Annotated in this window: 89 protein-coding genes, 3 tRNA genes, 2 rRNA genes and 6 pseudogenes (1 of these 100 only partly in view); 36 read left to right on the top strand and 64 right to left on the bottom strand. The window is 40.2% G+C overall.

The features are described 5' to 3' along the window. The first annotated feature begins 25 nt into the window (after positions 1-25). The 4 genes from QI031_RS21745 (at position 26) to rrf (ending at position 3,546) form a co-directional block, all read left to right on the top strand. Positions 26-99: transfer RNA gene (locus QI031_RS21745), tRNA-Ile, on the top strand. Between the two features lie 88 nt (positions 100-187). Then, a tRNA-Ala gene (locus QI031_RS21750) sits at positions 188-260 on the top strand. 220 nt (positions 261-480) lie between these two features. Continuing rightward, positions 481-3,313: ribosomal RNA gene (locus QI031_RS21755) — 23S ribosomal RNA — on the top strand. 115 nt (positions 3,314-3,428) lie between these two features. Further along, positions 3,429-3,546: ribosomal RNA gene (rrf, locus tag QI031_RS21760) — 5S ribosomal RNA — on the top strand. Positions 3,547-3,683: 137 nt separating this feature from the next. Here rrf and QI031_RS21765 read toward each other — a convergent pair. The 6 genes from QI031_RS21765 to QI031_RS21785 form a co-directional block, all read right to left on the bottom strand. Continuing rightward, complete coding sequence (locus QI031_RS21765; protein ID WP_281481711.1) at positions 3,684-4,511, bottom strand: M15 family metallopeptidase; 828 nt, start codon at positions 4,509-4,511, stop codon at positions 3,684-3,686. Positions 4,512-4,591: 80 nt separating this feature from the next. Further along, positions 4,592-4,849 carry an AIM24 family protein gene (locus QI031_RS31625; RefSeq protein ID WP_343217817.1) on the bottom strand — a complete coding sequence of 86 codons (258 nt, stop codon included), beginning with the start codon at positions 4,847-4,849 and terminating at the stop codon, positions 4,592-4,594. 42 nt (positions 4,850-4,891) lie between these two features. Next, the gene (gene ureG / locus QI031_RS21770) at positions 4,892-5,488 is read right to left on the bottom strand and encodes an urease accessory protein UreG (RefSeq protein WP_281481712.1); all 597 of its coding nucleotides are present in this window, start codon (positions 5,486-5,488) and stop codon (positions 4,892-4,894) included. Positions 5,489-5,600: 112 nt separating this feature from the next. Beyond that, positions 5,601-6,290, bottom strand: coding sequence for an urease accessory protein UreF (locus QI031_RS21775; RefSeq protein WP_281481713.1), 690 nt, complete (start codon positions 6,288-6,290; stop codon positions 5,601-5,603). Next, positions 6,268-6,711 (bottom strand): urease accessory protein UreE, encoded by a 444-nt coding sequence (ureE, locus tag QI031_RS21780; protein ID WP_281481714.1) that lies wholly within the window; start codon positions 6,709-6,711, stop codon positions 6,268-6,270. The genes QI031_RS21775 and ureE overlap by 23 nt, the downstream gene beginning before the upstream one ends. 442 nt (positions 6,712-7,153) lie before the next feature. After that, the gene (locus QI031_RS21785) at positions 7,154-7,567 is read right to left on the bottom strand and encodes a secondary thiamine-phosphate synthase enzyme YjbQ (protein WP_281481715.1); all 414 of its coding nucleotides are present in this window, start codon (positions 7,565-7,567) and stop codon (positions 7,154-7,156) included. Positions 7,568-8,018: 451 nt separating this feature from the next. On the opposite strand from QI031_RS21785, the gene QI031_RS21790 reads away from it, so the two are divergent. Beyond that, positions 8,019-8,429, top strand: a complete 411-nt coding sequence (locus tag QI031_RS21790; RefSeq protein WP_281481716.1) for a slr1601 family putative cell division protein — start codon at positions 8,019-8,021, stop codon at positions 8,427-8,429. 383 nt (positions 8,430-8,812) lie between these two features. On the opposite strand, the gene QI031_RS21795 is transcribed toward QI031_RS21790, so the two are convergent. The 3 genes from QI031_RS21795 to QI031_RS21805 all read right to left on the bottom strand — a co-directional run bounded on the left by QI031_RS21795 (position 8,813) and on the right by QI031_RS21805 (position 12,484). Beyond that, positions 8,813-9,001: a TLTLP motif-containing protein gene (locus tag QI031_RS21795; RefSeq protein WP_281481717.1), complete on the bottom strand. Its 189-nt coding sequence runs from the start codon at positions 8,999-9,001 to the stop codon at positions 8,813-8,815. A gap of 863 nt (positions 9,002-9,864) precedes the next feature. Next, a complete protein-coding gene (locus QI031_RS21800) occupies positions 9,865-10,836 on the bottom strand; it encodes an Npun_F2552 family protein (RefSeq protein ID WP_281481718.1) in 972 nt (323 codons plus the stop codon). A 211-nt stretch (positions 10,837-11,047) separates the two neighbouring features. Next, positions 11,048-12,484: an aspartate ammonia-lyase gene (locus tag QI031_RS21805; protein WP_281481719.1), complete on the bottom strand. Its 1,437-nt coding sequence runs from the start codon at positions 12,482-12,484 to the stop codon at positions 11,048-11,050. Between the two features lie 584 nt (positions 12,485-13,068). On the opposite strand from QI031_RS21805, the gene QI031_RS21810 reads away from it, so the two are divergent. From QI031_RS21810 to pgsA, 3 genes are all read left to right on the top strand, one after another. Further along, entirely contained in the window at positions 13,069-14,535 is a 1,467-nt protein-coding gene (locus QI031_RS21810) for an HlyD family secretion protein (protein ID WP_281481720.1), read from the top strand. Between the two features lie 275 nt (positions 14,536-14,810). After that, positions 14,811-16,406 (top strand): DHA2 family efflux MFS transporter permease subunit, encoded by a 1,596-nt coding sequence (locus QI031_RS21815; RefSeq protein WP_281481721.1) that lies wholly within the window; start codon positions 14,811-14,813, stop codon positions 16,404-16,406. A 71-nt stretch (positions 16,407-16,477) separates the two neighbouring features. Continuing rightward, a complete protein-coding gene (pgsA, locus tag QI031_RS21820) occupies positions 16,478-17,005 on the top strand; it encodes a CDP-diacylglycerol--glycerol-3-phosphate 3-phosphatidyltransferase (RefSeq protein ID WP_281481722.1) in 528 nt (175 codons plus the stop codon). A 232-nt stretch (positions 17,006-17,237) separates the two neighbouring features. Here the strand turns inward: pgsA and QI031_RS21825 are convergent, their stop codons facing one another. Continuing rightward, positions 17,238-19,580: a glycoside hydrolase family 31 protein gene (locus QI031_RS21825; RefSeq protein ID WP_281481723.1), complete on the bottom strand. Its 2,343-nt coding sequence runs from the start codon at positions 19,578-19,580 to the stop codon at positions 17,238-17,240. 484 nt (positions 19,581-20,064) lie between these two features. Here QI031_RS21825 and QI031_RS21830 point away from each other — a divergent pair, with 484 nt between their 5' ends. Continuing rightward, positions 20,065-22,578, top strand: coding sequence for a TonB-dependent receptor domain-containing protein (locus QI031_RS21830; RefSeq protein WP_281481724.1), 2,514 nt, complete (start codon positions 20,065-20,067; stop codon positions 22,576-22,578). 78 nt (positions 22,579-22,656) lie between these two features. Beyond that, positions 22,657-23,844 (top strand): MFS transporter, encoded by a 1,188-nt coding sequence (locus QI031_RS21835; protein WP_281481725.1) that lies wholly within the window; start codon positions 22,657-22,659, stop codon positions 23,842-23,844. Positions 23,845-23,970: 126 nt separating this feature from the next. On the opposite strand, the gene QI031_RS21840 is transcribed toward QI031_RS21835, so the two are convergent. Together QI031_RS21840 and QI031_RS21845 are read right to left on the bottom strand one after the other, a co-directional pair. Continuing rightward, a complete protein-coding gene (locus QI031_RS21840; RefSeq protein ID WP_281486096.1) occupies positions 23,971-25,713 on the bottom strand; it encodes a sensor histidine kinase in 1,743 nt (580 codons plus the stop codon). A 184-nt stretch (positions 25,714-25,897) separates the two neighbouring features. After that, entirely contained in the window at positions 25,898-26,134 is a 237-nt protein-coding gene (locus QI031_RS21845) for a hypothetical protein (protein ID WP_281481726.1), read from the bottom strand. Between the two features lie 664 nt (positions 26,135-26,798). On the opposite strand from QI031_RS21845, the gene lepA reads away from it, so the two are divergent. After that, positions 26,799-28,610: a translation elongation factor 4 gene (gene lepA, locus QI031_RS21850; protein ID WP_281481727.1), complete on the top strand. Its 1,812-nt coding sequence runs from the start codon at positions 26,799-26,801 to the stop codon at positions 28,608-28,610. Positions 28,611-28,783: 173 nt separating this feature from the next. Here lepA and QI031_RS21855 read toward each other — a convergent pair whose 3' ends face one another. Beyond that, the gene (locus tag QI031_RS21855) at positions 28,784-29,566 is read right to left on the bottom strand and encodes a DUF928 domain-containing protein (protein ID WP_281481728.1); all 783 of its coding nucleotides are present in this window, start codon (positions 29,564-29,566) and stop codon (positions 28,784-28,786) included. Positions 29,567-29,605: 39 nt separating this feature from the next. Further along, positions 29,606-30,799: pseudogene (locus tag QI031_RS21860) on the bottom strand (CHASE2 domain-containing protein); the annotation flags it as partial. Positions 30,800-30,927: 128 nt separating this feature from the next. On the opposite strand from QI031_RS21860, the gene QI031_RS21865 reads away from it, so the two are divergent. Next, positions 30,928-32,268 (top strand): transposase, encoded by a 1,341-nt coding sequence (locus QI031_RS21865; protein ID WP_281481729.1) that lies wholly within the window; start codon positions 30,928-30,930, stop codon positions 32,266-32,268. Here QI031_RS21865 and QI031_RS21870 read toward each other — a convergent pair. The 5 genes and pseudogenes from QI031_RS21870 to QI031_RS21890 all read right to left on the bottom strand — a co-directional run. Further along, positions 32,263-33,390: pseudogene (locus QI031_RS21870) on the bottom strand (CHAT domain-containing protein); the annotation flags it as partial. The gene QI031_RS21865 and the pseudogene QI031_RS21870 overlap by 6 nt on opposite strands. A gap of 206 nt (positions 33,391-33,596) precedes the next feature. Next, positions 33,597-34,565: a DUF1822 family protein gene (locus tag QI031_RS21875; protein WP_281481730.1), complete on the bottom strand. Its 969-nt coding sequence runs from the start codon at positions 34,563-34,565 to the stop codon at positions 33,597-33,599. A gap of 439 nt (positions 34,566-35,004) precedes the next feature. Further along, on the bottom strand, positions 35,005-37,635 hold the full coding sequence (locus tag QI031_RS21880; RefSeq protein ID WP_281481731.1) for a CHAT domain-containing protein: 2,631 nt from the start codon (positions 37,633-37,635) through the stop codon (positions 35,005-35,007). Then, complete coding sequence (locus QI031_RS21885; protein ID WP_281481732.1) at positions 37,632-38,282, bottom strand: sigma-70 family RNA polymerase sigma factor; 651 nt, start codon at positions 38,280-38,282, stop codon at positions 37,632-37,634. The genes QI031_RS21880 and QI031_RS21885 overlap by 4 nt, the downstream gene beginning before the upstream one ends. 297 nt (positions 38,283-38,579) lie before the next feature. Beyond that, positions 38,580-38,996, bottom strand: a complete 417-nt coding sequence (locus QI031_RS21890; protein ID WP_281481733.1) for an ATP-binding protein — start codon at positions 38,994-38,996, stop codon at positions 38,580-38,582. A 310-nt stretch (positions 38,997-39,306) separates the two neighbouring features. Here QI031_RS21890 and QI031_RS21895 point away from each other — a divergent pair, with 310 nt between their 5' ends. After that, the gene (locus QI031_RS21895; protein ID WP_281481734.1) at positions 39,307-40,497 is read left to right on the top strand and encodes a PP2C family protein-serine/threonine phosphatase; all 1,191 of its coding nucleotides are present in this window, start codon (positions 39,307-39,309) and stop codon (positions 40,495-40,497) included. A 43-nt stretch (positions 40,498-40,540) separates the two neighbouring features. Here the strand turns inward: QI031_RS21895 and QI031_RS21900 are convergent, their stop codons facing one another. From QI031_RS21900 to QI031_RS21915, 4 genes are all read right to left on the bottom strand, one after another. Further along, on the bottom strand, positions 40,541-40,867 hold the full coding sequence (locus QI031_RS21900; protein ID WP_281481735.1) for an STAS domain-containing protein: 327 nt from the start codon (positions 40,865-40,867) through the stop codon (positions 40,541-40,543). An 89-nt stretch (positions 40,868-40,956) separates the two neighbouring features. After that, positions 40,957-41,673 carry a PIG-L deacetylase family protein gene (locus tag QI031_RS21905; protein ID WP_281481736.1) on the bottom strand — a complete coding sequence of 239 codons (717 nt, stop codon included), beginning with the start codon at positions 41,671-41,673 and terminating at the stop codon, positions 40,957-40,959. Positions 41,674-41,703: 30 nt separating this feature from the next. Continuing rightward, complete coding sequence (locus QI031_RS21910) at positions 41,704-43,686, bottom strand: glycosyltransferase (RefSeq protein WP_281481737.1); 1,983 nt, start codon at positions 43,684-43,686, stop codon at positions 41,704-41,706. 386 nt (positions 43,687-44,072) lie between these two features. Continuing rightward, positions 44,073-46,892 carry a DUF3131 domain-containing protein gene (locus tag QI031_RS21915; RefSeq protein WP_281481738.1) on the bottom strand — a complete coding sequence of 940 codons (2,820 nt, stop codon included), beginning with the start codon at positions 46,890-46,892 and terminating at the stop codon, positions 44,073-44,075. Between the two features lie 495 nt (positions 46,893-47,387). Here QI031_RS21915 and QI031_RS21920 point away from each other — a divergent pair, with 495 nt between their 5' ends. Both QI031_RS21920 and QI031_RS21925 read left to right on the top strand, forming a co-directional pair. Continuing rightward, positions 47,388-48,089 carry a hypothetical protein gene (locus QI031_RS21920; protein ID WP_281481739.1) on the top strand — a complete coding sequence of 234 codons (702 nt, stop codon included), beginning with the start codon at positions 47,388-47,390 and terminating at the stop codon, positions 48,087-48,089. A gap of 24 nt (positions 48,090-48,113) precedes the next feature. Continuing rightward, positions 48,114-48,320 carry a hypothetical protein gene (locus QI031_RS21925; protein ID WP_281481740.1) on the top strand — a complete coding sequence of 69 codons (207 nt, stop codon included), beginning with the start codon at positions 48,114-48,116 and terminating at the stop codon, positions 48,318-48,320. A gap of 365 nt (positions 48,321-48,685) precedes the next feature. Here the strand turns inward: QI031_RS21925 and QI031_RS21930 are convergent, their stop codons facing one another. From QI031_RS21930 to QI031_RS22000, 15 genes are all read right to left on the bottom strand, one after another. Next, entirely contained in the window at positions 48,686-49,990 is a 1,305-nt protein-coding gene (locus tag QI031_RS21930) for a hypothetical protein (RefSeq protein WP_281481741.1), read from the bottom strand. 268 nt (positions 49,991-50,258) lie between these two features. Then, positions 50,259-50,636, bottom strand: a complete 378-nt coding sequence (locus tag QI031_RS21935; RefSeq protein ID WP_281481742.1) for a response regulator transcription factor — start codon at positions 50,634-50,636, stop codon at positions 50,259-50,261. Between the two features lie 45 nt (positions 50,637-50,681). Next, entirely contained in the window at positions 50,682-54,050 is a 3,369-nt protein-coding gene (locus QI031_RS21940; protein ID WP_281481743.1) for a PAS domain S-box protein, read from the bottom strand. 155 nt (positions 54,051-54,205) lie between these two features. Next, on the bottom strand, positions 54,206-56,143 hold the full coding sequence (locus tag QI031_RS21945; protein WP_281481744.1) for a sensor histidine kinase: 1,938 nt from the start codon (positions 56,141-56,143) through the stop codon (positions 54,206-54,208). A 336-nt stretch (positions 56,144-56,479) separates the two neighbouring features. Continuing rightward, positions 56,480-57,856, bottom strand: a complete 1,377-nt coding sequence (locus QI031_RS21950) for a DUF2330 domain-containing protein (RefSeq protein ID WP_281481745.1) — start codon at positions 57,854-57,856, stop codon at positions 56,480-56,482. 1 nt (position 57,857) lies between these two features. Next, complete coding sequence (locus QI031_RS21955; protein ID WP_281481746.1) at positions 57,858-58,706, bottom strand: RnfABCDGE type electron transport complex subunit D; 849 nt, start codon at positions 58,704-58,706, stop codon at positions 57,858-57,860. A gap of 337 nt (positions 58,707-59,043) precedes the next feature. Beyond that, a complete protein-coding gene (locus QI031_RS21960; RefSeq protein WP_281481747.1) occupies positions 59,044-59,400 on the bottom strand; it encodes a hypothetical protein in 357 nt (118 codons plus the stop codon). Between the two features lie 665 nt (positions 59,401-60,065). Beyond that, positions 60,066-61,454 carry an ATP-grasp domain-containing protein gene (locus QI031_RS21965; protein ID WP_281481748.1) on the bottom strand — a complete coding sequence of 463 codons (1,389 nt, stop codon included), beginning with the start codon at positions 61,452-61,454 and terminating at the stop codon, positions 60,066-60,068. A gap of 7 nt (positions 61,455-61,461) precedes the next feature. Next, on the bottom strand, positions 61,462-62,295 hold the full coding sequence (locus tag QI031_RS21970; RefSeq protein WP_281481749.1) for an O-methyltransferase: 834 nt from the start codon (positions 62,293-62,295) through the stop codon (positions 61,462-61,464). Continuing rightward, a complete protein-coding gene (locus QI031_RS21975) occupies positions 62,295-63,530 on the bottom strand; it encodes a sedoheptulose 7-phosphate cyclase (RefSeq protein ID WP_281481750.1) in 1,236 nt (411 codons plus the stop codon). The genes QI031_RS21970 and QI031_RS21975 overlap by 1 nt, the downstream gene beginning before the upstream one ends. Before the next feature lie 695 nt (positions 63,531-64,225). Then, positions 64,226-64,585 carry a VOC family protein gene (locus QI031_RS21980; protein ID WP_281481751.1) on the bottom strand — a complete coding sequence of 120 codons (360 nt, stop codon included), beginning with the start codon at positions 64,583-64,585 and terminating at the stop codon, positions 64,226-64,228. Positions 64,586-65,116: 531 nt separating this feature from the next. Next, positions 65,117-65,323, bottom strand: coding sequence for an ATP-binding protein (locus tag QI031_RS21985; protein WP_425526038.1), 207 nt, complete (start codon positions 65,321-65,323; stop codon positions 65,117-65,119). A gap of 382 nt (positions 65,324-65,705) precedes the next feature. Continuing rightward, a complete protein-coding gene (locus QI031_RS21990; protein ID WP_281481752.1) occupies positions 65,706-66,296 on the bottom strand; it encodes a chorismate lyase in 591 nt (196 codons plus the stop codon). A 617-nt stretch (positions 66,297-66,913) separates the two neighbouring features. After that, positions 66,914-67,093, bottom strand: a complete 180-nt coding sequence (locus QI031_RS21995) for a high light inducible protein (RefSeq protein WP_281481753.1) — start codon at positions 67,091-67,093, stop codon at positions 66,914-66,916. A 354-nt stretch (positions 67,094-67,447) separates the two neighbouring features. After that, a complete protein-coding gene (locus QI031_RS22000) occupies positions 67,448-69,118 on the bottom strand; it encodes an iron uptake porin (protein WP_281481754.1) in 1,671 nt (556 codons plus the stop codon). On the opposite strand from QI031_RS22000, the gene QI031_RS22005 reads away from it, so the two are divergent. After that, positions 69,061-69,195 carry a hypothetical protein gene (locus QI031_RS22005; protein WP_281486183.1) on the top strand — a complete coding sequence of 45 codons (135 nt, stop codon included), beginning with the start codon at positions 69,061-69,063 and terminating at the stop codon, positions 69,193-69,195. The genes QI031_RS22000 and QI031_RS22005 overlap by 58 nt on opposite strands. A 158-nt stretch (positions 69,196-69,353) precedes the next feature. On the opposite strand, the gene QI031_RS22010 is transcribed toward QI031_RS22005, so the two are convergent. The 6 genes from QI031_RS22010 to QI031_RS22035 form a co-directional block, all read right to left on the bottom strand. Continuing rightward, complete coding sequence (locus QI031_RS22010; protein ID WP_281481755.1) at positions 69,354-71,324, bottom strand: tetratricopeptide repeat protein; 1,971 nt, start codon at positions 71,322-71,324, stop codon at positions 69,354-69,356. Between the two features lie 6 nt (positions 71,325-71,330). Beyond that, on the bottom strand, positions 71,331-72,629 hold the full coding sequence (locus QI031_RS22015) for a hypothetical protein (RefSeq protein ID WP_281481756.1): 1,299 nt from the start codon (positions 72,627-72,629) through the stop codon (positions 71,331-71,333). Between the two features lie 146 nt (positions 72,630-72,775). Continuing rightward, positions 72,776-72,913, bottom strand: a complete 138-nt coding sequence (locus QI031_RS22020; protein WP_281481757.1) for a hypothetical protein — start codon at positions 72,911-72,913, stop codon at positions 72,776-72,778. 329 nt (positions 72,914-73,242) lie between these two features. Continuing rightward, positions 73,243-74,352, bottom strand: coding sequence for a precorrin-8X methylmutase (locus tag QI031_RS22025; RefSeq protein WP_281481758.1), 1,110 nt, complete (start codon positions 74,350-74,352; stop codon positions 73,243-73,245). Further along, positions 74,349-74,912: a hypothetical protein gene (locus QI031_RS22030; RefSeq protein ID WP_281481759.1), complete on the bottom strand. Its 564-nt coding sequence runs from the start codon at positions 74,910-74,912 to the stop codon at positions 74,349-74,351. The genes QI031_RS22025 and QI031_RS22030 overlap by 4 nt, the downstream gene beginning before the upstream one ends. Continuing rightward, positions 74,899-76,014 carry an AAA family ATPase gene (locus QI031_RS22035; RefSeq protein ID WP_281481760.1) on the bottom strand — a complete coding sequence of 372 codons (1,116 nt, stop codon included), beginning with the start codon at positions 76,012-76,014 and terminating at the stop codon, positions 74,899-74,901. The genes QI031_RS22030 and QI031_RS22035 overlap by 14 nt, the downstream gene beginning before the upstream one ends. Positions 76,015-76,162: 148 nt before the next feature. Between QI031_RS22035 and QI031_RS22040 the strand changes: the two genes are divergently transcribed. Next, a complete protein-coding gene (locus QI031_RS22040; protein ID WP_281486097.1) occupies positions 76,163-78,085 on the top strand; it encodes a heavy metal translocating P-type ATPase in 1,923 nt (640 codons plus the stop codon). Between the two features lie 59 nt (positions 78,086-78,144). Here the strand turns inward: QI031_RS22040 and QI031_RS22045 are convergent, their stop codons facing one another. The 3 genes from QI031_RS22045 to QI031_RS22055 form a co-directional block, all read right to left on the bottom strand. Further along, positions 78,145-78,354: a type II toxin-antitoxin system HicA family toxin gene (locus tag QI031_RS22045; RefSeq protein WP_281481761.1), complete on the bottom strand. Its 210-nt coding sequence runs from the start codon at positions 78,352-78,354 to the stop codon at positions 78,145-78,147. After that, positions 78,351-78,554: a type II toxin-antitoxin system HicB family antitoxin gene (locus QI031_RS22050; protein WP_281481762.1), complete on the bottom strand. Its 204-nt coding sequence runs from the start codon at positions 78,552-78,554 to the stop codon at positions 78,351-78,353. Before QI031_RS22050 ends, QI031_RS22045 begins: the two co-directional genes overlap by 4 nt. 238 nt (positions 78,555-78,792) lie before the next feature. After that, positions 78,793-80,430, bottom strand: a complete 1,638-nt coding sequence (locus tag QI031_RS22055) for a helicase HerA domain-containing protein (protein WP_281481763.1) — start codon at positions 80,428-80,430, stop codon at positions 78,793-78,795. 171 nt (positions 80,431-80,601) lie between these two features. Between QI031_RS22055 and QI031_RS22060 the strand changes: the two genes are divergently transcribed. Next, on the top strand, positions 80,602-80,880 hold the full coding sequence (locus QI031_RS22060; protein WP_281481764.1) for a hypothetical protein: 279 nt from the start codon (positions 80,602-80,604) through the stop codon (positions 80,878-80,880). Between the two features lie 63 nt (positions 80,881-80,943). On the opposite strand, the gene mfd is transcribed toward QI031_RS22060, so the two are convergent. Further along, positions 80,944-84,501: a transcription-repair coupling factor gene (mfd, locus tag QI031_RS22065; protein WP_281481765.1), complete on the bottom strand. Its 3,558-nt coding sequence runs from the start codon at positions 84,499-84,501 to the stop codon at positions 80,944-80,946. 208 nt (positions 84,502-84,709) lie between these two features. Here mfd and QI031_RS22070 point away from each other — a divergent pair, with 208 nt between their 5' ends. Further along, positions 84,710-86,038 carry a hemolysin family protein gene (locus tag QI031_RS22070; RefSeq protein WP_281481766.1) on the top strand — a complete coding sequence of 443 codons (1,329 nt, stop codon included), beginning with the start codon at positions 84,710-84,712 and terminating at the stop codon, positions 86,036-86,038. Positions 86,039-86,215: 177 nt separating this feature from the next. On the opposite strand, the pseudogene QI031_RS22075 reads toward QI031_RS22070, so the two are convergent. Next, positions 86,216-86,461 (bottom strand): annotated as a pseudogene (locus QI031_RS22075) (aldo/keto reductase); the annotation flags it as partial. Between the two features lie 182 nt (positions 86,462-86,643). Here QI031_RS22075 and QI031_RS22080 point away from each other — a divergent pair. Continuing rightward, the gene (locus QI031_RS22080; RefSeq protein WP_281481767.1) at positions 86,644-86,883 is read left to right on the top strand and encodes a hypothetical protein; all 240 of its coding nucleotides are present in this window, start codon (positions 86,644-86,646) and stop codon (positions 86,881-86,883) included. A 143-nt stretch (positions 86,884-87,026) separates the two neighbouring features. Further along, a pseudogene (locus QI031_RS31630) lies at positions 87,027-87,146 on the top strand (type II toxin-antitoxin system RelE family toxin); the annotation flags it as partial. 41 nt (positions 87,147-87,187) lie between these two features. On the opposite strand, the gene QI031_RS22090 reads toward QI031_RS31630, so the two are convergent. Next, positions 87,188-88,471, bottom strand: coding sequence for an ankyrin repeat domain-containing protein (locus tag QI031_RS22090; protein ID WP_281481768.1), 1,284 nt, complete (start codon positions 88,469-88,471; stop codon positions 87,188-87,190). Positions 88,472-88,834: 363 nt separating this feature from the next. Here QI031_RS22090 and QI031_RS22095 point away from each other — a divergent pair, with 363 nt between their 5' ends. Continuing rightward, positions 88,835-89,302, top strand: coding sequence for a DUF4079 domain-containing protein (locus QI031_RS22095; protein ID WP_281481769.1), 468 nt, complete (start codon positions 88,835-88,837; stop codon positions 89,300-89,302). A 321-nt stretch (positions 89,303-89,623) separates the two neighbouring features. Here the strand turns inward: QI031_RS22095 and QI031_RS22100 are convergent, their stop codons facing one another. Further along, a complete protein-coding gene (locus QI031_RS22100) occupies positions 89,624-90,280 on the bottom strand; it encodes a DUF1997 domain-containing protein (protein ID WP_281481770.1) in 657 nt (218 codons plus the stop codon). A gap of 179 nt (positions 90,281-90,459) precedes the next feature. On the opposite strand from QI031_RS22100, the gene QI031_RS22105 reads away from it, so the two are divergent. Further along, a complete protein-coding gene (locus QI031_RS22105) occupies positions 90,460-91,116 on the top strand; it encodes an SDR family oxidoreductase (protein ID WP_281481771.1) in 657 nt (218 codons plus the stop codon). Between the two features lie 554 nt (positions 91,117-91,670). Further along, positions 91,671-92,456, top strand: a complete 786-nt coding sequence (locus QI031_RS22110; protein WP_281481772.1) for an FHA domain-containing protein — start codon at positions 91,671-91,673, stop codon at positions 92,454-92,456. A gap of 468 nt (positions 92,457-92,924) precedes the next feature. Here the strand turns inward: QI031_RS22110 and QI031_RS22115 are convergent. Then, positions 92,925-92,997 (bottom strand) — tRNA-His (locus QI031_RS22115). Between the two features lie 122 nt (positions 92,998-93,119). Here QI031_RS22115 and QI031_RS22120 point away from each other — a divergent pair. The 3 genes from QI031_RS22120 (at position 93,120) to cobA (ending at position 95,214) form a co-directional block, all read left to right on the top strand. Beyond that, positions 93,120-93,500 carry a DUF4359 domain-containing protein gene (locus tag QI031_RS22120; RefSeq protein WP_281481773.1) on the top strand — a complete coding sequence of 127 codons (381 nt, stop codon included), beginning with the start codon at positions 93,120-93,122 and terminating at the stop codon, positions 93,498-93,500. 203 nt (positions 93,501-93,703) lie between these two features. Beyond that, positions 93,704-94,438, top strand: coding sequence for a sirohydrochlorin chelatase (locus tag QI031_RS22125; protein WP_281481774.1), 735 nt, complete (start codon positions 93,704-93,706; stop codon positions 94,436-94,438). A gap of 29 nt (positions 94,439-94,467) precedes the next feature. Beyond that, a complete protein-coding gene (gene cobA / locus QI031_RS22130; protein WP_281481775.1) occupies positions 94,468-95,214 on the top strand; it encodes a uroporphyrinogen-III C-methyltransferase in 747 nt (248 codons plus the stop codon). A gap of 93 nt (positions 95,215-95,307) precedes the next feature. On the opposite strand, the gene QI031_RS22135 is transcribed toward cobA, so the two are convergent. Both QI031_RS22135 and QI031_RS22140 read right to left on the bottom strand, forming a co-directional pair. Further along, the gene (locus tag QI031_RS22135) at positions 95,308-96,390 is read right to left on the bottom strand and encodes a response regulator (protein ID WP_281481776.1); all 1,083 of its coding nucleotides are present in this window, start codon (positions 96,388-96,390) and stop codon (positions 95,308-95,310) included. A 1,249-nt stretch (positions 96,391-97,639) separates the two neighbouring features. After that, on the bottom strand, positions 97,640-98,890 hold the full coding sequence (locus tag QI031_RS22140) for a bifunctional sterol desaturase/short chain dehydrogenase (RefSeq protein WP_281481777.1): 1,251 nt from the start codon (positions 98,888-98,890) through the stop codon (positions 97,640-97,642). Between the two features lie 469 nt (positions 98,891-99,359). Here QI031_RS22140 and QI031_RS22145 point away from each other — a divergent pair, with 469 nt between their 5' ends. Beyond that, positions 99,360-99,725 (top strand): hypothetical protein, encoded by a 366-nt coding sequence (locus tag QI031_RS22145; protein ID WP_281481778.1) that lies wholly within the window; start codon positions 99,360-99,362, stop codon positions 99,723-99,725. Between the two features lie 288 nt (positions 99,726-100,013). Here the strand turns inward: QI031_RS22145 and QI031_RS22150 are convergent, their stop codons facing one another. Continuing rightward, entirely contained in the window at positions 100,014-100,760 is a 747-nt protein-coding gene (locus QI031_RS22150) for a creatininase family protein (RefSeq protein ID WP_281481779.1), read from the bottom strand. Positions 100,761-100,880: 120 nt separating this feature from the next. Here QI031_RS22150 and QI031_RS22155 point away from each other — a divergent pair, with 120 nt between their 5' ends. Then, positions 100,881-101,042: a hypothetical protein gene (locus QI031_RS22155; RefSeq protein ID WP_281481780.1), complete on the top strand. Its 162-nt coding sequence runs from the start codon at positions 100,881-100,883 to the stop codon at positions 101,040-101,042. A 287-nt stretch (positions 101,043-101,329) separates the two neighbouring features. Here the strand turns inward: QI031_RS22155 and QI031_RS22160 are convergent, their stop codons facing one another. Next, entirely contained in the window at positions 101,330-101,602 is a 273-nt protein-coding gene (locus QI031_RS22160) for a cupin domain-containing protein (protein ID WP_281481781.1), read from the bottom strand. Between the two features lie 21 nt (positions 101,603-101,623). Further along, a complete protein-coding gene (locus QI031_RS22165; RefSeq protein ID WP_281481782.1) occupies positions 101,624-101,983 on the bottom strand; it encodes a Mo-dependent nitrogenase C-terminal domain-containing protein in 360 nt (119 codons plus the stop codon). A gap of 1,584 nt (positions 101,984-103,567) precedes the next feature. Between QI031_RS22165 and QI031_RS22170 the strand changes: the two genes are divergently transcribed. Beyond that, the gene (locus tag QI031_RS22170) at positions 103,568-104,761 is read left to right on the top strand and encodes an MFS transporter (RefSeq protein WP_281481783.1); all 1,194 of its coding nucleotides are present in this window, start codon (positions 103,568-103,570) and stop codon (positions 104,759-104,761) included. 10 nt (positions 104,762-104,771) lie between these two features. Here the strand turns inward: QI031_RS22170 and bcp are convergent, their stop codons facing one another. Further along, positions 104,772-105,293 (bottom strand): thioredoxin-dependent thiol peroxidase, encoded by a 522-nt coding sequence (bcp, locus tag QI031_RS22175; protein ID WP_281481784.1) that lies wholly within the window; start codon positions 105,291-105,293, stop codon positions 104,772-104,774. A 102-nt stretch (positions 105,294-105,395) separates the two neighbouring features. On the opposite strand from bcp, the gene QI031_RS22180 reads away from it, so the two are divergent. The 4 genes from QI031_RS22180 to QI031_RS22195 all read left to right on the top strand — a co-directional run bounded on the left by QI031_RS22180 (position 105,396) and on the right by QI031_RS22195 (position 109,510). Beyond that, positions 105,396-106,238 carry an FAD-binding domain-containing protein gene (locus tag QI031_RS22180; RefSeq protein ID WP_281486098.1) on the top strand — a complete coding sequence of 281 codons (843 nt, stop codon included), beginning with the start codon at positions 105,396-105,398 and terminating at the stop codon, positions 106,236-106,238. Beyond that, positions 106,235-106,651: a hypothetical protein gene (locus tag QI031_RS22185; protein ID WP_281481785.1), complete on the top strand. Its 417-nt coding sequence runs from the start codon at positions 106,235-106,237 to the stop codon at positions 106,649-106,651. Before QI031_RS22180 ends, QI031_RS22185 begins: the two co-directional genes overlap by 4 nt. Before the next feature lie 96 nt (positions 106,652-106,747). Continuing rightward, complete coding sequence (locus QI031_RS22190) at positions 106,748-107,458, top strand: Uma2 family endonuclease (protein ID WP_281481786.1); 711 nt, start codon at positions 106,748-106,750, stop codon at positions 107,456-107,458. A gap of 372 nt (positions 107,459-107,830) precedes the next feature. Beyond that, positions 107,831-109,510 (top strand): hypothetical protein, encoded by a 1,680-nt coding sequence (locus QI031_RS22195; RefSeq protein WP_281481787.1) that lies wholly within the window; start codon positions 107,831-107,833, stop codon positions 109,508-109,510. A gap of 4 nt (positions 109,511-109,514) precedes the next feature. On the opposite strand, the pseudogene QI031_RS22200 reads toward QI031_RS22195, so the two are convergent. Together QI031_RS22200 and QI031_RS22205 are read right to left on the bottom strand one after the other, a co-directional pair. Further along, a pseudogene (locus tag QI031_RS22200) lies at positions 109,515-110,406 on the bottom strand (DUF4351 domain-containing protein). Between the two features lie 159 nt (positions 110,407-110,565). Further along, positions 110,566-110,961, bottom strand: coding sequence for a hypothetical protein (locus tag QI031_RS22205; protein WP_281481788.1), 396 nt, complete (start codon positions 110,959-110,961; stop codon positions 110,566-110,568). Positions 110,962-111,849: 888 nt separating this feature from the next. Between QI031_RS22205 and QI031_RS22210 the strand changes: the two genes are divergently transcribed. Then, on the top strand, positions 111,850-112,143 hold the full coding sequence (locus QI031_RS22210) for a DUF433 domain-containing protein (RefSeq protein WP_281481789.1): 294 nt from the start codon (positions 111,850-111,852) through the stop codon (positions 112,141-112,143). Between the two features lie 49 nt (positions 112,144-112,192). Here the strand turns inward: QI031_RS22210 and QI031_RS22215 are convergent. Both QI031_RS22215 and QI031_RS22220 read right to left on the bottom strand, forming a co-directional pair. Next, a pseudogene (locus QI031_RS22215) lies at positions 112,193-112,528 on the bottom strand (DUF4351 domain-containing protein); the annotation flags it as partial. Between the two features lie 24 nt (positions 112,529-112,552). Beyond that, complete coding sequence (locus tag QI031_RS22220; RefSeq protein ID WP_281481790.1) at positions 112,553-112,936, bottom strand: endonuclease domain-containing protein; 384 nt, start codon at positions 112,934-112,936, stop codon at positions 112,553-112,555. Positions 112,937-113,431: 495 nt separating this feature from the next. Between QI031_RS22220 and QI031_RS22225 the strand changes: the two genes are divergently transcribed. Next, a complete protein-coding gene (locus QI031_RS22225; protein ID WP_281481791.1) occupies positions 113,432-113,791 on the top strand; it encodes a hypothetical protein in 360 nt (119 codons plus the stop codon). A 59-nt stretch (positions 113,792-113,850) separates the two neighbouring features. Here QI031_RS22225 and QI031_RS22230 read toward each other — a convergent pair whose 3' ends face one another. Further along, positions 113,851-114,972 (bottom strand): GUN4 domain-containing protein, encoded by a 1,122-nt coding sequence (locus QI031_RS22230; RefSeq protein ID WP_281481792.1) that lies wholly within the window; start codon positions 114,970-114,972, stop codon positions 113,851-113,853. Positions 114,973-114,975: 3 nt separating this feature from the next. Next, positions 114,976-115,343 carry the 3' portion of a hypothetical protein gene (locus QI031_RS22235; protein WP_281481793.1) on the bottom strand. 124 nt of this gene lie beyond the right edge of the window, so only the last 368 of its 492 coding nucleotides appear in the window; its start codon lies beyond the right edge, outside the window; its stop codon occupies positions 114,976-114,978.

Genomic DNA, 115,343 nt, shown 5'->3' on the forward strand with positions numbered 1-115,343 from the left:
CAAACTATGATGAAGGTTCGGATTGGGGCTATTAGCTCAGGTGGTTAGAGCGCACCCCTGATAAGGGTGAGGTCCCTGGTTCGAGTCCAGGATGGCCCACCTGAATCAATTAAAAATGTCAAATGCAAAATTAAAAATTGAATTATATTCATTTTTAATTTTTAATTATCAATTTTTAATTGTATCTGGGGGTTTAGCTCAGTTGGTAGAGCGCCTGCTTTGCAAGCAGGATGTCAGCGGTTCGAGTCCGCTAATCTCCACCTGTAAATTTGACGAGAAATCAGCAACATGGCATGTAGGTATATAATGTCAGACTGCTGAGAGATTCTCAGCCAGAACCTTGAAAACTGCATAGTAACGCGAAATTAGCAGGCAGACACAGACATTTATTTTTTGATGAGATGAATTGTGTTTGCATTTTGTACACCAACGTAAAAATCTAATTACGAATTACGAATTAGAAATTACGAATTAGAAAGTGGTCAAGCTAATAAGGGCTAACGGTGGATACCTAGGCACACAGAGGCGACGAAGGACGTGGTTACCGACGATATGCTCCGGGGAGTTGGAAGCAGACATTGAGCCGGAGATTTCCGAATGGGGCAACCTTTTATACTAGCTGCTGAATATATAGGCAGCAAAGAGCCAACCCAGCGAACTGAAACATCTTAGTAGCTGGAGGAAAAAAAATCAATCTAGAGATTCCCTAAGTAGTGGTGAGCGAACGGGGAAAAGCCTAAACCAGTTGGTTTACTGACTGGGGTAGTGGGACAGCAAATTGCGAATCTGGCGGTTAAACGAAACAGCTAAATACTGTACCACAGAAGGTGAAAGTCCTGTAGTTGAAAACTTAAAGATAGTAGCTGAATCCCGAGTAGCATGGGGCACGAGGAATCCCATGTGAATCAGCGAGGACCACCTCGTAAGGCTAAATACTACTGTGTGACCGATAGTGAACCAGTACCGCGAGGGAAAGGTGAAAAGAACCCCGCAAGGGGAGTGAAATAGAACATGAAACCGTTAGCTTACAAGCAGTGGGAGTCCGATTCAACGGATGACCGCGTGCCTGTTGAAGAATGAGCCGGCGACTTATAGGCACTGGTAGGTTAAGGCGAAAATGCCGGAGCCAAAGGGAAACCGAGTCTGAAAAGGGCGATAATCAGTGTTTATAGACCCGAACCCTGGTGATCTAACCATGGCCAGGATGAAGCTTGGGTAACACCAAGTGGAGGTCCGAACCGACCGATGTTGAAAAATCGGCGGATGAGCTGTGGTTAGGGGTGAAATGCCAATCGAACCAGGAGCTAGCTGGTTCTCCCCGAAATGTGTTGAGGCGCAGCGGTAATGATTATATCTGGGGGGTAAAGCACTGTTTCGGTGCGGGCTGTGAGAACGGTACCAAATCGAGACAAACTCTGAATACCCAGAGAACACATTGCCAGACAGACAGTGGGGGATAAGCTTCATTGTCAAGAGGGAAACAGCCCAGACCACCAGCTAAGGTCCCCAAATCATCGCTAAGTGATAAAGGAGGTGAGAGTGCAAAGACAACTAGGAGGTTTGCCTAGAAGCAGCCACCCTTGAAAGAGTGCGTAATAGCTCACTAGTCAAGCGCTCTTGCGCCGAAAATGAACGGGGCTAAGCGATGTACCGAAGCTGTGGGATTAATCGTAACGATTAATCGGTAGGGGAGCGTTCCGTGTTAGGAAGAAGCAGTAGCGGCAAGCAGCTGTGGACGAAACGGAAGTGAGAATGTCGGCTTGAGTAGCGCAAACTAGGGTGAGAATCCCTAGCCCCGAAACCCTAAGGGTTCCTCCGCCAGGTTCGTCCTCGGAGGGTTAGTCGGGTCCTAAGGCGAGGTCGAAAGGCGTAGTCGATGGACACAGGGTCAACAATCCCTGACTATTATGTGGGAGCATTGATTGGGACGCATGAAAGATAGCCATACCCTGATTGGTTTGGGAGGAGTTTACGAACTCCGGATGGTGAAGGATAGTGCCAAGAAAAGCAATGAATGTGATGAAAGCATGATACCCGTACCCGAAACCGACACAGGTAGGGAGGTTGAGAATACCAAGGGGCGCGAGATAACTCTCTCTAAGGAACTCGGCAAAATGGCCCCGTAACTTCGGAAGAAGGGGTGCCCACTCATGGTGGGTCGCAGTGAAGAGATCCAGGCGACTGTTTACCAAAAACACAGGTCTCCGCAAACTCGCAAGAGGACGTATGGGGGCTGACGCCTGCCCAGTGCCGGAAGGTTAAGGAAGTTGGTCAGGGTGAAAGCTTGAAGCTGACGACTGAAGCCCCGGTGAACGGCGGCCGTAACTATAACGGTCCTAAGGTAGCGAAATTCCTTGTCGGGTAAGTTCCGACCCGCACGAAAGGCGTAACGATCTGGATGGTGTCTCAGAGAGAGACTCGGCGAAATAGGAATGTCTGTGAAGATACGGACTGCCTGCACCTGGACAGAAAGACCCTATGAAGCTTTACTGTAGCCTGGAATTGTGTTCGGGCTTCGCTTGCGCAGGATAGGTGGGAGGCGTTGAGATATTCCTTGTGGGGGATATGGAGCCAATGGTGAGATACCACTCTGGCGAAGCTAGAATTCTAACCTAGCACCCTGACCGGGTGTGGGAACAGTTTCAGGTGGGCAGTTTGACTGGGGCGGTCGCCTCCTAAAAGGTAACGGAGGCGCGCAAAGGTTCTCTCAGCACGCTTGGAAACCGTGCGGCGAGTGTAAAGGCAATAAGAGAGCTTGACTGCAAGAGTGACATCTCGAGCAGGTACGAAAGTAGGCCTTAGTGATCCGACGGTACAGAGTGGAATGGCCGTCGCTCAACGGATAAAAGTTACTCTAGGGATAACAGGCTGATCTCCCCCAAGAGTCCACATCGACGGGGAGGTTTGGCACCTCGATGTCGGCTCATCGCAACCTGGGGCGGAAGTACGTCCCAAGGGTTGGGCTGTTCGCCCATTAAAGCGGTACGTGAGCTGGGTTCAGAACGTCGTGAGACAGTTCGGTCCATATCCGGTGCAGGCGTAAGAGCATTGAGAGGAGCCTTCCTTAGTACGAGAGGACCGGGAAGGACGCACCGCTGGTGTACCAGTTATCGTACCAACGGTAGACGCTGGGTAGCCAAGTGCGGAGCGGATAACCGCTGAAAGCATCTAAGTGGGAAGCCCACCTCAAGATGAGTGCTCTCACTACTAATAGTAGGTAAGGTCACGGGCAGAACACCCGTTGATAGGCGGTAGGTGGAAGTGCAGTAATGTATGCAGCCGAGCCGTGCTAATAGACCGAGGGCTTGACCTCTCAAACATTTGGTTACTAATTCATTCGCGTTACTTGCAGTCTTCAGGGTTTTGTGAAGTATTAGAAATGTAAAATTTCAAAAGTCATTTTTAATTTTACATTCCCATCAGCTTTTCCTGGTGTCTATTGCGCGGTGGAACCACGCTGAATCCTTCCCGAACTCAGAGGTGAAACGCTGTTGCGGCCACGATAGTTTAGGGGTAGCCCTACGCAAAAATAGCTCGATGCCAGGTCTAATCATACAAGAAGTCTTCTAGCTCATCTCAATGCTAGGAGGCTTTCTTTTTATTCAATCTATGATTCTACTATTGGGACTTATAGCGATCGCCAGATAGTTTAGGACATAAACTGATCCAAATCTGTTCCCTTCTTACCGTGGTTGAGGTGTTTTAGTGGGTTGTAAACTTCTGGCTTTGTAGAACATTTCTAAGCTATCGCGATCGCCTACATAACGCCAGTGCCAAGGCTCATAACTCACGCCTTGAGCATTGTCTTTGGGAAAAGATAATTCAAAACCAAAACGGGCTGCATTCGCTTGTAGCCACTTATAAGCTTTGGTATTGTCAAAGTTTGTTTGCAGATTAGTTGCTGGTACTGCTTTGTCTCCAATATCGACAGCGTAACCTGTGTGATGTTCACTATGACCAGGAGGAGCGCTGACAGCAGCTCGTTCGGCTGGAGTCTGATTTCGTTGTTGTCCAACGCCAAAAAATAACGGCTCTTGATCCTTCACGGAGCGAAAACCAGAAATTGGCACTAAAATTACATCCGCACTGCGCGCCGCTTGCGCCATCGCCCCAAACTTTTCGGCAGCAGTTTTTCGCATTTTGATTTGTCCATCTGCGGTAATTGCCGCTAGTTCTGACTCTGGTGCTTCTGGATACGTCAAATGCCCCAAAATAACATCGCTATTATTATCTTGAGATTTGGCAGAATTACTAGGTTCTAAGGTTGGTCTAGCAGGAAGAGTTGGCAAAGTCGGAGAATCGGCTGTTTTTTTCGGTGCAATGGCAAAAAACATAAAACCACTTACTACAGCCAGCATAACAAATCCTGCTAGTCCGCCTACCAGCAAAACTAGGGGTTGCAAACGTAATTTAGATGTTGTTTCAGGAGTATCGCGTAAAGCAACGGGAATATCGTCACCAGGGCTACCCGATGAATTTTGCGGTTGTCCAGAAAAACCAACTTTATTCAAAGGTCAACTCCTATTTTGTTCAATATTCATAACAGATTGTAGACTGGAAAAAAATAAACACAACAGGTAATATTTTACATCTATAAATTTTTAGGCGCGATCTGAACGAATCTCCTAAAACTATTCGCTGAAGGGGTTTTAGATTGCATGGTGATGTTGCCATGTATATAGTACATCGCGCCAGATTCAGTACGTACTGTTTCGTTTTGCAACGTTATTTTGACTAAGTGCAAACTTTCTCGTTCGATAAATTTCAAAATTTGCCATTGTGTGTCTCTCAAATGCTGTAAAAAGTTGTACTTTAGTTTAAAGCTACAATTCACATACATTTTTGGCATCTATTTTTCCAGATGGCAAGTACAAATATTTTAGCAGTTTCCTTAACAAATATTTGTATAAACGAACTGAATTACGTCTGTTAATCCTGATTGAGTTTTCAAATTTGTGAAAATAAAAGGTTTAGCACCACGCATTTTTTTTGCATCTTGTTCCATGACATTTAAATCTGCGCCAACATGAGGCGCAAGGTCAGTTTTATTAATTACCAATAAATCAGATTTAGTAATGCCAGGGCCACCTTTGCGGGGAATTTTATCACCAGCAGCGACATCAATGACATAAATCGTTAAATCTACTAATTCAGGACTAAAGGTCGCTGCTAAATTATCACCACCACTTTCTAAAAAGACTAAATCTAAATTGGTGAATTTTAACTCTAATTGTTCAATAGCAGCCAAATTCATCGAAGCATCTTCACGAATCGCAGTGTGAGGACAACCGCCAGTTTCCACACCTAAAATGCGATCGCTTGTTAAGGCCTGAGAACGCACTAAAAACTGAGCATCTTCTTGAGTATAAATATCATTTGTTACCACGGCAATCTGATACTGCTCACGCAATGCTTTACACAAAGCATCGACTAAAGCAGTTTTCCCAGATCCCACTGGGCCGGCAACCCCAACTCGAAATGCATTCATATACTTCCTCTGTCTTTCCTAACCAGTACAGCACGCACGGCATAAATAAAGCTGCCATTTCAAATGTCTAAAACCCTTGCAAAAAGGTAATTACAAATTATGCACAGCGATACTAGCTTCTGAATAACCTTGTATACTGCGTTTCATGTTGCATACTTGCTAATGATAGACCCCAACTACAACAACTGAGTTCATCATCTTCTAAATTGAGAATTTCTAATGCCGCAGTACTAATTAACGGCTGTAATTCTAGTAATAACTCTTGTCCTGCTGTTTGACCAAGAGGGATGAGTTTGATTCCAGCAGTAATCAAATTACTTGCCCAACTATGCAGATATGCTAACAAAGCAGCTTGGATATTAATTTGCCAATGGGCGATCGCAATACCAAAAGCGATCGCATAATTCCCAGGATTACCCACAGCATTCATTAATGGCATGATTTCTGGTTGTAGTTTACCAAGTAACTGCATTAGCGATCGCCCCATCTGCCAGCTAGAGGTGCGTGATTCTTGGGTTTCCCTAGCAGCAGATAACCACATATTCCAACGGCATAGCGTCTCTACATCACCGATTGTTGCAGATTGCTCGGCTCGTACCATCACCGCTGCTTCTAAGCGAATCGCTCCATAACATAGTTCTGCTGCTAACCAGTGTTTGAGACTTTTTTGATCGGCGATCGCACCATTTTCTACAAGTGTTTCTAATCCTTCAGAATAACTATATGCTCCCACAGGTAAAGCCGAACTTGACAATTGCAAAATACTCAAAAAATGGCTATTAGTGAGCGTGATACTGTCCATAAGCGCCTAATTCTGGCTGAAACGGTAGATTTTCTGCTGTAATTTCTAGCCCCATTTGTTCTAGCATTGCTTGTAAAACAGCATCTTTTGCCAAACGTAAATAGTTGGGTGTAATTTCTACAGGTACATGACGATTTCCTAAATGGTATGCTGCCCGCATTAATAACAGCGGTGTTGGAGTAAAGACAGTTAAAACGGGTTCTGGTTTGGCAGTAATTCTAATTAAGCTGCTATTACTTTCATCTTGTAGAATATCGCCATCCTGTAAAATGACTCCTCTGGGTAAACGCATAAACACAACTTTGCCGCCTTCCGCTTCAAAGCGATGACGACTGCGAGTTCGTTCTTCAGCTGTGAGTGCTAAGGTCAAAGTAACTGATGCATCAGGGTTGGGTGGTTGACGTTGGGTTAAGGTCAGCATGATTAATCAGATTAAAATAATGCGATGTGCTACTTATTCACACTGTGTTAATTCAGTATTATTACCTGAAGCCCGTATAGTTGTTCACAAATATTTTTTATATCCGTATCTATCACAATGACAATAGACGTATCTCGATTGATACTAAGTTTAATAGATACCAGATTATAGGGTTCCAGGTTCATCATCTGGGCAGCTATTTGGGGATGGATGCTTGTCATCTATCCCCTTAACTAAGTAGGTCGATGTCAATAATTATCGTTGGAATAAAGCAGGGGGAAGCACTTCGGCTTCGCTCAGTGACCAAGAGCAGGGGGAGAAAGAGTTTGAGTCTTATTTACTTTTATTCACATAGTTTGATTTTATTTCACCGACTTACTTAAATAAAAATTTTAATTTTGTCCAACTACCACCGTATTAGGTTTAAAGTCTACAAAAATTGCTATGCCCAAATGTGGACAACCAACTCTCTTTGATGATTACGCTGGCGATGTTCCCAAACATAAATTCCCTGCCAAGTTCCTAGCACCAGATGACCGCGATTTATAGGAATATGTTCAGAAGTATGGGTAAGGGCTGTGCGAATGTGTGCGGGCATATCATCCGCACCTTCAGCGTCGTGGATATATTTGCCTGACTCTGGCACAAGTTTTGCCATAAAGTTAGCTAAATCCACAAGTACATCAGGGTCAGCATTTTCTTGAATTACTAAACTAGCTGAAGTGTGACGCAAAAATAAAGTACAAAGGCCAGTTTCTACTCCCGACTCAGCAACTATGGCTTCAATTTTTGCAGTGATGTTGTAAAAAGATTTGCCAGTAGTGGAAACTTTAAGTAGCTTTTGGTAATGAGTCATGTGTAAGGTGATTGACTGTTAACTCTATTGTGCAGATAATTTGTTTCGCCATCTAGTGGTCTAGCAAACAAAAATTGTCGCGTAGTTCAAGCAGAGGAGGCAGGGGAAGCAGAGGAGGAAAAAGAGTATTGTTAACAAATTCTTCTCTTTTTCTGCTTTAACCAGCCCACTATTGATCACCAAAAGCTGACAAGAACCTTAATTGTGCTTACACTTGTAAAACACAACATTGGAATTGACAATAACTCTTAAAAGACTATAATCCTGGCAGACTAGGTGCTATTGCCAGAAGTTAGTAGGTAAATCAGTTACGTAAGTATATTGCGTTATTTTTTAATTGCACCATACGTGTAGCAATTTCCTAAAAATGAAGTAATATGACAGCTAAATCAAGTCATAGCGCCAGTAAGCTCTTCAAGGTATTTATATTCAATCAGCTCTTTTTAGCATCATGAACGCGATCCAACCTTCTAGACCACCGCTACAACCTATACAAAAACGTCGAATTATTCCTCGACCAAAGCGGCATCTGCGCCAACGCTCTTATCAAGTAATGGCACTGGAAAGTACAGCCAAGATAGTGGTTAATTTTGCCATCTCAGCAGCAGCAATATCTGCCTTAGTGCAACTTTTGCCTTATCACTGGTTACAACAAGAAAAATTGCGAGAAATTCGTACTGAAGTCAAACTGATGGAAGGACGTGTAAATAGTTTGCAGGCTGATTTTAGTCGTAACTTTGATCCCAGTCAAACTAAAAGTATAATGCAGCAACAGGGATACCGATTTGACCCTAATCAGCGCCAGATCGTGATCATAGATCAAGATGGTAAGGAAATCGAAGCATCAGATTCATTACCTTAAAGGACTTCTAACTTAAAAAAAGTCCAAATAAACAGAATTTTTAGAGATCAAAACAACATCTACTAGTGGTTGACATTTGTTGTGTGATAAAATAATCACACCCTTGGGAAAAACTTACATCTGTAAGCTTCTACATCCTGCTATAAACAACAAAAAAGCGCTGCAAGGTTTTTGGCAACGCTTTTTGTTTAAATATTTTGGTGGTTAATTCCTCATCTATGAGAGAGAATTATACCTGTATTATTTTTAGTTTCTCAATCAAGGGGAAAGCTAGACAAATTTAATTCGTACCTGATTGATTACATAGACGAATGTTAGCTCAAAATCTTGTTTCTCCTTTTTTGGAGCTAGCTTGCTGGTGAAATGTAATTTTCAAGTATTGTTTACTTTCCACCTTTGGGCATTCTGTAGGTTAGGGATGGCTGATTGTATGGAACATTGCTTGAAGAATAATGGGCTATGACAAACACTGGTAACGTTAGTGTTAGTAGAGCGATCGCTGTTCCCATAACGTCTGCCAAACGATGGGAAGATGTAGAGGCAGGGTCGGCAGACTGGCTATTTGAATTCATACAAAGTTGAAATTTTTCACAATCAATTGTAGGTTTGCTCTCTAGAAGAGAGTGTTGATGCTATTCTAGCTATTTTTTGAATGCAGCACAGTTGACATTCAAAAAGATTAACCAGTTTGACAAGTGTCATAATAGCAGTTTTTACCAGATAGTCTTGATACAAAGTTACGGTTAAACATTTCGGATCTGACTAAGCGAATAATATGTTACGATTTCTTGCTGAAATGCATAATCTTTGAGTTAAGCAGAGATTAAGAAACAGCAGTGGAAACTACATTTTTTCATCTGAGCATAGATCAATTACCAACCGATATTAAGGTAAGTTTATTTTGATTATAACATCTTAAATTCCTTTTTGTAAGCTAGTTTTAGCGATTTAGCTTGTTTTTAATACTTGAGATATATACCGAATTTTTACTGAAAGATGCTAGCTTTTTTGCACTATGTAGCAGTAGTTACATAAAAAGTATTGCAAACCAATAAGCACTGGGTAATCATGATTTTTGTTACCATAAATTTGCATCTATAAATACACAGAAGTTAATGAGGCGTTATGCCATTTATTCAGTGATAGCACTAAAAAAACACTTCAGAATCTCAATTACTAGTTCTGAGTAATACTACTTTCTTTTTGTCAATCTATATATAGGTAGAGTATATATGCTTGAACTAAATAAGTCTGAAGTGTAAAAGATTAAGGATATAAAATAGAAATTTAATAAAAAATTAACTAATGGAAAAACCGCCCTTATTATAGTGGCGGTCTAGTTAAGCAATCGGAGGGTATTTATAACTTATCTTGCTGATTTTAAAACTGTTGTAGCAAAATTCGCACTCCTTACTAGTCCAAAGTTCAAGTTAAACTACCGTTTACCATAAACACTCATAGGTTCTTTGAGAAAACGGATGTAAAGATGTTTAAACGTGGATTTAATCACGCGGGGCATAGCAAAATCAATTGGCATTAACTTGTCTGGTAATAACCAATCTTCTATTTGGAGTAAGTCAGGAGATAAGTTAGGAAACTGAATATTATCCAGTTCTGGACAAACCCCTAGGCGTTGGGAAGCTGCAACAGTTGGGACTTGATGGGGTGGAACTTGAAGAACTTCTAGCATTGCCCTATCTAAAGCAAATACATCTGCTGCTGCTGCTAAAACACCCAAATTGCGAGGTTCACCGCCACTAGGCCCGTTACCTTCATGACCAATGATGCCATCTAAAATAGTCAAGTTTGGATTAATCGCCTTGGCAGTTTCTACCAGCATTTCCCCGAATCGAGTGGCATCTTTGCCGGCTTCCATGTGCCACCAAGCTTTCATCTTGCCAGGAACGCAACCAAACAAATTTTTTACCCCTAATGTTAAAGTCAACTGAGCATGAGATTTGACTTTAGGTAGGTTAATTACCACATCTGCTTCCATAGCTTCTTTGCATAGCAGCAGGTGATTAAAATCTTCACTTACAGTTTGATAACGCTTGCCGTGAAACTCGATAATCGGCAAATTCAGTTCTTGTAAAAGAGGCTGATAACCATTTGCTAAGGCTACCCCTTTAGCACTGCCAAAAGCTGGACTATCCCCTAAAAACGGCTGACCACCAACCTCAATCACCATCTGAGCAACTTCATAAACTAATTCGGGGCGGGTAGTACACTCTTTAGTCGGACGCGAACCTGTGAGAAGATTAGGTTTGAGTAAAACGCGATCGCCTTTTTTCACAAATCCAGCTATCCCCCCGAAAGGTTCTAGTAGTGTGACTAAAGATTCCCGCAAAGCTTCTCGTTCGTAGGAAGTAGCCTTGATGAGACTGACAGATGGGTTTTGAGTCTGCATGGATAATAAATTACGGGTAGTGAAGATAGGATGGGTTATAGGGCATGGGGCATGGTAAGGAGGAATTGGGGCAGGGTGCGGGGTGCAAGGGGGATGAAGAAAAATTACCTCTTTCTCCTTTTGTTCCTGCTTCCTGCCCCTCTGCTTTCCCTGCTTGCCCAAATGTATCAACTTCAAAGTGAAACGGTATAACCTATCTTCCTATTATGTTTTAATCTACTGTATCCGATTCTGCCATGAGGGGTAAGATACCACTCATCTGTTCTAGATTTAATACGGTGGCTAATTCTGCTTCATTCATCAGTCCGCGTTCTAGAACAATCTGACGTAAAGATTTACCAGTTTCTAAAGATTCTTTGGCCACAGCGGCGGCATTGAGATAACCAATGTGGGTATTAAGTGCAGTTACTAAAGCTAAACTGCCTTCGGCATAAGCTAAACACCGTTCTTGGTTGGCGGTGATTCCTTTAATGCCACGTTCTGTAAGGGCGGCAATAGTATTACCCAAAATTTCAATACTATGAATCAAGTTATAGGCAATCAGCGGCATCATCACATTTAATTCTAATTGTCCGGCTTGGGCGGCAAGAGCGATCGCACTGTCATAACCCATGATTTGAAAACACACCATTGATGTCATCTCTGCCATTACTGGGTTATATTTTCCTGGCATAATCGAAGAACCCGGTTGTACTGGTGGTAGTTGAATTTCTTTCAAGCCAGTTTTGGGGCCAGAGTCCATTAAACGCAAGTCATGAGAGATTTTGACTAAATCCTGTGCTAAGTTGCGTAAAGCGCCGGAAACGTTAACAAAGGGAGCCATACTCTGCATAGCTGCCATCAGATGAGGCGCAGGTTCTAAGGGAGTATTGAGTAAATCTGAAATTACTTCCACCACACGGGCGCGATATAAAGGATGGGTATTCATCCCAGTACCCGCTGCACTACCTCCTAAACCTAGAATCATCAAATCTCCAGAGGCTGTATAAATGCGGTTTTGGTGTTCTGATAAAATTTGCGCCCAAGCCCGAAAATTTTCACCCAAGCGTACAGGTACAGCGTCTTGTAAATGAGTTCTGCCGGATTTGACAATACCTTGAAATTCCTCGGCTTTGTTTTCTAAAGCTGCGATCGCTCCTTCTAAAGCTGGGTGTAATGTTTTACAAAGTGCCAATAAACCACCGATGCGAATTGCTGTCGGGATCACATCATTGGTAGACTGCCCATAGTTAACGTGGTCGTTGGGACTAACGCGTTGATAATTGCCTTTTTCCTCGCCCAGAAGTTCTAAAGCCCGATTTGCTAAAACCTCGTTAACATTCATGTGGTGGGAAGTTCCAGCACCCGCTTGATAAACATCCACAACAAACTGATCACGCAACTTCCCAGCCAGAATTTCATCAGTTGCTTGCACAATTGCCTGACTAATCTCTTGGGGAATGCAATTGAGTTCACCGTTGACAATGGCTGTAGCTTTTTTGATAATTAAACAAGCATCTACGTAAGTAGGTAGAGGCTTAATGCCGCTAATAGGGAAGTTTTCTGTTGCTCGTAAGGTTTGGATGCCGTAGTAAGCGTTACTAGGGATGTGGCGATCGCCCATTGAATCGCGTTCGATGCGTAATTGGAAATCTGTCTGTTGAGTCATAGAATTATTTGGGAATCTCAAGAAACAGATCATCCCATATAGGACTCCTATTTGATTTGGGAAAAAATAGACAAAACTATTGCCAGATAGCTAAATTTAGCTTAAAGTAGATATTACGTACACTAAATAATAATTATGTACAGCTATTTAAGAGCATAAAATCAAGGAAGTTTTATGCTTGTTTGGGAAATTTTTCACCATCCACATTTTTGGGGCAGTCTTAGTACTCTGTCAACCCAAAAATGACATGTGGAGGCAGGCAGGGGAAGCAGGGGGAGAAAAGAACTGGACTTTTTTACATTAACCCAGCAACTTTGCGTGGTGGCAGGCTTCGGGGCAGGGAGCAGAGGGGAAAGATTCTCTCCCTTGCGCCCTGCCCCCTGCACCCCTGCTAAGTCTATACAGCAATATTGGGTTGGTGAACTATTAGATAATCACTCTAATGGGTGAAGTATTGTTAAGTTTTTTTTGGCAAAATATTACGTATATAAAACAAATGGGTACTAAATACAATTAATTAAAAACTACGCACTCTAAATAAATATCAATTAAATCATCTTCATCTGTTAAAGGAGCTAACAATCATGAGCAACAACACTCTCAACGGGCGCAAAAGCCAAATACCAATTTTAGAAAAACCAGAGATTATTGATATAGATACAGTGACTCCAGAGACTTCTGCAAAGCTAGAAGCGCCTGAAACCGAGGTACATCCGCAGCCAGAAACACCCAAAGAGGTTGCACCGAAGAAGAAAAAACCGATTGCCTTGATTGTGGCAGCATTAGGTATCGGCGCGATCGCCGCAGGTAGTTTTGGCTATCGCTACTGGCAGTATGCTTCTATTCATGAGCAAACAGATAACGCTACAGTTACGGGTAATGTTCACCAAGTTAGTAGCCGGATTCCTGGAACTATTGCTCAGGTACTGGTAAATGATAACCAACTTGTGCAACCAGGAGAAATTTTAGTAAAACTAGATCCACGGGATTATCAAAGTAAAGTACAACAAGCAACAGCTGCCCTAGAAAATGCTCGTAGTCAAGCGCAAGCAGCCCAAGCAAATATCGCCTTAGCTGCACAAACAACTAGTGGTAAAACAACTCAGGCGCAAGGAGATGTCAGCAGTGCTGTCGCCGCTATTTCCACAGCACAAGCAGCAGTAAAAGAAGCGCAAGCAGGGATACCAGCTGCCCAAGCTGAAGTTAAGCTAGCCCAAGCGGGAATACCCGCAGCCCAAGCCGAGGTAGCACAAGCAAATGCCAATTTACAGAAAGCCCAAGCGGATTACAATCGCTATAAGCAGTTATATCAAGAAGGTGCGATTGCTCGTCAGCAGTTAGATACAGCCAAAGCAGCTTATGATGTGGCCTCAGCACAAAAAAATGCTGCGATTCAGGGAGTAGAACAAGCACAAGCTAAATTAGCGTCGGCAAAAGTTGGCACAGCCAAAGCCCAGTCTGTACTAGCGCAAGCCCAAGAAGGAGTAACCAGCGCTCAAGCTAAACTGGCAGCATCTAGAGGGGGATTACAACAAGCTACTGCCGGAGGACAAGATACAACTGTCAAACGTAGTCAGTACGAAGCGGCAAAAGCAGCGATCGCCCAGGCAGAAGCATCACTTAAAGACGCACAATTACAACTTTCCTACACTAATATTACTGCTCCCAGTGCCGGACGGGTGGGTAATAAACACGTAGAAGTTGGCAACCGGGTACAAGCGGGAACACCATTAATGGCGATCGTTGATAACCAAAAATGGGTAGTTGCGAATTTCAAAGAAACCCAATTGGAAAATATGAGGCCAGGAGAACCTGTAGAAATCAAGCTGGATGCTTTTCCTCATCACGCCTTTAGCGGACATGTTGACAGTATTTCGCCAGCTTCCGGCGCTGAGTTTGCCTTGTTACCACCAGATAATGCTACAGGTAACTTTACTAAAATCGTACAACGCATCCCAGTGAAAATAGTTTTAGACCAAAAAAGCATTCAAGGATATGAAAGGCGGATTACTCCTGGAATGTCTGCGGAAGTTGCAGTTGAAGTTAAGTAAGACCAAATTGTTGACTGATGAGTAAGCCTTTTCGGGGCGGTAACAGGGAACAGTAATGAAGAAATTACCCTACCCAGTAAGGTTAAATCAGTTATCAGTGAATAATTATCAAGTAGCTTTTGATTGATAACTGATAAATGATAACTGTATTGTGGGTGGCTTAGTTTCCCTGTTAAGAGTTCCCTTTTATTGATGACAGCCAATAGTCATCAGTCAATGTGCGGTTTTAGTGATAGCTAATCAGGTAAAATTTTTAAAACCACTGGAGCAATACAATGGCTGATACTGAGGTAATTGATCAGCAAGAGCAAAATTTTGCTGCACCACCAAATCGTGTACCGTTAAGAACCTGGATTGGTGTATTAGCTAGTATGCTTGGTGCATTTATGGCGGTACTGGATATTCAAATTACCAATTCTTCGCTACAAGATATTCAAGCAAGTTTAGGAGCAACTTTAGAAGAAGGTTCTTGGATTTCTACTGCCTATCTCGTAGCAGAAATTATAGTAATTCCTTTGACTGGATGGTTGTCGCGGGTTTTTTCCTTACGACGTTATTTAATAGTTAATACTATATTATTTATCTTCTTTTCTATATGCTGTGCCTGGGCATGGAATCTCAATTCTATGATTGTTTTTCGGGCCTTGCAAGGCTTTTGTGGAGGAGTTTTAATTCCCTCAGCTTTGACAATAGTGTTGACAAATTTGCCTCCAGCTAAACAATCAGTTGGGCTAGCTGCATTTGCTATCAGTGCAGTTTTTGCACCATCAATCGGACCAACCTTAGGAGGCTGGTTGACAGAAAACTTTAGTTGGGAATATAGCTTTTATATTAATTTAATACCTGGAGTTTTAATGTTATCTGGGGTTTGGTACGGTGTTAAACAACAAAGACCCCAATTGAATTTATTAAAACAAGGTGACTGGTGGGGAATTTTTTCAATGGCTATCGGCTTAGGTTCTCTACAAGTTGTCTTAGAAGAAGGTAGCCGTAAAGATTGGTTTGGTTCAGCATTGATTGTCCGCTTAAGTGCGATCGCAGTAATTTTTCTCGCAATATTTTTCTTTATAGAATTAACTCGCAAACAACCATTTATTAATTTACGGCTTGTATTGAATCGTAATTTTGGTTTAGCCAGTATTGTAAATGTTTCACTAGGGGTAGGATTATATGGTTCGATTTATATTTTACCTTTGTATCTAGCTCAAATTCAAAAATACAATGCCCTGCAAATTGGTGAAGTATTAATGTGGGCTGGTATTCCCCAATTATTTATTATTCCTTTCCTTCCCAAATTGATGCAACGTATTGATGTGCGTTTTATGGTTGCAATTGGCGTAGCTTTATTTTCTGTAAGTGCATTTATGAACTCTGGAATGACTTACCAAACAGGATTAGATCAATTACGGTGGTCGCAAATTGTACGAGCAATGGGACAACCGTTAATTATGGTTCCGTTGACTTCCATTGCCACTGCTGGATTGAATCCCAAAGAAGCTGGTTCGGCAAGTGGTTTATTTAATATGATGCGGAATCTAGGTGGTTCTATAGGAATTGCATTATTAGCAACTTTATTAACTAACAGAGAGCAATTTCACTCGAATAGATTGGGAGAGACAGTATCTTTATTTGATCCAGAAACTCAACAGCGAATTGACCAAATGACACAGTATTTTGTTAGCCGAGGATCGGATTTAAGTACAGCTAGTGATCAAGCTATTAAAGCCATTGATAATATTGTTCGTCGTGAAGCTTATGTAATGGCTTTTAATGATTGTTTTTACTTTATTGGCATTGCTTTATTACTGAGTGGATTAGCGATTTTATTCTTTAAAAAAGTGAAGAATACAGGCGGTGCTGTTGCTCATTAAGTTTGCTTGATTAGTTAAAATATTTTGGCAGATTTAACACATACTCAAGTAGACTTTTGCTTTTATAAAAGATGACTTTACCCAATTGGATTACTTTCTCTCGCTTACTCGGTGTCCCATTTCTGCTTTATGGCTTGTACAACCCTACATCGCAAGCAAGATGGATATGTTTGGCGATTTTTCTCGTTGCGGCATTAACTGATTGGTTAGATGGTTATTTAGCAAGAAAACTTAATCAAGTTAGCGATTTGGGCAAATTTCTTGATCCCTTGGTGGATAAATTTTTGGTACTTGCACCATTGATGGTGTTGATTGAATTAGGACAGGTTCCTGCTTGGGGAGTATTTTTGATTTTAGCGCGGGAGTTAGCGATCGCAGGTTGGCGGGTGAATCAAACCACGATTACAGGGGCTAATATTTGGGGTAAACTCAAAACCATTAGTCAAATCATCGCGATCGCTCTTTTGATTGCCCCTCTTTCAGAAGTCTGGCAAACTCCATCTATAATTGCTTTTTGGCTTTCTGTCGCCCTAACTTTAATATCTGGAGTGATTTATCTTTTACCGCCAAAAGTTAGTACTGCTGAACCTATAAAATAAACCTCTCTTCTCTTGACTCTGTGTTCTCAGCGCCTCTGTGGTTCGTTTCTTTCTTGTTTTTAACAAACCGCAGAGGCACAGCGAAAAGTTGTCAGGAGGGTTTCCAACGCCAGTTGCTCATGGGGGAAACCCCCAAGACCGCACTGGCTCCTCCGTAACAAACTTTTCAAGACAGAGGACTCAGAGAGAAGAGAAAAATGCTTAACCCAACGATATTGCGCTATAGGTAGCTCTAAATTGAGAACGTCAACTGATGTGCAGCGCCATCATCAATAAAACTCTGTTCTCCAACTCCTACTAGTTCTACAACAACTTCACGCCTTAAAGGTGAAAAGTTACCTTCTCTTGCCCCAATTTCGACTATAGTTTGTTGTCCTATTGAGTCAACGCGGTAAGTTGTTGTGCAGAAGCCTCCCGTTTTGTACTCAAAGCTATGACCATCATCCTCATACAAGGTAAACTCGCCTGTACCCATCCAAATCCGTAACCTCATTTGATCTAAAGGACGTTCGTCTACATATTGCATGACTGGTGTCATAGGAATAATTGAGCCACCACATACATACAACGGCATTCGCTCAAGTGGTGCATAAGCCAAGATATGAGTTGGGCCTGTAAACTTTTCGCCACTCCACCAGTCATACCAGTCACCTTCAGGCAAGTATACAGCACGGTGTTCAACACCTGGACGGTAAATTGGAGCTGCGAGTAATGAGGAACCGAGCATTACTTGGTCAGAAAGAGTAAAAGTCTTGGGGTCGTTGGGGAAATGATAAAGTAAAGGACATAGAATTGGCGAACCTGTGGTTGCAGCTGACCAAAAGAGAGTGTAAATGTAAGGTAGTAGTCGATAACGAAGCTCGATATACTCACGGCAAATTTTTTCAATGCGATCGCCAAATACCCAAGGTTCATGCTGAGCTGTAGTTAATGCTGAGTGTCCGCGCATTAACGGGTAAAGCATTCCGACTTGCATCCACCGAGCAAATAATTCAGCTGTGGCGTTACCTGCAAACCCCCCAATATCACTACCCACAAAGGCTACACCCGATAAACCCAAGTTACAAAGCATCGATAGAGACATTTCCAAATGTTCCCACAAAGATTGATTGTCTCCTGTCCATACTGCCGACCAGCGTTGAATACCAGCATATCCAGACCGTGTCAGAACAAAAGAGCGTTCTGTAGGACGAGATTTTTGAGTCCCTTGATAAGATGCTTGTGCCATATTTAACCCATACAAATTATGAGTTTCTGCATGGGTGGCTTTCTCATTGGTTGACCCCTGGAGAGTATCAAGGGGAAACGAAATTTTGTTACCAGGGTCGCCAAATGGACGGTCATCCAGGGCGGGTTCATTCATGTCGTTCCAAATGCCGGCAACACCGATGTCAGTTAAGTTGCTTTGCCAACTTCCCCACCAATCTCTGACTTCAGGGCGGAGGAAATCAGGAAAGACAGCTTTGTCAGGCCAGACATAGCCATGAAATAGTTCACCGTTGGTTTTGCGGATAAAATAGTCGTTTTTTAATCCCTCATCAAAAACCTGATAATCTGCTTCTGGCTCGTACTTAACCCCTGGGTCAATAATTGTCACTACCTTGAAGCCATCTTGCTTAAGATCTAAAATTAATTCTTCAGGGTTAGCAAATCGTTTCGGACTCCAGGTAAAAACCCGATAGCCTTTCATATAGTCAATATCAAAATGAATCACATCACAGGGAATGCGGCGCTGACGAAATTCATCTGCAAGTTTACGGATTATATCTTGTGACTCATAACTCCAACGACATTGGTGATAACCTAATGACCATCGCGGCGGTAAAGGCATCCGTCCGGTTAGCTGGGTGTAAGTTTGCAAAATTTTTGCAGGTTCTGGCCCGTAAATAATGTAGTAATCTAGTTCACCTCCTTGAGTTTCCATCTGCCAAACTCCAGGTTGCTGTGCGCCTAAATCAAATCGGCTCCAAAAAGTCGTATTGAAGAATACCCCGTAACCCAATCCAGGACGCAAGGCGATGAAAAAGGGAATCGCCTGATACATACTGTCGGTCGTAATACCGTAATCTAAGGCATCTGATGTCCAATTAGTTCTCACTTTTGAGCGCTGATCAAGCAAGCCAGTGGGTTCACCAAAACCATAGAAATGTTCATCAGTTGCAATTTGTTTCCATGCCGCGATCGCACCAGTCCGCCACCCCATCCCTAAGTCTGCATCTTGAGCAAAGGGTTTTCCTGTAGAGTCGAAGCATTGAATACGACAAGGATCGCGGGATACGACAATGGACAGTTGCTCGGTTGTAATTTCTATAGTGTCTGCTGTTTCTCGTACCTCAAACGGCACAGCAGGCCATTCTACATCCGCCTGTGCCACAGCCCACGATCGCCTGGGTAAAAATTCTCCAGTTGGTGTCATTCGTACCCGAATTAAGTTCGGTGCTAACACAGTAATGCTCAGACAGGGGTCGCCACACTTAAAGATAATACAGCGATCATTTTGTTGTATTGCTTGCACTGCACCTAAAGTTGACCAAGGCGCTTCAGTTGTATGTAACTGTCCGAAATATTGCGGCATAATCCCTAATCGAAAAACAATTATTTCCCAATAGAGACTCACATAAACTATTGGCAAAAAGCTTGTATCTTTAGGTATAAGTATAGAAAATTTACTTTTCCCATTAAGTCTTTTTATAGCAGTTTTCTGATGAATAAATCAGCATCGCTTTAGATATTAGTGTTGCCGCCATAGAGCGAATCTGGCAGCGTTTTGTGGAAACAAATTAATTAATCAATAAGTAAATTAATAAAATTATGATACGAATGTTTGAGATATTTATGGTAGAAAACAAGACAAAAAATATAACTCCAACTCCTTGCACCCCCACACCTATTTTCAAGCTAGAACGCAATTTACAAGTTTGACAGTTTGTCATTTGACATATTTACTACAAAGCCAAACAATTTAGCACATAAACGCTTTAGTTGATTTACTACTGATAGCTTTATTTTCGTTAACTTTTGTTGACAATTTTAGATGACTTTTTTGGTGTGAGGATTAAATGAGGAAACTGTATCTACTGGGAAATTCAGGACTAGCTGTCATACTTGCCATACTTATAAATCAACAAGCTTTAGCTGCAAAAAAAGAAGATGGTCAAATTCTCCAACTTTCAGATATTCAACTGACTCATACAAGTGTGAAGGAATGGTTAGCTCAACAACAACAGTCTACTATTCTAGTAACAAGGATAAAGTTGAATCAAACGGCTAGTGGGTTAGAAGTTGTTTTAGAAACATCTGCATCTGACAAACTGCAAGTCACAACTAAAATAGAAGGTAATAGCTTTATTGCAAATATTCCCAATGCACAATTGCGTTTAGCAAGTGGTGATAGTTTCCGTCAAGAAAAGCCAGTTGCGGGAATTATCGAAGTATTGGCCACAAATCAGGATGCAAATAGTATCCTAATTACTGTAGTGGGAACAACACAGGCTCCAAAAGTCGAATTATTTGACAGCGATGAAGGTTTAGTTTTTGGGTTGACACCAACAACACCTGAAACTCAGCCATCATCAGCCGATAACCAAAAACCTAATGAACCAGATATTGAACTAATCGTTACCGCGCAAAAACGACCGGAAGACGCACAGAATGTACCCATTAGTGTGACGGTAATACCTCGTCAAGAAATAGAAGATGCTCAAATAGATTCTTTGATTGATATTGCCAAGCAAACGCCCAACTTTAACTTTCTTCCCACATCTTCCGGCGGTATCGAGTTTAGCAATTACAGTTTGCGGGGTTTGAACAATCAAAATTTCCTTACCGCTCAGGATAGTGTAGCCTTTTACATCGACGATGTTCCTATTGACTACAACGGCTTTTTAGACCTGGCTTTACTCGATTTAGAACAAATAGAAATCCTCAGAGGCCCGCAAAGTACGCTCTACGGTCGAAATAGTTCTGGTGGGGTCGTCAATATCATTTCTAGACAAGCAACTCCAGAACCAGAAATAAGAGTTAGTGCTAGTTACGGTAGATATAACAGCCGCGAATTTCAATTCTCTCTTAACGATGCTTTGGTTGACGATAAACTATCACTGCGAATTGCGGGAGCTTACAAAGGACAGGATGGATTTATTAAGAACCTAGCCACAGATAATGAAATAGGGGAGCGATCGCGTTTAGCTGCACGATCGCAACTTTTATGGACACCTACACCAGATTGGACAGTATCTTTTAATAGCTATAACAGCTTTACAGATGACGGCAATCCAACCTATAACAGGTTAAACGCTCCTGACCCATTCGAGGTTAATTTACAAACCGAAGGATACAGTAAGCTAGATACAAATACTCAAGCTCTCAAAGTCGGTTATAACGGTGAGGGTTTCCGAGCCACATCCATCACCGCACGTCGTTTTACCCGTCAAGAAAACGTTGTTCCGGGAAGCACAGGAGCGATACAAATTATTGATGCTATTGACTCCACATTATGGACGCAAGAATTGCGTTTCCAATCTCCAGAAACGGCAGAGCGTTTTCAATGGTTGTTAGGTGCTTACTACGAATCTCGTGACTTTAACGTTGATGATGCTCAAACTGACTTTCCTGGATTTGGACGATTTCGCCGTTTTGGAGACGATTATCGTCAAACCTATGCAGTATTTGGACAAGTAGATTATCAACTCATAGAGCCATTAACTGTATTTGCTGGTTTGCGTTACGAATCGAGTGATGCATCTTCAGATAGTACTTATGAATCTATAAACGCTGACGGAACTCGAACTCCCCAGCGTCCAGAATTTCAAGATGAAATCAGCAACAATGAATTGATTCCTCGCTTCGGTTTGAAATATCAATTCAATCCGAATTTAATGGGATACGCAACTATTGGCAAAGGTTATAGACCAGGTGGATTAAACTATCGCGCCAATAGCGAAGCAGAACTTCGATTTGGAGAAGAAAAAACCTGGAGTTATGAAGTCGGTTTGAAATCTTCTTGGCTAGATAATCGTTTAATTGCTAACCTATCAGTCTTTCATAACGATGTAAATAACTATCAAGTTTTGCAATATGACGATAGTGGTTTTTTTGGCAGAGTTAACAACGTTGACCTGGAAGCCACAGGAGTAGAATTTGAACTGAAAGCAAAACCAGCTAAAGGATTCGATGTAATTGCATCATTTGGTTATGTAGATAGTAAATACAAAAACTACTTTAATTCCGATACAGGTGTAGACCTCAGCAATAATCAAGTTCCCCTTTCACCGCAATTTACCTATAATTTAGCTGCTCAATATCGCAGTCAGTCCGGCTTATTTGCGCGTGCCGAATTACGCGGTTATGGCATTACTTATTTTGACGATGATAACCAAATCAAGCAAGAACCTTATGCTTTAGTAAATGCCCGCATTGGTTACGAAGCCGAGAAATATGGCATTTACCTATATGCAAATAATTTATTTGATACTCGCTACATCACCTCTGGATACTTATTTCCAGTACCAGACGGAACCGCAGGATTTGGCGATCCCGTGACCTACGGCGTGCAAATTAAAGCTAGTTTCTAATTTAATTGTTGTGGCGATGGGAAAGATTATTTTTTCTGTCGTCATTTTTGTTTGATTTGTTATCCTCTGCATATTGCTATGCTTACTAAATTAATTTTACTCGCCACACTTTATACTACTCAATTTATTCCTACAACATTTTTTATCCAAACCGTACCTATTTTTATGCGGCAACAAAATATGTCGCTTGATGCTATCGGGTTGTTAAGTTTTCTTATTCTTCCCTCAGCGTTAAAATTTCTGTGGTCGCCTTTTATTGACCGCTACCATTTGCCAAAGTTAGGACGTTATCGCGGTTGGATTATCTGTTTTCAATTTTTGTTAGCAATTGTAACCTTTGGATGTGGATTTATTGATATTCAAGAGAATTTCAATATCTTAGTCTTTTGTATGTTTCTTGCTTTTTTGTTCTCCTCCAGCCAAGACATTGCCACTGATGCGTTAGCAGTAAATTTACTTGAACCGCGAGAAAAAGGATTAGGAAACGCTATTCAAGCTGGGGGAAATGTTTTTGGCGCTATTATTGGTGGAGGTGGAGCGCTGATTCTCCTAGATAGAATCGGCTGGCGGTATAGCTTGATAATCATGTCAGTTGTAATTTTACTGACTTTAATTCCAGTACTCTTGCATCAAGAACAAGTTAGTCAGAAATCTCAGAAATCGAACTTTTTTAAATCTTATTTTCAACCTTTTATCAACTTTCTCTCGCGTCCCCAAGCATTACCGTGGCTTGTTGTAATATTGCTATATATGGGAGGCGAAATGATGTCAGGTACAATGCTTCGTCCGCTTTTTGTAGATCGAGGCTTGTCGCTCTCAGATATTGGCTTAATGTTGGGTATTGTTAGTTACAGCGCCCGTATTGTTAGTGCTTTGCTTGCAGGAGTCTGGATTACTCACTTGGGAAAATTACGTTCTCTAGCTCTATTTGGTTTTGCCGCAAGTATAATGACGCTTTTGTATATCATACCTGCAATTGGTATCGGTAGTTTACCTGTGCTGTATGCTGTGAGTATCACAGTCAATGCAGCCCAAAGCATGGCATATACTGCGTTACTCAGTGCCATGATGGATAAATGCGAACCAGCAACAGCCGCTACTGACTATACGCTCCAAGTGTCAGTAGTATACCTGGGCGGAATTGCTGCTTCAGTTCTTAGCGGTGCGATCGCTAATTCCACGGGATATACATTTATGTTTATCATTAGTGCAGCATTGAGTTTATTGAGCGTATTATTAATAACCAACTTGCAGGCATCGAACTGAACTTCTCTAACAGGCTTATTGTTTGTAACCGATCTCCCAAAAGGGAGACGCTACGCGATAGTGCTTTGCAGCCGCTAGAGACGATCGCAGAAGCGCTATAAATTCAATTCAGTACTCAGCACTATTTCACGAGTCGCCGTCACTAGATAGCAATATTACTGGTTGTTGATACAAAGGTACTGAAAATGTGACTGTTGAACCTAGTCCTTCACCAAGACTGTAAAAATGCACTTCACCGCCCATTGCCTCTACCAACTTCTGGGATATTGCTAGTCCTAGACCAGTACCTCCGTACTGGCGAGTGCGAGAGCCATCTACCTGAGAAAATAATTGAAATAATTTATCTTGTTTATCTAGAGAAACGCCGATGCCAGTATCTGCGACTCGGACTCTTACCATACCAGGAAATTGCTGCTCTTGAAATTTTGCTTTTTTCAGCACTAAATCGGCGCTGATTGTGATGCCACCTTCTTGGGTAAATTTGATGGCATTGTTGACCAAGTTGAGCATAACTTGTAGTAGTCGTTGATAATTACCTTGAACAATGATTTCATCAGAAGTGGGAGGTAACTGCATCCAGAAGCTGAGGTTTCTCATCTCTGCCTGGGGACGCATGAAACTTTCTACATCACCAAATAGCTCATCTAGCTTGACTGGAGCGCAAGTTAGCTCCATTTTACCTGCTTCGATTTTGGCTATATCTAAGATGTCGTTAACGATATCTAGCAGATGTATTGATAATTGATGAGCTTCTGTCAAAAACTGATTTTGTTCTTCTGGGTCATCTGCCATACCCTCTAAAATCAGCTTCAAAAATCCAATCATACCGTTGAGGGGAGTGCGAATTTCATGGGATACATTCGCGAGAAATTCGCTTTTTAAGCGTGAAGCTTCTTCGGCTTTTTGACGGGCTGCTTCGAGTTCTTTATATAAAGTAGCATGAGCGATCGCAGTTCCTAATTGATCTGCTACTTCTTTGGCTAGTTCACGTTCTGCATCTGTCAACGGACAGCATTCATCTCGCAGAGTTATGGCAATTAATCCATTAGCTTGGTCTTTATAGCATGTAGCCACCACCAACATTTTCTGCTGTGGACATAAACCATACTCCGATACATCCATCACAATTGGTTCTAGAGTTGCTAATGCTTGAGCAAAGGCTGGCTTAGAAGCTAAGTTTATTTCTTCGCCAAGCATTGAGCTACAATCTGGCTGATGATACTCTGCTATCACCCGGACTCTGGTGCTAGAAGGTTGGTAAGGACAAATAATACAACGCTCTAGCCGTAGCGCTTTTCCTAAACTGTCTACTGTTTGTTGCCAAATAATGTCTAGATCCAATGTCCGCCGAATGTTTCTGGTAATTTGATTAACCAGATGTTGGTGTTGCTGTGAACGTAAAGCCAACTCTGCTTGTGTAGGCACTTTTGGTGCTACGTTCACTTGTTTTGTGTTGACTGTAGCTTGTAATAGTCGCCCCATTACTAAAACTGTAGTTGCAGCGGTTCCCAATTTCGGCATGATTGGGCAAATTGTCAATTCCAACTCGAATAACTCTTGATGGTAGCTAAACCAGCACTGAAAATTTTCCGGCACTAAACTATTTAAAATCCGGTGCAAACGCTCTAAATAGCTACCCTTATCTACTGGGGCAAAAATTTCATTTTCATTACCCCCATTCACTATTTGCTGGCAGTTTAACCCCAAAAGTTCACTTTGCTGCCAATAAAAGGTCAGATAGCGCCCTGCTCCATCTTGTGTATATACCAACTCTGAGCCAAGAGTTGATAACGAGCCATCAATCTGATGATCGTATTCCAGATTTTGAGAAAATAAGTTCGACAATTGCGAATTGGCAGTAATAATCATTAATCGAGTTGGATAGACAAATAGCAACTCAAAACAGTTTTACTCAGGCTGCTCAAAATCTGGCATAAAATATTACAGATTTGGCAAACTCATATTTAGGTATTTTGGCGATTTGGGAATCTAGATTGACAAACTTTACGTTTTTTTTATTTTCTATTTACAGATTATTTACCGATGTCAATCATTAATCATTCCATTCACCTCTTGGTGGAATAGGTATACGATGAGGGGTGCGTGTCAGTTCATCATCTCTAGGAACATCTCCCCGCAACCATTGGCGGATTGCTACCTCAATGACCTTACTGGGGTCATTGGTTAGATGCTGAATTTGTTCGAGTAACTCAGAATCTAGGCGGACAGCAATTTCTACCTTATCGGCTCGTCTTTGATCCGCGTCGGTAGCTTTCTCTTTCATATTCATAGGTTTATATACTCAGAGGTTGCTTTGTCAAAAGCTTTGTAAAGTAGTTCTATTCATTTTCGGGTTGTTTACTGACAAATTTTAAAGGTTATAGTTACATAGTTCCCCGAAATTTTACCAAAGTAACAAACGTCATCAGGTTTCCAGTAATAATCTTCATAGAACTCACTACAGTAGCTCTTAAAGATTTTGTCAGTAAATCAGCATTTGCGGGCAATTACGGGGTGTAATTGCCCATGATGTTTAAACTATGTACTTATATATATTTATTGTACGCTCCGGATTGATCAATACAATCAGGGAAAAATAGACTTTACATATAGACTTTATATAAATTCTTCAAATTCTCCATATTTACCGATTAAAAGGCAACAGGCAACAGGGGAATCTCTATACTTGAAAGCAGAGGAGCAGGGGGCATACTTCGACTTACTTCGACTACGCTCAGTACAAGCTCAGTAACCAGAGGGAAAGAATTAAAGATCAATCATCTGTTTCAAATATTTCGTGAAATGGTATGAGACGCAGCCTTACCGTAGGGTAGAGGCTGGTTAGTTCTCTATCTTTAAATTTTCTAATAGCAGCATCTTGGCTAAGAAAGCATTAAAATACATGAAGTAAATTGTTCTTTTAATTTTGGTTGCTGCTTCAGCAAAGATAGTATATGACTGATGTTCCCGCAGTTCGCATTCGCAATTTTTGTATTATTGCTCATATCGATCATGGGAAATCTACCCTGGCCGATCGCTTACTGCAAGCTACTGGCACTGTTGACGAGCGACAGATGAAGCAACAGTTTCTCGACAACATGGATCTAGAACGGGAGCGCGGCATTACGATTAAGCTGCAAGCTGCCCGAATGAATTATCAGGCTAAAGATGGTCAGCAGTATGTGCTGAATTTAATTGATACGCCTGGACATGTGGATTTTTCTTATGAAGTGTCCCGGAGTCTGGTAGCTTGTGAAGGGGCATTATTGGTAGTAGACGCGTCTCAAGGTGTCGAGGCGCAGACTTTGGCGAATGTATACTTAGCTCTTGAGCATGATCTAGAAATTATCCCGGTTTTAAATAAAATTGATTTGCCTGGGGCAGAACCAGATCGGGTAATTGGCGAAATTGAAGAAATTATTGGTTTAGATTGCAGTGGTGCAATTTTGGCTTCTGCTAAAGAAGGCATTGGCATTGACGAGATTTTAGAAGCAGTTGTAGAGCGTGTACCACCACCAAAAAATACGATCAATGAACGTTTACGGGCATTGATTTTTGATAGCTATTACGACAGCTACCGAGGAGTGATTGTCTATTTTCGGGTAATGGATGGCTCGTTGAAAAAAGGCGATCGCATTTATCTAATAGCATCTGAAAAAGAATACGAAATTGACGAGTTGGGCGTTCTCTCTCCTACCCAAAAACAAGTTGAAGAACTACACGCAGGGGAAGTAGGCTATTTAGGTGCAGCAATTAAAGCTGTAGCTGATGCGCGGGTGGGAGATACTATAACTTTAACTAAAGCCAAAGCAGAATCACCCTTACCCGGTTACTCAGAAGCTAAACCAATGGTCTTTTGTGGGATGTTTCCCATCGATGCTGACCAATTTGAAGATTTGCGCGAAGCCTTAGAAAAACTTAGACTCAACGACGCAGCACTGCAATATGAACCAGAAACTTCCAGCGCGATGGGTTTTGGCTTTCGTTGTGGATTCTTGGGCTTACTGCACATGGAAATTGTCCAAGAACGCCTAGAGCGAGAGTACAACTTAGATTTAATTATTACAGCTCCTTCAGTGGTTTATAAAGTATTTACTGTTAAAGGCGAAGAACTGTACGTTGATAATCCCAGCCACTTACCAGCACCTAACGATCGCGAAAAAATTGAAGAACCCTACGTCAAAGTAGAGATGATTACCCCCGAAACTTACGTTGGTAGTTTAATGGAGTTGTCGCAAAATCGGCGTGGTGTATTCAAAGACATGAAATATCTCACTCAAGGACGCACTACACTGACTTACGAATTGCCTTTAGCAGAAGTAGTCACCGACTTTTTTGATCAAATGAAGTCGCGATCGCGGGGTTATGCCAGTATGGAATATCACCTCATCGGCTACCGTGAAAATCCTTTGGTGAAGCTAGATATCATGATTAACGGCGATCCTGTGGATTCCTTAGCGATGATTGTTCACCGAGATAAAGCGTATAACGTCGGCCGAGCAATGGCCGAAAAACTTAAAGAACTGATTCCCCGCCATCAATTTAAAGTGCCAATTCAAGCATCAATTGGTAGTAAAGTGATCGCCAGCGAACATATTCCCGCTTTGCGGAAAGATGTATTAGCTAAATGCTACGGCGGTGACATTAGCCGCAAGAAAAAACTTTTACAGAAACAGGCAAAAGGTAAAAAGCGAATGAAGTCTGTGGGAACGGTGGATGTACCTCAAGAAGCTTTTATGGCCGTTCTGCGTTTAGATCAAATATAAAAAATAGGGCATAGGGCATAGGGCATAGGGCATGGGGCATGGGGCGGGGCGCAGAGGAAAACGAAAAAAATACCTTAAATTTGTATGATAATCCTTCTCCCTTGCTCCCTGCTCCCTGCTCCTTTTCCTCTTCTCTTCCCCTCCTTCTTTCCTAACCCCTAGCCCCTAGCCTCTCATTCAGATTTTTCGGGAAGAATTGGTTTTGCCACAATATCATCTAAGCCGATGCTAGTCAGCAAATCTCTCCATGCGGTCTTAAGTGCCTTATCTTGAGGATCTTTTTGACGCAGTTGTGCCAGTGTTGTCAGTGCATCATGCCAAATTCCATTTTGGGCATAGATCGCAGACTGCTGTAGAGGTGTTGCTGTTTGTAATTGTTGGGTAACTTTGGGATTGATATTAACTCGTTGAATCACTCCTTCTACATAAATCGGGGGCGATTGCTTCTGTTGATCGCAATAGACAGTCAAAAACCAGCGGTATTGTTTATTGACATCCATTTTGGGGGCGTTTGTAGGCAGAGAAATACTAATAACTCCTGGTTGACTGGGTAGAGCGATCGCTTGTTGATAAATTGGGTTAGACTGCTGATCTTGAAGGACAAATTCAGTCGGATAGGCAGAATCTTTGGTATATGGCATGTAAAACCACAAAGTTGGATTTGTTTTTGTTGTCCATCCCCAAACATTAGTTACTGTAGGAGGTGATTCAGTAGAAGGTACTAAAGCAGTAAGTTGAGGTTTGACCTCTAGACATAAAGGAGTTCGCCTAGCTCCACCACGGGTGCGGCCTCCAGGTGGGGGAGATGGTGGCGGTTGGGGTGGTGAAAAGCGTACAGTTTGGGCAAGAGTTTTCTTACTGTGAGTTGAAGATACTGGTGCAGGTACTGCCAATACTAAGCTTTGGCTAGTTAAGAAAGCTGCGTATCCTAAAGCTAATGATAAAAATAGTTTCATAAAATAAATTACTGGTAAATTTGATATCGACAGCTTCTGCTACCGACGTTTTAAAGCTTTTACCTGTTTAACAGTTGATGTAACGCCAACTGTTAACACTAAGACTAATGCTGACGGTACAAACGGTATCCAAATACCCCCAATTAAAAGATTAAAACAGATTAAATACAGCATACCAACGCTCACACCAGTTACTAAAGCTAGTCTGAGCAGCGAAGACCAGCGCCAAGCTAGTACGCCTCCAACCATAGCCCAACCCCAAATCCAGATCACCTCAATCTCTGGCGACCAAGCCTGCAATAACGGTCGCCCATCTAAAACAGCACTGAGAATTTGACTAATCATGTGTGCTTGTACTAGCACTCCTGGCATTTGCTCATCTAATATGCTTCCATAAGGAGTAGCCCAGTAGTCGGGAAAATCTCCTTTTGCTACCACACCAATTAAAACAATGCGGTTTTTAATTGCTCTGGGGTTGATAGGACTAGATAAAAGTTGCGTTAGCGTTACCTGTTCGGCAATCTGCTTCGAGGCACGATAGTTGAGTAAGATTTGACCATTGGGATCTATGCCTTGATAGCCGCCAGTGCGAGATTTCAAAACCGGAAAAACAGTGTTACTCAACTGCAAATTGCCTTTTGAGTTGAATTTAGGTTGAATACCTGAAGGCAACAAATAGCGGAAGGCCAATTGCATACTTAAGGCATAGTAGGCCGGACATAAAGATGCAGTCTCCTGATTCATAAACATCAGATGGCGACGTACAACTCCATCTTGATCATGAATAAAATCACTGAATCCTAAGCGATCTTTGGGAATTTCTGGTGGTGGCTCAATACCTTTAGTATTTGCTGTCGCATCACTTCCTTTGCACACCCCAATTAAGTTATCAGTTTGCTGGAAACGAGTAATTAAATCTCGCTGTTCTGCGGGGAAATCGCGGTAGATATCTAAACCAATGGCTCTGGGTTGATACTGCTTTAGTTTTACTAATAGTTGATTGAGAGATTTTTCGGATATGGAAGTTCCCTTCAAGGATTCACCATTGCGTCGTTGATTTGCTAGATCTGTATCGTCAATTGTCACTATTAAAAGGCGACGATCAGGTTCTTCGCTGGGACGCGATCGCATCATTTGATCAAAGGCTTGTAGTTCAACACTTTGCAGCGCTCCTATAAATCTCAATCCCCCAACTAAAGTACTAATTGCCAAACTGGAAAACAAAGCCATTTTAAGTCCGCATTTAAAAGATGGAGGTAAATTTACAATACCTTCGCCAAAAAAAGAGTATGAAGAGAGAGGGCGCTTTGTAGTAGAGTTGTTGTCTTCCCAAACGACAACTCAAAAGCTACAATTCGCCCATGTTGGACATCCTATCACTGTTACAATGCCTGCTACCGCAGATCAACGCTACGACGATGCGCCGAATGAACCAGATCATCATGGCCATGTTAGCAATGAGCGGCCGAGCCACCATGTTGGGAATTTCTCGTTGGACAGACATTGGTGGTAGTTATCGGACAATGTTGAGATTTTTTCATACAGTAATACCTTGGGCAACATTGTTTTGGCTGTTTTTTCGTAAACATTTATGGCGAAAGGATGAAGTATATTTGCTTGCCGGAGATGAAGTTGTAGTCAGCAAGTCGGGTAAACAGACTTATGGGTTGGATAGATTCTTCTCTAGCCTAGTAAACAAACCTATATCAGGGCTATCTTTCTTTGTCTTGTCGTTAGTAAGTGTTGAGCAAAGACAGTCATTTCCGATTCAAATAGAACAAGTAATCAAGAGTAATACTAAAACAAATATTCAGTTGTCAAGCGAAAAAATAAAAACCAAAGAAAAACGTGGACGTGGACGACCAAAAGGGAGTAAAAACAAAAATAAAACCGAAGTGATATTCACATCTGAACTATTGCTAATTAAAAAGATGATTAATTCACTATTCAAGTTAGTAGCTAATTTTATTCCCCTAACATACTTGGTAGTAGATGGTCATTTTGGTAACAACAACGCTTTACAGATGGCACGACAAGTGAACTTGCACATAATTTCCAAGTTGCGCCACGATTCAGCATTATATATCCCTTATGAAAATCCTGACTATCATAAACGCTCTCGTCGTAAATACGGTGACAAACTAGACTATAGTAATATACCTGACAAATATTTATCTAAAAGTAGCATTGAGGATGAGATTCAAAGTGATATTTATCAAGCCACTCTCCTTCACAAAGAATTTGCCCAAGCTCTAAATGTAGTGATTTTAGTCAAAACCAATCTTAAGACTAATGTTCGTAGCCATGTAGTTCTATTCTCCAGTGACCTGGAATTATCATTTGAAAAAATAATTGATTATTACAAACTCCGCTTTCAAATCGAGTTTAACTTCCGTGATGCAAAGCAGTTTTGGGGGTTGGAAGATTTTATGAATCTGAGGCAAACTGCGGTAACTAACGCTGCTAATTTCGCATTTTTTATGGTTAATTTATCTCATCATCTTCTCGCTGATTTTCGCCTCATTAATCCCGGCTCCGGCATTATTGACCTTAAGGCTCATTATCGTGGCTTTCGATATATCCATGAAATTTTAAAAATGCTTCCAGAAATCCCTGAGCCTATTTTATTAAACCAGATTTTTGCCAAGCTTACTTCTTTAGGACGCATTCATCCCGTTTCTACGGGCGTTGAACCCTCGTAATTTGGCAGAGGTATTGAAATTTAGGAAGATATTTTTCTTTGGAGTTTGTTTGAGTTCCTGCCAAGTTAGGGGCATCTGCGCCAAATTTTGGCAAATCACTGGTAGCCAAGTTGCACAAGGAAATTTATCTTCAATTCCTTCTAACCGTTCTCGCGCTTGTCGCACCGCTTGATATAAAGATTCACCACCAGCAAAACCTTCTAAAAAATACTTTAAAAACTCCTGGGCTACTTGATCTGGAACAGGTTCACGCATAACAATAATTTGCGGGATGTGCAAATCAGCTAATTCTTGTGCTAGTCCCAACCCATCACAGGAGTTAAAAATTGCTAGTTGTAAGCCGCGTTCAATAGCTGTTTTGAGAGCGTATCTTAACTCACCAATACTGAGGCTATCGGTTTTATTCAAATAAATTCGCCCGCAACCATTATTTCCTTGACTAGAACTGTGTCCAGCAAAAAATAGGATATCCCAGTTTTTCCCCCACAAATTATCAGTCAATTCCTTACGCTGTGGCTCTACTAAAAAGGTGACATCTGCGCCTTGACAACCTTGCAGAATAGCTTTGTCAGCCTGAGTATCAATACCTTGACTATTGCCCACAATTGCCAAAATATTTACTGCTGGATTCGGGGTACGTGGCTTGAGAATGCGTTCATAACTTGGTGATGAAAGAGCAATTTCTGCCTTTGGGTAGCGTTCTAGTAAGTCCCACAGATGCCAAGGTAGCTTTTGTAGTTGGCTATTTTCTGATTGCAGAATGACTCTTACTTCATCTGTAGACACTAATTTTTCTAGCCATTTCTCTCTTAAGGGGCGAAACTCTTCTGAGCGTAGCCAAGTATTGAAGCGTACCCGCAAAATATGGGACATGTTGTAGCAATCTTGGGTGATCGATACATTCTTCACTTGTATTTTGTCAGCATCCAAGCGATAGCGATTGCCCAACTTTTGATAGTTAGATTGCCAACGGGCATAATAAAGTGGCATTTCGGGAGATGGGGGTAGTTTACCTGTGATTTCTATTGCTGGGCGATCGCTTTCTTCACCGATCTGGAGAGTGACAGTAAACCCCACATCAAAATTTCCGTCTCCGAATTTTAAAACCACTAACTTAGCCATGACTAAGATATTTTGTATTTAAATTTTTAGGACTGTTATGGTGCTTATCAGCTGTGTGCAACTTTAGTCAGGAAAAGGGGCTAGGAACTAGGGTCTAGAGTAGTGTGTTTCATCCATAAAAAAACTGCCATCAATATTTATTTGATTATTTATTACTGATTAAGTTGGGAAAGTATGCATCTGGAAATGTGATTAATCTACATACTTTAAATTATAAAGTTTTCTATAATACTCATATCATCAAATGATACCTGAACGCTAAAACGCTCTTGAATTTCACCTCTAAATTGTAACTGAATGTAGTTGTCTGCACTTCTAGCTTCGGCTTCCAAAAATACTGCTCCCGACTCATCCAAAACAATCAGTTTTACTTTTGTTGGTAAGTAAAGTTGATTACCTGTGGAGTGTAACTGTAAACAAATATTAGTTTGTTGATTAGCTTCAGGGTTGATTTCTACAATCAACATTACAGGTTGGTCAATGATTGTAATACCCAAATCAATTAGTTTTGCTCTTCTGGTAATTGCTTCTGACTGATTGAGAAATGTTGCTTCAGGAGTTACTGCACTACGAAAGGCGTAAGCTGGTTGAGATTCCACTAAGTCCCACAAAGATTCAACAGTTTGCCAGCCAGCATCACATTGATTAGCAAACCACTGACTCAAATTCACCAGAGTCTTGAGTGGTGAAGTTCTTAGTTGTTCCAAGCGATCAATTAATGCTTCTAGCGGTTGTAGTTGGCTCAATGGCAATGTTTCTGTAGTGACATTACGGCTAAATCCTAGTAGTTTTGCTTCTTGCAGAGATTCGTCAATTTGCACCACAACATAACCCACTCGTTCTTCCCAAGTTTCTGGGGGAACTAGACATACTTGATCGTGCAAACTTACAGGGCGACACTCCAGACGACCAATCGAAGGAATCTCTAAATCAGCCACATTGGTACTTAATTGCATAATAGGATTCCAACTATCACTGGCTCCAATAGCAGTAGGAATTTCCATCATTTGCAAATAATCATTTACCACCGATACAGCTAGAGTATTCAGGCGAACTTGTTGCGCTTTTTCGGGAGTTGGCTGTTGATTGGCAAACTGTTGAGCAATTTTGCGTGCTGCTTGAGAAATCGGTAGAGGTAAAGCGAAATTATCTAGATCATAGGTGGTGTTATTCATATATCAATACCTCTTAATTAATGCTGCTATATACATATCGGCGGCATTCAATAAATTTATGCCACAAAATTATAAAAATATGCATTGATAAGGCATTGGGGAAGAAGGTTGTAAACTTGTTGATTTTTTTTAATGTTTATTTGTTTTTTCTAATTATCCAAGACTCATACCATTTCACGAAATTATTGATACAAATTACTTTTCTTACTCCCCCTGCCTCCGGTCACTGAGTTTCGACTGCGCTCAACTACCGCGTAGCCGAAGTGCTGCTTCCCCTGCTTCACGGCAGTTGCTCCTGGGGGGAACCCCCAAGACCGCACTGCCTCCCCTGCTTGCCCAAATGTATCAACTTTAAAGTGAAACGGTATCACGAGCGAATATCAAAGACTTACTGAACCCAAAAAGTTTTCATGCCCTATGCCCAATGCCCCATGCCCAACTACAACCAATTTCCAATCAACACATAAGCAGACCAAAAGCTGGGAGCGCGGTAATTGGGATGTTTTAGCAGTTGCAGTTGGGCGCGGCGCAGAGCTTCAGCTTTAGTAATATTGCCATCCTTGAGTTCTCTGTAAAAAGCACCTACAAATAAGGCTGTCGATTCATCATCAATTTGCCACAGGGATGCCAAGGTGCTGCGCGCCCCTGCTCTGACTGCTGCTCCTGCCAAACCAAGGGCTGCACGATCATCTCCTGCTGCTGTTTGGCAAGCGCTTAAAACTAACAGTTCTACTGCTCCTGGTTGGGTGTCATCCCGACTGCGAAGAAGAGTATCGAATTGGGTGACATTTATGGGACCGTCGGCAGCCAAAATAAAGGTGTTTTCAGCACGAGAACTAAACTGACCATGAGTTGCTAAATGGATAACATTAAATGGGGAAGTATTTACTTCGTTCTCTAATGCTTTGCGGGTGAAATCTTGATTCAACAAATTGGTTGTTGAGACTCCGGCGCTGGCAATGAGTTGAACTTCAGACTCAATGCCTGGCAATGGCGCAAAATTGGGAAAATTTGCAGGGGGCTGAGTTAAACCAGCAGTTAAGGCTCTCAGTTCCTGACGCACCAAGGGTTTGGGATTTTGGAGTTGTAGACCAACGCTGAGGGCGATCGCATATTTTTCTACTAAGAATTGCTGACCATCATAAAGTGATGACATTGGTAAATTACGCAATGCTCCATCCAGCACAAATACAAGAGTTTTCACTCCACTGGCTGATAATTCTGATTCAATGGGTTTGATTAGCCAATTATAAACTTGCTGCGATTGAATTTTGACGGCGTTAGTAGCAGTGGGATTGATCAGAGTTTTTCGCACTTTTGCGATAATTTTGTCTACTTCTTGGTAGGAAATATTGGTACTGTAATGCCGTAGAGGTTGGTTAGGAATTTTGACAATTACCTGGAATTGGTCGGGAAGAATAATCGGGTAAAGGATGGCAGCAGTGGGATTATCTTGATCTACTATTTGATCAAGGCTGATGCTATTTCCTTGTAAGCAAGCTTCTTGAAAGAAGTTATCTAATTCTGCTAACTGCAAGGCTTCAATCCGCTGGCGTGCTTTATCTAAGATTTTTTCATCTAATTTTCCAGACTGGGATTGGAGTAATAACTCTACTGACTGTCGATAGATCGGTTCGACACTGTCTCGAAAGTTAAATTGCACGTCTTGATTGATAGCTACTAAGTCACTGCGTAAAGTATGAATAGTTTCTACAGCTGCATCATAAGCGGCGATCGCTCCTTTAATATCTTTTTGTGCCTTTAGCAATCTAGCTAACTGCCACTCTAATCTATAGGCGATGTCTGATGCATTAGTTGTTTGAGCCAAAATTAATGCCTGTTCGGTGAGAGTTTGTGCCTCTGACCACTGGTGGGTTTTCTCGTATAAATGACCCAAACTCAAAAGTCCGTAAGCTTCGGCTCGTTGATCGCCTAAACTGCGAGATTGCTTGATGCTAGCAGCAAGTAATTTTCCTAGGTTCTGAGTGCTGATTGCTGAAACAGATTTGCGACTCAAAAATTCAACATCAGGACTGAGGACTTTCATCAAGCTTTGAGCATAGTTAATCTGAGCGTAGATGGCAGCACGGCTGGGAGGAAGTTGGTCAAGTTGAGATTGAATTGATGTTAATAAAGGTTCAATTTCTGCTAATTGTTTTGTCTGGATTAGTAGGCTGAGTTGATTGAGTTGGGCTTGAACTTTAGTGATGGGTGAGGGTGAGACTTGAAATGTTTTTTGATAGTAGGCGATCGCTTCTGGATCTTGTTGACGTATCCGTGCGTTGTTTCCCAAACTAAAAAGACTTGCGCCAATTTGTGTACGAGATTGCAGACTTTGAGCAATCTTTAGACTTTGTTCTAGGGCAAGGCGGGAGTTTTTTTGATCTCCAGCAACTAAAAGGGCATCACCAAGCGATCGCCATCCTACTGCCTTTTCTACTGAATCTGGTTGAGATTGTAATTTTTGAGTTGTCTTTTCGAGTATTTCAACTGCCCGACGGTAAAATCCTTGAGTTCGCCATGCTTGTGCTTGATTGATCTGCGATCGCACTACGCCACTATGATTTTCTGTTTGCTGGTAAATTTTCGCTGTTTGTTGCCAAGTTGCTAATGCTTGTTGTGTCTGTCCCATCGCTAGTTGCAGACGACCTTGAATATCCAGCGATTGAGCTAAGAAATTTTGGCTTTTTTCTTGTCCTTTTAGCAAATTTAAGCTTTCTGTAATTGTCTGCTGCGCCTGAGTCCATGCACCCAATTGTTGATAAGCAAGAGATAAGTTGCTTAGGGTAGTAGCTAATCTCAGATCATCTCCTTGTTGCCTGTATTTTTGGGCTACCTGCTGTAATACTTGCGCTGCTTCGGCAAAACGTCCAGCATCGTATAACACTTTGCCTTGTTGCAAACTTGTAATATTTACATTTTTCTGTTGGGATAAAGAGGTGGTCACATCTGGAACTTTTGCTAATACAGGAGAAGCGAGGACGCACAGCAAAGCTAACAAAAAATACAATAGTAAATGTACTGTTGCCTGTTGCCTGTTGCTTGTTCCCTGCCCAAAGGGCTTGGTCATAACAAACCCTCCAATTCAGCAAACTTTCGTAAGCGCGGTAAGCACTGACGCTGATAAAAACTGCTTAATGTAGGAATTGGTAAGCCAAATTCTTGAGATAATTCTTTCCAACTCACTTCTGGGGGTAAGCGTTTGAGAATTAATACCTGACAATTTACCTTTGGATGCCCTTTAATATGAGTATTACTTAGTTCCCCATCTGAGTCTTTTTTAACCCATATCTCCAAATGTTCTAAAATCGGGGGAACTTGAGGAGTAGCTGGCAGGTTATCTACAGGGTCAATAATTTCACTGTTTCCACTCGATCCAAATTGGTGAACCTTAGGAGTAACGATTGTAGCTTGTTCTCGGTGCTGGTTTAGATAAAAGTCTTGTAGTCTGCGTTTGAGGTAAGCATTTAACCAAGTAATCACACTGCCATAAGTAGGATCATATTTTTGTCCTGTCAAACCTTCGCAAATGTTACGACAAAAATATAACCAAGTTTGTTGTAATGCATCTTGATAATAAGGTGTATTTTCCCTCCAAAGTCTTTTGGAAGTCAAGCGGATGATTTGCGTGAGTAGCTTCTGACGCTGAGGGCTTCCAGGTGGATGCCCACAGACTTGGGCAGCTAAACAGCGTAGCTGTTCATCAAATTCAACCATGTTAAACTCTTGGCGAAGAAAGCAAGAATATTTTAGTATTGCGTATAATAATGCTTGAGATAATTACCCTATATCGTGATAGTAGCTTTTTTTGGCATTATTCTGATCAAAACAATTTTATAGCAATCCTATTTCAGTTGTAATAATTCTCTTTTTAACTAACCGCCAAGAATAGAGTCAGGGAATTGCTGGCGATCGCCTGCTACATACCAAATTTGATACCAGTAGTTATTGAGAGGACTTACGCAAAACTAGACACTGTTTTCACTAAAAATGAGTTTTTTATACTAAGTAGCTTTAATAATATTTATAAATAAATAAACAGTAACGATTATCTGCTGTTCGTTCATAACTCAATTTATCAGCGATCGCCGCCATAATTTTCAACCCGCGTCCCCTCTCTTGATGATTTTCTTCAAGTGCAGATGTTGCTTGTAATTGTTTCTCTAAATCAAAATCTTCACTTTGAGATAATATATGTATTTCTATGTGTTCATTTGAGCGCAAAACTGTTATTTCGATGGGAGTTTCTCTAGGCAAATTTCTATGCCCGTGTTCAACAATGTTAGTAAAGCCTTCTATTAGTAAGGTTTGACATTGCCACCAAATTTGTTGGTTAGGTATAGGTGGTTGATTAATTTGCTCAAACCAAGATAAAACATTAGATAATAGTGCTAAGTCTGTATTAAATTTTAAATTAATTTGATTATTCACTTTTTCGTTACTGCAATATTTAGCTTCAATGATATGCGGAAAATATTTTATTTAATTTGAGTATATTCACTATACATTACTCTGGAAATTATGGGTAAGTTGAAATTGGGTGCATCCCAGTTTTTATTTTCCAATGAGATAATAACTGTCATTGCGAGGAGGAACGACGAAGCAATCGCATCGACTCGCTCTTAGTTGGAGGATTTTGCGATTGCTTCGCTTCGCTCGCAATGATATTCAAAAAAGTGGGATGCTCCCGTTGAAATTAATCAATTATTAAATTGTCTTTCTATTTATTCAGATATAATTTATGGTAAAAATTCTAGTTATTGATGATGACCCAATTGTAAGGACAGTACTCAAAAGAACACTCCAGAATCAGGGTTATGAAACTACTGTTGTCAACAATGGCGAAGAAGGAATTGCTCAAGCGAAACTACTACGTCCCGCATTGATTATTTGTGATTGGATTATGTCACAGTTAGATGGATTAGAAGTGTGTCGCCAAATTAAAGCAGATCCACAGTTGGCAACTACTTTTTTTATTCTGCTGACTGCTAAGGGAGCAGCGCTGGGAGAAGAAGCAGATAGAATTAAAGGACTAGATGCTGGAGCCGATGAATTTATCTCTAAGCCAATAGAGATGAATGAATTAAAAGCACGGGTAAGAGCAGGACTTAGACTATATCAATTAAATCAAGATTTACAAAGCCAAAAGCAAGTTTTAGAAACACTTAACCAAAATTTGCAAACCCAAAAACAAATTTTAGAAGCAGAATTAGCTGAGGCTGCTGACTATGTGCGATCGCTTTTACCTTTGCCTCTTACAGGATCAGTAACCACAGAAGCCTTGTTTGTTCCCTCAGCACAATTGGGGGGTGATTGCTTCGATTATTACTGGTTGGATGACGAGAATTTAGTAATTTATCTGTTGGATGTATCTGGACATGGGGTAGGTTCTGCTTTGCTATCTGTGTCTGTATTGAACGTTTTGCGATCGCAATCTCTACCCAACACTAATTTTTACCAGCCTAGCGAAGTCTTAAAAGCTCTTAATCATGCTTTCCAGATGAAAAACCACGGTGATAAATACTTCACCATTTGGTATGGAGTTTATCACCGCATCAAACATCAACTCATCTATGCTAGCGCCGGACATCCCCCTGCTTTACTGCTATCTGGTACATCTGCAAACAGCTTGCAAGTTAAACAACTAAACTCTTTTGATTTACCTATAGGCTTTTTGCCTGATATTCACTTTCAAAATGCTGTGTTTGAGATTGAAAAAGATAGCACTCTCTATATTTTTAGTGATGGAACTTACGAAATCAATCAACCAAATGGAAAAATTTGGGGACTTAATCCTTTCATTGATTTACTAATCAATGAAAACAAGATAAATAACTGTGTTCTAAAACAAATTTTAGAACACATTTTGTCATTAAATGACCAAACTAATCTTGAGGATGACTTGTCATTACTTAAATTGTACTTTGGTTAAGCTAGTGAAACTTAGAGACAAAAATTGAACATTAACTAATAGCTTATTTAGTTGTCATTATTTGACGATTAAAGTCATCTTGATCTACAAAAGTTTGAAAAATTCTATCTATTTTAGTCAATTCAAACAACATTTTAACTTGGTCACTAATAGAGCAGATAAAGAGTTTAGCGTTGGCAGTTCGTGTCATTTGCATGGCTGACACTAAAGCACCTAAACCAGAACTATCGATGAACTTAACTTCTTTCATATCAATCAACAAAATCTCAGTGCCGCTATCTAAAATTTCACTAACTTCACGACGTAACTGATTACCTCTAATCCCATCAAAAATTCCATGAGGTTCGATTACTTTGACAGCCATATTCATAATTTATTCGTCCTGATTTATCAATAATTTACATTTTACTATTTTGGCATTCGCTTATTAGAACCGCAAGGTCAAGCCGAAAATTAAGTTTAAAAAACCATCGAATTTTTTAGTTTATTTTTACTCTGAGCTAATGCAGTAAAGAAACTAGCATCAACCCATTGCCGAGAAATTTCAAAAGCCTCAAAATAACCTTCTTTTTGTCCCAATTCCCGCGCCCAAAATCGAGATAACACGAGAATTGCGTCAAGCTGCATAAACGTTTTGTTAGTTTCTGATTCGTAACAACCAATAGCTGCTATTTTTTCTTCAATCACTGAAGTAATATCTACAAAAAAGTTTGGCTCAAACCCGCGTAAGAAGACAGGAGGAGCTGAATACCACAAAGGAATGTTTCTGCGGGTAGCAACATTAGAAACTGCGATCGCACACACTTCGTGATCTCTATGTCCATATTTCTCTGGTTGTGGTGCGTGAGTAATAATCAAATCAGGGTGACTATTTTTAATAGCTTCTTCAACAACTTTAATTACTGCTTGTGTAGAAAAGTTACACTCCTCAAGAGCATAAAATTCATAAGTTGCACCAATGATTTTACCAGCATCTTCTGCTTCTTGATGACGTGTACCCTTAACCAATGAGCTAGAAAGATTACCTTCAGTCAAAATTAGACAGTGAACATTCCATCCAGCTTGAGACATCAAACGTAGAGTCCCAGCAGCAGGTAAAACTTCATCATCAGCATGAGCATAAACTGTGAGAACAGTTTGCTGATTAATATGGTTCAAGTTGAGATGTGTGTTCATAAAAATTGATTGATCAATGACTAACAACAACTATTCTTTTGCAGGTTGCCAAACCGAGGCGCGGATAATAACCCACAATAGCAGTAAGTTATAAATAGCCCACGCACTATTTAGGAGGTGAATCCAAGGATTATGAAGATGACCAATTGCAAAGCGGTAAATGCTCCACAAGATTCCTAAAATAGTTAAGGCAAATATAACCAATTGCGGCCAGACAAGCCGGAGATAAATACCAGATTGCCTCTGCTTAGGAGTGACTTGAAAGTTGAGCTTTTGTCCGGTAAATACACTCCAAACAGCTTGAATTAATAACGGAAATAAAGCGATCGCATATTGCTCAGAACGCCAAACTTCCCTAGCCGGAATGCCCCAAGTTGCTGCTAAAAATGTTAGGCGGTTGATGATAAAAGCTGGGAAAAAGTGTATGGCAAAATCAGAACCGTAGGTTTTAACTGGAACAATTTCTGTGAAAAAATAAATTATTGGGCAAGAGATAAAAATCAGTGTGGCAAAACCAGAAAAATAACTATACATCGTCTTAAAATATTGTAGACGTTGCCAAAATGTTAACCCTGGTTTGGTGAGAGGATTTTCTCTCAGTAAAACTTGAATAGTTCCTTGCGCCCAGCGTAATCGCTGTTTCAAAGTAGAACTTAAATCATCAGGTGCTAAACCTTCTGCTAAAAGTTCATTGTGATAAATAGATTTCCAACCAGCGCCGTGTAGACGCATAGCTGTATTCATATCTTCTGTAATACTGTTGCTGGATACACCACCCACTAATTGAAATTCATCTAATCGTTTTTCATCTTTGGTAAACTCATCAGCAAAATATTGTAGTCCTACATTAATCAATGCTTCCCGTCTAAGAATCGCATTGGTTCCTGTATAAAAAGCAGCATTCATGCCATCTTTGCCTTGTTGAAGCGGCCCATAAAATAAACTGGCTCGATGTCCAAAAGGATCACCAGCAGGAATATTGTAAAAATCTTGGGGTGTCTGTACAAAACCAATGCGGTTTTGCTCATATTTACCAATAAAAAGATTGTATGTGTAGAAATAAGGCAAAACTCGCTTGAGAAATTGGGGTTTAGGAATATGATCAGCATCTAAAGTCAGAATAAATTCTCCCGCAGTTTCTCCAGAGAAAATCGCATAATTGAGGTTTCCTGCTTTTGCATGGTGAGCAACCCCAACAGGTTTAGGACGAGCAATATAACGAAATCTTGCCAGTTCAACCAATTCCAGTTCTTTTCGGTGAATAGCTGTTTTTAAAGCTTGTCGTTCAGTATTTAAGCGTTCAGCAATACTCTGATGTTCTGGCGGTAGCCACAAAATCAACTGTCGCAGACTTTGGACAAATAGTTCAGCAGCCGTTTTATTCTGACTTGGAACTAATGATAATTCTTGTAACCATTGTTCAGCAGCTTGAGTCTGATCTTGCAGATTTTCCAAGCTTTGCAAGCGTTCTACTAACCGAGAGCGTTCTGCATCAATTTGATTTGCTTCTTGTTGTAGTAGTGGCGAGTGCAAATCTGCAATACACAACTTTTCTGTCATAGTTCGCATCGCCGCCGAATTGCCATCATCCAGCACATAAACGCGCAACTTAGTTGCAGGATAATCTATTCCTAAAGCCGCCTGAGCAGTTTGTTCTACAATTTCTGGTGGCTCGTTATAGCAGGTGATAAATACATCTACCGTTGGCCAGTCAGTTCGCTCTAGGGGTGGGGTCATCTGATCAAGTGACTTCACCTGTCTAACTAAAGGTCGCCACAATCCCAGAACAAACATCACACCGCCGAAATAGCTATAGATTTCTGCTATGAGCAAGGGAATCGACAGCCACAGTGCATCAAAATTAATAGAATGAGTGATGCGCCATTGTAAATACCAGATACCAAAAATTAAATTGATTTCTGCTAGATAGCGAAACAACAGCGTTCTTTTTTTGAGTATTGAGCGACTGTTACCAGAAAAGTTGACGGAATTATCAATAGATATAGAAGTCATTTTGATACCAAAAATAAACTTACAGCAGGAATTGGTAGTTAGAAGTAAAACACGGTTCTATAGTTAGCTTTTGTAATCAGTGACAAACTGCTGTAAACAAGCTGCAAGGCGGTTAAGGCGATCGCTATGTTTGGGGTATTTCATATTACACGATTGGTAAAATCACACATGATTATCTCTGTCATCGCTATTGCAATCGTCAAAACTAAGTATTCCCTAGTTCAATTTGTAAATAACAGGTTTACTTAAAGGAAGGAAAAAACAAGGAATGGCACGAAGTTAAAACAAAACCTCACATTTGGCTCTTTTCTAGCGCTTTGTGTCTCCGTGCCTTGTGGTTAAATAAATTTCAAGAATGTATTCGTCAATTATTCTTTGACAGCCTACTATTTTGAGACTCTGGTATTTTCACTACTAGACCCCCAGTAACTTCCGTAACTATCCGAAATTAACCTAACTTTTGATTTCGCCACCCTTGGTAGACCACGACCTGAATCTCCTTGAGTAATAGTTTGCCACCACAGAGATTTCATCGCAGCAATTGGACGAATTAAGGGTTGGCGATTCATAACTGTATACAACAAAGATTGCAAAATCATACTGTTGGTGCTGTTTGTAAAACCAATTGCTGTTTTGCCTGTAGTTTCATAAAAGCCTTCATAGAAACCCGCTAAAGGGTTATATAAGTCAGTTACACCTTGGAGTAATTTTTGACTGTATTGATTCTCTGGTAGTAGCGCATGATAAGCAAAAGCTACTGCTGTACTTACCATTCGCCCTTTAGCTACAGTCTGCCCATCATCTCCTAAAGCTGACCAAGGCTTACCTTGTCCGATAATGGCGCTGTGGACGGTGTAAGGTTTGCGGTCTATGAGGGTAGTAGCCGAGGCTGTGAGAATTTTAGTGCGACGGTAACGTTCGGCTTGCGCTTGAAAAACTGGCTCAAAGAGCGATCGCATTTTTGGATCTAGTCCAAACTCTAAGCTGTAAAGTAAAAAAGGATTGCTAACTGTGTATTGGTTAACTTGGGAATTGGTATCTGTGCGCTGGCGTTGAATAGCAACTTTCACTCCTTCTACCAATGCAGTTTGATATTCACCCCCAACAGCAGAACCTGCAACATCAAAGCCCCATAATTGAAAAGCACGCGCCGCATATTCTTCATAACCTAAGCGGGTTTCAGGCTTAACGCGGGTCAAGTATCGCCCTTGTTTATCTTTGGTGACAGTAGCACTGGATAAAATACCATCCCGGACGACTCGCAGGTATGACCAATCTAAGACAATTTGATCAACTGCTTTGGTGTACTCTGGATGATAGCTTTTTAAGTTATACAGTGCTGCCAACATTCTGCCTAAATCAAGGGCTGACCAACCGTTACCTTGGGGAAGTGAGTTACCGCCGTAATCAACGGGTTGGAGCGATCGCGTATCATAACCTCTATTAGGTAATTCGCCAGCAAATAAGGGCAGTTTACCTAAAGCTCCTAACAGATGGCGAGTGCGCTGGTCAAATTCCTTTGCAGAAATAATATCAAGCGATCGCGCTGCATGAAGTGCGGCTAAATAATCTCCCAATCCCCAAAGAGTTGCTCCTTTAAAATCGCTGCGATCGTCAATTAGTCCACTCTTGGAATGATAATTTGCTTGAAAATATCTCCATGCTGCCTCTGCATAACGCCTTTCCACTACTGTTAAAGGTCGAGTTAGTTTGAAGGTAGATGACTCTGGACTATCCACTGGAGGAATAGGTGCAACTGTTACTTCCTCAACTTTAGAAGTGTTCGTTGGTGGAGTGGGTGCAACTGTTACCTCTTCAACTTTAGAAGTATTAGCGGGAGTTGGAGTTTGAGTTGTCGGTGTTGGTGCAGGTGTCGCCGCAGTATTATTACTCGGCGGTTTAACTGGTGTATTAGCAACAGCAGAGGCAATTAACGGGCGATTTCCTCTAGCTTTGTAATACAAAATCTCCAAAATTAACCCGTTGGTATTGCCTGTTAAAGCTTTGTTTGGTTGCTTCGATTCTTCATAAATGCCAGCATAGTAACCACTTTCATCAGGACTACGAAGATCCTTAACTGCATCAAAAATCTTTTGGGCATAAGCATTATCTGGGAAAAGATACCGCCAACCAAAAGCCGCCTTGGTACTCAAACTGCGAAATTGCGGGTAAGGTTGGTTGTTGTCTGTAATTGTTGCCCAATTTTGCCCGTTAGCGTAAACAGTGTTGTAAAGAAAATAAGGTGCTTGGTCGATGTTGTCTTCTGTCACCGCCGTTAACTGACCTGTAGCATCGTACCGTCGCTTCTGCACATCCAAAACCCTAGCGGCAAAATCAGCTAATTCACCTTGCAAGCCAAATTCGATGCCATCGAGGATATAAGATTCGCTAACAATGTAATTATTCGCGTTAGTGCTTTGGAAATCGCGTGTATCAACAGGAATTTGCACACCGTTAATTTCCACCATTTTATATGGTTCAAAAGCCAGAGCTTTGGGTGCAGAAAAACCCCAAAGCTGATAACCTCTTGCGCCATATTCTTCGTAACCGAGTCGTCCTTCTTGCACTAATAATGTTTTGCCATCGGGTAAAACAGTAGCACCGTAAAGTTGTTCATCTTTAAGCGATCGCCCTACCTGCCATTTTGCTACAATTCCTTTGAGCCAATCATTATATTGTGGGTGGCAAGTACGAATCACATCAAACGCCGCTAATATCCGACCTATATCTAAAGCAGACCAACCAATACCCCTTTCTATAGGATTATTACCATAATCAACCATCTGCCCGGTAGCTGCATTGTAAACTTTATTCGGTAAGGCATCTTCAAATAATTTAAGACTGCTCAGACTCGTCAAAAACTTATTCAAACGAGAGTCAAAGTCTGCTTGGTCAGTCAGATTCAACCATCGCGCCGCATTCAACGCCATGAGGTAATTCCCCATATCCCAGAGCGTACCGGAAGGATAACCCCCAGTAGAATTAGTAAATCCTGTTGCTGGCTGATAATTTTTCACAAAATATTGCCAAGCCTCACGAGCATAAGTTTGTTCTTCAGGCGTGAGCGGGGCAGTAATATTGCTACAACTACTAGAATTTTGCGACAAAACTGGTGTCGGGATATAAAACAACAATTGCAAAAATGTCCCAACTAGGAACAATGCAATCCATCTCCACAGTTTTTGTTGATGGTGCTTGTATAGCATATACCAATAAGGGATTAAATATTAGAATTTTCAAAAATTGAGCTTTATCGAACACCTCGAATAGCACAATTAAGAGCTAATTTGTAAACTCCAGTAAAGTCCTCGTCTTGTATACTTTTTAGGAATTTGAGCCATTAATGTACTTATTCGCTGAAACTCAAACCTAGCAAGAATTTGAGTATTTTTGAGATTTTCTTTACGAACCAAATCTAAGAACATGGGTGGAAATAATCGTTATTTTTACATTTTTGTATTCCAGTAACTTCTACACTGTATGCATATCATTTGGATGTTAACTAGAAAAATTTGTGAAATCAGCGACAAATACACTGAAAATATGAAACTTACGTACAAAATTAAGTAAATATACGTAAGATTTATGCATATTCTTCTTTAATTTGATTAAAAAATAATTAAGAATTTACTAATTAGGCTTGTATGTTAAAACAAAGTATTAATTTTTCAGTTAATAGGTATTTGACATGGTATCAGTAAGTGAAGACTTTTTATCGGATTAGTATAAATAAAGTGACTATTGAATTCAACACCAGCCTTGGTGAGGGAGATTGGGTTTCAACCGTCGGAGGATGGCGGTGTGATGCTCTACTTATTCCTGGTGCACAACTCGAAGCTCTTTATTATGATGGAATAAAAGCTGATACGAAAAGCTTTACTATTGAAAGTTCTATTATTCGTTGGTCAGGAAGTCTCAAACCCAAAGAGCTATTGGTAAGACTGTCTCTGACTAAGGACTTACCTAAATTAGAAGAAGAAAAGCTTCAGTTAGAAAAAGATAAATTGAACCTAGAAAAACAAAAATCATCAATAGAAACCAAGTGGAAAGTGTTAACAGCGATAGGTGCAATTGTTAGCAGTCTCTTGACTTTAAGTACTACATATTTTGTAGGACAATCTAAATTAGCGACATCCTTGGCTCCACCTAGAGTACATACTTACTCCAGTGCAATGTCAATACCTGAAAATAGATGTATAAATTCTCTAACAAAAAGTCTGGAAAATTATGGTCTGCAAAATGTTACTACAGTTAATAAGGGTGTTTATGCAACTAAGGAAAATTACAATATATTTGTAGGATGTGATACAAATACCAAAGCCATATTCCTTGTAGTAAGTGGACCTGAAGACGCTGAAGCTAAACAAATAAGAGAAAATATTAAGGTTCTATTGCCATATTAATATAAAAATAATTGATGTAAAGTTATGCAAGCTAAATTTCAAGAGCAACTGTCTCCCTCCGATGCCGAAGTAATTTTGGAACGTTTGCCTGAAAGGATTCGAGAAGCTCTGGTTGCTCGTGCTACTAAAATTGAATATCCAATCGAAGCAGTAATTGAAATGGCGATCGCCAGTTTACTGGATACGGAAGCATTAGGCTTTGCAGATTGTAAACCAGGGCGTGGACAGTAAAGTAGTAACGCAATTATACTCGGTAGCTCATAACAAAGTAACAACAAGCGATCGCAAACTGATTTATCCTGCAAATCAGAAAATCATCATATCGAATGGCTCTAAGAAAATAAAGATGACAAGGTGAGAATGAGACATCTTCAACAATAAGGCCATTGGGTGCAGATATTACTGTTTGCTTAACTGTCGCACGTCTAATATCGTGTTCTGTTGACTGTTGACAGTCAACAGCCAACGAATAATACTAATTTTTAACGCCAGCCCAAACTGTAAGCGGCTTCCCAACTTGCTTATAGAGAAAACTTTCTCAAATCACCTCATTATTGTTAGCTGTGAGAGATTTATTCGGTTACAGACAGTGATACTTAAAATTTCACCCGTAACTGTCCTGTTAAAGAGTTACCGCTGTAGGTACTTCCTGCCGTCTCCTGATTCCGTACATTACTCAGGCTATAGCCAAGATCTGCTTCTATGTTGGGCGAAAATTTGGCTGTACAGCGAGTTTGATAAGTATTGGCGTTATCAAATTCACCATTAAGTCGCTGCTGCCCTAAATTGGCAGATAGCCGACAGCGCAAGAAATCGAACAGTTGTCCTTCCCAAGCTAATTCAGCGTTGTAAACTAAAAAATCTGGTGGAGAAAAATAGCCACTGCTACGTTCTACATTGCGATCGTAACTCCATGTGAACACATTAGCTGCTACAGAAAATTGTCCAAACTTACGTTCTAGTCTGCTAAAAGACTGAATCTCAGAATTGCGATCGCTGTAATTACCCAAGCGTAACGAAGAAAACAAGCTTGTATCCCGGTCAATCTGCCAATATAAATCAGGCCCAAAGCGCCAAGTTGTAATTTGATTTTCTAAAGTTTGAGCATTCGCTTTATAAGAACTTTGTTCTAAGTTTGCTGATATTATTAAACCCGAAACTAATCGACCTGAAGCAGAAACCTTTAGTGGCAAAATAGAAGATTCAACCTTAGTATTGAAATTTATAGCTGTAGGTAAACGGTCAAAAACATCAACACCTGCTGCTGCTTGTAGCGTTACTTGACCCACTTTTCCTTGCCAACCAATTTGTAAAGGAATATTGGTAACTGATTCCACACCTCTTTGCTCGAAATAGTCTAAACCTGTTTTGAAAAATATTTTGTTGCCATTATTTAATTTAAACTGAACTGTTGGTTCAATTAATAAATTATGTTGACCAAAGTTATCGTTATCATTTTGAAAATCTATTTGTAGATTTTCAAAAACGGCAAATGGCTTAACTAGTTCCGTAGAAGTAGATGATGGGTTTAATTTATCGGGGATTTTGGGCGATACTGGTGGTATTGGTGGAGGTAATTGTAGCCCTGGATTAAAGTTTTCAGGTGCAGCAATCAAAATAGGTTTTTGCTTTAATTGATCTAAATGTATTGTTGGGTAACTCTCATTATCTTGGGAATCAAATAAATCAACTTTTTTCAATTCATCAGTAGAAGTAACTTTTTCTGATAACTTTGAAAGTAAATTTAAGCTTTCATGTGTTGTAGCAGCTTGTAAATTAGTTTCTAATAATATCCAAATACCTAAACCCCAAACTATTATGAATTGAATCTGTAAGTATTTCCAAAAATACTTAGGATATTTGTATCGATATACAACGTTACAATCAACACTATTCACCATATTAAAATATCATACTTTATAATATAAACAAACAATATCATCATTAATTTTCTTTTTTCTCTTCCATCACTACTCGAAAAAAGAAAATAGTAAAAAAATGAAATTATCTAGAAGTGTAAAATGGTTTGAATTGATTCATCGCATTAATTAAATGATTGAAAACTAGAAAGAGTTCGGAACTAAAAACAATATTTACCCAGAAAAATAATTTCCGTAACGCGTTGGCTCACCATCTACTTTTCCCACACTACCTAAGATTGTGCATTTCTCACAAGCCTAACACCTGCATTGATTTTTCCAGCACTTCTTTAGGACGAAATGGTTTAGTTAGATATAAATCTGCACCAACCTCCATTCCTTTCTGCTTATCAAATTCTTGTCCTTTAGCTGTCAAAATCACGATATAAATATCAATCATTTGCAGTTCGTGTTTGACAATGTGGCAGACTTTCAAACCATTCATTTTAGGCATCATCACATCAAGAAAAACTAAGTTTGGTTTTTCTGTTTTAATAATTTCGAGAGCTTCTTCGCCATTTCTAGCAGTTAAAAGTTCAACACCTTCATCTTCTAATGCTTCTAGGGCTTGTTCCATCAAAATCACGATGTTGGGTTCATCATCAACAATCAAAACTTTCTGAGTCATAAAATCTCCAAGTTTGAGGATAAAAAACATAGGTTGAAGCGAGTGTTACTGATCGGACAGCATAATAAAGAAGACATTTTCTAACTCTTTCTCAAACCTAAGAGTTTTCACCATTTCGGCTTCTTGAGAGAAGATAGAATCAATGATAATCATGTCAGGCTTGGCTGAGAGAGCTTTATTAATGCATTCTTGAGGATCAGAGGCTTCAATTACGTTATAGCCCTGAGTTTGTAATACATCCGATATAGTTTTTAAAGTTGATGCATTTTTATCTACAACCAATACCTTTTTACTAGAAGTACCCTGGTAAAGCAGGGAACCAATTTCGTTGAGGAGTTGCTCTGTATTGATAGGTTTGGTGAGATAGCGATCAATACCAATGTGATAGCCCCGTTCTTTGTTTTCAATAATTGACAAAATGATGATGGGAATGTCTGCCGTTTGGGGATCATTTTTGAGGACAGCTGCCACATCGAAGCCATTGATTTGAGGCATCATCACATCCAAAAGAATCAAATCGGGACGAACTATTTTGATTTGATGAATTGCGTCCACGCCATCTTTTGCTTCCCGGACTTTGTAACCTTCATTTTCTAGTTGTTGACGCAATAGTTCTCGAATATTGGCATCATCATCAACAACTAAAATGGTTTTGCGGTTTTCGTTCAGTATAGTGTTTGTGGTAATGACATGTTCTTTAAGTTGTTTGACCAATGCATCCAGGTTCAGTTTGCTACTGGTTTTGTTGTCACTTTTGTAGGTGGGAATAATAAATGAAAACGTGCTGCCTTTACCCGCTTCACTTTCTACCCAGATTCTACCACCATGATGATCGATAATTTGTTTACAGATGGGCAATCCTAGTCCTGTGCCTTTAGGTTTATCGGTGAGAGTATCGCCAACTTGACGGAATTTCTCGAACACTTTCGGCTGATCTTCAAATGTAATGCCAATACCTGTGTCAATGACGCTAATGCAAACACCGTCATTCTTTTGTTTAACGCGACAGACTACAGAACCGGATTCGGTAAATTTAACGGCATTAGAAATTAGGTTAATTAAGACTTGCAGTAGACGATTGCGATCGCCTACTATTTGAGGAAGTCCGGGTTCAATCTCAGTAATTAACTGTAAACCATTAGTTTCAAACAACGCCCATGTAGAATTGGTTGCCCAATCAACTAACTCACTAGGATCAAGGGGCTGCATTTGCCATTCCACTTTACCGGCTTCCATCTTGGCAATGTCCAAGACATCATTAATTAAAGATGTTAACCGTTCTGCTTCAGACACAATAATATTGAGATTGTCAGCCACCCGTTTGATTGTTTTTTGCAGCTTGCGGTCTTCGACAGCAATCATCGGGAACACATCAGTTTCTAGCTTTTCTTTAATAATGGACGCAAAACCGAGGACAGAAGTTAATGGTGTCCTCAGTTCATGGGAAACTGTGGAAATGAAATCAGTCTTCATCTTGTCGATTTCTTTTTCCGCTGTTACATCTCGAATCAGTAAAGCAGAACCGAAGCAAGCGGCTGGTTCGTTGGCCGCCGTTTTTTTGAATATAGCGGTGGCTACTGCTTGACCAATACGTTCCTTCGCCAAAGCAACTTCGGCCACAAACACCTCTTGGGGATGAGACTGAGTTCGGTCAATTAAGGCTGCTAAACCGGATATTGGCAGTTCCCGGTAGTGTCCATTGAGGGTAGTGTCTGGTAATCCATGCATGGCTAAAAAGGCAGGATTGAAGTGGGTGATTTCTCCTGCGGTATCTGTTACCAAAAGACCATCGGCTAAGTTGTCCAAAATGGCATTTAACCCTTGGGCTTCGGCGAGCGTATTTTGCAATGCTGCCGTCCGTTCTGCAACTCTGGCTTCCAGTTCTTGATTTAGTTGCCGCAGAGCGACTTCTGCTTGTTTGCGGGCAGTAATGTCAGTATTAATTTCCAGTATGGCGCAGGGTTGACCAAGGAAGTCCCGTTGTAATGTCCAACGACTCTGAACTGTGAGCAGTTTGCCATTGCAGGTGAGGTGTTCGACTTCTCCTTCCCAATTACCTTGCTGCAATAAATCGGCGATGATTTCTGTTTTTGGCTTGGGAAAGGTTTTAGTGATAAAAGTGTAAATACATTGGTCTTTGACTTGCTCACGGGTCAAATTGTAGAGACTTTCTGCACCTTGATTCCAGTACGAGATTCTGTCAGTTATGTCGCGTACAATAATGGCATCGCTGGAATGATTTAACATATCTAATAAACGTTGATTTTCGGCTTCTGCCAGCTTGCGATCGTGAATATTAGTACAAGTGCCAATCCATTCTCTAATGCTGCCATCTTCTTTCAGTACAGGAGCGCCACAGACCGAGAAGTAGCGATAATTACCATCTTTACCAAGTAATCGATATTCGGTTTGATAAAGACTCTGGTTTGCTACAGCTGCATTCCAAACTTCTGTAGAGTGGGAACGGTCATCAGGATGAACCGCATTGAGCCAGCCCCACCCATCGACTTCTTCTTCAGTCTGCCCTGTATAAGCTATCCAGGTAAGCATGTCACAGCTTATCCCTAATCCTTCCGGTGCAGCCCCCCAGACTATTTGGGAGCTAGCAGTTACTAAAGAGCGATATCGTTCTTTTAGTCGTTGATTTTCAGCTTCTGCCAGTTTGCGATCGTGAATATCCGTACATGTACCAATCCACTCACGAACGCTACCATCTTCTTCAATGACGGGGGCACCCCAGACCCAAAAGTAGCGATAGTTACCATCCTTTCCGCGTATTCGATATTCAATTTGATACATGCTCAGGTTTGCTACAGCAATACCCCAAGCTTCTCCGGTGTAACCACGATCATCGGGATGAACAGCATCAATCCAACCTCCGTTTTCAGCTTCGGCTAAAGTTTGCCCTGTATAGGCTATCCAATCTTTCAATTCAAAGCAAATTCCTTCTGGTGTGCTGACCCAGATAATTTGCGTATTAGTTTTCACTAGAGAGCGGTATCTGGCTTCGCTCTGTTTTAAGATTGCTTCGGAGTGTTGATATTCTTTTTGGCTAAGCTTGATGTCGCTGATGTCCTCTACACTTGAGTAAATTAGCCGTTCTCCATCCTGCTCAATTATCCGTTCAGAAATTTTGACTGGAACCAAGTGTCCGTCTTTATGAAGATATTCCTGCTCATAAGACCTATAGCGACCAGTCTGTTCTAGGATTTCTAGTATGGTTTGCTTGGCAACATATTTTTCAGGATTCATCTGCCAGTAGTTCAGGTTTAAGACTTCTGGGACAGTACGCCCTAAAATGGCAGCATAGGCGGGATTGATCTGAACTAGCGTCCCATCTGTTCGGCAAAGTACCAAACCAACGGGACATTGTTCAAATAGCTGACGGTTGTATTGATCAAGTTGGTTAGACATAGTTGTAATTTCCTTAGTCGTGTAAGTATTTAGGGTGAGGACAACAAGCAATACCTTTCGGTTAAGCGAGGAAACGGGAACAGAAAAACCCTTTAACCTCTTCTTTTGTCAAAGACGCTGCGCTGGCTTATCTTTTCCTAAAGGTCAATTCCAAGTTAAAAATGCTTAACTGAACAGTATTGGGACAACAAAGTGGCGTAAAGCTTTAATGAAATTGGATGGCGTTGGAACATTTGGTAAATTTGATCGGGGGATGTATCATCAACGTCTGGACTCTGCTGTGAAAGTCGCCGAATCAGTTGAGTATGGCGGATAAGTAAATCTGTCGATTTGAGCGTTGGAGTTGTTGATGGAATGAAGCAGTCTACATCAACATCAATAGGAGAGGTTGGAGAGATAGAAATCTTGTTAATTTCTTCTTCAGCAGCAGCTACCATTGAATAATTCACCGGAATTTGAATCCAAAACTCTGTCCCTTTACTTGGTTGAGAATGACATTTGAGAACTCCCCCGTGTCTGTCTACAACAATTTGGTAGCTAATTGCCATACCTAATCCGGTTCCCTTGCCAATATCTTTTGTAGTAAAGAAGGGATCGTAAATGTGTCGAATGATCTCTTCGTTCATGCCTGGGCCATTGTCAGTAATGCGAATCACAACCCAGTGTTCATCGATCGCTTCAGTGTGAATGCAGATTTGGGGAGTAGATATTTGTTTATTGTCCATTCCCTCCTCTAGAGCATCAATGGCATTAGCCAGGATGTTCATAAACACTTGATTTAACTGTCCGGGATAGCATTCAATTAAGGGAAGTTTTGCGTAGTCTTTAACAATTTCAATCGCTGGACGGTTAGTAGCTGCTTTTAGACGATGGTGCAGAATCATTAATGTACCTTCTATGCCATCGTGGATGTTGACGGTTTTCATTTGGGCTTCATCATGGCGGGAGAAATTTTTCAGAGATTTGACAATTTCTACAATGCGATCGCTGCCCAGTTTCATTGAATCCAGCATCTTGGGCAGATCTTGCATAATAAATTCCACATCAATGGCATCTAGCTCTGATTGCAGATCTGGCGGAGCCACTGGTAAAAATTTTTGATAGTCTTGCAGTAGATGCAATAAATCGTTGGCATACTCGGCAACATACTTCAAATTGCCGCAAATGAAGTTAACTGGATTGTTGATTTCGTGGGCAACTCCGGCAACAAGTTGTCCTAAACTGGACATTTTCTCGCTTTGGATTAACTGAGTTTGTGCTAGTTGTAAATCTTGAAGAGCTTGCTGAAGCTTTGTTGTTTGGGCTTTAGCCTGAATGGCTGCTTGAGTACTTTGCTCGAAAAGCAAAGCTTTTTCAATGGCGATCGCTGTTTGAGAGGCAAAGATACTCACGAGTTTGAGGTGTTCGGCTGTGTATGAGTCTGTTTTGGATGTGCCGATAGCGATCGCTCCCAATACTCGCTCTTTGGCTCTCAACGGTACACAAATTAGAGCGCCTAAGTTTTCTTCTCCCTTTAATCGAGGATCGGCTTGGACATTATTGATGATTTCTGCCCGGTTGGATTGCACAATGTGGCCAATAATTCCCTTACTCGGTTGCGGTTGATTGTCGTTGTCAAACAACATTCCAAATTCGGCAATAATTTCAAATGCAGCTGCATCCGGACTCAAAAGCAAAATTATCCCCGCAGACGATTCAATCAATTGACTTATTTCCTGAAGCACGAGTTGGGCAATCTGTCGCCTATCTAAACTCGTTGTCAGTTGAGTCGAGATATCCTCAAACAAATCAATTTCTTGATATCGTTCTAGCAATTCTTTGGCGAGTTCTTTTTTCTCAGCTTCCTGTTTTGCTATAAACGAGAGCAAAGTTGCTATTAGAGTTGCCTGTTCTTCTCCAACCACCCAACCGATAATGTCTACTGACCCCTTGATGGGATATCGGTTTTGTGAAGTTTGCTCTCCAATGCTGATTAGTTTTGTGCCGTCTACCAGTTCAACATCAATAGCAATATTGAACTGACATGCTAAATCCTCAAGCAGAGACAGTAACTCTTTTTTGTTAAGAATCTTTTTCAGGTTAACTACCGACATAAAGAAATCCCCTCCCATTGGCACAGCCTTTTGTAGAGAAGGGACTTAGTTAGTATTTTTGTAAAGTTTGTGATGGCAATGGAAAATTGGTCAGTGTAGCGAACTGCCCAACGAACTAAAGTTCGACCCTCACAGTAAATTTCTTTGATGATCAGATAGCCGAGAATCGAAACGGTAGTGTTAGCAGAACCATTTGTTTGCTTAACATCCCCGGACAATAAAGAAATTGCCATAGTAGTCTGGGAATATAATAATTTACTAATAAGACTAGTCTTCCCAGAAAGTTTGACGGCATAACGGTGAAGTGAATTGGGCAGTAAATATTTTTACTTTCGCTTACAATCCTAGCCAAGCTAAAAAATTATTCCACCAAGAATTTGTCAGATTGCTTCCATTTAATCGCATTTTTTGGCGAATTTCCTGGATATTCCAATTGGTTAACTTAGCCAAAGTTTGTGCTTCTTGCTCAAAACGCTTGGGTAAAGATCGTTTGTATTCTCTACCTGCTTGACACTTGAGTTCACCTGTAAAAGGATGTTGCAAAATATAACGTCCTTGGAAAGACTCGCGGTTGGAAGTTTGTTGAAACATGGGGTCTTCTGGGAACTTATCGCGGGTATAGCGGATATGCAATCGAGTGATGAAGACATTATTATTCACCGGAAATGGACGACCAAAGCCAGGAGATGCCGGTATACTCCTTGTAGAATTACCATCCAGCCAAAATACACCTGCTTGCTTGAGTTCCTCTGAAGTCAACGGTTCCGCAGAACAAGGATCGCAACTACTCATATCCCAGGCATATTCCAAAAAAGCAACTTTTTTATCTTCTTTGGTGTAGACAGTTTGAAACATCGATTTGTAAAACTCGCCAAACTCATCTTTGACAAACACTGGGATATTGGTATTTGACGGGATTTTAACTGTCCGGTAGTTGGTGATTTCTGCTTGTCCTTGAGGCGAGAGAATGTAGACAAGCAAGTCTTGTTCTTTGGTAGCGTTGATCATGCCCAAACGAATCGGTAACATGAACTTGGGTGACTGATAGGAAATTTGTAGTGGACGCAGCAATTGATAGCCAGATTTCTCGAATTTATCTAAGTTAACTTTAGCCACAAAGAATTTCATTGAAGAACGAATATAAGGTTTAAGTAACTGTTTGGCTCCTCTAGGAATTTTGTAACCATTACGGTTGAGCCAAGTTTCCAGTCCACCAGATTCTTTCGCACTTAAGATCACAATGTCATATTCGCCAACATTGAAACGCGCTTCGACTGTGACACCCAAACTGCGATCGCTTATTTTACTCTCTAATTGATTACTGGCTGCTGATCTCGGTGCAGGTGCGGCTTCAAATACTCTATCGTCTACAGCACAAGGGTCAGAGTCGAAATATTCTACTAATCGCGGCGCACTAAAAGCATCTAAACGTTCGATAATTTTGGATTCAGCGACATGGACTTGCTCTTTTTGTAATACTGTCGGCACAGGTACTACCATTGCAAAATCTTTGACTTCTCCTTGAAAGTCGTTTGCCATCGTCAAAACAGTGCGATCGCCATCTCGCGCAATTATTACCTGAGAAGCTTGGTTATAAAGTTTGGTATCAGCCTTGGCAACATAAAATCCACAGAACGCCCAAGCCGCAGGTGCAAAGCACAACACAGCAACCAAAACCAGCAATAATGGAATTACCAATTTAAAACGGTTCATTTTATACCTCGATTTTTAAGTTAAGCTTGTTTGTCCTCTGCCCCCCTGCCTCTTGCTTTAGCCAAGAAAATTGCGGAGCTGACCACAAAACATCTATCAGGATGGTTAATGGTGCAAGGACAAATAATGCCCAAAAAACTGCGGTGGAAATAAAGAAATAATTCCGCAGGATAAAAGTCACAATGGCGATACATACAGCCCAAATAATACGCCCAAGGCGGGCGTTGGGAATTGAACGGGGATCTGTAACCATAAACAAAGCAAACAGCAGCAAAGAACCACTCATCAACCGATGGCAGTAAACATCCCAAGTCCAACCCAGCCAAAGATTACGAATTGCTTCTAGTAAAGAATACGCGCCTAAAAAAGCTGCCGTGGTGTCCCAGCGTCCTACTCGCTGTAAAATCATGCCACCAGTCCCAGCAAATAACAGCCCGTACCACCATTCTTCACCCCATTGTCCCGGCGAAACCCAAGCATCGGGTGCTAGAACCAAGGCGGAAATGATGCCAAAGTTAGCAGGGTTAAAGAAATGCTTATCACCGACTTGAAAAAGAAATTTACTCGCGATCGCACTTATTCCTGCCAAAACCATTGTTGTCCAATGGTCAGCCCGCAATAGTAAACTGAGTCCCAATGCGGTAATCAAAGCGCTGCGAAGACTTGTGAACTGTCCTATTTTTGGTTCTTTACTAACGACTAATGACAATATCCACTGTGTAAATAAACAAGTGGCGATCGCTACTGCAATTAATGGCGATCGTAGTGTCCAGTCTCTTGTACCAATTCCTAAGACCAGAAACAAGCCGAGGAATAGAATTTGATAATCTCGTATATCTTTAAACAACATTAACCCTTAATTCAGGGATTACCCGTAGATTTTTTATTAATCTAAACGAGTACAAGCTCAAATAATATTGCTGTTACAGATTCTGTTACAAAATTAGTTTTTAAAGAATATTCGGTATGCAGGGGAAGAAGAGGCAGGGGAGCAGGGGGGAAATAGGTAATTTTTCTTCATCTCCCTTGCACCCCGCACCCCGAAGTTGCTCTACTTGGGGAGACACGCCAGTTCCTTCAAGTCGGGAAACCGCAAGGGCGGACTGGCTCCCCAAGACCGCACTTCTGTTCTGCCCCAATTCCTCTTTTTCATGCCCCATGCCTAATACGTTCTTTCGTGATGGCTATTACTCATTTCCCAAATCTAACTGTACTTGCACTCCATCATTGCCGTTCATAGATTGAGCCGGCTGCAAGATAATCTGATTATCTGGCAATGATATTGCCTCATTCAAACGAAGTCTATTTGGAGTGATATTATTTTCTACATCATTAATGGAGCTGCTTTTTGAATTTGTACCATCAAAGAATTTTGTAAAATCATCCTGGGCTGTTCTATTACCAACCCCTTCTAGAGAATCACCAGTTAATTGATAGTTTTGTATGTTTAAAGCGGGTGCTTCTGGTGACTGGGCGTGAACCGGGCTTCCTAAGCTGGCAAAAGCTGCCATAATTGCTAATGCAGCTATAATTTTGGCGTTCATTAGTTTTACCCCAATTCTTTAATTTGTTGTTTGTTGTTACTTTCTAAATGAACTACTTTTTTATTTTTACAAATTATCTATATACCATGCACAATGGTATTGAGATAATATACGAATTGTCAATATTTATGAGGCGTTTTTGATGAAGATAAATAGACAAAATGCTGTAATAGTAATGTTGTAAATAATGCCAATTCACAACAATGTAGTAAATAAATTTATTAATGGTAAATTACTTAAAAGTAAAAGAGCGTTATTCTTAACGTTTATTTAACATGATCCAAGGTATTGATATATAAATCTTGATTAAGTTATAAAATCTTGACAGATAAAACCGAGAAATAATTTTTACTTGTTTTATAATCCAGAATCGAGAGGCTAAATTGAACAATAAAACTCATGTTTATTTAATTTAGGCTCGTTGTCTCATCTTTTCTCCTGAATTTACTGTCAATACCTTACCAATTTCAAGTTGTTAGTGTTTTTTAAAACTATCTATAATTTGTTGCTAAAAAATCATATATTTATATTTAGTAATATTGTCACTTTTTACACTCGTACATATATTACAAAATGAAGTGCGAAATGTGGGTCAATTAGTTAATATAATATTTTTCAACGCAAAGGTACGCAGAGGAACGCAAGAGTTCCTCTGTGTAAGGTAATTAATCTCCTCCCAATTCCACCAACTTACCGATATTGAAGTCTATCCTTGTCCAGCCTTTGAGACGGCGTAGATTATTCAGCAACAGTAAAGGAATTTGCCAGTGATGTACCATTAAAAACGGTAAAGGATCATCTAGTTGGTAAATTGCATCAGTCCCGCGCCAAATATTCTGCATCCATGTTTTCAATTGGCTGAAAGAACGGATACTAGTTAAACGCCAAACTTCGTGATAAGTCCAATAGGTAGGCTTGCTTGTCACCAATGGCTGTAAAGGTTCAACCGTTAATTCATTCCCCAAGTAAGCTGCTGCGACTTCGGGATGATTGTAAAAGGTAGTAATTGCTGAGTGAGTACGGGGATTACACTCAATCACGTAAGCTGTACCCTCCTCGCTGACAATAAAATCAAAGGAAATTTGGCCTGTAAGTTTCAGTTCCTTGACAAAATGCCGCACCCATTCCCTAATTTGGGAATTTTCCACATTTTCGTAGTTGACTTGAAATGCTGAAGATTCACAGCAACAATGCAATCGCAATTCACCATCCCGGACGGTGCTATGGGTGCAAAATTCCTTACCGGGGATAAATTCTTGCATAATCCACGGCTTTTCAGGACTAATTGGTAAACTTTTGACAAAGGCTGCTGTTTCTTCAGGGGTGGCGCAGGGAAGTTTGGTTAAGTCTAAACGCCGCACTGAATCGTAAGCAATGCTTTTGAGGATGTACTTGCGAGATTCTCCTGAAAAGTCAAAATTTAGGACTTGTTCAGCAGAAGTAATTTTAAAGGATTTCGGTACTGATAAACCAAGCGATCGCGCTTTTTGGGCTAACGCAAACTTATCATCCAACATTTGGGTGACATCTGCGTCAAAGTGAAATACTTCGCAGTATTGCGATAACACTGGTTTAGCTAAAGAGTCGTAATAACTCCCGACTGGGCTGGTTACAGGAACATAAACATCGATATTTTCTTGTTTGATGATGTTTTCTAGCGCCTGAATATAACTTTCTGAGTTTTTCTGGGGAGCAGGAACTGTATAAAATTTATCTACCGCTTGGGAAAATTGATGACCAGATAGCCAATATTTATCAGTTTCCAACAGAATGACTCTGTGTCCGGCGGCGTGGAATGACCTAGCTAGTTGTAAAGCTTTGGTCATTTTACCGCCACTAATGAGAATATTTTTAGGGTTTGCGGCCTGAGTTGAACGCTGAAAAGGACGCAAAATAATATCCCACAACAAAGATATGACAACGATGGCGGCATTAATTGGCAATGCTAGCAACAGCAGCACCAAAGTACCGATATTTTGGATAATTGCGGCTATTTTTGTCTCTGTAGAAACAGACTCTGTAGTCGATGAGGGAAGAGAAATAGATTGTGCCATATACCGATTATCGTCTACGAATAATAGTCAAACCATCGCGCAGTGGCAATAAAACTTGTTCTACCCGTGTATCAAGGGCTACAGTGCGATTAAATTGAGCGATCGCTTCGCCGTTGACGGTGCGTTCTGATGTCGGTAAATAGACTTCTCCTTGTAAGAGTGTGTTATCGACGCAGATAAAGCCTGTTGGTGCTAACAAATTACTATCCAACAGCATCTGAAAATAGGCTACGTACTCTTTTTTATCGGCATCAATAAACACCAAATCAAATGATTCTTTAGCCTCTGCCAACTTTTTCAGAGTTTCTAAAGCTGAACCTAGTTCTACACGAATTTTACCACCATCAGGAGATTCTTTAAAAGCCGCTTGAGCAACTTGGGCTGCAAAAGGATCAACCTCACAAGCAACTAGTAAGCCATCATGTGGTAATGCTTCGGCCATTGCTAAGGCTGAATAACCAGTAAACATGCCGATTTCTAGAATTTTTTTTGCTTTGATCATGTGAACAAACATTTTTAAAGTTTGTCCTTCTATATGACCAGATAGCATTTCTTGTTCTAGAGGGCGTACGGTTGAACCTTGGGTAAAGTGTTCACCCCACGCTTCTATGGCTGTTTTTTCAGACAATGCAGCTAAAGCAGCAGATTCTTGAGTGGTGCATTCTTCTAAGTAAGGGTCTAAACCTGCTGCTAAACGCCATGCTTGCTTGATTTGAGTCACTAAAGACTCAGGTAAGTCTGGATGTTGGTTAAGCTCTTGAACAATAGTTTCTAGCTTTCTGGCTAAAATTCCCAGGGGTGTGACAGGTCTAGCTGTCGGCTTGGCAATCGTACTAGACATTATTTTGTACTCCCGACTAATTCTGTTTGATAGTTTACAGGGTACATATCTACACCCTCGCCACCACGGGGATAGTTCGTGCAGAGTTCTTTGTGTTCCAGCAAAACTGCTGCTAATTCTTCACGGGTCAAGTCATTAGCAAAGGCGCAACTACCGATGGGTTTTGGCATGGCGGCTCTTTGCAAACCATCACGAGTCAGGCTGATAGATTCAGTCGCCCGCCATAAAAGCTCTTCATCTAACAAAGGATGATCTAAAGCTAGACCAATACGACTCATCAATCCTAATATGCGATCGCGCTCTTGGGTGGTGATATAGTCTCTAGATGCGGCGATCGTTGCAGATAAGGCCATATCGATGTTGACTGCATGTCCGTGGAACATCGGCACAACAGGTGCAAGTTCTAATGTCGGACTCCAGCTATGTCCATAAGCAATCACTCTATCTAGGTCTAACTCATGGAGATTGGGTACTTCTAACTCCAACATCTTTTTGATGGCTTTGTAAGTCACCTGATGAGCTATTTCTTTGATCTCTGGAGTAGCATCAATATTGCCGAAATGGGTAAGAAGCAATTCTTCCCCGTATTTTTCCAACAACTCAAACACTTCTTTATGACCAACGACGGCGATTTTCACCAATTCCGCCATACCGTTACGCACTTGGTCTGTTGGTAAAGTACGAAGGAAGGAAAAGTCTAAGAAAACTTTTTGCGAAGCATGATAAGCACCCAAGCGGTTTTTCAACTTTTTATGGTTAACCGCTACCTTAATGGCAACACTAGCATCAATCAAACCAATCAAAGTTGTAGGGATACGAATGTAATTGCTACTGCGACGGTAAGTAGAGCAAGCAAAACCGACAACATCTGTAATTAGACCGCCACCCACTACTAAGACTGGTTCTTTGCGAACTAATTTGAAGTCTGCAAATGCATCTATAACTTTCTCAAAAGTTTGAATGGTCTTGTTGGGTTCGGTAATCGTAATCGGGAAAAGCGTCAAGTCAATGTTGTAGTACCGGAAATATTCTTCAATTTGCTGACTGTAGAAGCGGTTAACTTTAGCATCTACAACAGCTAAACAACGTCCAAAATTTCTGTAGGTGTCAGCAAGTTCTTGATTTTTAATATCAAAAATTCCATCTACATAAACTAAGTCGTACTCAATCTTTTCGTATCCCTTGACGTGAAAGCTGGTTTCATTAGCTTTAAATTCTGCTTGGACGATGCTCATTCTTGTGTTCCTTTACATTGAAATAGAAAAATGAAGTTGGTTTCTTGTTTGCCAAAAATTTATCGCAGCCGAAATACCTCTAATTCACTCAGAATTAAGAGGTACTGTTAGAGAAGCCTATGATTAAATCATTGCAAGGCTAGTTTGTACCTCAATAGTGCGCCAAACATACAACGCATCTATTTTTATCAGCGCAGTCATAAAGCGCTAAGGTCTTTAAGATCAACCTGAAAGATTATACACAATGTCAATTCATGCAATAAAACTTCATAGATTATTTCTCATTTTTAATTTTTACCAGCGTTCGCTGTTGGAAGAAAACCTCAGTTTTGAGCAGACGGATAAAAGACTGTAAGCAATTGAGAGTGGTTATTTTAACTCCTCTAGGTTGCTTAAAATTTTCTTCATATTTCTCAACATATCATTGTTTATAAGTTCTTGCACCTAAACCAAAGACAGATTTCAAAAAATAGCACTCATCTGTTGTTCATTTAATTAGGGAAATAGTTAGCACAATCTAAGTCCAACAAGCATTTTAGACATTATCAATAAGAATAGATTAAGCATATTTACTTATAAAAAATCTAGAATCAAAAACAGATTTTTATCTCTTTTTTCTAAATGCAAAAGCAAAGCTTATGAATAAAATTTTTTTAAGGAAAATTTAAACCATTAGTAATTGGTGAATAGTTTACTCAACCAAATTCAATGTATTCAATAATTGTTCCATCAGGATGTATCGCTCGCATATTGCTACCAGTGGGAACTTTATCCGGTTCTGCTAAAATCACTGCACCTTGCTGAGTCAACGCCTCACGAAAATCATTTAGTGAATCAACCAAGAATGTAGCCTTTGTATTCTCAAAGGGAGAGAGTGCTTCAGCAGAACCAGCAATTAACAGTATAGAACCTACACCAGCGAGTTCTAATCCAGCCTCGGAATATTGAAACCACAACCAGCAACTTTCTGTAAAGAGGTTTTCATAAAAAGCGATCGCATCATCTAAATCTGTGGGATTAAGATAAACTCTTGTGAGAACTTTCAGAATTTGCATTGCAACCTTTCTATTAGGTAGCTAGTGTATTTTATTACGCTTGTTTATCAACAAGAGTTGATTCGGATTAATTAAGATGCACCTTAATACTTAGTTTTAAAAAACTCTTCAGCTTTTTTGAGATCACATAGATCAATGCAGCGTTACTATTGATCAATCAAACACCATTTTATTTTGACTCCCTGTTTATATAGTATGACTTGTATAATATAGTTTATCTATTATTACGTAGTTTCTTATTGAACAAACTTACATGAACCAATATCTACATATTAAAAAAGTATTTTACTCTATTTTTATAACTTTATGACTATTCAAGACATAAGTTTTAGTCAACTTGTACAAACTTCAGCTATTACACTGAAACTTAAAGTTACAGGTATACAAGAACTATTTCAAAAATACTGCTTTCGTTGCTTTTGTGATAGCTAAACCAGTTAAAATAATCTTATTTGATTTGTAAAAATTGAGAGGCTCAGATACCCGACTTATCAAAGAAGTCGGGTATCTTGTTGTTCACGAAGTATTTCTCTATTTATGAGATTGATATAAGAGAATGGTAATTATAAATTCTGTGCCTTCACCAAGGGAAGAAACACACTGCAATTTGCCCTGATGTTTTTCAGTAAAAATCTTATAACTAATAGATAAACCTAAACCCGTACCTTTACTTATATACAGCTTATTGAAGAAAGGATAAAGCCTGAAAACCACGCTGGAAATAGAGGCGGGTCTAATACCGTTTCACTTTAAAGTTGATACATTTGGGCAAGCAGGGGAAGCAGCACTTCGACTACGCAGTAGTTGAGTTTCGGCTACGCTCAACTGCCGCGCAGCGCCGCACTGAGCCTGTCGAAGTGTCGAAACTCAGTGACCAAAGGCAGGGGGAGTAAGAAAAGTAATTTGTATCAATAATTTCGTGAAATGGTATAACTTGCTACCACTGGTGGTCAAAAACCATTGCACACACAATTGTTATTAAAATTTTAAAAAATATCATTTATTTTATTATTTTAAAACTTGTAAACACAACAATTAACAATACCTTTTAAAGTTTAAAAAGTATTATTGTTATTAATAATAATACTAAGTGTTTGAGAGAAATACAATATTTTTATATTTATGGAGATACAATGCTCTCCGAGCCAAGGTACTTTCTCAAGTAAGGCGAGAAAACCTCATAAATCAGTGTTAGCGGTTGTCCTTGATGCCAAAATAGGTAATAACGTCCCCAAAAAGCTCCTGTGTGCCTAAAAGCTGACTCTAAAAAAGCCGATTTTCCATAGTGAATCCCCCAAATTTCTTGATACAACTCTCTATGTCGCCCAGATAAACTTGTCCAAGTGGGTGTGTTCTGGTTTTGTAAATACCAATCAAGATGATTGGCTGACCGCCACGAAGTTGCGTAAGCTAATCGCTGACCGGAAGCAGTACGCAGCCACACCTGTCGTCTTACCCGTGGTCCTGGTAATAATTGAATAGCTTCTGGCGCACCATCAAAGTCCATACCAATGTCAGACATTTCTATTAAATCGATTTCAATCCGTTCACCTGTTATGAGTGTTAGATGTCGCATTGAAGAACCATTTCCTAGTAGTAGGATTTGCCAAGTTGGTGCTAACTGAGTGTGGGGTAAACCTTGTTGAATTATCTCCTTTCCTCCTTGCCAAGTAGGAATTAAGCAATGCCATGTTGTTGTATTACTAAACATTGATAGAAATGTCAAAATATGGACTGTAAAAGATCATAGAACTTCTTTTTCGAGCAAACATTTATCGGACAAAGATTTTCATACCTAATTCCAGCAAGCAAAATTAGTAAAGACTTAAAATAACCTTTATAAGTGCTTGCTGATACTTGCAACTAAAATTTATTTTGTTTGTTGTTTGGGGTAGATGTTACTTCAAATTGCTTAGGATGTGTAACACTTTAGTTCATAGTTTTTAATGTCTCTGAATTTAAATTAGAATACAAGGACAGTTAAGACATTTAAGATAGTTAAGACATTTAAGATTATTAAATAAAAAATAAAAATTCACTATTTATTTAATATCAATTTTTATTTATTGTTTGTATGGTTCAAAAATATTTTGATCTCAAAATGAGTGTTCTGTCAGGTTGCCGCAGGCATCGCAAAAAGGTAGGTATCTTTTACTGCCAAGAAGCGCGATCGCTCTGTTGAAACTTTTTAAGCCAGATTCTTGCTGTAGATAATATTTCCGCTGTGCTGTGCTAACTTTTGTTGATTTGAGTAACTTCAAATAAAAGAAGGCAAGCGATTCTATGTCGCTGCCTTCCTTTTTACTCCCGCACAATTAACCTGTTAATCTATAGAATGCCCCAGAAGTGTAAAACTCCTTTGCCAGAAAAAACTTCCAGTAAAACGACAGATAAAAAACCAATCATTGCAAAACGACCGTTCCAAATTTTGCTTTGAGGAGTAAAGCCCCAAGGCGCAGTATTTGGACTGTTTGAAACCGAAGGTATAGTCTTTTTAGGGTTTGGCATCAATAATACTCTTAGTTTCTATTTGGTGACATTAGGAAGTGCCGCCGACTTGTAGCGACTGCCGCGCAAAGGCGCAAAAAATCTAGGTTTACTATTGGTGAATAAGCTCAATTCATCCCGCATTTATGCAACGCTGAATTTGGAGTAGGGTGCGGGGGACACACTTCGGCTTTGCCCTTCGGCTACGCTCAGGCTAAACTCAGTACAAGACGCTCAGCGACCGGAGGATGAAGAAGAGGAATTGGGAACAAGGAGAATTGGAGAATTAGGGAAACAACCGTCTCCTTGTCTGCTTGTCTCCCCATCCCCTTGTCTCCCTGCCTTCCCCTGCTCCCTAAAGGTTGTCTACGTGCTTTAGAAATTGAAGGTAGTTCTTAGCGTGCCAATGATTGCATCTTCATTGTTGCCACCAGTTTGACCAGGATTGGTCAACCAAATTACGCCAGGGGTAATAGAAATGTTATCGCTCACACGATATTTGTAGAATCCTTCAACGTGATATGGTTTATAATCGCTGACACCTCCTAGATATGGTTGTGCGCCTGCGAAAATTCCTAAAACGTTGCCCTGCTTACCAAAGTCTGGCAAGGCTACCCCAACACCGTAGCTCCACACTTCACCGTTATCATCAGCACCAAAACCTGTGATATCGCTATACAGTACAAAGCCACTAATTGACAGTTTGTCGCTGGGTCTAAAAGCAGCTTCTATACCATAGGAATTACTATTGTAGGGGTTGCCACTACCAACAACGTTAGGGTTGGCACCAGCAACAAAGTTGGCTTGAGATGTACCAACTACAGAACCAGTGACTGAGCCAGCATCAAATAAAGCGCTGCCTCTGCCATGATAACCGTGTACGTAGGTGGCAGCCAAGGTAATGCGATCGCCTACGTTCAAATTTAACTGTCCCAAAGCTGCATAGTTACCCTCAAATAAACCTGAACCTGCAACCGGACTATTCGATTCAGATCCAAAATAGCCCAATGTTAATGAAGGTTTGAAGGTACTACTACCACCAAAGCCTAAGTTAACGCCGATACCTGCGCCGCCGCCAATCCGATAGATGGGGCTTTCGGAGGCAAAGGTAGATAAAGCACCGTTACCACCATCAAAATCTTCAAAGTATGGGTTAACGGTGGGAACGTAATCGCTATGAATACCTCCAGTAGCGGCAACGTAAACTTGAGAGTTGCCTAGGGGGAAGTAATATGACAACCAATCAATGATGGCATTGTTATCGCCAGGAGACAGGTTAAAGGTTTGGGTTCCCTCAAATGTACCACCCGGCAAAGTTAATGCGGGTGCATTACCAGCAGCAATCCGGGTGTGTAGAGTGTCTTGACCTGTGAAACTAGTTTGTAAATCTAAACGTACCCTATTTTGAAAAACAGTATTGTTGGTGTCGTTATCGCCAAAGCTGTCAGTGACAGCGAAAATCGCCTCACCTACTAGTTTTGTTGTCGTGGAAAACTGATTTGCTTCTAGTTCAGCAGTTCGTACTTCTAGAGAATCTACTCTACCGCGCAGAGTCGCTAATTCAGCCGAAAATTCTTCTTGTAAACGCTGAAGAGTTGCCAAATCTTGTTTTGTGACCAAATCACCAGTTGCTGTTGCAATCAGTTCATTAACTCGATCTAAACAAGCATTCAAACCAGCGGCAAATTCGTAACGGGTTAATGCTCGGTTGCCGCGATAAGTACCGTTGGGGTATCCAGCAATACAACCGTAGCGTTCGACTAAAGATTGCAACGCTTGAAATGCCCAGTCAGTTGGCTGTACGTCAGAAAACTGAGAAACTGATGTGACTTGAGACAGTGAATTTTGGTTTTGAGCTTCACTGCTGTAGTTTTTAACTTGTTCTAAGACGTTATTTTCGTCAGGTTTAGCTTGGGATAACAACTGCGGCTGTTTTGTTGAGTTTGCAGCAGTTTCAGCAGCCATTGCACTAGCCGAAACAAACACAGTTGCCCCTAAAACCAATGGACTTAGCCTTAGAGTTTTCCACAGTAGATGATAAGACATTTTCCGCTTTCCTCACACACTTGTTCGTAACCGTTGAGGCGATCGCTGTTGATGCTACACTCCGTGCGATCGCTTGATCTTAATAGAGTCTTATTTCATATTTTTACTGTGATGTCAAATCTGCTTTTTCCTTGGAGTAGCTAGATTTTGGCTTTTCTCAGGCTTGTTATGACGAATTTCTCCTTAATTTGCACTTTTCTAAGTGATCTCAACCAGTCGTTACAAACGCTGCTTTTTATACTTTACTAAAATCTAGTAAACTTGCTAACTGACCCTCTATTTGAGTGCGATCCTGAGCATTAGGATTCAATCGTAGGTAGGTTTGTAGATCATCTACAGCATTTTCAAAGTAACCCAAAGCAATCAGAGCAACTGCTCGGTTTTGGTATAATTCTGCATCATCCTGTGACAAGGCAATTGCTTGATTTAGGTCAGCTAATGCCTCTGGTAAGCGTCCGATCTCATAATACAGTCTGGCACGGTTAGCAAAGAACATAGGTTGGTTGGGATTCAAGGCTATTGCCGTGTTGTAATCTACTAAAGCTGCCTCAGGCTGCTCTAAAACCTCCAATGCTTCGGCTCGACCTATTAAAGATGGAACTGTATATGGATTCAAATCAAAAGCAACAGAATAAGCTTGAACCGCTTCAACCATTTGCCCTCTTTGTCGATAACACAGTCCTAAGTTCGTCCATACTTCTTGGTAGGGTGGACTTAATTCGATAGCTTTGAGATAGTCTTTTAAGGCTTTGTCTAAATCACCCATCTTCAAGTACACATTGCCGCGCTCATTGTAATACTCAGAATAATTAGGGTCCATTGCTATGGCATCAGTGAATTGAGCGATCGCCTCTTGGTAAGGGCCAGTAACAGCTAAGACCTGAGCAATGTTATACAATAAAACTGAGCGATGCAGCCGATGTTGATCTGGGTGCAAATAAGTATTCAGCAATTTAATTGCTTGCCGACACAGTTCTATTGCCTGTAATGATTTCCCTTGGCGATGCCTAACTAAAGCTAGCCCATTGAGTGTAAACGAAGTCAGAAAATATTTATCTTTATCTGGTAAATCAAGCCCCGGCAAGTCTGCTAGAGCTGTTTCTAGATATTCTGCGGCTTTAGTTAAATCTCGGTTGGGCAAATAGCGAGCATATAGCATAGCCATGACGTAGTATATCCGCACACGTTGACGAGGGTCTTTTATTTTTGCTAAAGCCTCTTGTTCGACTACTTTTTGGGCTTGTGTTACATTTCCCGCAGCCGTGTTACAACCAAAAATATTACCTACTAGATTCCAACGCCTTTCTTCATCCTGACCACAAAGAGACTCTAGATGATCTGAGACTACTTGAGCATAAACTAATGCTTCATGATAGAAGCCATGATGGTTATAAATTCCCAGCGCCCTTGCTTGCCATAACACAGCTTTATCCGGCCGTTCAGCCAGTTGCCAATAACGAATTAATTGTGGCAAATGAATTTCTATCTCTAACAAGTCACTTCCTACTTGCTGTTCTAATTTTTGTGCCAATTTGGTCATTTCTTGGGGCGATACTGAAGCCTCTGGTTCAGGCTGTAGGTCTAAACAGACAAACTGTTTGACAACTTTGGCATCAAACTGACTAGTGGTAGTTTGTTGACATCCGGGATCAATAGCAATTAGCAAAGTTAAATTTAGTTGCTGACCACGACGGCGGATTAATTCTGTAAAAAACATCCTTACTAAAGTACCAGCGCGATGGAAGCGATCGCAAGCAATTACCCAAGGAGAACCATCGGTATATTTGTACCAAGCATCAAGTAAATTAATTAATCCATGAACAATCCGATAAGCTCGGTCAATAGGATAGTTACGCACCTTTTCCTGAAAAATAGCAGTATCCGTCAAAGCGGCATTCTGCACCGATATCTGTCGTCGTAATGCTGGTAAAATAATTGTTAATTCGTAACTATGTTTAATAATTAACTCTGGTGCTTGCTGTTGTATCTGAGGTAATAATCCTGCAATCAAATCCTTGAGACCAGCCCATACGCCGTCTTCTTCAAAATCGCAAGTTAGTAGCCAAGTACTTGCCCCATGATTTTGAGCATCCTGAAGCCATTGTTGCAATACTTGCCGACGCGATCGACCAGATTCTGCCTCAAGTATAATTACCTGACCAGTAGTAATTAGGGGTTGGATGAGAGTCTGATGTTGCTGTTGCATAAATATTTATCCTTTAGCTTTACGCCTACTAGTAATCCACAGCCAAAAACCAATTAGCTGCGGGATAAAAATCAATCCGATTATCAACGCATCTATAAACTTGTAATGTTGAATTTGAATACCACTACCTAAAGCTGTAAAAAAAGCTAAACAGTAGTTCCAAAACACAGGGACACCAATAAATAACAAAGAGCTAAAAGCCAAAGCACGACCTAGTAACCAGACTATTGCATAAACACGAATCACCCGCATTTCAGAGGCTTTGATGTGAGACTGGTCTACTTGGCGGATCGAGTGAATTATTTGCCCCAACTGATTATGTAAGAAAATCTCTGTATCTTTCATTAGGTTCTTGCACCTAAAGAAATTGGCAATTACGTAGTAGAAGTCAGTCCGCACAAAGAAATAACATTGCCAAAGTATCCCCAGCAAATAAGTCAACAATATAGCTTGGCCTAGTTGTCCAATTAGCCCAGGTAGTAAGATCCAACCACGATTATCAGCAAAAAAAACCAAAAGTAAAACAGAGCTAGATATCGCATCTAGCAATGGCCCGGCTAGTAATGGTAAATAGCGTTGCTTTCTTGGTACAGCCCAAATGCCAGTCATGTCCGTTTCTGCTACTAATATCCATAGACGATGACTAATTCCCAGGCGTGAAAAGATACCAAGAGATCTAGCTGCTATTAAATGAGCCATTTCGTGTAAAAAAACCCTCAAAAAGCCCATGACCATGAGTAACAAACTCATCAAAGCCCAATTTTTTGGGAAAAAATAAGCATTCCAGTCAGGAATAATTGCAGGATCTACAGCAATTGCACATATAGCCAACCCAATCAAAACCCCACTGCTGACCAGCATTGGTCGGCTAAATAATTTACGGGCTAGTGATTGCGGAAAGTTGACAAAATGATAATTTAGTGACTTCGGTTTTCTATGTCTGGAGATGAGATGAGATGGGTTTGTAGCAGTTATTTCCATAAAGTTACCTGCTATTAAGGGACGGACAAAACCCTTAGATTCTAAGAGATTTAGTAAATCCTCTATATCAGGAACTTCGTCATATTTTTGCTGATAGAATAACTGAGCTTGTCCTACCGTCATCCCTATAGCTAGGCAGTCTAATAATTCTAAAGCTTCAGATGGTATAACTAAAAAAACAGCAGTATCTAATTGCCCAATTACAACTTCGTTACCATCAGGTTGTCGAGTAAACGGATAAACTGCAACTAATGTGTCAGTTGCCCAATAACTCATGAGAACTGAATCCTTAAGTAATGCCAAAAACTCTGTTATGTTTAACAATACCTTCGCCATTTTTGTGTAAGTTGAGTTGAGGCACGAAACCCAACCTACGAACCAAGGCTTTTTTTACTTTGGCGAAGGTATTGATTTAAGTATGGATCTGCGACCTAGGATATACAGACCCACACTCAACTTCTAGTTAAAATTTACAAACCAATGCACAACCAGATTGGATAAGCTGCTGGAGCAGTTGTTTTAACTGTTTCAGCCTCGCGAATAGCGAACTTTTTCATCTTCATTGAGCCAAGTTCAAAAGATTTGGGTTGAATGTTTTGTGTTTGCATAGTATTGTCCTATTAGATAACAATTGGAAACAGAGGCTCACTTTATAGGTTAAGTAACCTGTGAACCTCTAGTTTCTTTTCATAACTAGATTTATAAATTATTCAAATTGTTACATAGGTTTACAAATAGGCTTGAATATAACGTTAGACTGACTTATGTAGAGTCTTGTCGAATTAGCACTCACGCCAAAGTCTGAAGAGTCATATCATGTCCGCATAATTAGTTATAATTCCCGCATCTGTGCAAAAAGCATGAAACCCTCTTTCTCCCTGCTCCCTGCCCCCCTGCGGTCTTAATGACAAGTATTTAACCTGACACGATATCAAGCCTATTTCCTGGTATAACAATGACAATCTGGTTTCTCAATTAATGATTCAACTAAAGCATTTAAAGAAGTAGCAGCTAACAAACCACCGCCTAAAGTACCTTCAATGGTAATAAATGGTATATCTTGTTGCATCAGTTGTCGCTTGGCTGCGGGAGCGTGACTAAAACCAATTGGCATCCCAATTACTAATGCTGGCTGAATTTGTTGCTGATTAATAGCTGCACACACTTCTAATAGCACCGAAGGCGCATATCCAACCACTAAGATGCAACCTTTAGTGACTTGCTGTAATTTTTCTTGCCATTCTTGACGCTGCCAAAATTCTAATTCTGCTTCTGTGGCTGTGGTGACATGAGGGTTATCAATCAAAGTTATAACTTGACAACCTAAATGAACTAATCTAGTTTGATCTAAAGCTGCCCCAACTGTGGGGATATCTACAAAAATTTCACAGCTTGATTTGAGAGCTTCCCGGCTAGCAGCGATCGCTGCTTGACTCAATTTGATAAAAGATACTAAACTCACATCACCACAAGCTAAAACCAGCTGCGATATCAAGTGTTGTTCAATTTCAGAACGCTCAGACAAGTCAGGTAGTAAGTGTTGTAAAGATTCTGCAAAAGCTTCCGAATGACTATGAACTTCGGCATCCAAGCCACTCCACAACTTATCTAGTTCTCCCAATCCGACTTGGGTTTCTACTTCTATTAACTTGAGTTGAGCCAGTACTTCAGCTTGCATAACTTGACAATGGCGATCGCGTCCTAATAATCCTTCTAGGGCTGATGCAGTTTGTCGCAGTTGAGCAATTTGCTGGATTACTGTTCGATATTGTTGTTGGAGTTGTCCCATCAAATTTACGGTTGTATCTGTTTCTGGTTCCACTTCCAAAATGTGGCGAATATGGTTGAGTTGAAACCCTTGCTGTTTGAGTGCCACAATCCGTTGCAACCTGATCACATCTTTTTGTGTGTAAAGGCGATAATTGCTAGGCGATCGCACTGGTTGTGGTAGTATCCCCAATTGATGGTAGTGCCTCACCATCCGCGGAGTTAAACCGCCACCTACTGCGTCACTAAGTTCTTTAATGGTTAAACAACTAGCATTCATAATTTATCTAACAACGGTAAAATTCTTTGTAATTCTCTACAAGCTATCTGAAGGGATGGCGGTGCATTGTTATCTAAACCCTGGTAACACTGGTTTACCAAGTGTTCTACATGGGGCTTACAAGCTGACTCATTGTTAGTGAATTTTGCATATTTTGTTTCTTCATCAAAAGTTTCTCCACGTAAATAATGTATCCAAGTTTCAATATTTCTTTTTGGTACAAATATTGCTATGGCTTCATCAGGCTGGCGAACTTGTTGTGAATCTGCTATCAATGCATCATCTAATTGCTTCAGTCTTTCTTCCACCGTTTTTTTATCTGCATCAATTAACACTACTAGCATTCCTAAAAGATAATTTTTGCTGCGTAATGCTTTAACCTCTGTGGCATAATTTTCCCTAACAAATTGCTCTCCTGCTCCTTTTGCTTTGTTTACACAGATTTTGATTCTGATATTTCTATCTAGAATAAACCCTCGCTTTTTCAAAAAATAACGAGCAAAAGCCTCTTGTTGCCTATCCTCACACAGAATCACAATCTGTACCCTACGCTGGCTCATACAGCCATCCCCGTGCAATTAGTTCTGAAATTGGTAAACCAGTATTTTCAGCAACTTCATTACTAATTTTTCTCACTCGTACAGGAGCATTCATTTGACGTTCAAACCAATAACCCATAGGTGATGCTAAAAGATAATTAATTAATTCAGGATGATGGGATATGAGCAAAGCTTGTAGCTTTCCTTCACTACAAAAGTCATAAAGTTGTATTAACCAAGGCTGAATTTCTGTTAGGGCTAAAAAATTTTCTGGTTCATCTATACACAATGTGTAGTCTTCTGATTCTGTACAATATAGGAAAGTATAGAGAGCAAAAAGCGCTTTTTGCCCATCAGATAGTTCACTTAAACGATAATCAATTATTCTTGTCTGATCCTCATTGGCTGAAAATTGCAACTTTAAAGTTCCAAATTCTTCACTTAAATATTCAAACTTTATTCCTACTAAACCATCCAATAAGGAATTTAGTACATTAATTAAATCTTCTGATTTATGTTTATTTTTAGTAATATAACGATACCAAGAAACAAAATTTTCCATTTTCCAATTAAGCTGTACTTGTTCTTTTGAACTACCATTTTTCATGAAGCTAGGAATAATTTGTACAATAATTAATCGTTCCATGCGATTTTGAAACCACTTCAGTTTTGTATTGCCAGTTTCTAGTAGTAACAAAATTGCAGAATGAGTTGTAGTAAGAGGAAATTCAGATATATGTGAATTATCATCAGCAAGTTGTACCTTGCCGTTCTCAATATTTAATAAAAGGTTATTCTTGAAGTACAGACGCTCATATTTAACATGGCAATTATGTTGTATATTATGTTCAATAGCAAGTTCATATTTGTAATCGCCACCATTTCCAGAAATTTCTAGCTCAAAACGTTGAATTAGTGAAGGCTGCCAGCGTGTGCAGTCAGAATATTTAAAAACTTCTCCTGCACCACAAGAAATAGTTAAAAAGGTTTGAATTTTTCTCAAAGATTCAAAAACAGTTGATTTTCCTGAACCATTAGCACCGATAAATAGGTTAATTGAGTCAAAATTCAGTTCAAAATTTACCAAGCCACGAAAGTTATCAATATAGATTCGCTTTAGCATAAAATTTTATCCTTATGATGTAGTGCCATAAGTTACAAAAATGGCAATTTAGTAGTATGTAGGTTCTCATATTTAAACTCCTACACTCTTGACATTAACATTGATGTTAAGGTTTAGGTTGAGAGAAGTCCCAACTCAATCAACTCTCATGCTCTACCCCCAGCGTTTTACCCAATTCACCAAAGAACATGCAGATACCTTAGCAGCCCTATTTTGTGGGTTTTTGTTGTTTCTTGGGTGGTTTGCTTTGCATCTAGGTTCGCTAGGCTGGGCAATGCTATTGTTACCTGCTGCTTATGTGATTGGTGGTTACGAAAGCGCCCGTGAGGGACTAACAACACTAATTAAAGAAAAGGAACTAGATGTAGATTTGTTGATGATTGTGGCAGCCCTTGGTGCAGCTGGCTTGGGTTTATGGCGCAGGGAATATCATCTTATTATTGATGGGGCAATTTTAATTCTCATCTTTGCCATTAGTGGCGCACTAGAAGGCTACGCCATGCGACGGACTGAGCGTAGTATTCGCAGTTTAATGAGTTTGACACCAGACACAGCCAGGGTTTTATTTAAAGGACAAGAAGAAATGCTGCCCATCAACCAGTTAAAGGTGGGGGATGAAATTATTGTCAAACCAGGCGAACTAATTCCTACTGATGGAGTGATTATTTCTGGTTACAGTACCCTTAATCAAGCTGCAATTACTGGTGAATCTTTACCTATAGAGAAAACTATAGGTGATGAAGTATTTGCAGGTACACTTAACGGGTACGGGGCGCTAAAACTCCAAGTACATAAACCAGCATCAAGTAGTTTGATTCAGCGTGTAATTCGCTTAGTAGAACAAGCACAAACCCAAGCACCACCTTCTCAAGAATTTATTGAACTGTTTGAACGCAAGTATGCGCGAGTAATTGTAATAGCTGGGGTGTTATTGGCTATTCTGCCTCCATTTATTTGGGGCTGGGACTGGGAAACTACAATTTATCGCGCTTTAACTTTTTTAGTTGTAGCTTCTCCTTGTGCGCTGATGGCTGCAATTATGCCTACATTACTTTCGGGAATTGCTAATGGTGCAAGACAGGGGATTTTGTTTAAAAATGGGGCGCAGTTAGAAAAGATTGGCAAAGTTCAGGCGATCGCTTTTGATAAAACTGGTACTCTAACAACAGGACAGGTACAAGTATCTCAAGTAATTGCTAATAGTAATTACTCGCAAAAAAATGTATTAAAAATAGCAGCAGCTTTAGAGTCTAATTCCGAACATCCTATTGCTCAGGCTATTATCCAGGCAGCCGGTGATTTAGGCGGAATGCGGGGAATTGAAGTACAAGCTATACCTGGACAAGGAATTACAGGGATTGTCAACAACCAACAGGTGATTGTAGGGAATGTAGCTTTTGTACAACAATATGTTAGTCAGTTACCAGAAGAATTAAAAGATTTAGTCGCATCCTTGGAACGAGAAGGGAAAACCGTTGTTTGGGTAGCACAGGAAAGTAACAAAAATGAATATGAGATCGTAGGTGCGATCGCGATTGCAGATATACTACGCCCAGAGGCAGCCTCAACTATTGCGCGTCTGCGGCAGATGGGAATTGCAGAAATTATCATGATTACAGGAGACAACCAACGAACTGCTGATAGTTTTGCCCAAGCAGTGGGAATTGAGCGAGTATATGCCGAACTTTTACCTGAAGATAAACTAGATGTGATTCGTAGTTTGCAAAAACAATATCAAACTGTGGCAATGGTAGGGGATGGCATTAATGATGCACCCGCCTTAGCTCAAGCATCTGTAGGTATTGCAATGGGAATAACGGGTAGTGATGTCGCCTTAGAAACGGCAGACATCGTGCTAATGGCTGATAAATTAGAGAAGATTGTTGCAGCAATCAAATTAGGTAGGCGATCGCAAGCCATAGTCAAACAAAATATAGTAGTAGCCCTAGGATTTATTATGGTACTAATCTTGGGTAACTTTCTAGGAAATGTTAACCTACCCATTGGCGTAATTGGGCATGAAGGTTCTACAGTCTTAGTTACTCTGAGTGGTTTGAGATTGCTGAAATAAAAGTATCTGGATTGTGAGGCTGCGTAAGCGTAGCCAAAAATTCCTTGCATAATTCACAATTACAATAAATCTTCCTCTGATAGCTGGGCTACTTTCATCAAGGCTCTCAAGGTTCCAACTTTCAAATCTTGATTGCGGTGAACAGGAATTGACAGGATTTGTTCTGCTTCAGAGTTTTCATAAATATGATGACTACCAGTAATTCTTCGTAAAACCCAGCCTTTTTGCTCTACAATTTTACAAAGTTGCTTGCCAGAAATTGATTTCATATAGCAATTTCGACAACTTGATCTGTTGACTTAACTGTACTGCGACTATTGGCAACATCAAGCCAACCTTCAATAGCATCTTTCAAATTAGCTATTACTTCTTCTATTGTTTCTCCTTCAGTAACACAGCCGGGAAGCGCGGGAACCTCTGCCCAATAGCCGCCTTCTTCTGCTGGATGAATGATTGCTTTAATTTTCATACATTTATTAAGCTAGTTTTTCAGAATGTGTTGATAATCATAACTTGCACAGTTTTTCACTGTAGCTGTTTAAATTAATCTTAAGCATAAGTTTAGAGAGCTTCAGTTATAGTTGCCAATCGCTACGAAAGTCATAACATACCAATTATTTAGGTTATCAGGCTGCGATCGCTCTCAAGAGCAGAAATGGTAAAGTTTGAGTAGAAACGAGTGTTGAGTTTTCTGGTATCAAAATAAATTAGGTTGAAGAACAGCGATTACTAATTTCATCATAAAATTTTGCATCGTAAGATCGTGTTTGTAACACTACTGGTGTAGTAATTCCGTAACCAAAAATGAGAGCTTGTTGGCTAGAATTGAGCTTGGACATCATAGAACGTAAGTTTTGATTGCTAGCAACATCGGTAAATATTGCATTAATATCTTCATGATTAAGAAAACCAGTAATACGAGTACCAAGCTCAGACATCACTTCTTTATCAATCCTTGAAGGATATCGCTCTACAATAAATAAAGTGATGTAGAACTTCCAAGATTGACGAATAAGAGTATGAAAAATAGTATTACGAACTGTGTTGGAGTTTAGCAAGTGATGAGCATCTTCAATGGTTATTACTAGGCGGCGGGGTGCATCTTTCTGATTCTTTGTTTGCCAAAACTTTTCAGTTTTCTTGACATAGTAACTGTGAATGCGCCTACAAATCATATTTGCGAGCAACATATAACAGAGCATATCCGATTGAGGACTAAATTCCACCACAACATTCTTACCTGCTTCCAACGAACGTAAAATTTGATTAATATAATTATGCAGTACAACAGTCCTCATATTTTTTAGAGAATCCAGTCGCAGTAATTTGCGCTGCAATGCCATAATTGAATCTTTGTTTCCTCGCTTCTCCTGACAAAACATCTGGATTTCATCATTAGTCATATTCAACAATTGGGTAATCCAAGACTTGCCAAACTCCGTATACAAGATGTTAGCGTTATCCAGATTATCTTCAGATATTCCTAATTCATGACTAACTAATTTTATATCTTCTACTTCAATTTGATCGTAACTGAGATAGAACTCTTGTACATCAAGTACACTTCGGCAAAGTACAGATTCAGTATCAGTAACGTAAGTTTCTACTTCATTAGGAAACAGATTACGCAAGCCTTTTGCTGTATTAAATTTCTGATTACGCAATGCAGTTTCCCTTCCATACTCAGAGTGGAGATCGAAAATTAAATTCACAGATGCTTGTTGGTGAATAAGACCCGATAGTAGCAATTTAGTCAGGAATGTCTTGCCCGTTCCTGAGTTACCAAACACGCCAATATTATTTTGTAAAATGCTATCTAAATCTAAATAGATAATACTACTTGTATCAATTTCTGTTCCTATTGCAAAGCTGCGCTGATGAATATTATCTGCTCTACTAAATACAGACTGAGAATCATCATCAATGACATTATTCTTTTCTATTTTAGGCTGTTTTTTATACTCTAATTTTTTCGATTTATCAGTTTTCCTAGATTGCCATTCTTTATCAAACTCCCTTAGATTTATTTGTTGATCTTTACTCCAAAGTCTTAAAGCAAAGTGCCAGTAGTCTTTTCCTCTTGTATGGAAGCGTCTATCTTCAAAAATATTCAAGTCTTTAAGACGATTGATAGCTTCATAAAAATGACTTTGTTGTTCAAAGTGAGCCAGATTTTGTATAGATCTTCGCTGTGTTTTAACAATTAACTTAGGTCTACTATCCTCATCCTCCCACTTGTATTGCAACTGGAGGTCTTCGCGGTAACTCAAAACATAAGATAGCAATTCTTTTAACAAATTTCTGACTCGATATTGAACATCTAAACTCCAGCTACTTTTTGGCATAGGTAAAGTAAAATAATTATTTTCAGAAAGTTTGGGAACGTCCCAAACTGAAATAGATTCCTAAATTCCCTATCCTTTATTCTAAAAGACTTTAATCCTTTAGCTAATCCCCTATTCCATTAGGAAGTTCCCAAACTCTAACCTCAAACTATTGCTATTGAGGTTAAGTGAATGAAAGTAGAAACTCAATTCTTGACTCCTACAGAGATTGGTAGAGAATTAGAAAAACTTATCAGTAAAAAAATAAGTGGGATTCAAGTCAACAGACTACTACAAGAGATCAAATTGCAGCGCAAGGTTGCTAATTTATGGGAACCCACAGTTTTAGGTCGGGAATTAAGCGTAATTCTGCCTTACATTGGTAAGAACAAGCATTCTGGCTTTCAAGTGAAATGGAGTACTGATGTAATTGTGCTGCTTCAATACCAGATAGAGTTAGATGCCGATTAATGTTTCATGAATTTTTATTTTCAGGAGTAAATAAAGAAAATTTGTTTGCTCCTAACTAATGTATCAAACTACAACTGCCTCTCCCATAGCCCCTTGCATTTTATGCATTGCATCAATCAAACTTTGTAATTGTTGGTCGGCTTTCATCACTGCTAAACCGCGCACTGTAACTTTACCAGGTGAGTAAACAAAACGCGTTTTGAGATGTTCTGGTAAGTTCGCTGCTAATAAATTCCAAGCAGGTTCTTCCATTGGGGTTTCTAAAATTACATGTTGTTTATTCTCTGGTTTGATGCGGCTAAATCCTAACTTTTTCGCTAATTGTTTAAGTTCCATTACCCGTAACAATTGATTAGCTGGGACAGGTAAAGTACCATAGCGATCGCTCCATTCGGCAGCAATTTGAGTTAATTCTTCTTTTGATTTCACTCCGGCTACTGCCCGGTATGCACTCATCTTTTGGTCTAAATCAGGGATGTAATCTGCGGGAATAAATGCTGTGAGGTTAAGGTCAATTTGCGTATCATCAACTTTGGGAATTTCTTGACCGCGAATTTCCCGAATTGATTCTTCCAGCATTTCCATATACAAATCAAAACCGATCGCATCCATTTGACCAGATTGTTCTGCACCCAGCAAGTTACCCACACCCCGAATTTCCATATCGCGCATCGCTAACTGATAGCCAGAACCTAGCTGAGTAAATTCTTGAATTGCCCGTAACCTTTGTCGTGCCGCGTCAGATAATGCCCGTTGCTTGGGATAAAATAACCAAGCATGAGCTTGTATACCTGCACGTCCTACACGACCACGCAATTGATACAGTTGCGATAAACCAAAGCGGTGAGCATCTTCAATTAAAATGGTGTTGACGCGGGGAATATCTAAGCCAGATTCAATAATTGTCGTACATACCAAAATATCTGCATCGCCATTGCTGAAAGTCAGCATCGTTGATTCCAACTCGCTTTCATCCATTTGACCGTGGGCGATCGCAAATCTGCCTCCTGGTATCATTTCTCGTAGATTGGCTGTTGTCTCTTCGATGCCTTCAACTCGTGGCACAACATAAAATACCTGTCCGCCTCTGTCTAATTCTTGACGAATTGCACTGCGGATGCTTTCGGAGTTCAGCGGTGAAAGATGGGTTTTAATTGGTCTTCTGGTAGGAGGTGGGGTAGTAATCAAACTCATTTCCCGAATCCCGGATAAAGACATATATAGGGTACGGGGAATAGGAGTCGCAGAAAGGGTAAGTACATCAACTTGAGTTTTCAGGCTTTTAATTTTCTCTTTTTGGTTAACGCCAAATCGCTGTTCTTCATCCACCACCAACAGTCCCAAATCACGAAAGGATACACCTTTGCCTAAAAGTTGGTGTGTGCCGACAACTATATCTAATTCACCGTTTGCCAATCGTTTTTGAATATTGCGGCGTTCTTCAGCACTGCGGAAGCGATTAAGTAAGCCGACGTTGACAGGGTAAGGAGCAAAGCGTTCTTTGAGGGTGTGATAGTGTTGTTGCGTGAGAATAGTTGTCGGTGCTAAAAGTGCAACTTGTTTACCAGAGGTGACAGCTTTGAAAATAGCGCGAATTGCCACTTCTGTTTTGCCAAAACCGACATCACCGCATACCAAACGATCCATTGGGCGATCGCTTTCCATATCTCGCTTCACATCTTGCACAGCTTTTAGCTGGTCTGTTGTCGGTTGATAGGGAAAAGAATCTTCCATTTCCTCTTGCCAAGGCATATCTGCGGGATAGGAAAAACCTTCTTGTTTGGATCTTGCAGCATAAAGTTTGAGCAAATCCACCGCCAACTTTTTGATCGCTTTGCGGACTCGGTTTTTGGTATTATCCCAAGCTTTACCAGTCATCTTGTGCAGTTCTGGGGCTTTATCGCCATTGGCGCGGAATCGGGATAAAGAACCTACTTGGTCAGCGGCGACTCTCAGTAAACCGTCAGCATACTGTACTACCAAATAATCACGGGTTTCATTGTTAATAGTTAGACTTTCTAACTTAACGAATTTACCGATACCGTGACTTCTGTGAACTACATAATCACCTGGACGCAGCTTGTTGGGGTCTACTTGCTTAGAGGTAGCTTGGCGGCGCTTGCGGATATAGCTAGGTGTCGCTAGGGAATGTTGCCCATAAAATTCACGATCAGTAACGACTACCAAGCGGAACGTCGGTAGAATAAATCCTTCAAGTTCCGCCAGACCAGAATATTTCAGGGCGACTGGTATATGGTTGATATTTAGCTTATCAATTGCTTGATAATCACGGGGGTTGGGGATAAATTGCGCCGGACAGTCATGTTCTTGTAATAAAGAAACAGAACGGGAAGGCTGAGCAGAAATCAACCAGATCGAAAAATTGCGATCGCGTTCTTGCCTGAGTGTTTCTGCCAGCTTACCAAACTGGTGCGGTGTAACTGGTACAGACCGACTTGCTAAATTAATGCCGCTATTTTCTTCCGCCAGTTCCGATAAATATAACGTTTTAAATTTGGCAACATCAGCCAAACATTCATCAAAAGACCGATGGATTTTTGGCAATCCACTGACAACTGACAACACTTCGACAAGCTCAGTGCATCGCTGATCACTGACAACTGACCACTGTTCTTGTGCATTTTCTACCCAGCGATCGCTATGAGCATGACATTGTTCTGGTTCGTCAATCGCAATTAAAGTATTTTCGCTCAAATAGTCCAGTAAAGAAGCTGGTTTTTCAAAGGCTAATCCCAAAAAACGACGGCTACCTTCCAGTAACTTTGAGTTTGCGGTATTAAGTTCCAAATCAGCATCTAACTCAGCCGTTAAAGCTTGAAACTGAGGATTATTTTGCAGTTTTTCCGCAAAAATGGCGGCGAAACTAGTAGGAGTTAGAATAACTTGGTCAATTTTGTCAACAGCAGAACGTTGAGTTGCTGGATCAAACTCCCGGATTTTCTCGATTTCATCACCAAACCATTCCAGTCGTACTGGCAACTCCGATGAAACTGGGAAAATGTCAACAATATCACCGCGCCGACTCCACTGTCCTTCTGTTTCCACCAAAGGCACTCGTTCATACCCCAAAGTGGTGATTTTTTCGCTGAAGGTCTTGAGGTTAAATTCCATCCCTGGCTTCAGGGTAAAGCAAAATGGTGTAAAGGCTGCCGGAGGTGGTAGATGAGGTTGTAGCGCCCCAGCAGTAGCGACAACGGCTATTTTTGTCGTTTGTCCATTATTAGTTGTTTGTGGCAACTGACCACTAACAACTGACCACTGACTACTGACCAAATCCGCTAAAACCTGCATTTGTCCCCAAGTCATTTCCGTTTCGGGGTCAAAAGGTTCGTAAGGAGACGCTTCGGAGGTGGGATAAAAATGTACAGTTTGCCATCCCATCATCTCCAGTTGTGCGTAAACGCGTCCGGCTTCCTCTAGAGTTGGCACTACTACAAATAAATTTTTGCCGGAATTTTGCGCTAATGCCGAAGCCACCAAACCTTTAGGTAAGCGAGAGATGCCATTTAACCGTAAATCTTGCTGCCGATTGAGTTTAGTTAGTAATTCAGTGCTGAGTGGCGATCGCCCCAAGGCACGCACAATAGAAGAGAAGGCCATAAGTTTTGCTACAGTGGGAAGTCGTTGCCGATCAAAAAATCTAAAGACAGTTGCTATTCTCTATTTTAAAAGTGTTAACAGTTCTGTTATTAATTCTGTGGAAGAATTAAAACTACTACTTTATGCTTACTTAAGGCATTTATAGGAATACCTTTAATACGATACTAATGATTAACTCAGTTCGCTCTGATCAGCGGCAATTCTAAATATGTCCTCCATCACTTTTGAAATTTTAATCATTTTGGTATTAATTATTGCCAACGGCATTTTTTCAATGTCTGAGATGGCGGTTGTTTCGGCACGCAAGGTAAGGCTACAACAGCTTGCCAACCAAGGAGATGCTAAAGCAAGGGTGGCATTAAAACTAGCTGAGTCTCCAAATCATTTCTTATCCACTATTCAAATAGGTATTTCCCTAATTGGTATCTTAACTGGTGCTTTCGGAGGAGCAACAATTGCCAGCCGACTAGCTGTCTACGTGCGACTTGTACCGTTCTTAGCACCTTATAGTGAACCACTCTCTTTTGGGATAGTTGTTCTGATTATCACTTATTTGTCTCTCATTATTGGTGAACTAGTGCCAAAGCGTCTGGCACTAAACAACCCAGAACGGATTGCCGCGATTGTTGCTATTCCGATGCGGGCTTTAGCAACCCTGGCTTCACCAGCAGTACATCTTTTAAGTACTTCTACGGATGTGATAGTGCTAATGTTGGGCATTACTCCCTCTACTGAACCGCAAGTTACCGAAGAAGAAATTAAAATTTTAATAGAACAAGGCACGGAAGCCGGAACCTTCGAGGAAGCGGAACAGGATATGGTAGAGCGAGTCTTTCGCCTAGGCGATCGCCCCGCCAATTCTTTTATGACACCCCGTCCTGATATTGTCTGGCTAGACTTAGACGACTCTCCTGAAGAAAACCGTGAAAAGATGGCCGAAAGTTCCTATTCGCGGTATCCAGTTTGTCAAGGAGGACTCGATAATGTACTAGGTGTCATTCCTGTCACCGACTTACTAACCCAGAGTTTCCGGGGTGAAACCTTAGACTTGACTATCGGATTACGGCAACCTGTTTTTGTGCCAGAAAGCACCCGTGGTTTGAAAGTTCTGGAAATGTTTAAGCAAACTATCACTCACATAGCACTGGTAGTAGACGAATACGGTGTGATTCAAGGGTTAATTACTCTTAACGACATCATGAGCGAAATCGTCGGTGATGTACCAGCCGAACCAGGACAAGACGAACCACAAGCTGTACAGCGAGAAGATGGTTCCTGGCTTGTGGATGGGATGTTAGCTGTAGAAGAGTTTTTTGAACTTTTTGAAATGGAAGATTGGGAATCTGATGAACGAGGCAGCTACCAAACACTAGGAGGTTTTGTAATTACCCATTTGGGTCGCATCCCCGCCGCCGCAGATCATTTTGAATGGCAAGGTATGCGGATTGAGGTGATGGATATGGATGGCAACCGTGTTGATAAGGTGCTAGTTGTACCAGCGCCCAGTCAAGTAGTGGATGTAACAACAGCCGAATGAAAGAGGCAGAGGGGCAGGGTGCGGGGGGCAAGGGAGATGAAGAAGAATTGGGGAAAGATAATGTCTCCCTGTCTCCCCATCCCCTTGTCTCCCCATACCCTTGTCTCCCTGTCTTCCCCTGCCTCCTCTGCTTCCCCTGCTTGCCCAAATGTATCAACTTTAAAGTGAAACGGTATGACCTGGGGTTTCCTCCCAAGATGGTAAATTGGTTTGCCAGGTTTTTACCCAGTCTTCTCCCAAAGTGGCGATCGCTTCTGCTTTTAATCTCGCCAAAATTGCAGGTAAAATTTCGGATGAGCGATCCAACAGTTCTAAAGTTTTCAGGTGTTCATCAAAATCTTGAGGTTTTGCTGCTCCCAAACTCAGAGTATGCACTTGGGGATGACTCAGACAAAACAAATCATTAAACACCATCGGACTTAAAAAGCCTTATACAGCATAGATACGGGATAGATACGGGAGGACACCAGCAGCAGACACCGCAGACACGAAATGTCTATCAAGTGTCTATGAAATCTCCGCTTTTACTTTACTGTCCGTAAAATAGGATTGTTATATACGTTAACCACTACATTTAGATTATTAACAGTTAAAGAGGTCTAAAAATGAAAACCGAACACGAACGCGAACAGTTAATCAACGCAATCAACCTACTGTTACATCAAGCTTATGACAGTACTTTAGAAGAGATTTACGCACTACTAAAAAAAATCGAAGATGAAGAGGACGAAAACGATTTAAGAGCGTATCATGCTGCTAAAAGTGATATAGACAATAATAGTCTTATTGCATGGGACGACATGAAAAAGGAAATCGCCAATGAAAGAAAAAAGGACGTAGCGTGATCTACGAAGTTAAATGTACCAAGGGTGCGAGAAAAATGTTTAGAAAACTCTCTCAAGAATTGCAAGACCGCATACAAACCAAAATAGATGACTTAGCAATATAACCACGTCCCAACGGAGTAAAAAAGTTAAAAGGTGAAGAAAATTCCTATCGAATTAGAGTAGGTGATTATCGCGTTATCTACGATGTTTTTGATGATGTTTTATTGGTAAGTATTGTGGAAGTCGGACATCGTAGTGAGGTAGATAAAGATGAAAATTAACAAGCAATAAAAAATTAGAGCTATCGCCTATGGTCTTCACGCTATTCCTCTGCTCCTGCTTTTTGTAAACTCCTTACTACATTTTGATATCCATTAAATTCCGCAATCATTAAAGCAGTATAGCCACCCCGGTTTTTAAAATTCAAATTTGCCCCAGCTTCGAGCAATATCTGCACAATTTCAATATAACCAGCTGAGGCAGCCCACATCAATGCTGTCGCCCCTGCGGAGTCTCGAAAATTGACATCTGCTCCCCTTGATAGCAACAGTTTGATTATTTCTGTATATTTGCGTTCGGTTGCTTTGATCAAAGCAGTTTTACCATCATCTGCTGGAATATTGGCATCAGCGCCATAATCTAGCAATATTTTTACTGTATCAATGTATCCCTGAGATACAGCCAGCAACAACGGTCTTTCACTCAGGTTGTTGCTATTAATATCTGCTCCAAAACGTAGTAATGCTTCCACGATTTGGCTGTGTCCCTGCAATGCTGCTACCAATATTGGTGTATCGCCCAGGTGATTTTGAATTTGCACATTTGCACCCCGGCTCAATAACACTTGCACTACATCTATGTAGCCTTCTACAACAGAGAGGTGTAGGGCTGTTTCACCATCTTGGTCTTGGAGATTAATCTGAGCGCCTTGATTTAATAAAGCAGCTGCGATCGCACTATGCCCTGCTGCTGCTGCTGCCAGGAGTGCAGTTCCACCATCCCCATTCTTCAAATCTACATCAGCCCCTGCATCTAACAATGCTTGCAACCCATGTAGATTTCCCAAGTCTGCTGCTATGGTCAAAGGCGTTTCGCCTTCTTCATCTTGAGCATTGACATCTACACCACTTTGTAATATTAATTTTACAACTGCTGTATGTCCATGTTTCACAGCCAGTTTTAAAGCAGTGTCATCATCTTTATCTGTGAAATTTACTTTAGCCCCAGCTGCCAATAAAACTCGCACTACTTCGGTATAACCTTTAAGTGCGGCTGCCATTAAAGCTGTACTACCATCTTCATTGGTAGCATCAACATCAGCTCCTCTAGATACTAAAAGCTGCACAATATCGAGCCGATTAGCACTAGCAGCCAACATTAAAGCCGTTAAATTATAGCGTTTTCGAGGCAAATTAATATTTGCCCCAGCATCCAACAGCGATCGCACAATTTCGGTGTAACCTAAATTAGCAGCAAACATTAACGCAGTGGTTCCATCGCGATCGTCCGCGTCAACCTTAGCACCAGTACTTAGTAGCGCACACAGTTGTTTGATATCGCCACTTTTTGCTGCCTTTAGTAGCAAGACATCGTTATTTTCTGTCATGAATAAGTCCCGCATCAGCAGGTTTTGTTCGTCTAGTCTCAGACTAAATTCTGAGATCGTTTAACCACTTTTGCAAGAGGTCTATAGGGAGCAGGGGGCAGAGGAGCTGAAGAAGCAAGGGAGCAGGGAGCAGGGAGAAAAGGAGAAAGAAAAGGCAGGGGGCAGGGAGCAGGGAGAAAAGGAGAAAGAGGTAATTTTTCTTCATTCCCCTCTGTACCCCGCACCCTGCCCCAATTCCTCTTCTTCATCTCCCTTGCACCCCGCACCCTGCCCCAATTCCTCCTTCCCATGCCCCATGCCCAATGCTCCATGCTTAAAGTTATACTAATTTTTATGAAGATTTAAGAATTGGGTGAGAACACAATGATAGAACTGTCCCCTTCGGTTAAATTTGGGCTAAACTTTTTTCACCCGCTGCTTATGTGGGTACTTTTAGCATTATCACTTTATGCGGCTTACCTGGGGCTGCAAGTACAGCGTACCAGAAACGCTCAAGGAGACGAGAAAAAAGAACTAATTAAAGGTAGATATAACATCAAACACTACCAAATTGGTTCCATCATCCTGGCTGTGATGGTAACAGGTGCAATTGGAGGTATGGCGGTCACTTACATCAATAACGGTAAGTTATTTGTGCAACCTCACCTTCTAGCAGGACTTGGGATGACGGCTTTGATTGCATCTTCTGCTGCTTTGTCTCCTTTTATGCAAAAAGGGGCAAACTGGGCGCGGATGACTCACATTTTATTAAATTTTGTGCTTTTAGGGCTTTTTACTTGGCAAGCGATTACCGGCGTACAGATTATCCAAAAGATTCTCACAAAGGCATAGGGCATAGGGAAGAAAAGGAATTGGGGCAGAAGAGAAGTGCGGTCTTGGGGTCTCCCCCTCCGGGTTCGGCAGTCCAACGCCAGTCGCGCCTGGGGGAAACCCCCATGACCGCGCTGGCTCCTCTTTGTTGGAACAACAAGACCGGGCTGCCTCACCAAGTGGAGCAACTTCGGGGTGCGGGGTGCAGAGGGTAATGAAGAAAAATAATTACCTCTTTCTCCTTTTCTCCCTGCTCCCTGCCCCCTGCCTTTTCTTCCCCCTGCTCCCTGGTTACTGAGCGCAGTCGAAGTATGCTCCCTGCTCCCCTGCCTCTTACTTGATTCACCACTTTTTTTTATAATTGCCAGAAAAGCATATATCTAAAGATTGGTGAAAATCTTCCTGGACTTTACGAGTTAAGCGGCGAGAGACTTGACGGACAATTTGGTTTAGTAGGCGATCGCCTGTAGACTGGATCAAAGACTGAGGTAATCGTTGAATAAATCTAGGAAAGTGTAGATCAACTACTAAATCCAATTCCCATTCAACTAACGTCATCTCAGTACAATTTTCTTTTAGCTGTAGTGATGCCCGATAGTCTACATCGTAACCAGGCGGATGATAATCAGGAATGGGGATTGTCCGAATACGGTAGACCCCTTCATCTTGGGGTAATAGTTCTAAACCAATTTTCGGCTCTACTTCATAACCAAAAGAGCCAAAACGACCAATAATCAGAGCGTAACCATTTTCACCCAAAGGTTGTACCTTCATCGGTTCTGCACAACGCGAAAACCATGAGGCGTGAGCATCAAGATATTCAGCAACTTGATATTTTGGGGCGCACATTGCCATTGAGTCGCTATAACGTCCGTAAAACTTGGTTGGTGTTCCTACATTTGATTCTGTAGGTGTTACTTCGGCTGCTGGGTTTGACGCTACGGGTGACACTGTTTCTGTTATATCGAAAGATTGATATTCGCCGTTTGTTAAAAGCATGAATAGATTCCCGTATACTTTGGCGTTTGTCTATATTAATAATTCCCAGTTTGTTTGGGTCATTTAGCAATGAAGTACCATTTTTGACTAAAACTCAATAATCTATCACAAACTTCATAGAATCACTAAAATTAAAGAACTAAACAGTCACATATTAGTTTCCCAGGATAGCGTTAATCATGAAAGCATTTGTAGCAGGAGCAACAGGTGAAACAGGTCGTCGCATCGTCAAAGAACTGATAGCGCGGAATATTCCTGTTAGAGCTTTGGTGAGGGATGTCGAGCAAGCTAGAGCTATTTTGCCTCCTGAAGCTGAGTTGGTAGTAGGCGATGTATTAAAGCCAGAAAGCCTAAACGCTGCTTTGGGAGACAGTACAGTTTTGCTGTGCGCTACTGGAGCAAAACCTAGCTTCGACCCTACAGGCCCTTATAAAGTAGATTTTGAAGGAACTAAAAATTTAGTGGATATCGCTAAATCTAAGGGAATTGAGCATTTTGTCATGGTTTCTTCTTTGTGTACTTCTAAGCTGTTCCATCCGTTGAACTTGTTTTGGCTAATTTTGGTTTGGAAAAAACAAGCAGAGGAATACATCCAAAAAAGTGGTCTGACTTATACGATTGTGCGTCCTGGGGGGCTAAAAAATGAAGATAACACTGATGCGATCGTGATGCAGAGTGCTGATACATTATTCGATGGTAGTATTCCTCGGCAAAAAGTCGCCCAAGTTTGCGTAGAATCGCTACTTGAACCCGCTGCACGCAATAAAATTGTTGAGATTGTTGCTAAACCAGAAGCTACCTCTAAAAGCTTTGAGGAGTTGTTTCAACAGTGTTAAGCTCATCCCACCCCTGGAAGGGGCGGGATTTCGTGTCAGTTGTTAGTTGTTTTTGCTATTCACCACACTTCGGCTAGCGGTAGTTGAATCTCGACTTCGCGGCAGTTGAGCGTAGTCGAAACTTGATTGCCACGCAGCGCTGCACTGACTTGTGCTGAGTTTAGCCTGAGCGTTGGTTGCTGAGCGTAGTCGAAGTAGCCGTTGGTGCAGCCTCTCGTAGAGAAGGGCGCAGTCGAAGTAGCCTGTCGAAGTGTCGAAACTCAGTGCATCGCTGACTACTGACACCTGACGGCGACAGGCCAACTATTCCGGACACTCCTCGTTCGCGAGACTCGTCTCTGAAAGAGAAGAAGTAGGTTTCCGTCACCTTTTGATGATTGATACCAAGTTACAGTCAAATATGGTATTCCTTCCGTCATTGCGACTGGAACAAAGTGGAAGGAAGCAATCTCATCAACCTTGAACTACTACAATAGAACGTAAATTAGTATTAGGACTGCTATATATACTCCGTTTAAATTTAGGACAAGCTAAAGAAATTCAAAAAACAAGCCATGCAAAATTTCAATAAATTGAACACTACAGGGTTGAGTTTAGAGCTATTGCATGTCCAAACTAATACTTCTTTTGATCTACCAGCAAATTTTGCTGTAGTTCATATTGGTAAACCAAATGACCAAAGTCCACCTGATATTGATGTTTCTAGTTTGCCAGATGCTGATGTGATTTCTCGCATCCATGCACAAATCAATGTAGAAAAAAATAATTATTTTATTAAAGATTTAGAAAGCTCTAATGGAACATTTCTTAACAACGTCAAGCTTGAACCTAGAACTCCTTACCAATTGAAGTTAGGAGATAAAATTGACCTTGGTCAAGGTGCAAAAGTCACATTTATATTTCAAAATCAACAAGAATATCCACAAAACTTTATTCCTACTGCTAACTCTACTAGATTTCAATCTCCAATTACCGAGAATAATAGACAAGCTACGGTAGATAAGACAACGAAGCTTGTAGGCTTGGCTTTAATGGTTACAGCCGTTGTCATTTTAACTGCAAATATTCAAGTGGGGATTTTATTTCGTATTCCTGGTATTTTGCTATGTTGTGCTGGGGTCTTCGTGCTTTTTCAGCGGCGAGTTAATCAGAATTTAGGTTGGATTTTAATAGCCCTAGGGATTGCAGTAATTATATTTACTGGTAATATATTCGCGTCAGTTAATCTTTTAGTAATTTTGGCGTCATCGATTTTATTTTTAGCTGGCTACCAACTATTTACCATCGGTAAAGTTTTAGATTACGATTTGCGATCGCTCAAGGCATTAATTAAGAAGTAGTCGATAATTAAAGAAGCAGCAAAGTATTTATTCACCGCTGCAATTTTGTCACAAAATTTAATATAAATAAGGCCGGTTAATATGGCTAACAACACACAAAATTTAGCACCTTCTGACCACAGTATAGGTAATATCTTGATTATCTCTCTACTCGCTCTCTGTGGGCTGACTTTCATCATTCTTTTAGGAATTTTCTAACACTAGTCTGTGCGTTCAACAAGATTTATTTGGGAGCAGATTAATCATATCTGCTCCATTATTGAATTTCTTAAACTATCTTTTGTAAAACCGTTATCCTAATGTGAATAAAGCAATTTTACTTATATAAATAAAAAATTCTATAAGATAACATAATAATTTTCTTGACAAAATAGCTGAAAAACCAACTTTCTACTTAAATGGGATTTATTTTTTGTGGCAAAGACTCTATGTTTTTAGATCAATGCCACATTGTTGGTGATAATATAGGGCGAACGATGGGACTCGAACCCACGAATGGTGGTACCACAAACCACTGCCTTAACCACTTGGCTACGCTCGCCATTCAATAATCCTGATTATACAATTTTTTGGGGAAGGGATCAAGAGTTTTTTCCAGGAACGGACTTAGTTAATCTAGAGTCTTGAGAGCCTAATGACCACAATGAATCACAGTTAGAAAACATGAAAGCCTTGACAATTATGGCATATACGGGAGTAGCAGGACTAGCCGTATTAGGTGTGACAATGGCCAAAACTAATCCTAGTCAAGCTGAATATGAAGAGTATGCAGTACAACGACTGACCCAATACTTAAAAGAGGATGTTTGTAAGAAAACATCAAAGTGGATAGAAAATCTAATACATTCAAGTTGTGACAAAATGGTAGATTCAACTAGCCCCCGGATGAAAGAAGTTCTGGCGTTGACTACGCAAAGACAAGATTTTATTTTTTTTAGTGTTTATCGTACAGATTTCAAGCTGAGTAATTGGATACCTTCGTATAAATTTGAAACAGTAGGGGCATTGAATAACTTTTATACCTACACCGCTGAACAGCAATAAGACAAGAAGCCAGGGGAAATTCTAGAATTAATTAGGTACAGGGCGATCGCATTCTCAGTAAATGATAATCTACATTTAGTTTTGGATGACACAGTAATTGATATAAAACAGGGTGTGGAGTGTAGCGATGGCTAGAAACAAAAACTGTTTTTAACAATAGGGTACTGTTAGACTAAAACATATCCTGTTTGCTTTAATATCTAATGTCATCAGCGTATCTGCTGGTATCCCACGGAAGTCGTGACCCACGCCCAGAAATTGCTATGCAGCACTTAGCAGGGCTAGTGAATCACAAACTGCAAAAATCTATATCTCCACCCAAGTCTGAAAATATTGTCGGTATAGCTTATTTAGAAATGAGTTCTAAGCCTCTGCACGAGCAGATTACGAAATTTGCTCAAAGTGCTTTGGCTGGCGGGTGTAATCGCCTGAAAATCATCCCGCTATTTCTCCTACCAGGAGTTCATGTAATGACAGACATACCAACAGAAATTGCACTGGCACAACAGACTTTTGGTCAAGATATAATAATTGACCTGGAACCACATTTAGGCAGTAAACCTGGTTTAGAGAAATTGCTGACAAAGCAAATGGCTACTATCAAAACACAAGCATGGATTCTTTTAGCTCATGGTAGCCGCCGTCCTGGCTCACAACAACCAGTGGAAACAATGGCGGCGAATCTGGGAGCAGTCAGCGCTTATTGGGCTACATCTGGTAGTTTAGAATCGCGGGTAAAAGAATTAATTGCGGCTGGTAAAAGGGAAATTGCAATTTTGCCATATTTTCTATTCACAGGTGGCATCACAGATGCGATCGCCCAGTCAGTAGAAGAGTTAAAATTACATTTCCCCACTGTGACTTTCCAATTGGCTCAACCTTTGGGAGCAAGTGCAGAATTAGCCGATCTAATTTGGGAATTGATACTATACACGTAAACTGCAAAGAAAAAGAGGGGTCAAAATATTTGGGAAAGGTTTATTTAGTCGGTGCGGGGCCAGGAGATCCAGGATTAATGACCCTCAAAGGCAAAGGCTTGTTGGAATGTGCAGATGTAGTTATCTATGATGCCTTAGTTAGTCCGGCAATTCTGGCAATGATTAATCCCCAAGCAGAGCAAATTAACGCTGGTAAGCGGATGGGGAGACATTCACTCTTACAAGCACAAACAACCCATCTGCTAATAGAAAAAGCCCAGGATCATGCAATCGTAGTGCGGCTTAAAGGCGGCGACCCGTTTATCTTTGGTCGTGGTGGCGAAGAAATGGCAGATTTAGTCAAAGCAGGAATATCTGTAGAGGTTGTGCCGGGAATTACATCGGGGATAGCGGCTCCAGCGTACGCAGGCATACCTTTAACCCATCGATCGCATAGTTCATCGGTCACATTTGTTACAGGTCACGAGTCAGCGGGTAAGTATCGTCCACAAGTAAATTGGCAAGCGATCGCCCACGGTTCCGAAACGATTGTAATATACATGGGAATCCACAATCTACCTTATATTGTGGAACAGTTAAGTATAGCTGGACTAAGTTTAGAGACACCAATTGCTTTAGTGCGTTGGGGTACGCGACCCGAACAAGAAGAATTAATTGGTGAATTGGAGACAATTGTTGAGCAAGTTGAAAAGACAGGATTTGAAGCCCCTGCGATCGCAGTAATTGGACAAGTAGTAAATATGCAAAGTATTTTGTCTAGGTGTCGTCCAGTTTGAGCATTGACGTAAAAAAAGCAGGAGAAGCAAGATGAATAACAACTGACCACTGACAACTAACCACTGACCAATTCTTTCTGCTATATAATTCAACTACACAATGTGCTGAAAGACTGTTTTCAGTAAATCTCCTTGTGTAAAAGGCTTTTTCAAGTAACCTGAAGCTCCGACAAGCTTAGCTCTGGCTCTATCTATCAGCCGGATTTTTCCTGTAACCATAATCACAGGCGTATTTTTAAAATGTGAATGTTTACGTAACAAAGAGCATAATTCATACCCATTTAAATTAGGCATATCTACATTTAATAAAATCATGTCTGGTTTGGTACGGAGAATTTCCATCAACGCTTTTAGGGAATCCGTAACTCCGATAAAGGTAAATATTTGCTCATCTAAAAAGTTTTTAATGACATTTAATATAGCGGGACTGTCATCAATACAGAATATAGTATAAGTTTTTTTATTAATAGAAGTTGCAGAAGTTTGCTGGTAGCCACTATCAACAGCAGAATTTTGTTGAGACAAAAATCTTTGAGAAGATTCTGTTCTAGACGCTGGTGCTTCAGGCTTGGGTTGAGTTCGTGGCTGAGTTGGGCGTAATAACTGCGATCGCTGACTTAATTCCAGTGACGAATAGACATTTTCTGTATGTAGAGAAGGCTTTTGACACTGTTCGACTAATAAGCGCAGATTCAGATGACAGAACTTTGGCATATCATCCAAAAAGCTTTCTGGAATAAACTCATAGCTCCCTTCTTCTAAGCCCAAAAACGATTCCAAAACTTCTAGTGCTAATTGCTCTATCAGAATGGCGGCTTGAGAAGGACTAATATATTTCTGAGTCACTAGCCAGCAAATGGCCAGATAATCAGGGTTTGGTATTGCTTGATTTTCAATCCCAGTTTCAAATATCGCCTGCAACTGCTCGTGAATCCCGCGAGGAAGAGTAGAAATTTGCTGACTCAGTTTTTGCAAGTTCCGATAAAGCGGCTCAAACATCTTCTCTGAGTAGCAGGCATAAATTAGCTTACCCTCGTCTACATAGATTGACCAAGAACCTGAAGTGCTAAATACTTGCAAACAGCCAGTAACAGACCTACCAGTGATTTTTTTTAACAGTGATAAGGGCTGGAGTTTTTGGAAAAATCTATATCTACTAATGGGTAGTGTCTTCATTGGGTGGGACGGATTTCAAGATAAAATTAATATTTGCATTCAAAATTTGCGAATATCCTTTGCGGTATTCACTACGAAATTTTATGAGTTACTGTTCAGATAAATAATAGCTGTCACATTTGAGTTGGTACAGAGATTCTTCACCCCTAAGTCCTAATTTCCCAATATCTGCTAAGCTATTGTTCATCAAATTACACTTTGCCCTGGTAGACCCTGTGATGTTCTTGCCAAATGGCAAAATAACTTTTGACTTTTGACTTTTGCAAAGCGGTTGACCCAACTGATTGTCAGGAAATAGTATTGCAAAAATCAATTTGATTTTCTGTATCCTTTGCTAATCTGGATAATTTAACAGTAACTCAAGTATTCTCAGCAGACTATTGGCTTTAGCCCATCAGTAGCAAAAATACTTCTGACATACGTATTTCGCATTACGAGATAACAGCCAATAAGCGTTTATTAAGTAGGCTTTACATACATTTTTTTAGATTAGCTTCAGCTAAAGTAAAATGTATCCCTTGAACTAAGTATTAATTGAATTTAACGTTTTACAGCAATTTTCCAAAATCAAGCAACAGATGCAAACCCAAAAACCAAGGTAAAATTTAATCTTCTTAACTACGAATACGTAAAGCCTGCGGCACAGTTGCGCTTAGAGCGAGTCTGCGTACCCCTATGAGGAAACAAGCTACTTGTAACGTCTGCACCAGAGCGTCATTACGAATTACGAATTATGTTTCTAGCTCAATGGTAGATGGTAAGTAATTTATTCACTTACATTCAAACTACTATCAGTTGTAATCAAAGCCGGAAAAAGTATGTGAAATTCGTAACAATTAAGTAAAGGAAATATAAAAGCTAATTAATATAATTGTTGATTAATTTGATTTGTTTAAATATCCGGTGACGAGCAAAAGGTACAGGAGATATCAATACGGTTCGTTTAAAAGACTTGTGTGTACACCGTAGCCTTTTTAAGGGGAGCCAGCGCCGTGGCGGGTTTCCCGACTTGAGTGAAGTGGCGTTTAAACGAATTGAAACCAACATCTATAAGGCTTTGAGGTGTTGAATTGAGGGACGAAACCCAACCAACATCTGTAGCGATCATTCTTTAAATTGGTATGAGAAACCTGGAAGGAATTTTTAGGACTTATTGTTTTTGTCCAGTTTTGGAGATATGGGAGTTCATACATCAACTTACTTTCGTAAATTAGGGAAGATATTGATAAAAGAGGATTATACAAAAAATCTATTGACTTTTAGCTGTTTTGCTAAAAATTCGGTAATATAGCCAACTACTAGTTTCCTTTAAAGGAAATAACAAATACGTGAGAGGATTGATCGTTACAATAATATTCCGGTAGTCTCTTTTTGCCAAAAACAAGATGCCATAAGCTACTTGCTGTGCTGACATCACTCCATAGGGATTTAGTGGACTCTTAAACGGACCAAGAATTAACTTGCGAATTATACAATCTCCATCCAATCGCTTGAGAGTCACAATATTCCCTAATGTCCGTTTGCTAAGTTCGTACAGCGGACTGAGAGCTGGCGACACTTCAGCCTCAGAAGTATTTACCCAGATTTCTTTAGTTGCCTTTGCTTGTGGGCCAGTTACTGTAGCCAAAAATATATCTATTAACCGTAATGCAGAAAAAGCATTCACTTCATAAGAAGAAGTAATTGCTTGGGGTGTGCGGTCATCGTAAACATTTACTCCGTGGTTAACAATTAAAATATCAACTTTCTCTAAACTATCCCTCAGTTCAGCTTCATGACCCAACTGCCAGGGAACTACTTTCAACTGAGTGTGCGTTGCTAATTTTTCCGGATTAGTGGTCAAAGCAACCACTTTAACATTGTGCTTGAGGAGTTCAGCCGTTAACGCTTGCCCTAGAGCGCCTGATGCTCCAGTTAAAGCCACGGTTTTACCTTTAAGAGAAAGTCCTGTACCAAGTATTTTATCCACAAAGGGAAAAACACCACTGTAGTAAGCATTGACATCATCAAAATGATGCCGCCAATGGTAAGACCGATTCACCCACCAAACGGATGGAATTGTCTTTAAAGGGCCTGGTAGATGGTTGTAGTCTGTATCAATTTTCCCTTGAAAATATCGCAGAGATGCACCCACTAAAAAAGCGCAAGCATAGGCTACTCCCAGCCATAGACCCATTTTGGGAACAACTAAAGCAATTATCGTTAAAACTATTACTAAGAGAATTGACTCTAAAATATCGTGGTACAGCTGAGACTCTTGGTAAGCTTTAAGGGAAACCACTGATAAATCTCGGCGATACGCCGCATGATGCTTGTTATGCCATGTAGCCAACCAACTAACTTGATGACACAAAACATGATAGCTATCTCTTAATATTTCAGCCAGCAATAGAGAGATGAACGCCCAAATCGCAAACTGTAAGCAGGTATTGACCAACACCCAATCGATTTGTAACCTAGCCTCAATACCAGTCAAACTTTGAGCTAACGTTTTCATCATAATTTTTCTGCACACCACTTTTGTTAATCAATACTTCCCGACGACTAGGACTCACTTATGCGGATTTTCAATCGTGGGCAGTCGGCTCATCTATGGGTATTAAACTAGACTCGACCTAGGCTACAGCCTACTCCCAGGTAGATTGGATCTTTTTTAGATTCTCTTTATGAATCAATTCTAAATAATAGCTTATTATCTTTTATCCAATTTGAAGAAAGCAGGAAACAGAAGATTTTGTACAGAACAGGATTCCGACCCCTACTCTATAAGAGCTACTGAACTTAGATACACTAAAAAAGTACAATGACAGTATAATAAACAGTTATTCCACATTTTTTAGCTACATAGATTTTCAGTCGAGTGAGGTACAACACTATGTCTGAAAAGCTTACATGGTAAAGTTTGTGATGTACTTCATCCATGTCGAAACCTCTGTATTAGTTTTTCAATTTTTTTGGAGGAGAAGAAAATGAAGAAGTTCACCTGTTTCATGATTGTCGGAGTAGTATTGTCAATTAGCGCACCGGCTTTTGCTGAAAGTCGTGCGGTTAATATCAGTATTGGTAGTATTGGTGGTTCCTTGGATAATGCTGCTCTGCGAACAATTCGCAAGGTTATCGGGTTTGCAGTTGGTACTGGCACTGTTGATAAATTCATTGTATATAGTCCCAGAGTCGGATCTCCCATTCCCATTGAAGGAGGTTTATCTGCTTGTGCTGAAGCTGGCTTTGGTACAAGCAATAGAAAATTTAATGCTTTTATCCAAGAGTTACGTTCAATTAATCCCAAACCAGGGACTTTCTACAATATAGAACTTATCGCAAGCTGCAAATAGAGATAAGAATATCGTTTGTGGCGCTTTGTACCTCACCAAAGAGGCGGAGGGGCAGGGGGCAGGGAGCAGGGGGAGCAAGCCCTGCCACAAAGACGTGAAGCACAAAGCGGAACATGGGTATGTTCGCGTAGCGTGTCGCAGACAAGCCCCGCTCGAATTTAGGCAAAGTAAAAACTCCGTCCCAGCCTTTCCCCCTCGCTCCCTGCTCCCCTGCTTCTTTTTACCTCAGCCTATCCATTATTGAGTTAAGAGACGCGAGAAAAATTACGTCTCTTAACTGTGCAGTAATTATTCTGCATTTAAAAATTCTAAATAGCCATTGCTGAGTTCTTTAACTGCTAAATCATAAAACTGCTTACCGTGTTCTGGGGTAGCTAAAGCCGGATTAGAACCCATGCGTCCATCTGGATAACGTTGGCGAAAGTTCGCAGCACCATAAATTTTGTGTCCACTTCCAACTTCTGCTGAGAGAGGTGCTTGCTTAATCGCCTCTGGATAAACATACTGGGTAAGAGCTACTTCACTTGGGGTAGCATGAGAACCTTCTTGATCCCCATATAATTCTTTCGCAAGCTTGTAGACAGAACTGCACATAAACCAGTTAGCTACTTGACATTTCACTTGTTGAGCATTGGCAATTTGCAAATCTTCTAAATGAGCATAAGTTTCTGAGAACGCAGCTTTAAGGGTAGCGATGTTACCGCCGTGTCCGTTGATGAAGTAGAACTTAGTAAAACCAATTTTTGCTAGACAAGTTACATAGTCTCGCACTAGCGCAATCAAAGTGCTGGGACGCAGGCTGATTGTACCGGGAAAGGCTGTATGATGCAGTGCCATACCAACATTGATTGTAGGGCCGACGATCGCACCAGTTGCTTCACCCACACCAGCTGCGATCGCTTCTGCACAAATAGCATCAGTGCCAATCAAGCCTGTGGGGCCATGTTGTTCTGTAGAACCAATAGGAAGAATAATCCCCTGCGACTGCTTTATGTAGGCTTCAACTTCCTGCCAGGTCATTAAATGTAGTAACATTTTTAATCAGTATCCTCATCATAATGGTAGTAAGTGGAAACATTTGTCTGCTAGAAAGCATCTGATGTTTCTAACTATCCACTAACACGATTATGAACCTCCTGGCTCATGAGTGGAGGAATGACCAGAAGAGGCAGGGAGCAGGTGAGCCAGCGCGGTAAGGCAGCGCGGTCTTGGGGGTTTCCCCCAAAAGCGACTGCCGCACCCCTTGTGGGTCATGGGGAGGCAGTCCGCCCTTGCGGTTCCCAAGGCACTCCGTTGGGCGGGTTCCCCGACTTGTAGGAAGTGCCGCCGACTTGTAGGAACTGCCGTGGTTTTCATGCCACTTGCTTCAACGGGGGGAACCCCCGCAACGCAGTGGCTCCCCAGGAGCGACTGGCGTTGGACTGGCGAATCCGAAGGAGAGCAGAGGGAAAGATTTTAAATAACCCTGCCAAAAGGGATACCAACACTGCAACTTTAGTCTATGACGCTTGTTGCGAATCTCCTTATAATCAAGGTGCAGATTAAATTTTGAGATCTTTGCGTTCAACAGCACAAAGACGCGGGAAATAACTCTTAATTCTTGACTAATCGAAGCGATAATGCTTTTTTAGATCGCTTTTCACTTCCCATATACAAGACATTCCAGCGGGAAAAGTAACTAGATCTCCTTTACCCATTTGCACTGGTTGCCCATCATGAGGCGTAACAACCACATCACCTGCCAAAAAGTAACAAATTTCTTGACTATCATAAGTCCAGGGAAATTTGGATACTTCTTTTTGCCAAATTGCCCATTTGAACACACCCAACTGGTTGAGACGTTCTTGACTGGGTTGATGCTCAATTTTAATTTCCATGCCGTGTTTTTCGGTTGACGCTCAGCAGTAAGATTGGATATCTTCTCCACACTGATCTACTAAATAACACAAAGCGCGAAAACGCAAGCCTACAAACTGCTCATATAATGGATTGAGCTTACACATGGGCGGAATATGAGCTATTTTGCGGCCAAATAATATTAGATCGCGTTCAAAGGGACATTGAGCAGGAATGAATTTAGCAATAAAGTGAGCAAATTTACGATTTTGAACTTCCAATTCGTCTAGCCAATTACGCAAAGGTTGCAATATATCAGATTGAGGTTGAGCCAATTGATTTTGACTAGCTGCTTGATGGCTTACCCCGAATGACTTAATAAAAGCAGGAATAATAATATGTTGACGTTTTGTCTTGAGCATGGTTGTAAGTAAGGTTTCCCTTGTTGATAAACTACTTGTTGTGGATTCTGATGATTCCTATGCAATCTATCCCAATCATTTGTATGCTTGCTATGAACGTAATTAGGGCAAGCACGAAGTTAGTAATTGGCATAAGATTTGCGCGTAATATAGTTGAACTAATTGTTATTTAAACTCAGCAAATGCTGAATAACTGTCCCGTTAAATACAAAATAACAAAGAAATTATAAAATTGGTATTTCTTTAACTTATTGATTACTAATATACAAAATAACGATCCCCTATCTAACAGGCTAATTTTTAGTATCAACAGCACACAGTACATTAAGCTTGGTATTTTGGCGCAAAATTACGGACTCACCCTTGCAACAGCTAGATTTCAATGAGATCAGCCAGTGGAGGAAAATGTATTTTAATATATTAAAAAATTATATATTTTACATAAACAGCCGTAATATTACTGGATAAACAATACAAAATTATTTGATAAGTACAAACTAATATAATTATGGCTAATTTATGCTTTGGTTATGCTTGTAACTCATAAGAATTTGAGTAATGCTTATTGTACCTTACTATGAAGTAAATGTACTTGATAAACACAAGAGATTTTGAAAATATATCAGAAAGACTAAAACAAAAAATAAAGGATTATGCTCAAAATTAGGTGATTTAATCTGCAAAATGAATGATTATGACAGCAATTGTTGAGACGACTAATTAATTAAACATAAATCATATCGGAAATAGTATTTTTATTAGTTTCAAAATGAAATCAAATATACTCTTAGCAGTAGTTGAAAAATTTTCTCAATCATGCTTGAATGTGCTTCATATAAAGGCGATCGCAAATAATATCAGGATTTACGCAAAGATTACGACTTTACGTCATTATCAGTAAAACGTAGACGTGTTAGCGGCTTCTCTAAGAGTAGTAATCGCAAAGGCTGATTATTTTTCGTCACTAGTACGTAAGTCCTATTACTAAGAAAAGGTATCAGGTTTAACACTTAGCAACGTCTAATTAATAAAAGAGCTAATAACTAAATAACACTCAGATAGCTATCTATAAAGAAATGATAAGAAATAATTATATCATTTATACCAAAGAGCTTACTAGCATTGGAATTGACATTGATTATACTAAATAGCTCTTTTGAGAATGTTATGTACTTAACTATCAGTATCGTAAAGTTAATACCTAAGTCATAACCTTAATTTGACCGTAGCGTTAGTTTTTTAGAAACTGGATTAAAACATCTGTATTATGGATGTTTTGGATGTTAAATGCATAATAATGTTTATTTTTGCTGGAAATCAATTATTTTTACTACGCGATACAAGTATAAAAAGTATATATATTTATTCAGATGAGAGAAATATTCACTATTTTGTAACAATATAATTTTGACAACGTTTTTCGTAGTTTATTACTACTATTTACTGGGATTATCGCTATCAACATGTTTTACTTTGCACAAAGTATTTTATCTTAAGCTTAAAATTATGCAATTTTTAATGCGATTTTGCTAATGCGATTTGTCATACAATCGCATAACCTATTAAGGAAAGTAAGGCAAGATTATGGTTAACTCTTTCAATACCCGCCCTGAGATTTTATGGCGACAAGTTTGGGGATTAGCCGCTTTACTAGCAGCGATTATCTTCAGTTGGATGGTGTATGGATTTTATCAGCCCAAAATTTTACAACGACTAGAATTTGTCGAACTGGCAAGTTGGCTAGGAATAATACAGGGTTTACTTACAGCAGTGATGGAACCTTTGATTGGCAGAATTTCCGATCATATCCAGCAGCGCTTGGGTAGCCGTTTGCCAATGATTAGTGTCGGGGTAGTATTGGCAAGTTTAATTTTTGTCACTGTTTCGCTGTTAGCAAAACAGAATTTTCCAGTAGGTACACGTTGGATAGTACCAGTGTTAATGACTGCTTGGGTGATAGCCATGAGCAGCTTTCGTAGTCCAGCGATCGCACTTTTAACGCAATTTGCACCTGTAGCCGAATTACCCCAAGCTAATGCCATTCTGGTGTTCGTATTTGGATTAGTAGCAGCTATTGCTTCAATGGGAAATACCTTACTTTATAGTATGGGTGCATCAATTACTTTTCTTTTAGGAGCGATCACTTTAGTCTTAGGAGCATATATTTTGCGGTTATTTACTCCTAGACATGCTTTTGATCCCCATATCTTAAATCCAGTTATGTCTGCGGAAGCTCCTAAATTGCTGTTGATTTTAATTTTTGTAATTGGTTTAGCGACAGGAATTGAAGTTAATCTATTAATATCGATATTTCCTCAAGAATTGCAAACTCAGCTGCCTGGACTCCAGGTAGATTTTATTGTTTCGGAAATACTTTTAGTGTCAGCGATCGCTTCAGTACCTTTGGGAGAATTGACAGCAGAATTAGGTGCTAATAAATCTATATTGATTGGTTTAGGCTCAATGACAGGTTTGATGGGATTAACATTATTGAATGATAATAATATCCTAGCAATAGGATTAATACTTGCTTTTGGTGTCAGCGTTAGCTTAGTTTTTATTAGTATGATTTCTTTAGTATTAACTAAAATACCTTCTATTCAGGCAGGCTTAGGTACAGGATTATATTTTGGTGGTACTGCTGGAGGAACTGCGATCATATCTTTGTTGATGAAACAAATAGGAATCACATCAATAGGTGCATTTTTATTAGCTGAGTTGGCTTTTTTAGTAGTGACTGTGTGTATTCTGCTGAGTAAGAAAATATCTATTGCTTAGGTTAATTAAACTAGAGGCTCAGATCCCCGACTTCTTTGAGAAGTCGGGGATCTTGTTGTTCACAAAGTTCTCGCAATTTAGTTAAAACTTGTTGGGCATGTCCTTTTGTTTTCACATTTGGCCAAGCATAAGCAATAATTTTCTCAGGTGAAATCAGAAAAGTTGAGCGCGCTACACCCATATATTCTTTTCCCATAAATTTCTTTAAGCGCCAAGCACCATAGTTTTCTATGAGATGATGTTCTAAATCACTTAAAAGAGTAATTGACAAGTTATGTTTGTCGATAAATTTACAATGGGCTTTCCCGGAATCTGGACTTACGCCTAGGATTACTGCGTTTAGGGTACTGAAGTCTTGATACAGTTGCGTGAAATCTTTAGCTTCCGTAGTGCAGCCGGAGGTGTCATCTTTGGGGTAAAAATAGAGGATGACCCATTTACCGCTAAAATCATCCAGAGTAACTGAATTATCATTTTGGTCAGGAGTAGAAAAATCAGGCGCTGGTTGTCCAACTTCAGGAATATTGCTCATAATGGGAACTTGAGAGATTGCGTTAGCGAAGCTTAACGAAGTTATCGCCTAATAATTACTGTCCCATATTTCTATTCGTAATAAATGTCCAACTCCAAAAACATGCTACGTGAATTTACTAATCGTGAGCAGTTATTAACCTACCTCCGTGAGGAATTTACCACAGCCGCAGAACGTGATGTTTACATCAGCAAAGTTGTTGGTGGGCGTAAAGCTGCTGAACAAGCACTGCAAAAAGTGAATGCAGCAGAATATAGTAAAACTCGTAATTTTTTAACAGGTGCAGTTACGAGACTGTCGCCCTACATTCGTTATGGTGTTTTGAGTCTGCGAGAAGTTCGAGATTATGTACTTAAACAGGTAAACAATCTTGAAGATGGCACTAAATTAATTAACGAATTAGCTTGGCGCGACTATTGGCAGCGTTTATATGCCAAGCTAGGCAAAGATATCTGGCAAGATCAAGAAGAATACAAAACTGGCTACACTTGTCAAGACTACACACCAGATTTACCCACAGATATCAAAGAAGGCATTACAGGGCGAGTGTGCATCGACAACTTCAGCCATGACTTACGCGCAACTGGTTACTTGCATAACCATATCCGCATGTGGTTAGCAGCTTACATTGTCCATTGGCGGCGCATCCGCTGGCAAACAGGAGCTAAGTGGTTTTTGGAACATCTTTTAGATGGTGATCCTGCCAGTAATAATATGTCATGGCAGTGGGTAGCCAGCACCTTTAGTCATAAACCGTATTTTTTTAACCGCGAGAACTTAGAACGGTATACTAAAGGCGTTTATTGCCAAAAATGCCCCCTTTACGGTCATTGTGATTTTGAAGGCAGTTATGAAGAATTATCACAGCGACTTTTTCCCCAAGGTGAATTTACTAAAAAACCCAATAGTCAAAGTTGGCAACGTGGCAAAAAAGGTAAAAAATGAATCAACCAATAGTTTGGGTACATGGAGACTGCCTTAGTCCCTACAACCCTGCATTACAAGAATACCCCGATGCCCCAGCAATCTGGGTTTGGGATGAAGCTTTGATAGAAGAGTGGCAACTGAGTCTTAAACGCATCACGTTTATTTATGAATGCTTACTAGAGTTACCTGTTATCATTCGCCGTGGTAATGTGGCGCAAGAAGTTATAGCTTTTGCCCAAGAACATCACGCGGATTTAGTGGCAACAGCAGCAAGTCCTAGTCCGAGGTTTGATGATATCTGCAATGAAATTGAGGGTTCTTTACAGTTGGAAGTGTTGGAGGTGGAGCCGTTTTTTGAGTATGACGGCTATATTGATCTTAAACGGTTCTCTCGCTATTGGAAGGTGGCACAGAAGTGTGTTTTTGAGTAGTAATTGATTGCACATAACTATAAATCATTAAGATTATGATAATAATTACATTTGTACATTTACCTGCAACCGTTGATCTCTAGCCCCAATAAAGTCATGTCAGTTGCCCAAGAATTAGAACCTGTACAAGATATAATATTTCCGCCAGGAGATATAGAAAGTCACGAACCACCATTGGAAAGCGATTTACATCTACGCCAAATTATTCTGTTATTACAATGCTTAGAATTGTGGCGGCAAAACCGTAATGACTTTTATGCGGCGGGAAATTTGACAATTTACTATAGCCAACGTCAACTTAAATCAGAAGAATTTCGCGGTCCAGACTTTTTTGTCGTGCTAAGATGCGATCGTAAACCGCGCAAAAGTTGGGTGATTTGGCAAGAAGATGGTAAATATCCAAATATAATTGTCGAGTTACTTTCGCCTTCTACAAAAGCCACAGACAAAGGCTTAAAAAAACAAATCTACCAAGATATCTTCCGCACACCAGAGTATTTTTGGTTTGATCCGGATAATTTGGAATTTGTGGGGTTTCATTTAGTAGACGGGAATTACCAACCAATAGAACCGAATCCTCAAGGTTGGTTATGGAGTCAGCAGTTAGATTTATATTTGGGTGTGCAGGACAATCAACTACGTTATTTTACAGCACAAGGACAGTTAGTGCCGACACCACAGGAATTAGCAGAACAGGAAACGCAGCGTGCAGAACAAGAAAAGCAACTTGCAGAACAAGAAAAGCAACGTGCAGAGCGCCTAGCCGCTAAATTGCGAGAATTAAATATTGACCCTGATAATCTATAACGACAATTCGCAATTTGCAATTTGTGCAGAAAATCTTTATTTGATTGAGCAGATTAAGTTTTTCTGAGATTTGCACCAATATTGCAGTTCCTGCCACAGAATCACGAGCAGTCCAACATTTAACCTCGCTGCTTTGATAACTTAACACATATAGCGCTTCTCGGTTGCAGAAAAAAAAGAGGCTAGGAACTAGAGGCTAGGGGCTAGAGTGGTGTATTTCATTCATCAGAAAACCGCTATAATCCTTAACCTAAAAGTATTGAATCTCATCCGACGATGTTTGGGGTTAGTTTGCTCACTGTGGTCTATTCATCTGAAAAACGCTGTAAATATAATTAAGTAAATTTCTGTAGTTATTTGTTATTTTATTCAGTGCATAGATTTTTAACTGCTTTTATTTACGAAACATCTACTGAACACAAGCAAGAATTTTCTAGACAAACTTTATTTTGGTTAATTATAAGCTTAGTATTTGCAGTATTTTATGGCATCTTAGGATTACAAAAAGCTTTTAGAGGTGAGTACGTTGTTCAAGATGATGCACGAGAGTATGTATTTTGGATGCAACGGTTTATTAATCCAGAATTATTTCCCCATGATTTAATTGCAGATTACTTTAAATCAATCACGCCATTAGGATTTGCTGCTATTTACAAAATGATGGCGAGTTTAGGTGTTACTCCTTTGTTATTGAGTAAAATATTGCCTATTTGTTTAGGATTAATTACCAGCATTTATTGTTTTCGGCTGTGTCTGGAAATTTTTCCAGTACCACTTGCGGGATTTATTAGTACTTTGTTACTGAATCAAAGTCTTTGGTTCAAAAGTGACTTGGTTTCTGCGACACCTAAGGCTTTTGTTTATTCATTATTGTTAGCATTTCTATACTATCTATTGCGTAAATCTTGGTTAATAATCTGTTTCATAATTGTGCTAGAAGGTCTATTTTACCCTCCATTAATATTAATTTCGTTGGGAATTTTATTCATGCGATCGCGTGGTCATTATTTGTGGGTGTTAGCCATACTGGGACTAGCATTTATAGTCATGTTACCTTATGCGATCGCTTCTGTTGAATTTGGACCAGTTGTCACCGCTTCTCAAGCCTGGAAAATGCCAGAGTTTTGGCCAGGAGGACGGCATCCTTTTTTTGATCCTAATCCTTGGCAATTTTGGTTCATAGGGCAACATAGCGGCATCTTGCCACCGTTAATGCCTCCCTTAATTTGGTTGGGTTTATTATTACCATTAGTAGTTAAATATTCATCCCGGTTTCCGTTAATTAATCTAATTAAAACTCAAATTAAAATATTACCTCAAATCATCATAGTATCCTTAACTTTATTTTTTGCTGCCCATACTCTACTGCTCAAACTGTTTTTTCCTACCCGTTATACAATTCATACGCTGCGTATTGTTATGGCTATAGCCGCAGGTATTGCTTTAACTACTGTGTTAGATAGCTTTTTGCGTGTTTATCAGCAAAAACCTCAAATTTTGCAATTAATATTGACAGTAACTTTAGCTGTAATCCTGCTTTTTTATCCTAATTTTTCCGGACGCTTCCCTACAACCGATTACAGGCAATCTGGAGAAGTATCTCTTTATAAATTTCTCCTACAGCAACCCCAAGATATTCTAATTGCAACTCTTGCTGACGAAGCTGATAATATCCCGACTTTTGCTCAAAGGTCTATTTTAGTGGGTAGAGAATATGCCCTACCTTTTCATCTGGGCTATTATTCCCAGATTCGCCAACGCACCTCTGATTTGATTGATGCCCAGTATAGTCAAGATTTGGTAGCAGCAAAAAAACTAATTAAAAAGTATCAAATAAGTTTTTGGTTGGTAGAAAATACGGCCTTTCAACCTGAATATTTGACTAAAAAAACTTGGTTGCAAAGTTTTCAACCAGCTTTTAAAGAAGCTTTAAGCAGTTTAAAACAAGATAATACGCCAGCATTAGCAAAGTTAACGAAACACTGTTCAGTTTTAGAAACCGAGCAATTTACCGTGTTAAAAGCAGAATGTATTGTAAATTATCGTCAGTGACAAATTATTGGTTTAACCAAGCTTCTAAATCAGCAACATTAGAAAAATCTAATAATGCCTCTCCTAAATTTTCTAACTGTTCAATTGATAAGCCTTTAATTCGCTCAATTAATGAAGCGTCGATTTCACCAATACGGCGATTGAGTAGACGCAGTATTAAGTCTTGTTCTCCTTCTTGTCTTCCTTCTTCTTTAGCTTGTTCTCTATCTTTTTGATAAAGTGGTTTTAGTCGCAGAATTAACTCCTGATCATCTGCTGATAATTCTTGATTTACTCTCAAGTTTTCGCGCAAGTTATAAACTAATTCAAGAGTTGCTTTCTGGTATGGATAATCTAATGGTAACGCTTGCAACTCGATAATTGCTTGTGATTGTACGTTTCCCCTACCCAGAAGCCTCAACCATAATGTTTCTTTCCGGTGTTGGCGGTAGTTGGTGTATTGCCACAATTGCTGTTCGTAAGGCATCTGGGAGAAAATGTACTCCCGATAGCCAACCTGCTTTTTGGATAGTTCCAAAGCTAGACAATCGAGTTTCAGATATGGTAGGTGTAAGAATCCATAATTTGGGAATTTCTGAGTTTTGAAGTTTGGTTTTACTAGCTTTAGCTTCTCGTCGCAGAGAAGCTTTTATTTCTAGCAATTTTAAAATACAGTCGCAGATTTCATCGATAGAAACTGGATTGCGGTATGGTTCTATAATCGCAGGATGTTCAGCGAATCTTCCTAGCAAACCGAGTATTTGTAAATTAGAGTTTTGCTGTTTTGCTGGAGTGAATAAAACATCTATTTCTTTAATCTCTCCTGAAACTTTTTCTGATGCTTTGACTTCTCCGTAATCTTTTAATAATTCTTCAAGATAGTCTTTGGCAAATTGATCATGTATAAACCTAGTCATTCAATTTTAAGATTGCAGAAGTTCTGGGTTCATGCAAAGTCTCATTATATAGCAGTCCTGATTCATTCGTGAGAAAATAAATCCCCGACTTGTCAAAGAAATCAGGGATTTGGAAACCTTGAATTTTCACAAACTTGCTTAAATTATCGCGCAACGTTACTAGGCGGTTATTGGACTTTCATTTGATACTTTCTCTGTATTAGATTTTAAGCGTGTCAATCTACTTTTACGGACGCGTTCGCTGTCTCGAACACCACCTGCAAGTTCATATTCATTGCTGTTTTTGCCATATTTGAAACGAACGCCCATTACCATTTTATCAGAAACCTGACTTAACGTTTTTTCCATCGCATCCAGTTTGATTTTAGAAGAGTCAACCATTGCTATAGCAGCATTATAATCATCAAGCATTTTTTGAACTTGCTCGATTAATTGTGTCAGGTTTTGCAAGTTACAATTATCATCAAAACTGATATTAGGGTCAATAGCTTTTAGTCCCGCAACTCTAAACTCTGCTTTTTCTATAATTCGGGAACCACGTTTTTTTCGAGGCATATATTTACATCTTTAAAAGCTTTACAATGTTATTTTGTCTCAATTAACTTGGATTTTAGTTCAGCAAAAAGCGCAGTTTTTTTAGTAGTTTTTTTATTTATACCCGTGATTTCTCTGAGTTTAATCACTGAGCGCATCTTTACTTCATAGTTAACAGCGATCGCAGAGTTTGAAAAAACTATAATCGCATCTTTAACTTATAGAATACAGTACAATATTTCGTATCATTCACCGCAATTGTTTAGGTCAGCTTGATGAGTCCGTCACTTGAAAAAATTTTAAGCGAGATTGAGCAATTGACTCCAGAAGAGCAATTGACAGTGATGGGGCATTTAGTATAGCGTGTAAAAAAACACGTCACTCAAGCGCAAGCAAAACGCAAGTGGAGCGATTTGAAAGGTATGGCTTCCTATCCGCTTTTTGGTGAAGATGCTCAAAATTGGGTTTCGCGGAGTCGGCGGGAAGGTGATGAGCTTCGAGAATTGAGAGTTTTTGGTAGTAAGTGAGCTGGAAGTAATGTAGTCAACGCTGATCGCTTTAATCTTAAGCCTCTATCTTGAAACCTCAAGGCTTCATGTTCTAGCTTTAACACTTCATCTTATAACCTTAAGCCTGAATGTTCTGGCTTTAAGGGTTCACGTTATAGCCTTAAGACTTAATATTGTAACCTTAAGAGTCAACGATATAGCATTGATGACCAAAGTTTGTTGGTGAGTGAAGTCATAGCTACATAGTGTATTGTTGATTTACAGCGATCGCATTATTGAATAATAGCGGTCGCTCTTCAGCGCTTACAATTAAAATGCATAGGTTTAACTCGCCGTAGGCATCGTATTCAATTTAGTCTGTGATACGTAAACACCAGATACTGCAAAAAATTTTATTAATATGACAACTACAACAAACTCTCGCTATGTTACCCGACAGCCTGATATTTTATCGGGTGAACCGATTATTAAGGGAACTAGAACACCTGTGAGAGCAATTGTGGAAAATTGGCGTTTAGGTATTAGACCAGAAGAAATCCCGTTACATTTACCTAATTTAACTTTAGCGCAAGTCTTTGATGCTTTGAGTTTTTACTTAGATAATCAAGCAGAAATTAATGAATATATTGAGCGCAATCATGTCCCTGATGAATTAGTACATCCAGCGATTAAAGCTAGATTAAATCAAAAATGACGATTTTTTCTCAAGTTTATCTTGATAAAGATACAGGTATATCTCAATATTATTGGTTTAACCAAGCTTCTAAATCAGCAACACTAGAAAAATTTAATAATGCTTCTCCTAAATTCTCTAATTGTTCAATTGATAAGCCTTTAGTTTGCTCGATTAATGACGCATCGATTTCACCAATACGACGATTGAGTTGGCGTAGAACTAGACGTTGCTCTCCTGACTGTACAGCTTGTTCTCTGTCTCTTTGATAAAGTGGTTCTAGTCGCATAATTAACTCTTGATCATCTGCTGATAATTCTTGATTTACTCTCAAATTTTCGCGCAAGTTGTAAACTAATTCAAGAGTTGCTTTTTGGTATGGATGATTTAATGGTAACGCTTGCAAAAAGTTTTTCCGTAAACATAAGATTTAGGGTTTAGAGATGATTAAACTCTGTATATGCATACATACACTATCAAACTGATTTAAAAGTTGACTATTTGTAAACCTAATAATCTTTAAACCATATCCTTCTAGAATTTTTGTTCTCTCTATATCGTAGTCTTGACCTTCATCTGTAAAATGGCTATCTCCATCAACTTCAATCACCACTTGTAAAGTCGGACAGTAAAAATCAACTATAAAATGATGAATTGGCCGTTGCCTTAAAACCCGAAACTGAAAATTCTTCAGATACTCAGACCACAGCTTTTTTTCTGCTGGAGTCATGTTTTTACGAAGTTCTTTTGCTCTTTCTACAAGCTTTGGATTATAAGGTAAATGGAAATCGCTACTGTTAAGGTTGTTTGTCATATTTTATAAGGTTTATGCTTTTAAACTCATCGATAATTTGTGAAATAAAATTAAAGTCTCTTTATTAAAAGTTACGGTTAGATATAAGTTTTATCAAGTTGTCTAACAGTGTTTAGATCCCCCCTAACCCTCCTTAAAAAAGGGGGGAACAAGAATTAAAATCCCACATTTTGTACCAGCGCAAAGATGTGTGTACACCATAGCTTAAAAAGGGAACGATAACATATCAAAGTCCCCCTTTTTAAGGGGGATTTAGGGGGATCTAAACTGATTTGATACATCATTAAAGACTTTTCAAACACCCTCTTAAACACTCTGCGATATATCCACGCTAACCCAAAAGCAGCAAGAATACAGCAGGGTTATTTCTACGACTTTAGCAATTATGGCACTCATGACCGTTTGAGTAATGATGGTATCATATGATGTCCGGCAAATCACCCTTAATATGTCATTGCGAGTGGAACGAAGTGAAACGACGCAATCGCAAGGTTTTTGGGATTGCTTCCCTTCGGTCGCAATGACGGTTATTTGAACGGACATGATATCACTCAATGGCATCCCGCGTTTTTGCTGTTGGGGAGAACTTTAGAAGAATGTGCAGCTAAATATCGCCAGTTTTGTAAGAAATATCGACCGCAAGCAAAGCCAGAGAAAAGAAACCTCTGGGGAAGTCGGTTTTTGCCCTCAATGAAGAAGGATGCTAAATCAAAAAAGTCACCGGGACAGATGAGTTTACCTTGGGATAAACAAAGAGTAACTGAAGATACGGAGGTGCATGAAGTAGCAGAAAAATTTATTCTGGCAAACTGTTATAACCCCGCAGTGCCAGGTATCGAAATTCTGAAATGTTGATTCTACCGTGCATAAGAGGCTTGTAATAAATCTTTATAAATGTCTGAAAACCTTAGATTTTAAACTTTACAAGTCTCGATGCGAGAGAAGAGATTCAGAAGACCTTTCCTATTCGCAAACGGGAAGTGTCCTCTATTCTCAGACGGAAATTGATTTGGCTCGTCTTTAACCTCAGAATATCCTACTTTCACTGTCCAACCTACGCTCTCGCCAAACTTCTCCCAGGCTTCTTGATAATAGTTGCCATCAGCTTTACCGCCAACGCTCAAGTAAATTTTTTTTTGGACGCTGAAGCCAAAATATCCATAGCTGTAATTTACCCACAGTTGGTCAATTGTCCGTAAGTCAGTACAAGGAAAATTTAAGAGTTCGTCTGAGGTCAAGTAGTCGCTATTTTTTTTACCTACAACCTGAAGCATCACCCGATAGGTTTCTATATCGGCTTCTCTCCAGTTATTTGCTGCTAGTAGGACGCGTAGTCTGGTGTAGTCTATGCCTTTGTCTGAATCAAGTGTGTTGGGTTTGCCCTGCTGCTCCGTTGGAGGGATGCTGTTAGTAGGATTTGTTTGTGGTGTTGCAGTCTGAGATGGTTCAGTCTTTGTAGGGTCATTATTTGTTACAACAGGCTGATCTTGTTGTTGGCTCCAAATCCCTCCACCCACGACTGACGTTACTAAGCCTAAAATTCCCCAACCCACCCATTTCAAAAATTGTCTTCTGTCTGAAGGTTTTTGAGGCGATTGAGATAAACTGATGGGTTGTGTTTTTGGCTTTTGTCCAGTAATACCCCAAATCAACTGTTCCATTGGATCGGGATTTTGTAGCCGAAAATCTACCCAATGAAAGCCTTTTAAAAATCTCGGAACTGTATTTATAAGTTTATCAGGGCATCCAGGAAGAATAACTAAGCCTATGCGAAGCTGATGATTTTTCGCAAACTCAACAAGAAACTCTTTCATTTCGATATCTGCCCACGGCCCTACACCCGAAGAACCGATAAATACAGCTACAGCTTTGACTTGAGGAATTATTTCTTCAAGTTGGTCTTGCCAACGTCGAAATGGCTCAAAGTCGTACTTATCTAACCAAGCATCTATTCCTTCTTTTAACAGATGCTCTCTAATTTTTTCTACCTCTGCTTTTTCTTTGCTGTTGTGGCAGAGGAAAACATCCTTGACCATCTATTACTCCTCCACACCCGCAATAGTCGCCAACGCATGAGCATACTCTTTTAAACCCACCCGCAAAGCCTCTAACTCTCGCCGCGCCGTCGCCTCCTCAGACCACCCCTGCTCGTGTTCCTTGGGACTCACCCCCACAGGTCGCCTAGCTTCCCACGCTTGCAATAACGGATGCCACTTTGACAAAAACGGTCTTAACCCATTATTCAACACCGCGATCGCAATTCCCCCGACAGAATCACGAGAAGCCCCCACATCCGGCCCAGCTGCTTTGAGAACTTCGCGGGTAGTGCCAAATAAACTATAAAGAGAGTTCATCGCTTCTCGTACTAAACCTTGGTCAAGTGCCAATGGTTGCACAGCAATTCGCG

The sequence above is a fragment of the Halotia branconii CENA392 genome, from assembly GCF_029953635.1.
Taxonomy (GTDB): domain Bacteria; phylum Cyanobacteriota; class Cyanobacteriia; order Cyanobacteriales; family Nostocaceae; genus Halotia; species Halotia branconii.

Excerpts from the sequence above, each read along its gene's own strand:
- QI031_RS21905 (WP_281481736.1), bottom strand. The coding sequence starts at position 41,673 with ATGAACACACATCTCAACTTGAACCATATTAATCAGCAAACTGTTCTC.
- QI031_RS21950 (WP_281481745.1), bottom strand. The coding sequence starts at position 57,856 with ATGAACCGTTTTAAATTGGTAATTCCATTATTGCTGGTTTTGGTTGCT.
- QI031_RS21805 (WP_281481719.1), bottom strand. The coding sequence starts at position 12,484 with ATGACTCAACAGACAGATTTCCAATTACGCATCGAACGCGATTCAATG.
- QI031_RS22150 (WP_281481779.1), bottom strand. The coding sequence starts at position 100,760 with ATGTTACTACATTTAATGACCTGGCAGGAAGTTGAAGCCTACATAAAG.
- QI031_RS22045 (WP_281481761.1), bottom strand. The coding sequence starts at position 78,354 with ATGAAATCAATTTCTGGCAAGCAACTTTGTAAAATTGTAGAGCAAAAA.
- QI031_RS22090 (WP_281481768.1), bottom strand. The coding sequence starts at position 88,471 with ATGACAGAAAATAACGATGTCTTGCTACTAAAGGCAGCAAAAAGTGGC.
- QI031_RS22035 (WP_281481760.1), bottom strand. The coding sequence starts at position 76,014 with ATGCTAAAGCGAATCTATATTGATAACTTTCGTGGCTTGGTAAATTTT.
- QI031_RS21945 (WP_281481744.1), bottom strand. The coding sequence starts at position 56,143 with ATGTCGGTAGTTAACCTGAAAAAGATTCTTAACAAAAAAGAGTTACTG.
- QI031_RS21815 (WP_281481721.1), top strand. The coding sequence starts at position 14,811 with ATGGCTGATACTGAGGTAATTGATCAGCAAGAGCAAAATTTTGCTGCA.
- QI031_RS22060 (WP_281481764.1), top strand. The coding sequence starts at position 80,602 with ATGAAAGTAGAAACTCAATTCTTGACTCCTACAGAGATTGGTAGAGAA.
- QI031_RS22170 (WP_281481783.1), top strand. The coding sequence starts at position 103,568 with ATGGTTAACTCTTTCAATACCCGCCCTGAGATTTTATGGCGACAAGTT.
- QI031_RS21800 (WP_281481718.1), bottom strand. The coding sequence starts at position 10,836 with ATGCAGACTCAAAACCCATCTGTCAGTCTCATCAAGGCTACTTCCTAC.
- QI031_RS21810 (WP_281481720.1), top strand. The coding sequence starts at position 13,069 with ATGAGCAACAACACTCTCAACGGGCGCAAAAGCCAAATACCAATTTTA.
- QI031_RS22120 (WP_281481773.1), top strand. The coding sequence starts at position 93,120 with ATGAAAGCCTTGACAATTATGGCATATACGGGAGTAGCAGGACTAGCC.
- QI031_RS21900 (WP_281481735.1), bottom strand. The coding sequence starts at position 40,867 with ATGAATATGGCTGTCAAAGTAATCGAACCTCATGGAATTTTTGATGGG.
- QI031_RS21785 (WP_281481715.1), bottom strand. The coding sequence starts at position 7,567 with ATGACTCATTACCAAAAGCTACTTAAAGTTTCCACTACTGGCAAATCT.
- QI031_RS21885 (WP_281481732.1), bottom strand. The coding sequence starts at position 38,282 with ATGGTTGAATTTGATGAACAGCTACGCTGTTTAGCTGCCCAAGTCTGT.
- QI031_RS21925 (WP_281481740.1), top strand. The coding sequence starts at position 48,114 with ATGCAAGCTAAATTTCAAGAGCAACTGTCTCCCTCCGATGCCGAAGTA.
- QI031_RS22105 (WP_281481771.1), top strand. The coding sequence starts at position 90,460 with ATGAAAGCATTTGTAGCAGGAGCAACAGGTGAAACAGGTCGTCGCATC.
- QI031_RS22205 (WP_281481788.1), bottom strand. The coding sequence starts at position 110,961 with ATGCCTCGAAAAAAACGTGGTTCCCGAATTATAGAAAAAGCAGAGTTT.
- lepA (WP_281481727.1), top strand. The coding sequence starts at position 26,799 with ATGACTGATGTTCCCGCAGTTCGCATTCGCAATTTTTGTATTATTGCT.
- QI031_RS22230 (WP_281481792.1), bottom strand. The coding sequence starts at position 114,972 with ATGGTCAAGGATGTTTTCCTCTGCCACAACAGCAAAGAAAAAGCAGAG.
- QI031_RS21875 (WP_281481730.1), bottom strand. The coding sequence starts at position 34,565 with ATGAATAACACCACCTATGATCTAGATAATTTCGCTTTACCTCTACCG.
- QI031_RS21855 (WP_281481728.1), bottom strand. The coding sequence starts at position 29,566 with ATGAAACTATTTTTATCATTAGCTTTAGGATACGCAGCTTTCTTAACT.
- QI031_RS22135 (WP_281481776.1), bottom strand. The coding sequence starts at position 96,390 with ATGAAGACACTACCCATTAGTAGATATAGATTTTTCCAAAAACTCCAG.
- QI031_RS22025 (WP_281481758.1), bottom strand. The coding sequence starts at position 74,352 with ATGAATGCTAGTTGTTTAACCATTAAAGAACTTAGTGACGCAGTAGGT.
- ureE (WP_281481714.1), bottom strand. The coding sequence starts at position 6,711 with ATGCTGACCTTAACCCAACGTCAACCACCCAACCCTGATGCATCAGTT.
- QI031_RS21895 (WP_281481734.1), top strand. The coding sequence starts at position 39,307 with ATGGTAAAAATTCTAGTTATTGATGATGACCCAATTGTAAGGACAGTA.
- QI031_RS22145 (WP_281481778.1), top strand. The coding sequence starts at position 99,360 with ATGAAGAAGTTCACCTGTTTCATGATTGTCGGAGTAGTATTGTCAATT.
- QI031_RS21845 (WP_281481726.1), bottom strand. The coding sequence starts at position 26,134 with ATGAATATGAAAGAGAAAGCTACCGACGCGGATCAAAGACGAGCCGAT.
- bcp (WP_281481784.1), bottom strand. The coding sequence starts at position 105,293 with ATGAGCAATATTCCTGAAGTTGGACAACCAGCGCCTGATTTTTCTACT.
- QI031_RS21910 (WP_281481737.1), bottom strand. The coding sequence starts at position 43,686 with ATGACTTCTATATCTATTGATAATTCCGTCAACTTTTCTGGTAACAGT.
- QI031_RS22095 (WP_281481769.1), top strand. The coding sequence starts at position 88,835 with ATGATAGAACTGTCCCCTTCGGTTAAATTTGGGCTAAACTTTTTTCAC.
- QI031_RS22185 (WP_281481785.1), top strand. The coding sequence starts at position 106,235 with ATGAATCAACCAATAGTTTGGGTACATGGAGACTGCCTTAGTCCCTAC.
- QI031_RS22070 (WP_281481766.1), top strand. The coding sequence starts at position 84,710 with ATGTCCTCCATCACTTTTGAAATTTTAATCATTTTGGTATTAATTATT.
- QI031_RS22030 (WP_281481759.1), bottom strand. The coding sequence starts at position 74,912 with ATGAGCCAGCGTAGGGTACAGATTGTGATTCTGTGTGAGGATAGGCAA.
- QI031_RS31625 (WP_343217817.1), bottom strand. The coding sequence starts at position 4,849 with ATGCCAAAAATGTATGTGAATTGTAGCTTTAAACTAAAGTACAACTTT.
- QI031_RS21995 (WP_281481753.1), bottom strand. The coding sequence starts at position 67,093 with ATGCCAAACCCTAAAAAGACTATACCTTCGGTTTCAAACAGTCCAAAT.
- QI031_RS21970 (WP_281481749.1), bottom strand. The coding sequence starts at position 62,295 with ATGTCTAGTACGATTGCCAAGCCGACAGCTAGACCTGTCACACCCCTG.
- QI031_RS21960 (WP_281481747.1), bottom strand. The coding sequence starts at position 59,400 with ATGAACGCCAAAATTATAGCTGCATTAGCAATTATGGCAGCTTTTGCC.
- QI031_RS21940 (WP_281481743.1), bottom strand. The coding sequence starts at position 54,050 with ATGTCTAACCAACTTGATCAATACAACCGTCAGCTATTTGAACAATGT.
- QI031_RS22080 (WP_281481767.1), top strand. The coding sequence starts at position 86,644 with ATGAAAACCGAACACGAACGCGAACAGTTAATCAACGCAATCAACCTA.
- QI031_RS21880 (WP_281481731.1), bottom strand. The coding sequence starts at position 37,635 with ATGACCAAGCCCTTTGGGCAGGGAACAAGCAACAGGCAACAGGCAACA.
- QI031_RS22125 (WP_281481774.1), top strand. The coding sequence starts at position 93,704 with ATGTCATCAGCGTATCTGCTGGTATCCCACGGAAGTCGTGACCCACGC.
- QI031_RS22050 (WP_281481762.1), bottom strand. The coding sequence starts at position 78,554 with ATGAAAATTAAAGCAATCATTCATCCAGCAGAAGAAGGCGGCTATTGG.
- QI031_RS21825 (WP_281481723.1), bottom strand. The coding sequence starts at position 19,580 with ATGCCGCAATATTTCGGACAGTTACATACAACTGAAGCGCCTTGGTCA.
- mfd (WP_281481765.1), bottom strand. The coding sequence starts at position 84,501 with ATGGCCTTCTCTTCTATTGTGCGTGCCTTGGGGCGATCGCCACTCAGC.
- QI031_RS22165 (WP_281481782.1), bottom strand. The coding sequence starts at position 101,983 with ATGCTCAAGACAAAACGTCAACATATTATTATTCCTGCTTTTATTAAG.
- QI031_RS22140 (WP_281481777.1), bottom strand. The coding sequence starts at position 98,890 with ATGATGAAAACGTTAGCTCAAAGTTTGACTGGTATTGAGGCTAGGTTA.
- QI031_RS22110 (WP_281481772.1), top strand. The coding sequence starts at position 91,671 with ATGCAAAATTTCAATAAATTGAACACTACAGGGTTGAGTTTAGAGCTA.
- QI031_RS21840 (WP_281486096.1), bottom strand. The coding sequence starts at position 25,713 with ATGATTATTACTGCCAATTCGCAATTGTCGAACTTATTTTCTCAAAAT.
- QI031_RS22055 (WP_281481763.1), bottom strand. The coding sequence starts at position 80,430 with ATGCCAAAAAGTAGCTGGAGTTTAGATGTTCAATATCGAGTCAGAAAT.
- QI031_RS22000 (WP_281481754.1), bottom strand. The coding sequence starts at position 69,118 with ATGTCTTATCATCTACTGTGGAAAACTCTAAGGCTAAGTCCATTGGTT.
- QI031_RS21990 (WP_281481752.1), bottom strand. The coding sequence starts at position 66,296 with ATGTTTAGTAATACAACAACATGGCATTGCTTAATTCCTACTTGGCAA.
- QI031_RS22100 (WP_281481770.1), bottom strand. The coding sequence starts at position 90,280 with ATGCTTTTAACAAACGGCGAATATCAATCTTTCGATATAACAGAAACA.
- QI031_RS21955 (WP_281481746.1), bottom strand. The coding sequence starts at position 58,706 with ATGTTGTTTAAAGATATACGAGATTATCAAATTCTATTCCTCGGCTTG.
- QI031_RS21775 (WP_281481713.1), bottom strand. The coding sequence starts at position 6,290 with ATGGACAGTATCACGCTCACTAATAGCCATTTTTTGAGTATTTTGCAA.
- QI031_RS22180 (WP_281486098.1), top strand. The coding sequence starts at position 105,396 with ATGCTACGTGAATTTACTAATCGTGAGCAGTTATTAACCTACCTCCGT.
- pgsA (WP_281481722.1), top strand. The coding sequence starts at position 16,478 with ATGACTTTACCCAATTGGATTACTTTCTCTCGCTTACTCGGTGTCCCA.
- QI031_RS22040 (WP_281486097.1), top strand. The coding sequence starts at position 76,163 with ATGCTCTACCCCCAGCGTTTTACCCAATTCACCAAAGAACATGCAGAT.
- QI031_RS21795 (WP_281481717.1), bottom strand. The coding sequence starts at position 9,001 with ATGAATTCAAATAGCCAGTCTGCCGACCCTGCCTCTACATCTTCCCAT.
- QI031_RS22010 (WP_281481755.1), bottom strand. The coding sequence starts at position 71,324 with ATGCAACAGCAACATCAGACTCTCATCCAACCCCTAATTACTACTGGT.
- QI031_RS21835 (WP_281481725.1), top strand. The coding sequence starts at position 22,657 with ATGCTTACTAAATTAATTTTACTCGCCACACTTTATACTACTCAATTT.
- QI031_RS21975 (WP_281481750.1), bottom strand. The coding sequence starts at position 63,530 with ATGAGCATCGTCCAAGCAGAATTTAAAGCTAATGAAACCAGCTTTCAC.
- QI031_RS21935 (WP_281481742.1), bottom strand. The coding sequence starts at position 50,636 with ATGACTCAGAAAGTTTTGATTGTTGATGATGAACCCAACATCGTGATT.
- QI031_RS21930 (WP_281481741.1), bottom strand. The coding sequence starts at position 49,990 with ATGGTGAATAGTGTTGATTGTAACGTTGTATATCGATACAAATATCCT.
- QI031_RS22160 (WP_281481781.1), bottom strand. The coding sequence starts at position 101,602 with ATGGAAATTAAAATTGAGCATCAACCCAGTCAAGAACGTCTCAACCAG.
- QI031_RS21965 (WP_281481748.1), bottom strand. The coding sequence starts at position 61,454 with ATGGCACAATCTATTTCTCTTCCCTCATCGACTACAGAGTCTGTTTCT.
- QI031_RS22220 (WP_281481790.1), bottom strand. The coding sequence starts at position 112,936 with ATGACAAACAACCTTAACAGTAGCGATTTCCATTTACCTTATAATCCA.
- QI031_RS22155 (WP_281481780.1), top strand. The coding sequence starts at position 100,881 with ATGACCAGAAGAGGCAGGGAGCAGGTGAGCCAGCGCGGTAAGGCAGCG.
- QI031_RS22020 (WP_281481757.1), bottom strand. The coding sequence starts at position 72,913 with ATGCAAACACAAAACATTCAACCCAAATCTTTTGAACTTGGCTCAATG.
- ureG (WP_281481712.1), bottom strand. The coding sequence starts at position 5,488 with ATGAATGCATTTCGAGTTGGGGTTGCCGGCCCAGTGGGATCTGGGAAA.
- QI031_RS21865 (WP_281481729.1), top strand. The coding sequence starts at position 30,928 with ATGTTGGACATCCTATCACTGTTACAATGCCTGCTACCGCAGATCAAC.
- QI031_RS21980 (WP_281481751.1), bottom strand. The coding sequence starts at position 64,585 with ATGCAAATTCTGAAAGTTCTCACAAGAGTTTATCTTAATCCCACAGAT.
- QI031_RS22190 (WP_281481786.1), top strand. The coding sequence starts at position 106,748 with ATGTCAGTTGCCCAAGAATTAGAACCTGTACAAGATATAATATTTCCG.
- QI031_RS21830 (WP_281481724.1), top strand. The coding sequence starts at position 20,065 with ATGAGGAAACTGTATCTACTGGGAAATTCAGGACTAGCTGTCATACTT.
- QI031_RS21915 (WP_281481738.1), bottom strand. The coding sequence starts at position 46,892 with ATGCTATACAAGCACCATCAACAAAAACTGTGGAGATGGATTGCATTG.
- QI031_RS21790 (WP_281481716.1), top strand. The coding sequence starts at position 8,019 with ATGAACGCGATCCAACCTTCTAGACCACCGCTACAACCTATACAAAAA.
- QI031_RS22210 (WP_281481789.1), top strand. The coding sequence starts at position 111,850 with ATGACAACTACAACAAACTCTCGCTATGTTACCCGACAGCCTGATATT.